The sequence below is a fragment of the Streptomyces sp. NPDC026515 genome (assembly GCF_055567595.1).
Genome location: NZ_JBVHQD010000017.1, coordinates 1 through 114,938 on the forward strand (window position 1 = coordinate 1; position 114,938 = coordinate 114,938).

Annotated in this window: 96 protein-coding genes, 1 tRNA gene and 4 pseudogenes (1 of these 101 running past the window's edge); 52 read left to right on the forward strand and 49 right to left on the reverse strand. The window is 71.1% G+C overall.

Annotated elements, in window-relative coordinates; genetic code table 11:
• Positions 1 to 267 precede the first annotated feature (267 nt).
• Positions 268 to 798: a GNAT family N-acetyltransferase gene (locus ACZ4O3_RS30790; RefSeq protein WP_467725332.1), complete on the reverse strand. Its 531-nt coding sequence runs from the start codon at positions 796 to 798 to the stop codon at positions 268 to 270.
• A 116-nt stretch (positions 799 to 914) separates the two neighbouring features.
• Here ACZ4O3_RS30790 and ACZ4O3_RS30795 point away from each other — a divergent pair, with 116 nt between their 5' ends.
• From ACZ4O3_RS30795 to ACZ4O3_RS30805, 3 genes are all read left to right on the forward strand, one after another.
• The gene (locus tag ACZ4O3_RS30795; protein ID WP_467725334.1) at positions 915 to 1,661 is read left to right on the forward strand and encodes an MHYT domain-containing protein; all 747 of its coding nucleotides are present in this window, start codon (positions 915 to 917) and stop codon (positions 1,659 to 1,661) included.
• An 89-nt stretch (positions 1,662 to 1,750) separates the two neighbouring features.
• On the forward strand, positions 1,751 to 2,956 hold the full coding sequence (locus ACZ4O3_RS30800; protein WP_467725335.1) for a cytochrome P450: 1,206 nt from the start codon (positions 1,751 to 1,753) through the stop codon (positions 2,954 to 2,956).
• A gap of 337 nt (positions 2,957 to 3,293) precedes the next feature.
• Positions 3,294 to 3,458 carry a hypothetical protein gene (locus ACZ4O3_RS30805; protein WP_467725337.1) on the forward strand — a complete coding sequence of 55 codons (165 nt, stop codon included), beginning with the start codon at positions 3,294 to 3,296 and terminating at the stop codon, positions 3,456 to 3,458.
• Positions 3,459 to 3,468: 10 nt separating this feature from the next.
• Here the strand turns inward: ACZ4O3_RS30805 and ACZ4O3_RS30810 are convergent, their stop codons facing one another.
• Positions 3,469 to 5,037, reverse strand: coding sequence for an ABC transporter permease (locus ACZ4O3_RS30810; protein ID WP_467725339.1), 1,569 nt, complete (start codon positions 5,035 to 5,037; stop codon positions 3,469 to 3,471).
• The gene (locus tag ACZ4O3_RS30815) at positions 5,034 to 5,930 is read right to left on the reverse strand and encodes an ABC transporter ATP-binding protein (protein WP_362731826.1); all 897 of its coding nucleotides are present in this window, start codon (positions 5,928 to 5,930) and stop codon (positions 5,034 to 5,036) included. The genes ACZ4O3_RS30810 and ACZ4O3_RS30815 overlap by 4 nt, the downstream gene beginning before the upstream one ends.
• A 74-nt stretch (positions 5,931 to 6,004) precedes the next feature.
• Here ACZ4O3_RS30815 and ACZ4O3_RS30820 point away from each other — a divergent pair, with 74 nt between their 5' ends.
• Entirely contained in the window at positions 6,005 to 6,505 is a 501-nt protein-coding gene (locus ACZ4O3_RS30820) for a GbsR/MarR family transcriptional regulator (protein ID WP_362731824.1), read from the forward strand.
• Between the two features lie 97 nt (positions 6,506 to 6,602).
• Here ACZ4O3_RS30820 and ACZ4O3_RS30825 read toward each other — a convergent pair whose 3' ends face one another.
• Complete coding sequence (locus tag ACZ4O3_RS30825) at positions 6,603 to 7,442, reverse strand: diacylglycerol kinase family protein (protein WP_467725341.1); 840 nt, start codon at positions 7,440 to 7,442, stop codon at positions 6,603 to 6,605.
• A 197-nt stretch (positions 7,443 to 7,639) separates the two neighbouring features.
• On the opposite strand from ACZ4O3_RS30825, the gene ACZ4O3_RS30830 reads away from it, so the two are divergent.
• Entirely contained in the window at positions 7,640 to 8,923 is a 1,284-nt protein-coding gene (locus ACZ4O3_RS30830; RefSeq protein WP_362728012.1) for an adenylosuccinate synthase, read from the forward strand.
• Between the two features lie 163 nt (positions 8,924 to 9,086).
• On the forward strand, positions 9,087 to 10,916 hold the full coding sequence (locus tag ACZ4O3_RS30835) for a bifunctional metallophosphatase/5'-nucleotidase (RefSeq protein ID WP_362728014.1): 1,830 nt from the start codon (positions 9,087 to 9,089) through the stop codon (positions 10,914 to 10,916).
• A gap of 64 nt (positions 10,917 to 10,980) precedes the next feature.
• Here the strand turns inward: ACZ4O3_RS30835 and ACZ4O3_RS30840 are convergent, their stop codons facing one another.
• Positions 10,981 to 11,853 carry a LysR family transcriptional regulator gene (locus ACZ4O3_RS30840; protein ID WP_467725342.1) on the reverse strand — a complete coding sequence of 291 codons (873 nt, stop codon included), beginning with the start codon at positions 11,851 to 11,853 and terminating at the stop codon, positions 10,981 to 10,983.
• Positions 11,854 to 11,957: 104 nt separating this feature from the next.
• On the opposite strand from ACZ4O3_RS30840, the gene ACZ4O3_RS30845 reads away from it, so the two are divergent.
• From ACZ4O3_RS30845 to ACZ4O3_RS30855, 3 genes are all read left to right on the forward strand, one after another.
• Complete coding sequence (locus tag ACZ4O3_RS30845; protein ID WP_467725343.1) at positions 11,958 to 12,707, forward strand: SDR family oxidoreductase; 750 nt, start codon at positions 11,958 to 11,960, stop codon at positions 12,705 to 12,707.
• Between the two features lie 80 nt (positions 12,708 to 12,787).
• Positions 12,788 to 13,189, forward strand: a complete 402-nt coding sequence (locus ACZ4O3_RS30850; RefSeq protein WP_362721824.1) for a hypothetical protein — start codon at positions 12,788 to 12,790, stop codon at positions 13,187 to 13,189.
• Positions 13,190 to 13,914: 725 nt separating this feature from the next.
• A complete protein-coding gene (locus tag ACZ4O3_RS30855) occupies positions 13,915 to 14,163 on the forward strand; it encodes a PIN domain-containing protein (RefSeq protein ID WP_362721826.1) in 249 nt (82 codons plus the stop codon).
• 44 nt (positions 14,164 to 14,207) lie between these two features.
• Here ACZ4O3_RS30855 and ACZ4O3_RS30860 read toward each other — a convergent pair whose 3' ends face one another.
• From ACZ4O3_RS30860 to ACZ4O3_RS30875, 4 genes are all read right to left on the reverse strand, one after another.
• The gene (locus tag ACZ4O3_RS30860) at positions 14,208 to 14,858 is read right to left on the reverse strand and encodes a hypothetical protein (RefSeq protein ID WP_362721829.1); all 651 of its coding nucleotides are present in this window, start codon (positions 14,856 to 14,858) and stop codon (positions 14,208 to 14,210) included.
• A gap of 89 nt (positions 14,859 to 14,947) precedes the next feature.
• Entirely contained in the window at positions 14,948 to 17,371 is a 2,424-nt protein-coding gene (locus tag ACZ4O3_RS30865) for a dolichyl-phosphate beta-glucosyltransferase (protein ID WP_362721832.1), read from the reverse strand.
• Entirely contained in the window at positions 17,368 to 18,066 is a 699-nt protein-coding gene (locus tag ACZ4O3_RS30870; protein ID WP_467725345.1) for a GntR family transcriptional regulator, read from the reverse strand. Before ACZ4O3_RS30870 ends, ACZ4O3_RS30865 begins: the two co-directional genes overlap by 4 nt.
• Before the next feature lie 145 nt (positions 18,067 to 18,211).
• Positions 18,212 to 19,567, reverse strand: a complete 1,356-nt coding sequence (locus tag ACZ4O3_RS30875; protein ID WP_362721838.1) for an aspartate aminotransferase family protein — start codon at positions 19,565 to 19,567, stop codon at positions 18,212 to 18,214.
• A 210-nt stretch (positions 19,568 to 19,777) separates the two neighbouring features.
• On the opposite strand from ACZ4O3_RS30875, the gene ACZ4O3_RS30880 reads away from it, so the two are divergent.
• Positions 19,778 to 21,580 carry a serine/threonine-protein kinase gene (locus ACZ4O3_RS30880; RefSeq protein WP_467725347.1) on the forward strand — a complete coding sequence of 601 codons (1,803 nt, stop codon included), beginning with the start codon at positions 19,778 to 19,780 and terminating at the stop codon, positions 21,578 to 21,580.
• Between the two features lie 161 nt (positions 21,581 to 21,741).
• On the opposite strand, the gene ACZ4O3_RS30885 is transcribed toward ACZ4O3_RS30880, so the two are convergent.
• The gene (locus ACZ4O3_RS30885) at positions 21,742 to 22,896 is read right to left on the reverse strand and encodes a Gfo/Idh/MocA family protein (protein ID WP_362715492.1); all 1,155 of its coding nucleotides are present in this window, start codon (positions 22,894 to 22,896) and stop codon (positions 21,742 to 21,744) included.
• Positions 22,897 to 23,063: 167 nt separating this feature from the next.
• Positions 23,064 to 23,816: an SLATT domain-containing protein gene (locus ACZ4O3_RS30890; protein WP_362715495.1), complete on the reverse strand. Its 753-nt coding sequence runs from the start codon at positions 23,814 to 23,816 to the stop codon at positions 23,064 to 23,066.
• Positions 23,817 to 24,094: 278 nt separating this feature from the next.
• Here ACZ4O3_RS30890 and ACZ4O3_RS30895 point away from each other — a divergent pair, with 278 nt between their 5' ends.
• The 3 genes from ACZ4O3_RS30895 (at position 24,095) to ACZ4O3_RS30905 (ending at position 25,816) form a co-directional block, all read left to right on the forward strand.
• Positions 24,095 to 24,457 carry a YbaB/EbfC family nucleoid-associated protein gene (locus tag ACZ4O3_RS30895; RefSeq protein ID WP_362715498.1) on the forward strand — a complete coding sequence of 121 codons (363 nt, stop codon included), beginning with the start codon at positions 24,095 to 24,097 and terminating at the stop codon, positions 24,455 to 24,457.
• 107 nt (positions 24,458 to 24,564) lie between these two features.
• Positions 24,565 to 25,164: a recombination mediator RecR gene (gene recR / locus ACZ4O3_RS30900; RefSeq protein WP_362715501.1), complete on the forward strand. Its 600-nt coding sequence runs from the start codon at positions 24,565 to 24,567 to the stop codon at positions 25,162 to 25,164.
• The gene (locus tag ACZ4O3_RS30905) at positions 25,157 to 25,816 is read left to right on the forward strand and encodes a DUF5063 domain-containing protein (RefSeq protein WP_362715504.1); all 660 of its coding nucleotides are present in this window, start codon (positions 25,157 to 25,159) and stop codon (positions 25,814 to 25,816) included. The genes recR and ACZ4O3_RS30905 overlap by 8 nt, the downstream gene beginning before the upstream one ends.
• A 143-nt stretch (positions 25,817 to 25,959) precedes the next feature.
• Here ACZ4O3_RS30905 and ACZ4O3_RS30910 read toward each other — a convergent pair.
• Positions 25,960 to 26,129, reverse strand: a pseudogene (locus ACZ4O3_RS30910) (sulfite exporter TauE/SafE family protein); the annotation flags it as partial.
• A 201-nt stretch (positions 26,130 to 26,330) separates the two neighbouring features.
• Here ACZ4O3_RS30910 and ACZ4O3_RS30915 point away from each other — a divergent pair.
• The 5 genes from ACZ4O3_RS30915 (at position 26,331) to ACZ4O3_RS30935 (ending at position 31,738) form a co-directional block, all read left to right on the forward strand.
• On the forward strand, positions 26,331 to 27,602 hold the full coding sequence (locus tag ACZ4O3_RS30915; RefSeq protein ID WP_362715520.1) for an aspartate kinase: 1,272 nt from the start codon (positions 26,331 to 26,333) through the stop codon (positions 27,600 to 27,602).
• Positions 27,599 to 28,678, forward strand: a complete 1,080-nt coding sequence (locus ACZ4O3_RS30920; protein ID WP_467725351.1) for an aspartate-semialdehyde dehydrogenase — start codon at positions 27,599 to 27,601, stop codon at positions 28,676 to 28,678. Before ACZ4O3_RS30915 ends, ACZ4O3_RS30920 begins: the two co-directional genes overlap by 4 nt.
• A 561-nt stretch (positions 28,679 to 29,239) precedes the next feature.
• On the forward strand, positions 29,240 to 29,815 hold the full coding sequence (locus tag ACZ4O3_RS30925; RefSeq protein ID WP_362715523.1) for a SigE family RNA polymerase sigma factor: 576 nt from the start codon (positions 29,240 to 29,242) through the stop codon (positions 29,813 to 29,815).
• Between the two features lie 212 nt (positions 29,816 to 30,027).
• Positions 30,028 to 31,110: a hypothetical protein gene (locus ACZ4O3_RS30930; protein WP_467725353.1), complete on the forward strand. Its 1,083-nt coding sequence runs from the start codon at positions 30,028 to 30,030 to the stop codon at positions 31,108 to 31,110.
• 88 nt (positions 31,111 to 31,198) lie between these two features.
• Positions 31,199 to 31,738: a GNAT family N-acetyltransferase gene (locus ACZ4O3_RS30935; protein WP_362715513.1), complete on the forward strand. Its 540-nt coding sequence runs from the start codon at positions 31,199 to 31,201 to the stop codon at positions 31,736 to 31,738.
• Between the two features lie 37 nt (positions 31,739 to 31,775).
• Here ACZ4O3_RS30935 and ACZ4O3_RS30940 read toward each other — a convergent pair whose 3' ends face one another.
• The gene (locus ACZ4O3_RS30940) at positions 31,776 to 32,570 is read right to left on the reverse strand and encodes an SURF1 family protein (RefSeq protein WP_467725355.1); all 795 of its coding nucleotides are present in this window, start codon (positions 32,568 to 32,570) and stop codon (positions 31,776 to 31,778) included.
• A 146-nt stretch (positions 32,571 to 32,716) separates the two neighbouring features.
• Between ACZ4O3_RS30940 and ACZ4O3_RS30945 the strand changes: the two genes are divergently transcribed.
• Positions 32,717 to 34,525: a S9 family peptidase gene (locus ACZ4O3_RS30945; protein WP_467725357.1), complete on the forward strand. Its 1,809-nt coding sequence runs from the start codon at positions 32,717 to 32,719 to the stop codon at positions 34,523 to 34,525.
• A gap of 120 nt (positions 34,526 to 34,645) precedes the next feature.
• Here the strand turns inward: ACZ4O3_RS30945 and ACZ4O3_RS30950 are convergent, their stop codons facing one another.
• Positions 34,646 to 36,523: an NAD-binding protein gene (locus tag ACZ4O3_RS30950; RefSeq protein WP_467725507.1), complete on the reverse strand. Its 1,878-nt coding sequence runs from the start codon at positions 36,521 to 36,523 to the stop codon at positions 34,646 to 34,648.
• A 171-nt stretch (positions 36,524 to 36,694) separates the two neighbouring features.
• Between ACZ4O3_RS30950 and ACZ4O3_RS30955 the strand changes: the two genes are divergently transcribed.
• Entirely contained in the window at positions 36,695 to 37,738 is a 1,044-nt protein-coding gene (locus ACZ4O3_RS30955; protein ID WP_467725359.1) for a permease, read from the forward strand.
• Complete coding sequence (locus ACZ4O3_RS30960) at positions 37,735 to 38,466, forward strand: TIGR03943 family putative permease subunit (protein WP_467725361.1); 732 nt, start codon at positions 37,735 to 37,737, stop codon at positions 38,464 to 38,466. The genes ACZ4O3_RS30955 and ACZ4O3_RS30960 overlap by 4 nt, the downstream gene beginning before the upstream one ends.
• Before the next feature lie 262 nt (positions 38,467 to 38,728).
• Here ACZ4O3_RS30960 and ACZ4O3_RS30965 read toward each other — a convergent pair whose 3' ends face one another.
• The 3 genes from ACZ4O3_RS30965 to ACZ4O3_RS30975 form a co-directional block, all read right to left on the reverse strand.
• Positions 38,729 to 39,970, reverse strand: a complete 1,242-nt coding sequence (locus ACZ4O3_RS30965; protein WP_362726141.1) for a cation:proton antiporter — start codon at positions 39,968 to 39,970, stop codon at positions 38,729 to 38,731.
• Between the two features lie 7 nt (positions 39,971 to 39,977).
• Positions 39,978 to 40,463: a cation:proton antiporter regulatory subunit gene (locus ACZ4O3_RS30970; protein WP_362726144.1), complete on the reverse strand. Its 486-nt coding sequence runs from the start codon at positions 40,461 to 40,463 to the stop codon at positions 39,978 to 39,980.
• Positions 40,464 to 40,637: 174 nt separating this feature from the next.
• On the reverse strand, positions 40,638 to 41,006 hold the full coding sequence (locus tag ACZ4O3_RS30975) for a peptidoglycan-binding domain-containing protein (RefSeq protein WP_362726146.1): 369 nt from the start codon (positions 41,004 to 41,006) through the stop codon (positions 40,638 to 40,640).
• Positions 41,007 to 41,479: 473 nt separating this feature from the next.
• Here ACZ4O3_RS30975 and ACZ4O3_RS30980 point away from each other — a divergent pair, with 473 nt between their 5' ends.
• Positions 41,480 to 42,466: an ATP-binding cassette domain-containing protein gene (locus tag ACZ4O3_RS30980; RefSeq protein WP_467725364.1), complete on the forward strand. Its 987-nt coding sequence runs from the start codon at positions 41,480 to 41,482 to the stop codon at positions 42,464 to 42,466.
• Positions 42,463 to 43,272, forward strand: a complete 810-nt coding sequence (locus ACZ4O3_RS30985; protein WP_362726151.1) for an ABC transporter permease — start codon at positions 42,463 to 42,465, stop codon at positions 43,270 to 43,272. The genes ACZ4O3_RS30980 and ACZ4O3_RS30985 overlap by 4 nt, the downstream gene beginning before the upstream one ends.
• Here ACZ4O3_RS30985 and ACZ4O3_RS30990 read toward each other — a convergent pair.
• Together ACZ4O3_RS30990 and ACZ4O3_RS30995 are read right to left on the reverse strand one after the other, a co-directional pair.
• Entirely contained in the window at positions 43,250 to 46,387 is a 3,138-nt protein-coding gene (locus tag ACZ4O3_RS30990; protein WP_467725366.1) for an ATP-binding protein, read from the reverse strand. The two genes, ACZ4O3_RS30985 and ACZ4O3_RS30990, sit on opposite strands and share 23 nt — an antisense overlap.
• Before the next feature lie 739 nt (positions 46,388 to 47,126).
• The gene (locus ACZ4O3_RS30995; RefSeq protein WP_467725368.1) at positions 47,127 to 47,807 is read right to left on the reverse strand and encodes a hypothetical protein; all 681 of its coding nucleotides are present in this window, start codon (positions 47,805 to 47,807) and stop codon (positions 47,127 to 47,129) included.
• A 427-nt stretch (positions 47,808 to 48,234) separates the two neighbouring features.
• Between ACZ4O3_RS30995 and ACZ4O3_RS31000 the strand changes: the two genes are divergently transcribed.
• The 4 genes from ACZ4O3_RS31000 (at position 48,235) to ACZ4O3_RS31015 (ending at position 56,543) form a co-directional block, all read left to right on the forward strand.
• Positions 48,235 to 48,702, forward strand: coding sequence for a hypothetical protein (locus ACZ4O3_RS31000; RefSeq protein WP_467725369.1), 468 nt, complete (start codon positions 48,235 to 48,237; stop codon positions 48,700 to 48,702).
• Positions 48,703 to 48,879: 177 nt separating this feature from the next.
• Positions 48,880 to 49,524, forward strand: coding sequence for a hypothetical protein (locus ACZ4O3_RS31005; RefSeq protein WP_467725371.1), 645 nt, complete (start codon positions 48,880 to 48,882; stop codon positions 49,522 to 49,524).
• A 90-nt stretch (positions 49,525 to 49,614) separates the two neighbouring features.
• Positions 49,615 to 51,642 carry a flotillin family protein gene (locus tag ACZ4O3_RS31010; protein ID WP_467725372.1) on the forward strand — a complete coding sequence of 676 codons (2,028 nt, stop codon included), beginning with the start codon at positions 49,615 to 49,617 and terminating at the stop codon, positions 51,640 to 51,642.
• A gap of 113 nt (positions 51,643 to 51,755) precedes the next feature.
• On the forward strand, positions 51,756 to 56,543 hold the full coding sequence (locus tag ACZ4O3_RS31015; RefSeq protein WP_467725374.1) for a DNA repair ATPase: 4,788 nt from the start codon (positions 51,756 to 51,758) through the stop codon (positions 56,541 to 56,543).
• On the opposite strand, the gene ACZ4O3_RS31020 is transcribed toward ACZ4O3_RS31015, so the two are convergent.
• The gene (locus ACZ4O3_RS31020; RefSeq protein ID WP_467725376.1) at positions 56,525 to 57,592 is read right to left on the reverse strand and encodes a PucR family transcriptional regulator; all 1,068 of its coding nucleotides are present in this window, start codon (positions 57,590 to 57,592) and stop codon (positions 56,525 to 56,527) included. The two genes, ACZ4O3_RS31015 and ACZ4O3_RS31020, sit on opposite strands and share 19 nt — an antisense overlap.
• Positions 57,593 to 58,311: 719 nt before the next feature.
• On the opposite strand from ACZ4O3_RS31020, the gene ACZ4O3_RS31025 reads away from it, so the two are divergent.
• Positions 58,312 to 58,518: a hypothetical protein gene (locus tag ACZ4O3_RS31025; RefSeq protein WP_467725378.1), complete on the forward strand. Its 207-nt coding sequence runs from the start codon at positions 58,312 to 58,314 to the stop codon at positions 58,516 to 58,518.
• Between the two features lie 1,285 nt (positions 58,519 to 59,803).
• On the opposite strand, the gene ACZ4O3_RS31030 is transcribed toward ACZ4O3_RS31025, so the two are convergent.
• The gene (locus ACZ4O3_RS31030; RefSeq protein WP_467725379.1) at positions 59,804 to 60,355 is read right to left on the reverse strand and encodes a hypothetical protein; all 552 of its coding nucleotides are present in this window, start codon (positions 60,353 to 60,355) and stop codon (positions 59,804 to 59,806) included.
• 493 nt (positions 60,356 to 60,848) lie between these two features.
• Here ACZ4O3_RS31030 and rfbA point away from each other — a divergent pair, with 493 nt between their 5' ends.
• The 4 genes from rfbA (at position 60,849) to ACZ4O3_RS31050 (ending at position 66,137) form a co-directional block, all read left to right on the forward strand.
• Complete coding sequence (rfbA, locus tag ACZ4O3_RS31035; RefSeq protein ID WP_467725381.1) at positions 60,849 to 61,820, forward strand: glucose-1-phosphate thymidylyltransferase RfbA; 972 nt, start codon at positions 60,849 to 60,851, stop codon at positions 61,818 to 61,820.
• A gap of 1,618 nt (positions 61,821 to 63,438) precedes the next feature.
• The gene (locus tag ACZ4O3_RS31040; protein WP_467725382.1) at positions 63,439 to 64,182 is read left to right on the forward strand and encodes a collagen-like domain-containing protein; all 744 of its coding nucleotides are present in this window, start codon (positions 63,439 to 63,441) and stop codon (positions 64,180 to 64,182) included.
• A 215-nt stretch (positions 64,183 to 64,397) separates the two neighbouring features.
• Entirely contained in the window at positions 64,398 to 65,372 is a 975-nt protein-coding gene (gene rfbB / locus ACZ4O3_RS31045; RefSeq protein ID WP_467725384.1) for a dTDP-glucose 4,6-dehydratase, read from the forward strand.
• A 78-nt stretch (positions 65,373 to 65,450) separates the two neighbouring features.
• Positions 65,451 to 66,137, forward strand: coding sequence for a sugar nucleotide-binding protein (locus tag ACZ4O3_RS31050; protein ID WP_467725385.1), 687 nt, complete (start codon positions 65,451 to 65,453; stop codon positions 66,135 to 66,137).
• A gap of 86 nt (positions 66,138 to 66,223) precedes the next feature.
• Here ACZ4O3_RS31050 and ACZ4O3_RS31055 read toward each other — a convergent pair whose 3' ends face one another.
• The 4 genes from ACZ4O3_RS31055 to ACZ4O3_RS31070 all read right to left on the reverse strand — a co-directional run bounded on the left by ACZ4O3_RS31055 (position 66,224) and on the right by ACZ4O3_RS31070 (position 69,508).
• Positions 66,224 to 67,498: a glycosyltransferase gene (locus ACZ4O3_RS31055; protein ID WP_362726465.1), complete on the reverse strand. Its 1,275-nt coding sequence runs from the start codon at positions 67,496 to 67,498 to the stop codon at positions 66,224 to 66,226.
• The gene (locus ACZ4O3_RS31060; RefSeq protein ID WP_384998259.1) at positions 67,495 to 67,998 is read right to left on the reverse strand and encodes a tetratricopeptide repeat protein; all 504 of its coding nucleotides are present in this window, start codon (positions 67,996 to 67,998) and stop codon (positions 67,495 to 67,497) included. The genes ACZ4O3_RS31055 and ACZ4O3_RS31060 overlap by 4 nt, the downstream gene beginning before the upstream one ends.
• Positions 67,999 to 68,769: 771 nt before the next feature.
• Entirely contained in the window at positions 68,770 to 68,907 is a 138-nt protein-coding gene (locus tag ACZ4O3_RS31065) for a hypothetical protein (RefSeq protein WP_467725388.1), read from the reverse strand.
• A gap of 124 nt (positions 68,908 to 69,031) precedes the next feature.
• A complete protein-coding gene (locus ACZ4O3_RS31070; RefSeq protein ID WP_467725389.1) occupies positions 69,032 to 69,508 on the reverse strand; it encodes a helicase associated domain-containing protein in 477 nt (158 codons plus the stop codon).
• 450 nt (positions 69,509 to 69,958) lie between these two features.
• Here ACZ4O3_RS31070 and ACZ4O3_RS31075 point away from each other — a divergent pair, with 450 nt between their 5' ends.
• From ACZ4O3_RS31075 to ACZ4O3_RS31115, 9 genes and pseudogenes are all read left to right on the forward strand, one after another.
• Positions 69,959 to 70,513, forward strand: a complete 555-nt coding sequence (locus ACZ4O3_RS31075) for a hypothetical protein (protein ID WP_467725391.1) — start codon at positions 69,959 to 69,961, stop codon at positions 70,511 to 70,513.
• A 100-nt stretch (positions 70,514 to 70,613) separates the two neighbouring features.
• Positions 70,614 to 71,723: pseudogene (locus ACZ4O3_RS31080) on the forward strand (molybdopterin-dependent oxidoreductase); the annotation flags it as partial.
• A gap of 56 nt (positions 71,724 to 71,779) precedes the next feature.
• The gene (locus tag ACZ4O3_RS31085; protein ID WP_362731081.1) at positions 71,780 to 72,283 is read left to right on the forward strand and encodes a hypothetical protein; all 504 of its coding nucleotides are present in this window, start codon (positions 71,780 to 71,782) and stop codon (positions 72,281 to 72,283) included.
• Complete coding sequence (locus ACZ4O3_RS31090; protein ID WP_362731083.1) at positions 72,280 to 73,020, forward strand: class I SAM-dependent methyltransferase; 741 nt, start codon at positions 72,280 to 72,282, stop codon at positions 73,018 to 73,020. Before ACZ4O3_RS31085 ends, ACZ4O3_RS31090 begins: the two co-directional genes overlap by 4 nt.
• Before the next feature lie 132 nt (positions 73,021 to 73,152).
• A complete protein-coding gene (locus ACZ4O3_RS31095; RefSeq protein ID WP_384998238.1) occupies positions 73,153 to 73,734 on the forward strand; it encodes a TerD family protein in 582 nt (193 codons plus the stop codon).
• A gap of 27 nt (positions 73,735 to 73,761) precedes the next feature.
• Positions 73,762 to 74,436, forward strand: a pseudogene (locus tag ACZ4O3_RS31100) (flavodoxin family protein).
• Positions 74,437 to 74,636: 200 nt separating this feature from the next.
• Positions 74,637 to 75,096, forward strand: a pseudogene (locus ACZ4O3_RS31105) (DUF3631 domain-containing protein); the annotation flags it as partial.
• A 668-nt stretch (positions 75,097 to 75,764) separates the two neighbouring features.
• The gene (locus tag ACZ4O3_RS31110; RefSeq protein ID WP_467725393.1) at positions 75,765 to 76,862 is read left to right on the forward strand and encodes a barstar family protein; all 1,098 of its coding nucleotides are present in this window, start codon (positions 75,765 to 75,767) and stop codon (positions 76,860 to 76,862) included.
• 369 nt (positions 76,863 to 77,231) lie between these two features.
• On the forward strand, positions 77,232 to 77,558 hold the full coding sequence (locus tag ACZ4O3_RS31115; protein ID WP_467725395.1) for an SMI1/KNR4 family protein: 327 nt from the start codon (positions 77,232 to 77,234) through the stop codon (positions 77,556 to 77,558).
• 174 nt (positions 77,559 to 77,732) lie between these two features.
• Here the strand turns inward: ACZ4O3_RS31115 and ACZ4O3_RS31120 are convergent, their stop codons facing one another.
• The 4 genes from ACZ4O3_RS31120 to ACZ4O3_RS31135 are packed head-to-tail and all read right to left on the reverse strand — an operon-like array spanning position 77,733 to position 86,195.
• Positions 77,733 to 79,013: a TIGR02679 family protein gene (locus ACZ4O3_RS31120; protein WP_467725397.1), complete on the reverse strand. Its 1,281-nt coding sequence runs from the start codon at positions 79,011 to 79,013 to the stop codon at positions 77,733 to 77,735.
• Positions 79,010 to 83,248, reverse strand: a complete 4,239-nt coding sequence (locus ACZ4O3_RS31125) for a TIGR02680 family protein (protein WP_467725398.1) — start codon at positions 83,246 to 83,248, stop codon at positions 79,010 to 79,012. The genes ACZ4O3_RS31120 and ACZ4O3_RS31125 overlap by 4 nt, the downstream gene beginning before the upstream one ends.
• Complete coding sequence (locus ACZ4O3_RS31130; RefSeq protein ID WP_467725400.1) at positions 83,245 to 84,540, reverse strand: TIGR02678 family protein; 1,296 nt, start codon at positions 84,538 to 84,540, stop codon at positions 83,245 to 83,247. The genes ACZ4O3_RS31125 and ACZ4O3_RS31130 overlap by 4 nt, the downstream gene beginning before the upstream one ends.
• Before the next feature lie 26 nt (positions 84,541 to 84,566).
• Positions 84,567 to 86,195, reverse strand: coding sequence for a TIGR02677 family protein (locus tag ACZ4O3_RS31135; RefSeq protein WP_467725402.1), 1,629 nt, complete (start codon positions 86,193 to 86,195; stop codon positions 84,567 to 84,569).
• Between the two features lie 217 nt (positions 86,196 to 86,412).
• Here ACZ4O3_RS31135 and ACZ4O3_RS31140 point away from each other — a divergent pair, with 217 nt between their 5' ends.
• Positions 86,413 to 87,057 carry a DUF433 domain-containing protein gene (locus tag ACZ4O3_RS31140; protein ID WP_453007793.1) on the forward strand — a complete coding sequence of 215 codons (645 nt, stop codon included), beginning with the start codon at positions 86,413 to 86,415 and terminating at the stop codon, positions 87,055 to 87,057.
• Between the two features lie 2 nt (positions 87,058 to 87,059).
• The gene (locus ACZ4O3_RS31145; RefSeq protein WP_467725509.1) at positions 87,060 to 87,524 is read left to right on the forward strand and encodes a DUF5615 family PIN-like protein; all 465 of its coding nucleotides are present in this window, start codon (positions 87,060 to 87,062) and stop codon (positions 87,522 to 87,524) included.
• 90 nt (positions 87,525 to 87,614) lie between these two features.
• Here the strand turns inward: ACZ4O3_RS31145 and ACZ4O3_RS31150 are convergent, their stop codons facing one another.
• The 9 genes from ACZ4O3_RS31150 to ACZ4O3_RS31190 all read right to left on the reverse strand — a co-directional run bounded on the left by ACZ4O3_RS31150 (position 87,615) and on the right by ACZ4O3_RS31190 (position 93,444).
• A complete protein-coding gene (locus ACZ4O3_RS31150) occupies positions 87,615 to 88,367 on the reverse strand; it encodes a hypothetical protein (RefSeq protein ID WP_467725404.1) in 753 nt (250 codons plus the stop codon).
• Positions 88,368 to 88,462: 95 nt separating this feature from the next.
• Positions 88,463 to 88,711: an integrase core domain-containing protein gene (locus ACZ4O3_RS31155; RefSeq protein ID WP_467725405.1), complete on the reverse strand. Its 249-nt coding sequence runs from the start codon at positions 88,709 to 88,711 to the stop codon at positions 88,463 to 88,465.
• A 39-nt stretch (positions 88,712 to 88,750) separates the two neighbouring features.
• Entirely contained in the window at positions 88,751 to 89,371 is a 621-nt protein-coding gene (locus tag ACZ4O3_RS31160; protein WP_467725407.1) for an IS3 family transposase, read from the reverse strand.
• 5 nt (positions 89,372 to 89,376) lie between these two features.
• Positions 89,377 to 89,682 (reverse strand): transposase, encoded by a 306-nt coding sequence (locus ACZ4O3_RS31165; protein ID WP_361497581.1) that lies wholly within the window; start codon positions 89,680 to 89,682, stop codon positions 89,377 to 89,379.
• Positions 89,683 to 89,721: 39 nt separating this feature from the next.
• Positions 89,722 to 90,123: a hypothetical protein gene (locus ACZ4O3_RS31170; RefSeq protein WP_467725409.1), complete on the reverse strand. Its 402-nt coding sequence runs from the start codon at positions 90,121 to 90,123 to the stop codon at positions 89,722 to 89,724.
• Positions 90,124 to 90,235: 112 nt separating this feature from the next.
• Positions 90,236 to 90,940: a hypothetical protein gene (locus tag ACZ4O3_RS31175; protein ID WP_467725410.1), complete on the reverse strand. Its 705-nt coding sequence runs from the start codon at positions 90,938 to 90,940 to the stop codon at positions 90,236 to 90,238.
• 603 nt (positions 90,941 to 91,543) lie between these two features.
• Positions 91,544 to 91,617, reverse strand: a tRNA-Pro gene (locus ACZ4O3_RS31180).
• A 74-nt stretch (positions 91,618 to 91,691) separates the two neighbouring features.
• Complete coding sequence (locus tag ACZ4O3_RS31185) at positions 91,692 to 92,450, reverse strand: Pr6Pr family membrane protein (RefSeq protein ID WP_467725412.1); 759 nt, start codon at positions 92,448 to 92,450, stop codon at positions 91,692 to 91,694.
• A gap of 55 nt (positions 92,451 to 92,505) precedes the next feature.
• Positions 92,506 to 93,444, reverse strand: a complete 939-nt coding sequence (locus ACZ4O3_RS31190; protein ID WP_362728743.1) for a metallophosphoesterase — start codon at positions 93,442 to 93,444, stop codon at positions 92,506 to 92,508.
• A gap of 113 nt (positions 93,445 to 93,557) precedes the next feature.
• On the opposite strand from ACZ4O3_RS31190, the gene ACZ4O3_RS31195 reads away from it, so the two are divergent.
• Positions 93,558 to 94,025 (forward strand): GatB/YqeY domain-containing protein, encoded by a 468-nt coding sequence (locus ACZ4O3_RS31195; RefSeq protein ID WP_362728745.1) that lies wholly within the window; start codon positions 93,558 to 93,560, stop codon positions 94,023 to 94,025.
• Between the two features lie 124 nt (positions 94,026 to 94,149).
• On the opposite strand, the gene ACZ4O3_RS31200 is transcribed toward ACZ4O3_RS31195, so the two are convergent.
• The gene (locus tag ACZ4O3_RS31200; protein WP_362722856.1) at positions 94,150 to 96,444 is read right to left on the reverse strand and encodes a transglycosylase domain-containing protein; all 2,295 of its coding nucleotides are present in this window, start codon (positions 96,442 to 96,444) and stop codon (positions 94,150 to 94,152) included.
• A gap of 547 nt (positions 96,445 to 96,991) precedes the next feature.
• On the opposite strand from ACZ4O3_RS31200, the gene wblA reads away from it, so the two are divergent.
• Positions 96,992 to 97,330 carry a transcriptional regulator WblA gene (wblA, locus tag ACZ4O3_RS31205; RefSeq protein WP_063777071.1) on the forward strand — a complete coding sequence of 113 codons (339 nt, stop codon included), beginning with the start codon at positions 96,992 to 96,994 and terminating at the stop codon, positions 97,328 to 97,330.
• Positions 97,331 to 97,443: 113 nt separating this feature from the next.
• Here wblA and ACZ4O3_RS31210 read toward each other — a convergent pair whose 3' ends face one another.
• Both ACZ4O3_RS31210 and bagA read right to left on the reverse strand, forming a co-directional pair.
• The gene (locus tag ACZ4O3_RS31210; RefSeq protein ID WP_362722861.1) at positions 97,444 to 98,952 is read right to left on the reverse strand and encodes an ArsA family ATPase; all 1,509 of its coding nucleotides are present in this window, start codon (positions 98,950 to 98,952) and stop codon (positions 97,444 to 97,446) included.
• The gene (bagA, locus tag ACZ4O3_RS31215; protein ID WP_362722864.1) at positions 98,949 to 99,926 is read right to left on the reverse strand and encodes an ATPase BagA; all 978 of its coding nucleotides are present in this window, start codon (positions 99,924 to 99,926) and stop codon (positions 98,949 to 98,951) included. Before bagA ends, ACZ4O3_RS31210 begins: the two co-directional genes overlap by 4 nt.
• Positions 99,927 to 100,033: 107 nt before the next feature.
• On the opposite strand from bagA, the gene ACZ4O3_RS31220 reads away from it, so the two are divergent.
• The 4 genes from ACZ4O3_RS31220 (at position 100,034) to ACZ4O3_RS31235 (ending at position 102,736) form a co-directional block, all read left to right on the forward strand.
• Entirely contained in the window at positions 100,034 to 100,192 is a 159-nt protein-coding gene (locus tag ACZ4O3_RS31220; protein ID WP_019992579.1) for a DUF4177 domain-containing protein, read from the forward strand.
• The gene (locus ACZ4O3_RS31225; RefSeq protein WP_384997077.1) at positions 100,189 to 100,656 is read left to right on the forward strand and encodes a RidA family protein; all 468 of its coding nucleotides are present in this window, start codon (positions 100,189 to 100,191) and stop codon (positions 100,654 to 100,656) included. Before ACZ4O3_RS31220 ends, ACZ4O3_RS31225 begins: the two co-directional genes overlap by 4 nt.
• Before the next feature lie 371 nt (positions 100,657 to 101,027).
• Complete coding sequence (locus tag ACZ4O3_RS31230; protein WP_467725414.1) at positions 101,028 to 101,903, forward strand: NUDIX hydrolase; 876 nt, start codon at positions 101,028 to 101,030, stop codon at positions 101,901 to 101,903.
• Positions 101,904 to 101,905: 2 nt separating this feature from the next.
• Positions 101,906 to 102,736 (forward strand): MBL fold metallo-hydrolase, encoded by an 831-nt coding sequence (locus ACZ4O3_RS31235; protein ID WP_467725415.1) that lies wholly within the window; start codon positions 101,906 to 101,908, stop codon positions 102,734 to 102,736.
• A gap of 8 nt (positions 102,737 to 102,744) precedes the next feature.
• Here ACZ4O3_RS31235 and ACZ4O3_RS31240 read toward each other — a convergent pair whose 3' ends face one another.
• On the reverse strand, positions 102,745 to 103,575 hold the full coding sequence (locus ACZ4O3_RS31240) for a nucleotidyltransferase (RefSeq protein ID WP_467725417.1): 831 nt from the start codon (positions 103,573 to 103,575) through the stop codon (positions 102,745 to 102,747).
• A 93-nt stretch (positions 103,576 to 103,668) separates the two neighbouring features.
• Positions 103,669 to 104,343 carry a Crp/Fnr family transcriptional regulator gene (locus ACZ4O3_RS31245; RefSeq protein WP_018547939.1) on the reverse strand — a complete coding sequence of 225 codons (675 nt, stop codon included), beginning with the start codon at positions 104,341 to 104,343 and terminating at the stop codon, positions 103,669 to 103,671.
• A 357-nt stretch (positions 104,344 to 104,700) separates the two neighbouring features.
• Here ACZ4O3_RS31245 and nth point away from each other — a divergent pair, with 357 nt between their 5' ends.
• The 3 genes from nth (at position 104,701) to ACZ4O3_RS31260 (ending at position 107,825) form a co-directional block, all read left to right on the forward strand.
• Positions 104,701 to 105,807 carry an endonuclease III gene (gene nth / locus ACZ4O3_RS31250; RefSeq protein WP_467725419.1) on the forward strand — a complete coding sequence of 369 codons (1,107 nt, stop codon included), beginning with the start codon at positions 104,701 to 104,703 and terminating at the stop codon, positions 105,805 to 105,807.
• A gap of 97 nt (positions 105,808 to 105,904) precedes the next feature.
• Positions 105,905 to 106,612: an NUDIX hydrolase gene (locus tag ACZ4O3_RS31255; RefSeq protein ID WP_362727660.1), complete on the forward strand. Its 708-nt coding sequence runs from the start codon at positions 105,905 to 105,907 to the stop codon at positions 106,610 to 106,612.
• 13 nt (positions 106,613 to 106,625) lie between these two features.
• A complete protein-coding gene (locus ACZ4O3_RS31260) occupies positions 106,626 to 107,825 on the forward strand; it encodes a MarP family serine protease (protein WP_362727668.1) in 1,200 nt (399 codons plus the stop codon).
• Positions 107,826 to 107,829: 4 nt separating this feature from the next.
• Here ACZ4O3_RS31260 and ACZ4O3_RS31265 read toward each other — a convergent pair whose 3' ends face one another.
• The 6 genes from ACZ4O3_RS31265 to ACZ4O3_RS31290 all read right to left on the reverse strand — a co-directional run.
• Positions 107,830 to 108,009: a hypothetical protein gene (locus ACZ4O3_RS31265; RefSeq protein ID WP_362727662.1), complete on the reverse strand. Its 180-nt coding sequence runs from the start codon at positions 108,007 to 108,009 to the stop codon at positions 107,830 to 107,832.
• A 127-nt stretch (positions 108,010 to 108,136) separates the two neighbouring features.
• Complete coding sequence (locus ACZ4O3_RS31270; RefSeq protein WP_362727664.1) at positions 108,137 to 109,057, reverse strand: alpha/beta fold hydrolase; 921 nt, start codon at positions 109,055 to 109,057, stop codon at positions 108,137 to 108,139.
• Positions 109,054 to 109,539, reverse strand: a complete 486-nt coding sequence (locus ACZ4O3_RS31275) for a phage holin family protein (RefSeq protein WP_351713371.1) — start codon at positions 109,537 to 109,539, stop codon at positions 109,054 to 109,056. The genes ACZ4O3_RS31270 and ACZ4O3_RS31275 overlap by 4 nt, the downstream gene beginning before the upstream one ends.
• Positions 109,540 to 109,744: 205 nt before the next feature.
• A complete protein-coding gene (gene nhaA / locus ACZ4O3_RS31280; RefSeq protein WP_467725422.1) occupies positions 109,745 to 111,133 on the reverse strand; it encodes a Na+/H+ antiporter NhaA in 1,389 nt (462 codons plus the stop codon).
• A gap of 204 nt (positions 111,134 to 111,337) precedes the next feature.
• Positions 111,338 to 113,296 carry an acetate--CoA ligase gene (acs, locus tag ACZ4O3_RS31285; protein WP_362725885.1) on the reverse strand — a complete coding sequence of 653 codons (1,959 nt, stop codon included), beginning with the start codon at positions 113,294 to 113,296 and terminating at the stop codon, positions 111,338 to 111,340.
• A gap of 173 nt (positions 113,297 to 113,469) precedes the next feature.
• Positions 113,470 to 114,938 carry the 3' portion of a SulP family inorganic anion transporter gene (locus ACZ4O3_RS31290; protein WP_467725423.1) on the reverse strand. The gene runs 931 nt beyond the window's last position, so 1,469 of the gene's 2,400 nt are visible here — the last part of the coding sequence; its start codon lies beyond the right edge, outside the window; it ends in the stop codon at positions 113,470 to 113,472.

Below are 114,938 nucleotides of genomic sequence, written 5' to 3' on the forward strand. Positions count from 1 at the left end.
ACCTGGCACATCGCCCCGACCGGTGCATGACCGCAGGGGGTATCCGGCCTGACGGCCGGACAACCCCTCACCAAGATCTTCATCGACCTTCTAGGGCGTGTTGCGAAAGTCCCGTCTGCCGTGCGACGCCGTGCACGCACGCTCGCCGCACCGGGCGAAAGCCCGAGTACATCCCGTACGAGGACTTCCGCCCGGCACGCCGGGAGCACGCACCTGACGCCGCACGGCCCGCCCTCCGGGCGAACGACGGGACTTTCGCAGCACGCCCTAGGGCCGGGCGATGCGGTGGAGCACGTTCGGGCGCAGTGGCCCTTCGGGTGCGGTGGGGTCGTCGAAGTCGCCGGCCGGGTCGCGGGTCATGCCGATCCGGCGCATCACCGCCTGCGAACGGAGGTTGGCGGTGGTGGTGACGGCGAGGATCTCGCCGAGCCCGAGCGTGTCGAAGCCGTGGGCCAGGACGGCCAGCGCGGCCTCGGTGGCATAGCCCTGCCCCCAGGCCGCGCGGGCGAGCCGCCAGCCGATCTCCACTCCCGTGAACGGCACGTCCTCGTCCACCTCGTCCAGGCCCGCGAAGCCGATGAACTCGCCCGTGGCCCGCACCTCGACCGCCCACCACCCGTAGCCCCGCCGGTCGAACTCGGCCTGGAACCTCGCCACGGAGGCGTCGCTCTGTTCACGGGTGAGCGGATCGCCCAGGTGCTCCCGCACCTCGGGATCGGCGTTCAGCGCCGCCCACGGTGCGAGGTCGGAGTCGCGCCAGGGGCGCAGGAGGAGGCGATCGGTGCGCAGTTCGGCCATGCCGCCCAGCCAAGAGGGCTTCCGCTCCCGGGGCAATCCCTTTTCTCCCGGTTCACCGGGCTGAACCGGGACGCACATGCCACTACGGCCTGGTCACCCCGATAGTCGCCTGCCTGATGGCGTTTCTCGGTTCCGTGCCGGCCCTGTGCCGCACCACCCGCTCGGCGGGCCGCCGCCGCGGTGAGAAGAGGCTGGGCCGGCTCGCCCTCGGGGCGGTCTCCCTCGGCTGCGGCATCTGGACCACGCACTTCATCGCGATGATCGGATTCAGCGTCGACGGCACGGGGGTGAGTTACGACGCGGCCCGCACGCTGCTGAGCCTCGTCGTCGCCATCGCGGTGGTGGCCTGCGGCGTCTTCCTGGTCGGCTACCGGGGTTCGGGCCCCGTCACCCTGGGCGCGGCCGGCGTCGCCACCGGTCTCGGGGTGGCGGCGAGGCACTACCTCGGCATGAGCGCGATGCACACCGGCGGGACCGTGCACTACGACGCCACGGCCGTCGCGCTGTCCGTGCTGTCCGTGGCGATCGCCGTGATCGCCGCCACCGCGGCGCCCTGGGCGGCGGTGGCGATCAGCGCGGTCCGGGCGACCGTCGGAGCCGGCCTCGTGACGGGTGCGGCCGTGTCGGCCATGCACTGCACCGGCATGGCGGCGGTGAGCGTCCACGTCCGGCAGATGCAGGCGGGCGGCCAGTCCTCGACGAGCCTGCTGTCCTTCCTCCTGGTCATGCCGGCCGGCCCGGTCATGGCCCTGGTCCTGGCCGCAGCGATCGTCATGTCCGACCCGGAGGCCGTGGGCGGCCGGCGCGACCGGAACCCGGCCGAACACCCGCAGCCCGCGGCGACCGGACCCTTCACCTCCTGACGCCAACCTGGCGGTGGTGGACCCCGCCCGACCCGTCATCCCTGAGACACCCCTGGTCAGGAGGGGGACCGGCGGTCTAACGTCCGTCCATGGCAGCCTTCGACCCCTGGGACCCGGACTTCCTCGCCGACCCGTACCCCGCCTACGCCGAGCTCCGTTCCCGGGGCCGGGTGCTGTACTACGAGCCCACCGACCAGTGGCTGGTCCCGCACCACGCCGACGTCTCGGCGCTGCTGCGGGACCGGCGGCTGGGGCGGACCTACCAGCACCGCTTCACCCACGAGGACTTCGGGCGGACCGCACCGCCGCCCGAGCACGAGCCGTTCCACACGCTCAACGACCACGGCATGCTCGACCTCGAACCCCCGGACCACACCCGCATCCGCCGCCTGGTGTCGAAGGCGTTCACCCCGCGCACGGTCGAGCGGCTCAAGCCGTACGTGGCGAAACTCGCCGGAGAGCTGGTCGACGGTCTGGTCCACGAAGGCGGCGGCGACCTGCTCGCCGACGTCGCCGAACCGCTGCCCGTCGCCGTCATCGCCGAGATGCTGGGCATCCCGGAGGCGGACCGGGCCCCGCTGCGGCCCTGGTCGGCGGACATCTGCGGAATGTACGAGCTGAACCCCTCCGAGGACACGGCCGCGAGGGCGGTCCGGGCCTCGGTGGAGTTCTCCGACTACCTGCGCGGGCTGATCGCCGAACGGCGCTCGGAGCCGGGCGAGGACCTGATCTCCGGACTGATCGCCGCACACGACGAGGGCGACCGGCTCACCGAGCAGGAGATGATCTCCACGGCCGTCCTGCTGCTGAACGCCGGCCACGAGGCGACCGTCAACGCCACGGTCAACGGCTGGTACGCCCTCTTCCGCAACCCCGCCCAGCTCGCCGCCCTGCGCGCCGACCACTCCCTGGTCCCCACCGCCGTCGAGGAGTTGATGCGCTACGACACCCCGCTCCAGCTCTTCGAACGCTGGGTGCTGGACGAGATCGAGGTCGACGGCACGACGATCCCGAAGGGCGCGGAGATCGCGATGCTCTTCGGCTCCGCCAACCACGACCCCGAGGTGTTCGGCCGTCCCGGGGAACTCGACCTCACCCGCCGCGACAACCCGCACATCTCCTTCAGCGCCGGCATCCACTACTGCATCGGCGCCCCCCTCGCCCGCATCGAGCTGGCGGCCTCCATGACGGCCCTGCTGGAGAAGGCCCCGACGCTGAGCCTGGCCGCGGAGCCGCGGCGGAAGCCGAACTTCGTGATCCGGGGCCTGGAAGGCCTGGGTGTCCGCGTCGAGTGATCAACCGTTCGGCTGATCACCGACCGATTCCGACGGCCGATCGCGACTGACGGGTCAAGCTGGTGCGTGCCTGCGCAGGGAGGCACCGTGACGGTTATGGCAGAGCGCACCCCGTCCCAGATGTCGGTCGACGTGTTCGATCGGATCGCTGAATTCGCCGAGCGCGTGGACGACACCGTCAGGCTCTACCCGTGGGGCACTTCGCGGGGCAGGGGGACTGGGCCGGTACCCCTGGGGTGCTGAAGGTCGTGGAGATCACCTCGTACGACTCGGACACCCACAACCGGGACCGGGTCGGGAAACCCCGCGCCTCGCCGAGGCGGGTATCCCGGTCTGCTTGCTCATCGACCGGGACAACCTCCCGGTCCTCGTGCACAGCGACCCGGACCCGGAGGACGGATACCGGGACATGCACGTGGTGAAGCTCGGGGGCAAGGTCACTCTCCCCGACCCCGTCGGTATCGCCCTCGACACCGAGGAAATCAAGCAGTACGTCACTTGAGAGCCTGCCGTCAGGCGGTCATGTCCCGGCGTCCCAGTCCCGCGAGGCCGCCGCCCGCCAGCAGCACGGCCAGCCCCAGCAGGATCAGCACCGGCCCCCACGCCATCTGCTCGCCCGGCAGCTTCGGCAGGTGGCCGAAGGGGGAGAGGTCCAGGACGAGGCGGGGAGCGTTCAGGGCCGGGCCCACCCAGCCGATCAGCAGGACCGCCACCGCCGCTCCCCAGGCCGCGGGCGCCAGCCGGGGCGTGACTCCGTACAGCAGCAGCGCCAGGCCGCCGATCACCCAGACCGCCGGGAGCTGGACCAGGCAGGCGCCCAGCACCGGGCCCACCTCCTTGCCGAAGCCGGCCGCGAGGCCCACTCCGGCCAGCAGCATGATCAGAGCCGAGCCGCCGAAGGCGATCACGAGGTGCCCGGCCGCCCAGCGCAGCCGTCCCACCGCGCAGGCCAGCAGGGGTTCGGCGCGGCCCGCGGTCTCCTCGCCGTGCAGCCGGAGCACGGACGACACCACGTACAGGGCCGCGACCAGGCCCAGCATGCCGGCCATCGAGGCGAGGAACGCGTCCGTGAGCGCCCCGTGCCCGCCCATCCGCTCGAAGATCTCGCGGGCGTTCTCGTTGTCCCCGACCAGGTCGGCCGCGCCCTCCGCCAGCCCGCCGAAGACCACGCCCGACAGGAAGAAGCCGAGCGACCAGCCGAGCACCGCGCCCCGCTGGAGCCGCCAGGCGAGCGCGGCCGCCGAGCCGAGGGCCCCGGTGGCCCGGCCCGGACGGGCCGGGAAGAAGCTCATCCCCAGGTCACGGCGGCCGGCCAGGACGTAGGCCACCCCGGCCTGCACCAGCACCGCGGCCGTGAACAGCGCCAGTACCCACCAGCGTTCGGCGGCGAAGGAGCGGAGATTCTCCAGCCAGCCCAGCGGCGACAGCCAGGTCAGCGGCGACGATCCGTCGGCACGGGCCGAGTCGCCCGCCGCGCGCAGCACGAAGGCAGCGCCGAGCACCGCCGCCGTGAGGCCCCGGGCCAGGCGTGCGCTCTCGGTGAGCTGGACGGCGACCGCCGCCGTCGTCGCGAAGACCATGCCGGTTCCGGCCAGGCCCAGCCCGAAGGAGAGGGCCCCGGCGATCCCCTGTCCGGCCAGGCCCGCCGTGATCAGCAGGGCCAGTACGCCGTTGGCGACGGCCGCCGCCAGCAGGGCCGCGGTCAGCGCCGCCCGGCGGCCCACCGCGCCGGACGCCAGCAGCTCGGCCCGGCCGGACTCCTCCTCCTCGCGGGTGTGGCGTACGACGACGAGCAGGCCGGTGACGGCTGCGAGGAGACCGGCGTACACACCCACCCGCCAGGCGGTCAGACCGCCGAGCGAGGTGTCGTGGAGCGGGCCGATCAGCGCCCGGAAGGAGGCGTTGGTCTGCAACTGACGGACGAGATCGGTGCGTTCGGACTCCGTGCCGTACAGGGTCTTCAGCGTGTTCGGCATGGAGAGGACCATCAGCGCGTTCACCGCGATCCAGACCGGTGTCGTCACGCGGTCGCGGCGCAGCGCGAAGCGCAGGAGCGTGCCGGTGCCGCTGAGGGTGGTCATCGGGTGACCGCCTCGTCCGCGTAGTGGCGGAGGAAGAGCTCCTCCAGGGTCGGCGGCGTGGAGGTCAGGGAACGCACGCCGGTCCGGCTCAACGAGCTGAGTACGGCTGTGAGTTGCCCGGCGTCGACCTGGAGGCGGACCCGGTGGCCCTGGACGTCGAGGCCGTGGACGCCGGGGAGGTGGGCCAGCCCGTTCGGCGGTCCGGCGAGTTCGGCGGTCACGCTGGTGCGGGTGAGGTGACGCAGGTCTGCGAGTGAACCGGACTCGACCGTACGGCCGTTGCGGATGATGCTGACGCGGTCGCAGAGTTCCTCGACCTCGCTCAGGATGTGGGAGGACAGCAGGACGGTCCGGCCGCGGTCGCGCTCCTCCGCCACGCAGCGCTGGAAGACCTCCTCCATCAGGGGGTCGAGGCCGGAGGTCGGCTCGTCCAGGATCAGCAGGTCCACGTCCGAGGCGAACGCGGCGACCAGGGCGACCTTCTGGCGGTTGCCCTTGGAGTAGGTGCGGCCCTTCTTGGTGGGGTCCAGTTCGAAGCGGTCGAGCAGATCGGCCCGGCGGCGGGCGTCGACGCCACCGCGCAGCCTGCCGTACAGGTCGATGACCTCGCCGCCCGAGAGGTTGCGCCAGAGGGCGACGTCCCCGGGGACGTAGGCGATCCTGCGGTGCACCTCCACGGCGTCCTTCCAGGGGTCGCGGCCGAGGATCTGCGTGGCGCCGGAGTCGGGGCGCAGCAGGCCGAGCAGGACCCGGATGGCGGTGGACTTCCCGGCGCCGTTCGGGCCGAGGAAGCCGTGCACCTCGCCGGCCTCGACGTCCAGGTCGAGGCCGTCCAGGGCGTGGGTGCGGCCGAAGGACTTGTGCAGCCCGGCGACCGTGATTGCCTTCGTCATGGTTCCGAACGTACGCTGACTTCAGAAATTTGTGAAGTTAAGGAAGTGCAGAAACCGCGGCTAGGGTGGTGACCATGACTAGGGATGCGACGGGACGCGACGAGGAGGCCGTCTCGAAGTTCGTCGAGAGCTTCGCGGCGCAGCTCGTCGAGGCCGGGATGCAGCGCATGCCGGCCCGGATCTTCGCGGCCCTGCTGTCGTCCGACCCGGGCACCCTGACCTCGGCGGAACTGGGGGAGCAGTTGCAGGTCAGCCCGGCGGCGGTGTCCGGCGGGGTGCGCTACCTGGCCCAGCAGCACATGGTCGCGCGCGAGCGGGAACCGGGCTCCCGGCGGGAGCGGTACCGGGTGCACAGCGACCAGTGGTACGAGGCCCTCACCAACCGGGAGACCGTGCTCAAGCGCTGGGAGGGGGCGCTGCGGGAGGGCGTGAGCAGCCTCGGCGCCGACACCCCGGCGGGGCGGCGGATGGCCGAGACACTCGCGTTCTTCGAGTTCGTGGACGGGGAGATCGCCCAGATGATGGAGCGCTGGCGGGCCCACCGGGCAGAACGGTTCGGCACCGAGCCCGTCTAGGGGCCCCGCGCGCCGGGAACTGTGCGACCGGCCTCCCGCCGGGCCGCGGGTGCACGCGCACCCGCGGGGGCGTCGCGACCGAGCCGCGGAACCGGCGCTACGAAACCCCCGGCACCGTGAGCCCCCAGGCCCCCTCGACCACCCGCCAGGTCCGCCGCCGTACCGGACCGGTCACCCCCACGTCGGCCCGGTACCGGAAGTCCGCGCCCGTCACCGTCACCGTCCGCCCGGCGGCCCGTACCGGCGTCGCCTCCGCGCCCACCGACAGCGGCCGTACCTCCACCTCGGCCAGCCCGTCGCGGCCGCCCGGGATCACCGAGATCCCCTCCACCGGCTGGTCTAGGTCCACCACCGTCAGCCCGTCGACCTCGACCCGCAGCCGCGCGGGTCCGGGACGGGTCTCGGCCGGGGCCGGGCGGGCGGACAGAGACCGTACGAGGGTCTGGTACGGACGCAGCCACCCCCGGGCCGGGACCGGCTCCGCCGCCGCTGCCGCCGTCGCCGGCGGCGGGATCCGCAGCGCGCCCAGCACCACCCCGTCGCTGTCGTCGACCAGGAGATCCAGGCGGCGCTCCACGCCGTCCAGGACGGCCCGCGCCGCCGCCACCGCACCGGTGGGCACCCCCAGCGCGTGCGCGACGCCCAGCGCACCCCCCACCGGGACCACGGACAGCACACATCCGGCCAGCTCCCGCTGCCGGTGCAGAAAGGTCACCGCACGGATCAGCGCACCGTCGTCGCCCACCACCACCGGCCGCCGGGACCCCCTCCGGGCCAGCACCCGGGCAAATTCCTCGGGACTGTCCGGCAGACACACCTTCGTGGTCGCACCCGCGCTGAGCACGTCTTTCGCGATCCGGACGGACTCACCGTCCGTCTGCCGTGCCGCCGGATCGATGATCACCAGCAGCTGATCGGACCGCGCGAATGTCGCCACCTCGGTCGTGCCTCGCTTCCTCGGGTAGCATCACTGTGCAAGAGCCCCTTGCGCTGTTGCGCCAGGGGCTTCGTCTATTCCGGGGCATCCGGTCCGACGGTTGTGCGGCCAACGACGGTCGCGGTGGTACGCGGCGACGAACCTTACGCGTACGCCCCTGACCTTGGACATGCCCCGCCCGGAAGGGGTGTACGCGCGTGCCCGCACTTGTGCTGCTCGGTGCTCAGTGGGGTGACGAAGGCAAGGGAAAGGCGACGGATCTGCTAGGCGGCTCCGTCGACTACGTGGTGCGATACCAGGGTGGCAACAACGCCGGCCACACGGTCGTCGTCGGCGACCAGAAGTATGCGCTCCACCTCCTCCCTTCCGGAATCCTCTCGCCTACGTGTGTTCCGGTCATCGGCAACGGCGTCGTCGTCGACCCCTCGGTCCTGCTCTCCGAGCTGAGCGGTCTGAACGAGCGCGGCGTCGACACGTCCAAGCTCATGATCAGCGGTAACGCGCACATCATCACGCCGTACAACGTGACCGTCGACAAGGTGACGGAACGCTTCCTCGGCAAGCGGAAGATCGGTACGACGGGGCGCGGCATCGGCCCGACCTACGCGGACAAGATCAACCGCGTCGGCATCCGGGTCCAGGACCTCTACGACGAGTCGATCCTGACCCAGAAGGTCGAGGCGGCCCTCGACGTCAAGAACCAGGTCCTCACCAAGCTCTACAACCGGCGCGCGATCGCCGTCGACCAGGTCGTCGAGGAACTGCTGACCTACGCGGACAAGCTCGCCCCGTACGTCGCCGACACGGTCCTGGTCCTCAACCAGGCCCTGGAGGAGGACAAGGTCGTCCTGTTCGAGGGCGGCCAGGGCACGCTGCTGGACATCGACCACGGCACGTACCCCTTCGTCACCTCGTCCAACCCGACGGCCGGCGGCGCCTGCACCGGCTCCGGCGTGGGCCCGACGAAGATCAGCCGGGTCATCGGCATCCTCAAGGCCTACACGACCCGCGTCGGCGCCGGCCCGTTCCCGACCGAGCTGTTCGACGAGGACGGCGAGGCGCTGCGCCGGATCGGCGGCGAGCGCGGTGTCACCACCGGCCGGGATCGCCGCTGCGGCTGGTTCGACGCGGTGATCGCCCGCTACGCGACCCGCGTGAACGGCCTGACCGACTTCTTCCTCACCAAGCTGGACGTCCTCACCGGCTGGGAGCAGATCCCGGTCTGTGTCGCGTACGAGATCGACGGCAAGCGCGTCGAGGAACTGCCCTACTCGCAGACCGACTTCCACCACGCGAAGCCGGTCTACGAGACCCTGCCCGGCTGGTCCGAGGACATCACCAAGGCCAAGACCTTCGCGGACCTGCCGAAGAACGCGCAGGCGTACGTGAAGGCCCTGGAGGAGATGTCCGGCGCCCCGATCTCCGCGATCGGCGTGGGCCCGGGCCGCAACGAGACGATCGAGATCAATTCATTCCTGTAGGCCGCCGGTTCACAGCGCCTCTTGGGCCGGTCTTGGGAATCCTTGACCGGCCCTTGGGTCATCCGTGGTTACGCCGGTAACGGTCGGAGGTCAGCATCTACGCGGGTAGCCCGCCGCCTCCCGCACGCAACTTCCGTCCGTATCGCCCTTCCAGGAGCCCTGAATGCCCGTCAATCCCATGAACCGCCGCGAGTTCGTGCAGAAGTCGGCCGTCACCGGAGCGGCCGTGGCCGTCGCGGGAACCGTCGGAACCGGCACCGCCGAGGCCGCCGAGCGCGGCCACGCCAAGCCCCCGAAGGCGCCGAAGACCTGGAGCTTCTCCATCCTGGGCACCACCGACCTGCACAGCCACGTCTTCAACTGGGACTACTACACCAACGCGGCGCCGGTGGACGCCAAGGGCAACACGTACGGCATCGCGCGCATAGCCACCCTGGTGAAGAACCTCCGCAAGGAGAAGGGCGAGGGCCGGGTCCTCCTCGTCGACGCCGGCGACATCATCCAGGGCACCTCCCTCGCCTCGTACTACGCGAGCGTCGACCCGATCACCGGCAAGAACGGCAAGCGCGGCCCCAAGCACCCCATGGCGGTCGCCATGAACGAGATGCGCTACGACGCGGCCGCCCTCGGCAACCACGAGTTCAACTACGGCATCGAGACCGTCCGCACCTTCGAGAAGCAGTGCGACTTCCCGCTGCTCGGCGCCAACGCCCTGGACGCCAGGACGCTCAGGCCCGCCTTCCGGCCCTACACCGTCAAGCACATCAAGGTCCCGCACGGCCCGGACATCAAGGTCGGCATCCTCGGCCTCACCAACCCGGGCATCGCCCTGTGGGACAAGGACAACGTCTCCGGGAAGATGGCCTTCACGGGCCTGGTCGAGCAGGCGAAGAAGTACGTGCCGCGGCTGCGCGCCCTCGGCTGTGACGTCGTCTTCCTCACCGACCACTCGGGCCTGGACGGCTCGACCTCGTGGGGCGACGAACTCCCCTACGTGGAGAACGCGTCGAACCTGGTCGCCGAGCAGGTGCCCGGCATCGACGCGATCCTCGTCGGCCACACCCACGTCGACGTCCCGACGTACACGGTGAAGAACGCGGAGACGGGCGAGGACGTGCTGCTCTCCGAGCCGTACTGCTACGGCTACCGCCTCTCCGTCTTCGACTTCGAGCTGGAGCACGTGCGCGGCTCCTGGAAGATCACCAAGAAGACCGCCACCACCCTGAACAGCAACACGGTCGCCGAGGACCCGCGGATCACCGAACTCCTCACCGCCGACCACGAGCTGGTGGTCAAGTACGTCAACACCGCGATCGGCACCAGCACCGTGGCGATGTCGACGGCGGAGGCCTGCTGGAAGGACGTCCCCGCCATCGACTTCATCCAGCAGGTCCAGATGGACGCGGTGAAGGCGGGCCTGTCGGCGGCGGACGCCGCGCTCCCGCTGATCTCGGTGGCCGCCTGCTTCAGCCGGACGGCCACCATCCCGGCCGGCGACGTGACGATCCGCGACGTGGCGGGCCTGTACGTCTACGAGAACACCCTGTACGGCAAGAAGCTCACCGGCGCCCAGGTCAAGGACTACCTGGAGTACGCGGCGAAGTACTACCACCAGGTGCCGGCGGGCACGGCGGTGGACACCGCCACCCTCACCAACGCCAACAGCTTCTGGGACTACATGTACGACATGGCGACGGGCGTCGACTACGAGATCGACATCGCGGCCGCCGAGGGCTCGCGCATCAAGAACCTGACCTACAACGGCACCGCGGTCGCCGACGACCAGGTCTTCGTCGTCGCCGTCAACAACTACCGCGCCAACGGCGGCTCCGGCTACCCGCACATCGCCGCCGCCGAGATCGCCTACAGCTCCACCAACCAGGTCCGCGACCTGATGGTCGCCTACGCCACGGCGAAGGGCACCATCGACCCGTCGACGTTCGCGGCGACCAACTGGAAGCTGACGCAGGGCGGGACGCCCGTCTTCGCGTAGCCCGGTGCGGGGGGCGAGTTCACCGGGTCCGGCGAACTCGCCCCCGCGCGTCAGCCCGGTCGCCTCACCGTGCCGTTCCGGCCGGTTCGCAGAGCCGGGTCGCGACCTGGACGAGACCGGCGACCGCTCGGGAGCGGCTGTGGGGTGGCCAGGCGATCACGGTCGTGACCGGCGGCGCGTCCGGCACCGGTACGGCGGCCAGGTCCTCGCGCAGTTGGGACCGGACCGACTCCGGCACGACACAGCAGGCGCGGCCCAGCGCGACCAGCTGGTACAGCTGGGCCTGGTCCCGGACCTCCGGACCGGGCCCCTCCGGGTACCTGCCGTCGCGGCCCCGCCATCGCGCCAGGGGCAGGTCGGCCAGTTCGGTGACATCGGTCATCCGCACCTGGTCGCCGGCGGTGAGCGCGTGCCCGGCCGGCACCACCACGACCTGACTCTCCGTCTGCAGTTCCTCGGTGTCGAACCCCGCCGTGCTGTCGAACGGCAGGTGCAGCAGGGCCACGTCGGCCCTGCCGTCGCGCAGCATGCGTTCCTGCTCGCCGACCCCGCACAGCAGCAGGTCGACGGTGACCGCACCGGGTTCGGCGGCGTAGGCGTCGAGCAGCTTCGCCAGCAGGTCGCCGGACGCGCCCGCCTTCGTGGCGAGGACCACACCGGCCTGGCCGTGCGCCGCGAGGGCCGCACGCCGGGTGCGCTGCTCGGCGGCCTCGACGGCGTCCAGCGCCGCCCGTGCCTCCCGCAGCAGCACCGAACCGGCCTCGGTCAGGGCGACCGCACGGCTGGTGCGCTCCAGCAGGGCCGCCCCCAGCCGTCGTTCCAGCTGACGGATGGCCCGCGACAACGGTGGCTGCGCGATGCCGAGCCGCCGCGCCGCCTTCCCGAAGTGCAGTTCCTCGGCGACGGCCACGAAGTACCGCAATTCGCGTGTCTCCACGCCCTCCATGCTACCGATCCGACCGGGATCGATACCTGTGCGGTATCGCCGCGCACCCGATCGGTGTTGGCCCGGCCTGCCCGGTCCGCGCCAGGATCGACGACATGACCGAAGACATGACCGAAGACCTGACCGAGCAGAAGACCGCGCTGGTGACCGGCGCGAACAAGGGCATCGGATACGAGATCGCGGCCGGCCTGGGCGCCCTCGGCTGGAGCGTCGGCGTCGGGGCCCGGGACGCGGAGCGCCGGGAGGCCGCCGTCGCGAAGCTGCGCGCGGCGGGGGTCGACGCGTTCGGCGTGCCGCTCGACGTGACCGACGACGCGAGCGTGACCGCCGCGGCCGGGCTGGTGGAGGACCGCGCGGGACGCCTCGACGCACTCGTCAACAACGCCGGCATCACCGGCAGCGCGCCGCAGGCGCCCACGACCGTCGACGTCGCGACGGTACGGGCCGTCGTGGAGACCAACGTCATCGGCGTCATCCGCGTCACCAACGCGATGCTCCCGCTGCTGCGCCGCTCGCCGTCCCCGCGGATCGTCAACGTCTCCAGCAGCGTCGGCTCCCTCACCCGGCAGTCCGCGCCCGGCGCCGACATGGGACCGATCGCCGTCGCCTACTCGCCGTCCAAGACGTTCCTCAACGGCGTCACCGTCCAGTACGCCAGGGAACTGCAGGACACGAACATCCTGATCAACGCCGCGTGCCCCGGCTACTGCGCGACCGACCTCAACGGCTTCCGGGGCGTCCGCACACCGCAGCAGGGCGCGGCCACCGCGATCCGCCTCGCGACCCTGCCGGACGGCGGCCCCACCGGCGGCTTCTTCGAGGACGACGGGGTGGTTCCCTGGTGACCCGCTCGGTGGCACGGGCTCAGCGCTGTTGAGCAGCCGTACTCAGGCGGGGGCGTGCGGGCGGGAGTGAGATGGAAGACATGAGCTTTCCGCCGCCGCCCTGTCCGCCGCCGTACCCGCCGTCGTACGGCCCCGCGGTCCCGCCGGGGCGGACCCGGCCGGGCGGGACCCTCGGAGCGGTCTTCGCCGTGGTGGCCGGGCTGCTGCTCGCGGTCGCCGTGACCGTGAACGGGCTGTTGTTCTTCGGTATGGCCTTCGCCGGTGACAGCTGCGGCACCTCGGCCGGGACCCAGCGGTTCTGCGACGACTCCGGTGTGTGGATGCTCGTCGCGATGTTCGGACCGTCGGTCGCGCTGGCCGCCGCGGCGGTCACGGTCGTCCTCGGGGCGGTGTGGGTCCGGCGGCCGTGGACCGCTCTGGTACTGGGCGTGCCGATCTACGCGGCCGGGCCCGCGCTCGCCCTGTTCAGCGTGTTCGGCTAGACGGCACCGGGGTCACGCGCCGACGGCGCGGCTGTTGCGTGCCGTGCTTCAGTCCACGGAGTGAAATGTGTGAACTAGAGCCCAGGAAAAGGGCGTTCCGGCTTGCGCGTGCCACTCTGCGTGGCCCTGAAGTCACGATCAACAGATCGCCCCCGCGGTGCGCCGACACCCGGGGGCTCGACACCGGGAGCCACCACTGCGATGCGCGTTCATCGTACGGCGCCCGTGCGCGCCTTCGCAGCCTTCGCCAACTCCCGTTTCGGGGACGGTCGTCTGTCCTGGGCGGCCGCGGGCGTGCTGGCGTACCTCCTGAGTCTTCCGAGCGGCCCGTGGATCACGGAGCGCATCCTCGCGGCGCGGCGCCGGGAAGGGTGCATGACGGTCGTCGCCTCCCTGCGCGAGCTGGAGGAACGGGGTTATCTGCGGCGGGTGGTGCGACGGGACCCGGTGACACGGCAGTACTCGACGACCTGCGAGGTGTTCGATAGGCCGTGCGAACTCGGGCCACCAATGGGTGAACTGCGGAAAGTTCACCCGGCGGCTGCGTCCAGAACCGGAGAGGGAACGTCGATGACTGTCCTGCTCGACCGGCCCGAGACGGTATACCGGAGGTATACGTGCATCATGGCTGACACCACCGTCAAGGTCGCCCCCGCTGTTCGCGACCGCCTCACGGTGCTCGCCCGAGAGCGTGGGATGACCACTGCCTGGCCGCCGCCGACGCCATGCGCAAGAGCGTCGCGGAGCACATCAACGCCCTTCCCGCCGTCGAGACCGAGGAGTTGGACTTCGCCGGCGCCTGCACGGTCGGCGCACTGTTGCGTGACGGCGTGCAATGGCGGCTCGGGCACGCGGTCCATCTGCCCCGGCCGACGGTCGACTGGCCCGACGGGCGTCACGCGGTGACCGTCGAGCCCGACCTCTACGCCGACGTGCCCCTCGTCCGCACGATCAGGCTGCCGCACCAGCGGTGACCGCACACCGGGCGGGGCGTCTGTGCGCCGGGCGCCCCCGCCCGTCAGCTGAACACGATCATCGAACCCTGGGCCAGGCTGCGCGTCGCGGCGGCGTGCAGGCCCAGCCAGACGTGCCGTTCCCGGGCGAACGGGCTCGGGTCGTAGGGCGCCGGGACGGCCGGCTCCTCCAGGTCGGTCGGTGCGGACGGAGCCTGCGGGGCGGCCGGCGGGTTCGCCGGGTCGATGCCGATCGACGGGGCCACGTACTCCAGCTCGCGCAGCAGGCTCTGCGAGGAGCCCAGCGGGCCGCCGCTCGCGAGGAGCTCGTCGCTGGAGAGCGGGTTCGGGAAGTCGAGCGGGACGTACGCGCCCGCGTGGTCGTAGTGCCAGACGAGGTGCGACTGCTGGGCCGTCGACTCGAACATCTCCAGGAGCTGCTCGTAGTCGCCGCCCAGGTCGTCCACCGGGGCGACGGGCAGGCCGCAGACCTGGAGGAGATAGGCGCGGCGCAGGAAGTGGAGCGCGTCGTAGTCGAAGCCGGCCACGGGCGCGACCTCGCCGGACAGTCCCGGCATGTACTGGTACACCGGCACCGGGGGCAGCCCGGCCTCGGCGAGCACCTTGTTGTATTGCGCGAGTTCCTCGGCGAACGGGTTGTCGGGCGTGTGGCACAACACGTCGACGAGCGGTACCAGCCAGAGGTCACAGGCCAAAGAGGGCTCCTCGTATCGGCGCGATATCTGCGCGTTCACGGCAAGTGTTCAGCTAGGTGGTCAGGGAAGAGTAATCGGTGCGGCGCCGGTCAGCGCCCCTCGTGCAGGTCCCATACCCAGACCCCACCGGTCCACCTGGCGGGTTTTCCGGTCAGAGCCTGCACCGCCTGGCGCAGCTTGTCGTCGTTGGGCTGCGGCGCGACCACCAGAACGCCCGCCTTCCAGTACGCGAAGTCCTTCGCCGCCTGCGCCCGCCAGTTCTTGCCGATCACCGGCACCTTGCCGCTGTACCGGACGTCACGCAGCAGGGTGGAGGTGTAGCGGGGGACGGCACCGTAGATGCCGATGCGGTCCTCGCCGTAGGGGCCGTTGAAGTATCCGCCGGGGAGCTTGAAGCCGAGGTCCGCCGACGTCTGCCAGTGCAGCGCCTCCGCGGACCCGGGATCGGGGAGCGGGAGCGGGACGAGGGACTCGCCCTTGCCGACGTACGACTTCCACATCCCGCTCGTGACGAACTCCGGGACCGGCGTCCGCGGCACGGACTTGAGGGGGGCGGGGACGATCGGGAGCAGCGCGAGCGCGATGGCGAGCAGGCCGAAGTACTGGGTGCCGACCCGGCGGGCGCCCAGCACCCTTTCGAGGGCGAGCGCGAGCAGCACGCCCAGCGCCGGGGCGCAGATCATCGCCACCCGGCCCTCGATCACCGACTCGAAGAGCGGCAGCTTCCGCACCAGCGCCCAGGGGCCCGGATACACCGTGTCCGTCAGCGGGATCCGGATCTTCGGGCCCAAGGACAGGACCGCCGCGGCCAGGGACGTGAACGCCAGCGCCCTGACCAGGGGCCGCGACCACAGCCGTACCACGACCGCGAAGGCGAGCAGGACCAGCGGCCAGCCGTAGAAGGCGTTCTGCTCGGTGGGGTTGAGGGACAGCTCGTTGGCGCGGCCCGCGTCCCCGAAGAGCATCGAGCGTTCGGAGAAGGCGAGGAGCGAGAGCGGGCTGTTTCCCGCGTTGTCGCCGTGCAGGACGCTGTGGTAGCTCTGCGCGCCGCTGAACTGCCAGTACAGGGGGTAGGCCACGAGCGGGAGGCAGACCGCGCCCGCGATCAGCAGGCCCTTGCCCAGGGGACGCCAGGACTCCTTCGCCACCTGCGGTCGTACGGCCGCGTAGGCGGCGGCGAACAGGACCATGCCCAGCGCCGCGAGCAGGAACGGCTCCTCGCCCAGGAAGACCTGGTAGGCCGCCATCAGGCCGAGCACGACCCCGTCCCGCCGGACGCGGGTGCCCGCGGCCAGGCGCAGGGCGCGGTCGATGATCAGCGGGATCATGAACAGGATCACGAAGTTGGGGTGCGCGTTGGCGTGGCTGACCATCGGCGGCGCGAAGGCCGCGAGGGCCGCGCCGAGGAAGGCGGCACCCCGGTGCCGTACCACCCGCTTCACGATCAGCCAGTACCAGGCGACGGCGGTCGCGGCCAGGCCCACCGCCATGCAGACGGAGAGCGAGACGGCCGGTCCGGCGAGCAGCGTGAGCGGGGCGAACGGGACGGAGACGCCCAGCATGACCGTGTTGGCCATCAGGTTGACGCCGTCGGGGAAGTTCTGGAGGTCGGAGAAGAACGGGTTGCGCAGGTGCGCCAGGTTGTCCGCGGTCACCGCGAAGAACCACTCCCACTGGTTCTGGTCCTGGAGGGAGTCGACGAGATAGCGGTGGCCCGGGTCGAAGAAGCGGCCCGAGTAGAGCGCGACCGACAGGGCCAGGAAGAGCACCGGGACCAGCAGGTCGACCGGGCGCAGCCGGCGCAGCCGGAGCCGGGCCAGGTCGGCGAGGACCTTCGGGTAGGCCAGCGGGCCGACCTTGGAGCCCGGCTGGTGGCTCCAGCGGACCGGCACCTCGGCGATGGAGCCGCCCTCGCGGTGCAGGTGCTGCAGGACCTCGACGTCGATGCCCCAGCCGTCCAGACGGGAGTCGGCGAAGGCCTCCCGGGCCCGGTCGCCGTCGAACAGCTTGAAACCGCACTGGGTGTCCTTGATGCCGGGCACCGCGGTGGCCCGTATCAGCAGGTTCCCGGCACGGCCGAGCAGCTCGCGCAGCCGGTGCTGGTGGTCGGATATCTCCGCGCCCGGTACCGCGCGCGAGCCGATCGCGGCCGCGTTTCCCTCGCTGAGCGCCTTGTCGAGCCGCTCCAGCTCCTCGATCGGGGCCGCGAGGTCGGCGTCGGTGACCAGCACCCGGCGGCCGGTGCTGGCGGCGACCCCGAGGCGCAGGGCGTTGCCCTTGCCACGGTTGCGGTCGCCGGTGACCAGGCGGACGCACGGATGCCCTAAGGCGGCGACCTCGCGCGTGCCGTCGGTGGAACCGTCGTCGGAGACGATCACTTCCCAGGTGCCGAAACGGGACTCGTTGTCGGCGAGGTACCGGGTGACGGCGTCGAGCGTCGGGCCGAGCCGTGCCTCCTCGTTGTACGCGGGAACGACCACGGACAGGTCGACGGTCTCCGAGGGCGCGGTCATCCGTTCTCCGACAGACGCTCGATGAGGGCGAGGGAGTGTGCGTTGTACGCGGTGACGATCCCCCGGGCGGCCTCGGTGTCCCGCCGGGACAGCGCGTCGACCAACTCGGTGTGCCGGGACCACAGGTACCCGCGCAGATCGGGCAGCCGGCGCAGGTGCCGCACCGCGCACACCCAGGACTGCACGCGCAGCCGGTGCAGGAAGTCGCCGAGGTAGGGGTTGCCGAACAGGGTGGACAGCTCGCGCCAGAAGCGCAGGTCGTAGCCGATCAGCACGGAGAGGTCGCCGGCGGTCGCGGCCCGCTGGGCCTCCTCGCCGCGCCGGCGGACCGCCGCCAGGGCGGCCGCGACCCGCGGCTCGCCGGGGTCCCTGAAGGCGGGGTGACGGCCTTCGTCGAGGGCGTGGAACATACCGTCGACGACCAGGCTGCGGGCCTCGATCATGTTTTGGTAGTCGGTGAGGGTGTACTCCGGGACCCGGAAACCGCGGTGCTGGTCGGCTTCGAGGATGCCCTGCGCGGACAGGTCGACCAGGGCCTCGCGGACCGGCGTGGCGGAGACCCCGTACTGGTCGGCGATCTCCTTGACCGTGAACTCCCGGCCCGGCTGGAGGCGCCCGGCGAGCACCTCGTCACGGAGCGCGTCCGCGATCTGCTGGCGCAGGGTACTGCGGGTCACAGCGCCGTTGCCCGGCATGGTCGGGTGCCTCTCCTCACGCGTTCGGGTGACGTGCTCGCTTACGTGTACATCTACGAGCACGCCACCTTACGCGTTCCCCCGGGGGCGCGGGGATCGCGACCGGCCCCCGCCGGACCCGCGTCCCGCCCCGCCCGCGGCGCCCCTACACCGTGTACTCGTCGGCCACGCTCAAGGCGGAGTCCAGGGCGGCGAAGCCCTCCTTCAGCTCGGCCTCGGTGACGTTGCACGGCGGCACGACATGCGTCCGGTTCATGTTCACGAACGGCCACAGACCCTGCTGCTTGGCGGCGGCGGTGAACGCGGCCATCGGCGCGTTGGCCTCCCCGGCCGCGTTGTACGGCACCAGCGGCTCCCGGGTCGCCCTGTCCTTCACGAGGTCCAGCGCCCAGAACATGCCGGTGCCGCGCACCTCGCCCACGCTCGGGTGCCGCTCGGCCAGCGCGGCCAGGGCGGGCCCGACGACGTCCGCGCCGAGCCGCTTCGCGTTCTCGACGACACCCTCGTCCGCCATCACGTCGATGGTGGCGACGGCGGCGGCACAGGCCAGCGGATGCCCGGAGTACGTCAGCCCGCCCGGGTAGGGCCGCCGGGCGAAGGTCGCGGCGATCCGTTCGCTGATGGCGACACCGCCGAGCGGCACGTACCCGCTGTTCACGCCCTTGGCGAAGGTCATCAGGTCGGGTACGACCCCGAACAGGTCGGCGGCGAACCACTCACCCGTGCGTCCGAACCCGGCCATGACCTCGTCCAGGACGAAGACGATCCCGTGCCGGTCGCAGATCTCGCGGACGCCCGCCAGGTATCCGGCCGGCGGGACCATGATCCCGGCGGTTCCCGGCACCGTCTCCAGAACGATCGCCGCGACCGTGCCCGGTCCCTCGAACGCGATCGTGGTCTCCAGGTGCTCCAGCGCCCGCGTGCTCTCCTGCTCCTCGGTCTCCGCGTAGAAACGCGAGCGGTACAGGAAGGGCGCCCAGAAGTGCACGACCCCGGCGGCGGCTCCGTCGGAGGGCCAGCGGCGCGGGTCGCCGGTGATGTTGACCGCCTGCTGGGTGCCGCCGTGGTACGAGCGGTAGGCGGACAGCACCTTCGGGCGGCCGGTGTGCAGCCGGGCCATGCGCACGGCGTGCTCGATCGCGTCCGCACCCCCGTTGGTGAAGAAGATCTTGTCCAGGTCGCCGGGGGTCCGCTCGGCGATCAGCCGGGCCGCCTCCGACCGGGCCGCCACCGCGAAGGCGGGCGCGAAGGTGGTCATCTGCGCGGCCTGCTCCTGGATCGCGGCGACGACCTTCGGATGCTGGTAGCCGATGTTGGTGAAGACGAGCCCGCTGGTGAAGTCCAGGTATCGCCTGCCGTCGTAGTCCCAGAAGTACGACCCTTCGGCACCGGCCACGGCCGGCGGGTCGATGAGGTCCTGCGCGGACCAGGAGTGGAAGACATGCGCACGGTCGGCTGCCTTGACGGCGGCTCCGGCCTGGGGATTGGGCTGAGGGGTCATGGCGCCGAGCCTAGGAGCGCCCGGTGCCGACGCGATATCGGCGACATGTTCCATGGGCAGGGGGATTCCGCGACAGTTTGTCCACAGCCGGTGGATATAACGGAGCGACCGGTACCTGTTACGGAACCGTAGACAAGGCGGGTCCCGGCCACCGGAGCGGCCGGAATATTCTCGGCTGGATCACAAGTGTGGAGAAGGGGCGGATCTGCCATGGAGAAGCTGGGGCCCGGGGATCCGCAGCACATCGGGAGGTACCGGCTGCTGGCACGGCTGGGCGCGGGCGGCATGGGGCAGGTGTTTCTCGCCCGGTCCGAGCGCGGCCGTACCGTCGCCGTGAAGCTGGTGCGGGCGGAACTCGCCGCGCAGGAGGACTTCCGGGCCCGCTTCCGGCAGGAGGTGCGCAACGCCCAGCGGGTCGGCGGGTTCTGGACCGCGCCCGTCCTCGACGCCGACACCGAGGCCGCCGTGCCGTGGGTGGCCACCGGCTATGTCGCCGGGCCGAGCCTCCAGCGGGTCGTCGAGCAGGACCACGGGCCGCTGCCCGAGCGGTCGGTGTGGATCCTGGCCGCCGGGCTGGCACACGCGCTCACCAACATCCACGCGGCCGGGATCGTCCACCGTGACCTCAAGCCGTCCAATGTCATGCTCACCATAGAGGGACCCCGGGTCATCGACTTCGGGATCGCGCGGGCCCTGGAGACCCTCCCCGGCGAGGGCATCACCACGACCGGGTCGCTCGTCGGCTCGCCCGGCTTCATGGCCCCCGAGCAGGTGCGCGGCGAGCGGATCAGTCCGGCCTCCGACGTCTTCAGCCTCGGCTCGGTGCTCGCCTACGCGGCCACCGGCGTGCTTCCCTTCGGCGCGAACGAGGGCGGCGCGCACGCCCAGCTGTTCCGCATCGCCCAGGAGGAACCCGACCTGTCAGGGCTCCCCGAGGGCATCGCGGACGTGGTCCGCGACTGTCTGCGCAAGGACCCGGCGACCCGCCCGTCCCTGGACGCGATCCTGGCGAGGACCGGGGCGGTCGACACGGTCGAGGAGGGCCGCTCCAGGGACCCCTGGCTGCCCGGTTCCCTGGTCGCCCAGCTGGGCCGGCACGCGGTGGAACTGCTGGAGGTGGAGGACCCGACGGAGTACGGGACCGTGGCCCGGGCTCCCCGCGGCGGGTCGCCCGACCCGTGGGTGCGGGGGCCGGCCGGCCCGGGGTCCAGGGGCGGTGCCGAATCCGCGGCTGCCGCCGCGGGGGCGCAGCCGCAGCCGGTGCCCGACCCGCCCTCCCCCGAACACGCTCCGGCCGCGCACCCGGCCTACGGCTACCAGAACCAGCCCCACCAGCACCCGCAGCCGTACAACGCCTACAACCCGTACCACGCCCCCCACGCCACCGTCGCCGCCCCCGAGCCCGCCCCGCCGCTCTACACGCCCCCGCCGCCCCCGCCGTACGCCCCCCAAGAGGAACCGGGCCGCACCCGCCGTTCCAGCGCGCTCCTCGTCACGGTCGCGCTGGTCGTCATGCTGGCCGCCGGCGGTTCCGTGTACGCGCTCATGAACAACGGCGGTGACGACGACAAGGCGGGCGGCGCCGCGCCCCCCACCCCGTCGGCGACCGCCCGGACCTCCGCCGGGGACCCGGCGCCCACCGGGTCACCCTCCTCCTCCGCCCCCTCTGCGGGCCCCGTGCCCACCGCCTTCCTCGGCACCTGGGCCACGGCCATAGACAACTCCACCGGCCACAACACCCGCGAACTGACCATCCGCCAGGGCGCGGTGGGCGACCCGGTCCTCACCCTGGTCGCCGACGGACCCGGCTACCACTGCGAGTTCGTCGCGAAGCTCGCCGAGAAGCCCGGCACGGGAGGTCCGTTGGAGATCGGGCCTTCCACGGTCACGACGGGCAAGCCCCGTTCCTCGTGCAGCGCGGGAGAGGCCACCGAGGTGACCCTGCTGCCGGACGGCAGGCTGAAGCGGGTCCGGAAGGACGGCGAGGAGAGCCTCACGTACAGCAAGCGGTGAACGCCCGCCGCCCCGCGGTGGCGGAACGCTCGGCGGACATTCGACCGGACGTCCGAATCATCCCCTCACGCCGCACCCACGGCCACACGTGGCCTGTTGCACCCCGGTGGGGATGAAGCTCTGCCGGTGAGGCCGGTGCGGCACCCCTGAGCGGCGGGGGTTCAGCCGAGGCTCACCCAGGTGCCCTGGGCGGCCGAGCGGCTCATCGCGTCGAGGGCGGTCGCGCTGTGCACGGCGTCGGGCAGGGTCGGGCCGTACGGGGTGTCCTCGGCTATGGAGCGCAGGAAGTTGCGGGCCTCGACGACCTTGAGGTCGTCGTAGCTCATGGCGTTGGCCGCGCCGGGCTGGAAGGCGCCGTACTCGCCGTGGCCCGGGCCGACGTGGACCGTGCTGACGGGCTGGTCCTGGTAGGAGGTGCCGCGGCTGACGCCGAGTTCACCCATCCGCCGGTAGTCCCAGAAGACGGCGCCGCGGGTGCCGTGCACCTCGAAGCCGTAGTTGTTCTGCTCGCCGACCGAGACCCGGCAGGCCTCCAGCACACCCCGGGCGCCGGACGCGAAGCGCAGCAGGCAGCTGACGTAGTCCTCGTTCTCGACCGGGCCGAGGGCGCCGCCGGTGGCCAGGGTGTGGCCGGCGGTGGCGCCGGTGGGGCGGGCGCGCTCCGGGATGAAGACGGCGGTGTCGGCGGCGAGCGCCGTGATGTCACCGAGCAGGAAGCGGGCCAGGTCGACGCCGTGCGAGGCGAGGTCGCCGAGGACCCCGGTGCCGCCGCGGGCCCGCTCGTACCGCCAGGTCAGGGCCGAGTCGGGGTGGGCCGCGTAGTCGCTGAGGAGGCGGATGCGGACATGGGTGACGGTGCCCAGCTCGCCGGAGGCGACGAGGTCACGGGCGTACGCGACGGCGGGCGCGTTGCGGTAGTTGAAGCCGACCGTGCCCTGGACGCCGGCCTTGGCGACGGCGTCGGCGACCGCGCCGGCGTCCTCGGCGGTCAGACCCACCGGCTTCTCGATCCAGATGTGCTTGCCGGCCTCGGCCATGGCGACGCCGATCTCCCGGTGCAGGAAGTTCGGCGCGGTGATGCTGACGGCGTGGACCCGCGGATCGGCGGCGACCTCACGCCAGTCCCGGGTGGTGGACGCGAACCCGAACAGGCCGGCGGCCTCCTCCGCCCGGCCGGGCACCTCCTCGGCGACGGTCACCAGCTCGGGACGTACGGCCAGCTGCGGGAAGTGGTGGGGGACCCGCTGGTAGGCCTGGGTGTGCACCCGCCCCATCCAGCCGAACCCGACGACGGCGACGCCGAGCGTACGCACCATGTGGCTGCCCCTCTTCGGACCGTTGTGCAACTGTCCGCTCACGATGCGGGCCCGCTTCCACCGATGTCAAGACATTAGGGCGTCGTGACAAATCCACGCGCCGGGACGCTCGAAGTCCCGCCGGGGTCCGCGCAGACCCGCTGGGACACCCCGGGACCCGCCGGGACTCAGCGCGGCTCCGGTGGCCGTTGTCGGGGCATGTTCGGACGGGTGCCGTTCGTGCCCGGCGGCAGCGGGAAACGGCTGTTCAGATGACCCGCGTCCGTGCGCTGTCCGGCCGTCACCGTCGCCTGCATGCCGAGCGGTGCCAGGCCGGTCCGGAACTCCACCATCCAGTCCGCCGTCTCCGTGCGGACCAGCTCGGTGACGTCCTCCGAGAAGCGCCGCAGCACCGCCAGGCACCGCTCGGCCGCCTCGCTCGCCGTGCCCTCCGCCGGTCCCAGCACCTCCCGCAGGCTCTCCGACGCCCAGTCGAACTGGAGCACCTGGAGCCGCCGCTGCACGGCCTGCGCGGTCGCCATGTCCCTCATCCAGCCGGAGGTCACCCCGAAGAACCGGTCGACGCCGACGCACGCCACCGCCACCAGCAGCGCGAGATACCCCCAGGGCGCGACGCCGCCGATCACCCCGGTGAGGTCGAGGAGCGGCAGCGCGGCGCCGAGCACCGCGCCCACGACCGCCCCGCACCGCAGCGCCCGCGCGCCCCGCCGCTTCCCCACCCGGTCCGACAGGTACCACTCGGCGGTTCCCAGCGCCCCGCGCTCCACCCACCGGTACAGCTCGTCGAGCCGCTCGGCCGGTTCACCCCAGTCCCCGAGCGGGAACGGCCGCCCGGTCAGATCACCCGGCCGCAGTCCGGCCGCACCCTCGCTCCACCCGTCCTGAGGCGGTCCCTCGGGCTGCATCTCCGGCTGGCCCACCCGGCACTCCCTACTGATCACAACCGGTCACGTTCCGTGACATCGGATCGACATGGTGCACGTGACAATGGATGCTGACGACGGGCACCCTTCCTACCGCCCAATGGGTGGCGAAGGCCTTGCTTTCGTCTCTTTTCCGCTCGGAAGTGGGCCTTGATCAGGTATAGGACCCCCGGGATTCTCACTCGAAAGAGTGGCGGGGCGATGGCTGCGTCGACCACGTAGGCTCATCCACAGCAGAGCAGAACCGATCCAACACGCGGACCCAGGAGCTGATCGTGATCCCCGGTGGTGGCCAGCCCAACATGCAGCAGCTGCTCCAGCAGGCCCAGAAGATGCAGGAGGACCTGGCGCGGGCCCAGGAGGAGCTGGCGAACACGGAGGTCGACGGACAGGCGGGCGGCGGCCTGGTGACGGCCACCGTGACCGGCGCCGGCGAACTGCGCACGCTGAAGATCGACCCGAAGGCGGTGGACCCGGAGGGCGCGTCCCTCGAGGACACGGCCGAGACCCTCGCCGACCTGGTCGTCGCGGCCGTCCAGGCGGCCAACGCGAACGCCCAGGCGCTCCAGCAGCAGAAGCTCGGCCCGCTGGCACAGGGTCTGGGCGGCGGCAGCGGCATCCCCGGTCTGCCGTTCTGATCTCGCCGTTCTGATGTTCGTCGCCCACGCGACACCCGCACCGCCTTCCTAGGACAGGCGGCGGCCAACTACGGTACGTACCGGAAGACTCCAGGAAGGGCAGTCCGTTGTACGAAGGCGTGGTCCAGGACCTCATCGACGAGCTGGGGCGGCTGCCCGGCGTCGGTCCGAAGAGCGCGCAGCGGATCGCCTTCCACATCCTGCAGGCGGAGCCGACCGACGTACGGCGGCTCGCCCAGGCCCTCCTGGAGGTCAAGGCGAAGGTCCGGTTCTGCGCGACCTGCGGCAACGTGGCGCAGGAGGAGCTGTGCAACATCTGCCGCGACCCGCGCCGCGACCCGTCGGTGATCTGCGTGGTGGAGGAGCCCAAGGACGTGGTCGCCGTCGAGCGCACCCGCGAGTTCCGCGGCCGCTACCACGTGCTCGGCGGCGCGATCAGCCCGATCGAGGGCGTCGGCCCCGACGACCTGCGGATAAGGGAGCTGCTCGCCCGGCTCGCCGACGGCGCGGTCACCGAACTCATCCTGGCGACGGACCCGAACCTGGAGGGCGAGGCGACCGCCACCTACCTCGCCCGCATGATCAAACCCATGGGCCTGAAGGTCACCCGCCTGGCCAGCGGCCTCCCGGTGGGCGGCGACCTGGAATACGCGGACGAGGTCACCCTCGGCCGCGCCTTCGAGGGGAGACGACTCCTAGATGTCTGACGCCACACTGCACGCGACCGCCCCGGACCCCGACGACTTCGCGGTCCAGATCGCCGACCAGGTCGAGAGTTTTCTGGTGGCCGTCACGGAGGTGGCCAAGGGCGACGAGCCGGACTCGGCGGTCCCCTTCCTCCTCCTGGAGGTCTCCCAGCTGCTGCTGGCCGGCGGCCGCCTCGGCGCGCACGAGGACATCGTCCCCGACGAGCGCTACGAGCCGGACCTGGGCCCCGAGCCGGACGTCGACGAGCTGCGCGAGAACTTCGCCCGGATGCTGGAGCCCATCGACGTCTACTCCGAGGTCTTCGACCCGTACGAGCCCCGAAGGGCGCCCGTACCGGCCCGTATCTCCGACGACCTGGCCGATGTCATCACCGACCTGAGGCACGGCATGGCCCACTACCGGGCCGGCCGCACCACGGAGGCGCTGTGGTGGTGGCAGTTCTCCTACTTCTCCAACTGGGGCCCGACCGCGTCCGCCACCCTGCGCGCCCTCCAGTCCATCCTCATCCACGTGCGTCTCAACCAGCCCCTGGCGGAGCTGGACGGTCTGGACACCGACCACGCGACCTTGGGCGACGAGACCCTGGAGTTCGAGGCGGGCCAGGTCATGCAGGAGGAGATCGGCGGACAGCTGGGCCTCAAGGCCAAGTGAGCCGGGGCTCCGGCCCATCACGACGCCCGGCCGGCCACCGCGGCCACAGCCCCTTCGTCATGGCCGTCACCCCGCCCGCCACCATCGAGCCGACCACCGCCGCCCACTGCGGGGAGACCGGCGGTCCGCCCACGCCCGCCGCCGACCGCACCGGCCGCGCAGTTGGCCAGGGCGACCCCCTGGACGGGACCGAGCAGCGGCACCGGGGCCGGTACGGCGACCAGCGCGAAGCCCATGCCGGTCAGCCACTGTGCACACTCGCGCCCAGCGGCACGATCCCGGAGAGAAGCGGGAGAAGGATCGACGTCGGCATGGCGGACCTCCTGCCTACCCCGTCGCCGTCACTGTGAGCCACCGCACTTTCTGCGTGGTGTGCCGTGGGCTGGGCATGTTCCGTCCCGGAAGCGAGCGGCGGAACACCCCGCCAGGACGTCTCACCATGCGGGAGCAGGCCGGTGGAGTTCGGCCGCTCGTTAAACTGAGCCGACATAGACAAACCGAGCGAGGAGCGCACGTGGGCCTTGTCGTGCAGAAGTACGGAGGTTCCTCCGTTGCCGATGCCGAGGGCATCAAGCGCGTCGCCAAGCGGATCGTGGAAGCGAAGAAGAACGGCAACCAGGTGGTTGTCGTCGTTTCCGCGATGGGCGACACGACGGACGAGCTGATCGATCTGGCCGAGCAGGTGTCCCCGATGCCTGCCGGGCGTGAGTTCGACATGCTGCTGACCGCCGGAGAGCGGATCTCCATGGCGCTGCTGGCCATGGCGATCAAAAACCTGGGGCACGAGGCCCAGTCGTTCACCGGCAGCCAGGCAGGCGTCATCACCGACTCGGTGCACAACAAAGCCCGGATCATCGACGTCACGCCGGGCCGGATCAGGACGGCGCTGGACGAGGGCAACATCGCCATCGTGGCCGGGTTCCAGGGCGTCAGCGCGGACAAGAAGGACATCACCACGCTGGGGCGCGGCGGGTCCGACACCACGGCCGTGGCGCTGGCCGCCGCGCTCGACGCCGAGGTCTGCGAGATCTACACCGACGTCGACGGTGTGTTCACCGCCGACCCGCGCGTGGTGACGAAGGCGCGGAAGATCGACTGGATCTCCTTCGAGGACATGCTGGAGCTCGCCGCCTCCGGTTCCAAGGTGCTGCTCCACCGCTGTGTGGAGTACGCACGCCGTTACAACATCCCGATCCACGTCCGGTCCAGCTTCAGCGGACTTCAGGGCACGTGGGTCAGCAGCCAGCCGATTGGGGACAAGAAGGTGGAGCAGGCCATCATCTCCGGTGTCGCGCACGACACCTCCGAGGCCAAGATCACGGTCGTCGGTGTGCCGGACAAGCCGGGTGAGGCCGCCGCCATCTTCCGGACCATCGCCGACGCCCAGGTCAACATCGACATGGTCGTGCAGAACGTGTCCGCCGCCGCCACCGGCCTGACGGACATCTCCTTCACGCTGCCGAAGACCGAGGGCCGCAAGGCCATCGACGCCCTGGAGCGCAACCGGCCGGGCATCGGCTTCGACTCGCTGCGCTACGACGACCAGATCGGCAAGATCTCGCTGGTCGGCGCGGGTATGAAGACCAACCCCGGGGTCACGGCCTCCTTCTTCGAGGCGCTGTCCGACGCGGGCGTGAACATCGAGCTGATCTCCACCTCCGAGATCCGTATCTCGGTCGTCACTCGCGCCGACGACGTGCCGGAGGCCGTGCGCGCCGTGCACACCGCCTTCGGGCTCGACTCCGACAGCGACGAGGCCGTGGTCTACGGAGGCACCGGCCGATGACTGCCAAGCCGACGCTCGCGGTCGTGGGGGCGACCGGGGCCGTCGGCACGGTCATGCTCCAGATCCTGTCCCAGCGGGCGGACGTCTGGGGCGAGATCCGCCTGATCGCCTCCCCGCGCTCGGCCGGCCGCAAGCTGACCGTGCGCGGGGCGGAGGTCGAGGTCGTCGCCCTGTCGGAGGAGGCCTTCGACGGGATCGACGTCGCGATGTTCGACGTGCCCGACGAGATCTCCGCGCGCTGGGCGCCGGTGGCCGCCGCCCGGGGCGTGGTCGTCGTGGACAACTCCGGGGCCTTCCGGATGGACCCCGAGGTGCCCCTGGTGGTGCCCGAGGTCAATGCGCACTGCGCCCGCAGCAGGCCGCGCGGGATCGTCGCCAACCCCAACTGCACCACCCTGTCGATGATCGTCGCCCTCGGCGCGCTGCACGCCGAGTTCGGGCTGCGCGAGCTGGTGGTGTCGTCGTACCAGGCGGTCAGCGGGGCCGGGCGGGCCGGCGTGGAGACGCTGCGCGCCCAGCTGTCGATGGTCGCCGGCACCGAGCTGGGCACCAAGCCCGGTGACGTGCGGCGGGCCGTCGGGGACAGCACCGGGCCCTTTCCCGAGCCGGTCGCGCTGAACGTCGTTCCGTGGGCCGGGTCGCTGCGTGAGGACGGCTGGTCGTCGGAGGAGATGAAGGTGCGGGACGAGTCCCGCAAGATCCTCGGGCTGCCCAGGCTGCCGGTCGCGGTGACCTGCGTCCGGGTCCCGGTCGTCACCACGCACTCCCTGACCGTGCACGCCCGCTTCCAGGGAGAGGTCACCGTCGAGGGCGCCCGGGAGATCCTGGACACCGCCCCGGGCGTCGTCCTCTTCGACAATCCGGCCGCCGGGGAGTTCCCGACCCCCGCCGACGTGGTGGGCACCGATCCGACCTGGGTCGGGCGGGTGCGGCGGGCGCTCGACGACCCGACCGCGCTGGAACTCTTCGTCTGCGGGGACAACCTTCGCAAAGGCGCCGCTTTGAACACCGCGCAGATCGCCGAGCTGGTGGAGGCGGAACTGACCGGCCGTTCAGGCGCGGCGGAATTTGCGTGAACAGCCGGTGACCACGGTAAACGTCTTGTGTGGGAGCGAGCCCACACATGAGGTTCGAGTGAGAAATGTGGCCATGAGCATGGTCCAAACCACTTGAACCGCGACCCCTTGGCGTTCGAAGATTTCCCTCCCCGTCCTCCGCAACCACGCGGGCGGCGGGGAGCGTCTTTGCCGTCGCTCCCTTATGGAGCGCTTACGCGGTCGGCCCTCGGGCCGGGGGCGCACGATCCTGGCGTGGGGACGCCGTGATCTGGGTGTGGGGACGCCCGTTCAAATGGGACACAAGGGAAGAGCGGGACGCATGACGGCATGTGAGGCACCGTCGGGTGTAGTGCCGGACGCGCGGAGAACGGCCTCGACCGCGCGGGCCGGCCGATCTGGCATGCCCGGCGCGACCCCGCCCGGCGCGCCCGGCGCAAAAGTGATGCCCGGCACGTACAACCCCGACGGGGTCAGGCGTGTCCAACTGACGTGGCAGAGGTACTCGAACTCAGTGCGCCCCTCGGCGCGACGGCCCTGCGGCCGCCCCGCGCGGGTCTGCGCCCCCGCGTGCCCGGCGGCATGCCGGTGATCGCGCCCATGCCCGCAGCGCGGCCCACCCGCATACCCAGCCAGCGCGACGGAGCCGAGGAGACGGCGGCGGCCGGCACCACTGTCGACCACCTCACCGAGACCTACCGGGCGCACTACCGTTCGCTGCTCGGCCTTGCCGCACTCCTCCTCGACGACACCGCCTCCTGCGAGGACGTCGTCCAGGAGGCGTTCATCCGTGTCCACTCGGCCCGCAAACGCGTCCGTGACCCGGAGAAGACCCTGGCCTACCTGCGCCAGACGGTCGTCAACCTCTCCCGCTCCGCGCTGCGCCGCCGCATCCTCGGCCTCAAGCTCCTCTCCAAGCCGATGCCCGACATGGCGAGCGCCGAGGAGGGCGCCTACGACCAGCTGGAGCGGCGCGACCTGATCAAGGCGATGAAGGGCCTGCAGCGCCGCCAGCGCGAGGTCCTCGTGCTGCGCTACTTCGCCGACATGACCGAGGCCCAGGTCGCCGAGACGCTCGGCATCTCGCTGGGCTCCGTGAAGGCCTACGGATCGCGCGGCATCGCGGCGCTACGGGTGGCGATGGAGTCGGCCGCATGACCGACAGCCCCGAGGGAGGCGACTCACATGATCGCCACGAGCCCTACGCCTGGCACGAGCCGACACGGCACGGTGCGCCACCTCCCGGTCCGGCGGCGCACGGTTCTCACGGTCCGGGGGAGCGGACCACGGGCCACGGGTCTGCCGGCCGGAGAGATTCGGCGCGGGACCACGAGCAAGAGCACACGCAATCGCACGCTGGGAACGGAACTGTGAACCACGGCCCCGACGACAAGGGCTCCACGGAGCTCGGACAGGGCTTCGACGGGCTCGGCCCCGACCACGACGGGCTCGGCCCGGACGAACTGGCCCTGCGACGGATGCTGCACTCCGCGGTCGACGACCTCTCACCGCGTGACGGCGTCCTCGACCACCTGCACCGCGCGGTCCCGGCCCGCCGGGCCCGCAAGCGCCAGGCCGCCGTCGGCATGGCGGCCGCGGCCCTGTTCATCGGCACCGCGATCCCCGCCCTCGTGCACGTCTCCCACTCCGGCGGCACCGACCCCAACACCTCCATGGCCGCCCAGGCCTCCCAGGCCCAGGGTGGTTCGGCCGGCGGCAAGAACCCGGACGGCGGCTCCGGCACCGCGGGCGGCAGCGGCGGCCAGAGCACCGACCAGCACCCCGGCGGCACCAAGGACGGCGGAAAGGACCAGAGCGCCGGCACCGTCGGGGGCACCAAGGTCGTCCCCTCGACCAGCGCCGACACCACGGCCCCGGTCTGCACCTCGGACCAGCTCGGCACCCCGACCGCCACCGTCGACGCCCCCGACTCGACCGGCGTCGTCTACGGCACCTTCCGGATCGTGAACGTCTCGAAGACCAGCTGTACCGTCGGCGGCCCCGGCAGCGTGGGCCTGCTCGCGCAGGGCGCGGCCGACGCCACCAAGCTCAGCGCCGTCCGGCACACCTCGGGCGACGCGGCGGCCGCGCTGCCCGACCCGTCCACCGAGCTCACCGGCCTGGTCCTGGCACCCGGCGCGGCCTACGACGAGAAGTTCGGCTTCGTCCCCCTGACGACCTGCCCGACCAGCGGCTCCAGCACCGGGGGCTCCGGCGACACCGGCACCCCCACGACCTCCCCGAGTCCCTCCACGGACCCCGGCAGCACCACCGGTACGACCACCTCCGGGTCGGAGGGCGTCACCACCCAGATGCTCACCGAGGACGGTACGGCCGACGGCGGGGTCGCGGTCTCGTACACCCCTGAGGCCGGGTCCCCGACCGGCTCCGCCACGGTGACGAACGCGTGCGCCGGGACGGTCTACTGGACCGGGGTCCTGCCGGCGGTGTGACCGGCGGCAGGCGCGGTGCGGGGTGCGGGTCCGGCCGGATCCGAACGCATCCCGTCCGGCCGTCCGGTCACGCTGTTAGCGTGCCGGGATGGACGATCTGGGATCTGTCGCATGGCCGCCCGAACCGATCAGGACCGAGCGTCTCGTGCTCCGTGAGCCCGGGAGCCGGGACCGCGCGGCCTTCGTCGAGCTGCTCGCCTCGCCGCAGGTGCACACCTACCTCGGCGGCCCCCGCCCGCGCGCCGACCTCGAACGGGAGCTGCCCGAGACGCCCGAACGGTGGCCGGGGAGCTTCGTCGTCGATCTCGACGGGGCGATGATCGGCCACATCCTGCTCAGGAGGGCCACGGGTCACCGTCGTCCGGCCGCCGCGGGAAAGGCCGATCTCGGCTACCTGTTCTCGCCGCGGGCGTGGGGATTCGGGTACGCCGCGGAGGCGTGCGAGGCGGCACTGGGCTGGCTCGCCGGCGTGCTTCCCGGCGAGCCGGTGGTGCTCACCACCCAGAGTGCCAACGTGAGTTCGATGCGTCTCGCGGCGAGGCTGGGGTTCACCGAGGTGGAGCGGTTCGAGGCCTGGGGCTGTGAACAGTGGCTCGGCATGCGGTCCCCGGTCTCCCCGGGCGGCTGAGTCCCGCGAGGGCCGGCGGGCGCTGCCGGTGTCCGGGTCAGGCGGCGGTCGGCTGCCGGTCCGGGCTCTCCTCGTCCGGTACCAGGCCGAGCGCCGCGTCCCTGGCGAACTCCGCCTCGCGGCGCAGCAGCCGGAACCACATGAACACCGTGAAGCCCGCGAACACGAACCACTCGCCGGTGTAGCCGAGGTTCTGGAACGCCTTCAGGTCGAGCCCCGAGTTGTCCGGCGCGGTCGCCGGTACGGGCGTCATCCCCGAGTCGGCCTTGTCCAGCGTGATCCACGCGTCGTACACCCGGTACGGCACCAGGTTCACCAGCGAGGCAGCGCTGATCGCCGCCGTCTGCCCGGACGGCAGCCCGCCCTGGTTGCTGACGCCGTTGTCCCCCGGCGTCTCGGAGGCCTGCAACGCGCCGGTGACGGTGACCTCGCCGGCCGGCGGAGCGGGCACCTCGGCCGCGTCGGCCCTGCCGGGCAGCCAGCCGCGGACGACGGGCAGGGCCTGCCCGGAGCCGGTGCGCAGCAGGGTCAGGACGTAGAAGCCGTCCTTGCCGTCGAGCTGCCGGTCGGGTACCAGCAGCTGCTTGGCGTACCGGCCGCTGACGGTGGCCCGCTTGCCGGAGGTCGACTGGTCGACGGGGAGCAGGGCGGCCAGTGGCCGGGCCGGTTCCGTCCGGGCGTCCTCGACCTGCTTGTCGGCGCTGCGGTGCGCCTCGACCCGTGACTCGAAGCGGCTCAGCTGCCAGGACCCCATGAAGATGCAGAACGGGATGGCGAGCAGCACGAAGACGTTGATGCCCCACCAGCGGGGTGTCAGCAGGAAGCGGTACACGCCGTCCACGGTACGGGGCGCTTTGCCTCGGTTGGGAACGGGGTCGGCCCGACGCGGGCGGCCGGTCGCAAAGTTGTCCACAGGCTGGGGCCGCCCGCCAGCGCGTTGTGGGCGGGTGCGGGCACTATGGGGCCATGACTGCGGCCATGAGTGAGAGCGACATGCCGGACTGGGAGAAGCGCTTCCGCGCCCCTCGGGTCTCCCTGCCGGACTGGGCGGAGGACGCCCCCGACCGTTCCCTGTTCGTGTCGAACGCGACGGGGACGTATGAGCTGTACGCCTGGGACCGCGCGAGCGGAGAGCAGCGCCAGGCGACGAACCGGCCGAACGGCACGACGGACGGGCTGCTCTCCCCGGACGGCGCGTGGATCTGGTGGTTCGACGACAAGGACGGCGACGAGTTCGGCGTCTGGCGGCGCCAGCCCTTCGGCGGCGGCGCCGACGAGGAGGCGACCCCGGGCCTGGAGCCGTCGTACCCCTCGGGCCTGGCGCTGGGCAGGGACGGCAGTACGGCGGTCGTGGGCCGCTCCACCGACGACGAGGGTACGACGATCTACCTGGTCAAAGTGGGGGAGGAGCCGAGGGAGATCTACCGCCACCCCGAGTCGGCGGGTGTCGGCGACCTCTCCCACGACGGCTCGCTGATCGCCATCGAGCACACCGAGCACGGCGACGCGATGCACTCGGCGCTGCGCGTGATCCGCCCGGACGCCACCCCGGTCGCCGAACTGGACGACACCCGGGGCGGCGCGGAGGAACTCGGCCTGGAGGTGCTCGGCTTCGCCCCCGTCGAAGGCGATCCGCGGCTGCTCATCGGCCATCAGCGGCGCGGCCGTTGGGAGCCGCTGGTCTGGGACGTCGTCACCGGCGAGCAGACCGACCTGACCCTGGACCTGCCGGGCGACGTGAGCGCGGAGTGGTTCCCGGACGGCAGCGCGCTGCTGATCGCCCACAGCCACGAGGCCCGCAGCGAACTGTTCCGCTACGACCTGGCGACGCACGCGCTGACCGGGATCCCGACCCCGGCCGGTTCGGTCTCCGGGGCGACGGCCCGACCCGACGGAAGCGTCGAGTACCTCTGGTCCTCCGCCGCCGAGCCGCCGGTGGTCCGTTCGACGACGGGTGAGGTGGTCCTGGACCCGCCGGGCATGAGGTGCCCCCCGTCCGTCCCGGTCTCGGACGCGTGGGTGGAGGGCCCCGGCGGCCGTATCCACGCGCTGATCCAGAAGCCGGCGGGAGCGAAGGGGCCGCTGCCGACCGTCTTCGACCTGCACGGCGGTCCGACCTGGCACGACAGCGACAGCTTCGCGGCGGGCCCGGCGGCCTGGGTGGATCACGGCTACGCGGTGGTCCGCATCAACTACCGGGGCTCCACGGGCTACGGCCGGGCCTGGACGGACGCGCTGAAGCACCGGGTGGGCCTGATCGAGCTGGAGGACGTCGCGGCGGTCCGGCAGTGGGCGGTGGAGTCCGGCCTGGCCGACCCCGACCGCCTGATCCTGACCGGCGGCTCCTGGGGCGGCTACCTGACCCTGCTCGGCCTGGGCACCCAGCCGGAGTCCTGGGCGGTGGGCATCGCGGTCGTCCCGGTCGCGGACTACGTCACGGCGTACCACGACGAGATGGAGTCACTGAAGGCGATGGACCGCACGCTGCTGGGCGGCACGCCGGAGGAGGTCCCGGACCGCTTCGCCGCGAGTTCGCCGCTGACCTACGTCGACGACGTGAAGGCCCCGGTCTACATCTCGGCCGGTGTCAACGACCCCCGCTGCCCCATCCGCCAGATCGACAACTACGTCGCCCGGCTGGCGGCGCGCTCGGCCCCCCACGAGGTCTACCGCTACGACGCGGGCCACGGCTCCCTGGTGGTCGACGAACGGATCAAGCAGCTGAGACTGGAGATGGAGTTCGCGGAAAGCCACCTCACGCCCGCGGCAGCCACACCGACGGACTGAACCGGCCCCGATCCTCACCCGGCGCCCGTTAAGGGGCGCGGGGAACCGTGCGGCGACGACGCACGCGCACGGAACGAGATCACCGTGACCCGCCCACCCACCCGCCCACCCGGCCGGCTCTCAGCCGAGCGAGCCGGCCGGGTGGGCGGGCGGCACCCGCCCGGACAACTCCGCCAGCCCCCGCCGAGTGACCGCGACCACCACCCGGTCGCCGCTCTCCAGCACATGGTCCTGGGCCACCACCCCCGGCCGCCCCTCCAGCGCCAGCACCCGCCAGGCCCCCGCCCGGAACGCGCCCTCGACGGTCCGCCCCTCCAGCTGCGGATGCCCGCCCACGTCCACCGCCGCCACCAGCAGCACCTTCCGCTCCACCGGGATCGCCCCGAGGATCTGCCGGCCCAGCATCGCCCCCGCGAAGGACGGCGCGGCCAGATAGGACACACTGCGGCTCCGGGTGACCGCACGCGGATGCGCGGCCCGCAGGGTCCGGTACACGGCCGTCGCGAAGTCGTCGTCGTACAGCCGCAGCACGGCCTTCAGGTCCGGCCGTACCGCCCGCGCGTACAGGACGGCCTCCAGGTTCGTCGTGTCCGCACTGGTCACCGCGAGCAGCGCCTGCGCACGATGGATCTTGGCGGCCTCCAGGACGCCCTCCTGGGTGACGTCCCCCAGCACCACCGGCACCCGCAGCCGCCGTGCCACCGCCAGCCCGCGGGCCTCGGGATCGGACTCGACGCACACCACGGGCACGTGCAGCTCACGCAGCCGCGTCAGCACCCGCGTCCCGATCTTGCCCAGCCCGAGCAGCACCACGTGCCCGCTCAGCCCCCGCGGCGGCTTGCGCAGCGTGGATGCCGTCCGGAAGGTGCCGAGCGCCTCCAGGACCGCGGCCAGCAGGACCGGCAGGAGCAGCAACCCCATCAGACCGGAGAGCAGTTGAAGGATCTGCCGCCCGAGCGACTGCCCGATCGCGGGATCGTCGATGGCGAACAGATCGAGGAGCGTGTAGTAGAAGGCCCGTACCGGATCGATACCCGTCACCACCGACAGCGCGACCGCGAGCGCCACCACACACCCGACCACCCCGGCCAGCGACCACCGCAGACGCCGCGAGAACAGCGAGGCGAGCAGCGGCAGGAACCCGATCCGGCGCCGGTCCTGCGCCGCCGCGGCGGACGCGGACGAGGACACCTGCTCCAGCACCATCACGCCACGCTCGCCCGCGGCCCGTACCTCCGCGTCGTCGGGCAGCAGCCGCGGCCCCTGCTCCCCGGCGCTCTCGCCCGGTTCGGGACCGTTGTTGTTCGCCGAGAACAGCGCGAGCGTGCACAGTCCCCGGTCGGCGTCCGGCCCGGCGAGGGCCCCCGGCGGCAGGTCCACCGCCCGCAGCACCAGCCCGTCGGTCTGGACGACCTTGCCGGTACCGGCGAGCGCGGTGGCGGCCAGCGCGGGTGCGGCGGTGTCGGCGTCGGAGAGCACGGTCGTGGACGTGTCGCCCGCACCGCCGTTTGTGTCACCGACCGCCAGCACGGCCGCCTGGTCCAGGAGTTCCTCGATGTGCTGGCCCAACCGCCGGTTGTACAGCCGCAGCACCAGCCGCAGCCGGGGGTTCAGCCGTCGGGCGGTGAGGGCGGCCCGGATGTTGGTCTCGTCGTCGTCGTACACCAGCGCGAGCGCGGCGGCCCGCTCCACGCCCGCCTCGGCGAGCACGGCCTCGGTCGCCTCGACGGCCTCCAGCACCCGCTCCCCGCGCGGGCCTTCACCGGCGGTCTGCCCGGTACCGCCGCCCGCGCCGCCGCCGTTCCCGTTGGCCCGTCCGACGGCGGCGCTGACCACCCGGTCCAGGAGCGCGGCCGAGGCGGCCCGGGCCCGTCCGACCACCGGGGGCCTGGCGATCCGCACGTTCGGCGGTACGACGAGGACGACCTGCTCGCCGTACACCACGCGCAACTCGGCCGCCAGCCGGTGCGCGAGCCCGTCGTCGCCGCAGACCACCATGTGAGCCGGGGCGCCACCACCCTGATACGGAACGCTCGCCACAAGGGAAAAGACTGCCTCAACGGGACGCATGGTTCCAGCAACGAAGTGAACAGCCGCCCCTGACCGCCCGTAGGGAAGGGGAGGGAGCACAATCCCGGATCTGACCGAAGTGCCGGAGGTATCCGACCCGTGGCCATCACCGAGAAAGCCGCCCCGCCCGGCGGCGCGCCCGAGGACGGGGCCCCGGGCGCCGACGGCACCCGCACCCCGTCCGGCCAGGAAGGCTGGCATCTCAGCTCCCCCCTGGCCCTGACCCTGCTGCTGCTCCTGGTCGTGGTGTTCCAGGGCCCGGTGCGCGGCGCGCTGTCGACGCCGGTGATGCAGAGCTGGATGACGGTGTTCGTGGCGGTGGTGGTCCAGGCGCTCCCCTTCCTCGTCCTCGGTGTGCTGCTCTCGGCGGCGATCGCGGTCTTCGTGCCCCCGTCCTTCTTCGCCCGCGCCCTGCCCGGCCGTCCCGCTCTGGCCGTGCCGGTCGCGGGGCTGGCCGGCGCGGTTCTGCCGGGCTGTGAGTGTGCGTCCGTGCCGGTGGCCGGTGCCCTGGTCCGCCGGGGCGTCACCCCGGCCGCGGCCATCGCCTTCCTGCTCTCCGCCCCCGCGATCAACCCGATCGTGCTGACGGCGACGGCGGTGGCGTTCCCGCGCGACCCCGAGATGGTGCTGGCGCGGTTCGCCGGCAGCCTGCTGGTGGCGTGCGGGATGGGCTGGCTGTGGCAGCGCCTGGGCCGTACCGACTGGCTGCGCCTGCCGGCCCACGCCCACCACGAGGGCGAGACCAGGGCGGAGGCGTTCTGGGACTCGGTCCGCCACGACACCGTGCACGCGGGCGGCTTCCTGGTCCTCGGCGCGATGGCCGCGGCGACGCTGAAGGCGGTGGCCCCTGCGGAGTGGCTGCGCACGGCCGCCGCCAACCCGGTGATCGCCGTCCTCGCCCTGTCGGTCCTGGCCGTGCTCCTGTCCATCTGCTCGGAGGCGGACGCGTTCGTGGCCGCGTCCCTCACCCAGTTCTCGCTCACCGCGAAGCTGGCGTTCCTGATCGTCGGCCCGATGATCGACCTCAAGCTCTTCGCGATGCAGGCGGGCACCTTCGGCCGTGGCTTCGCCCTGCGCTTCGCCCCGGCCACCTTCGCCGCCGCGATCGCGGGCGCGGTCCTGACCGGGGCGGTGCTGCTGTGAACCGGCAGGCCCAGGCGGCGATGATGTTCCTGGTCGGGGCGGCCCTGCTGCACGCGGGCGCCACCGACCTGTATCTGCGCTACGTGAAGGCGGGCCTGCGCCCGCTGCTGCTGGCGGCGGGCGCCGTCCTGATCGTCTCGGCCCTGGCGACGGCCTGGTACGAGTGGCGCCGCAGCCGCCGGCGTACCGCCTCCGCCTCCGCCGCCACCGGCCACAGCCACCCCGAACCCCGGATCTCCTGGCTGCTGGTCCTCCCCCTGCTGGCCCTGATCCTCATCGCCCCGCCCGCGCTCGGCTCCTACAGCGCGCTGCGCGCGGGCACGGCCCTGCAACAGCCGTACGGCTACGACACGTTGCCCGCCGGGGACCCGATCCCGCTCAACCTGGTCGACTACGCGGGCCGGGCGGTGTACGACCACGGACGTTCGCTCCACGGCCACCGTGTCCGTATCTCCGGCTTCGTGGCCGTGGACGGCGCCGGCACCCCCTACCTGGTGCGCATGGCCCTCAACTGCTGCGCGGCGGACGCCCAGCCGGTGAAGGTGGCGCTGACCGGCAGGATCCCCCCGGTCCTGCAGCCGGACGCCTGGCTCCAGGTGACGGGCACCTACACCGCCCGGCGGACCCGCGACCCGGTGAACGGCGGCCCGGTCCCGTTCCTCACGGTCTCCGAGGCCAAGCCCGTCCCGACACCGGCCGACCCGTACGACGAGACCTGGAACAAGTGACCTGTCCCGTGACGGGGCCCTGCTGCCGGCGGCCGCGCTGACGGCCACGCTCGCGGCGACGGTGGCAGCCGCCGACGGTACTCCCGTCGACCCGGCGCTGCCCTCTACCGCGTCTGCCACCACACGGCCGAGGCCAAGCCGACCGTCACGGTCGCCCCGGCCGAACCGGCCCAGTGCCTCCGCTTCCAGACCCGGCGTCACCGGGCCGGTGCTCGGCACACCGAGAGCACCTCGGCGGGGACACCGTCGAGGCGGCGTACCGTCACGCCCGGCGGACCGGGTCCGGTTCCTCCGCGGTGGCCTGGACGGGGATCGTGCCCTCGGCCGGAAGGGGCTCCGTCGTCCCGGATGCTCGGGTGAGGCGGCGGGCCAGGGGTTCGGTCCAGCGGGCGGTGAGCGGGCCGAGGATGACGAGGATCAGGACGTAGGCCGTGGCCAGCGGGCCGAGCGAGGGTTCGATGCCGGCGGTGACGGCGAGACCCGCGATGACGATGGAGAACTCGCCGCGGGCGACCAGCGTGCCGCCGGCCCGCCAGCGGCCCCTGGCGGAGATTCCGGCGCGCTTCGCGGCCCAGTAGCCGGTGGCGATCTTCGTCAGCGCGGTGACCACCGCCAGGGCGAGGGCGGGCAGCAGCACCGGCGGAATGCTCGCCGGGTCGGTGTGCAGGCCGAAGAAGACGAAGAAGACGGCGGCGAACAGGTCCCGCAGGGGTGCGAGCAGATGATGCGCGCCCTCCGCCACCTCGCCGGAGAGCGCGATGCCGACGAGGAACGCGCCGACCGCGGCGGACACCTGGAGCTGCTGCGCCACTCCGGCGACCAGCAGCGTCAGGCCCAGCACCACGAGGAGCAGCTTCTCCGAGTCGTCGCTGGAGACGAACCGGGAGATGTGCCTGCCGTAGCGCACCGCCACCACCAGCACCACTCCCGCCACCCCGAGGGCGATCGCCAGCGTGAGGCTGCCCGCGGCCAGGCCGGCCCCGGCGAGCAGCGCGGTCACGATCGGCAGGTAGACCGCCATGGACAGGTCCTCGAGGACCAGGATGCTCAGGATCACCGGGGTCTCCCGGTTGCCGAGCCGCCCCAGGTCGCCGAGGACCTTGGCGATGACCCCGGACGAGGAGATCCAGGTGACACCGGCCAGCACCACGGCCGCCACCGGGCCCCAGCCCAGCAGCAGGGCCATGGCGGCGCCCGGCAGCGCGTTGAGCGCGGCGTCGACCAGGCCCGCCGGGTACTGGGTCTTGAGGTTGGAGACGAGATCGCTGGCCGTGTACTCCAGGCCGAGCATGAGCAGCAGCAGGACGACACCGATCTCGGCGCCGATCGCGACGAACTCCTCGCTGGTGCCCAGCGGGTAGATCCCGCCGTTGCCGAAGGCGAGCCCGGCCAGCAGGTAGAGGGGGATGGGCGAGAACTGGAAGCGTCCGGCGAGGCGGCCGAGCAGCCCCAGGCCGAGGATGATCGCCCCGAACTCGATCAGGAAGACGGCGGAGTCGTGCACGGCGGCCTCACTCCCGTCCGAGTATGGAGGCGGCCGCTTCGACGCCCTCGTGGGTGCCGATCACGATGAGCGTGTCCCCGCCGGCGAGCCGGAAGTCGGGCGCGGGGGAGGGGACCGCCTCGGCGCGGCGCAGCACGGCCACGATGGACACCCCCGTCTCCGTGCGCATCCGGGTCTCGCCGAGGAGCCTGCCGTTCCAGTACGACGTCGCGCCCAGCTCGATCCGCTCGGCCACCAGGCCCAGATCGGTGGTGGAGAGCAGATTCGGGCTGTGGTGCGTCGGCATCAGCGCGTCGATGAGCGCGTCCGCCTCGCCCGAGGACAAACGCACCGACAGGGCGCAGGCGTCGGGATCGTCCTGGTGGTAGGCGCTCACGATCCGCGAACCGTCCCGGTGCGCGACCACGGAGAGCCTGCGCTGCTCCCGTGTGGTGAGGTCGTAACGCACGCCGATTCCCGGCAACGGCGTCCTGCTCAGGCGTGGAGCCCCCAAGGCTGTCTCCCCTGTCTCGTCTGTCTCGTCCCGCGATCCCTTTGCGATTTCTTTAACGACACCCTAACGGCCGAACCGGATGACACCGGCCGTCGGTTCGGGCGGGAAGGCCGGGGCGACCGGCGATTCGGGGGACAGGGGCAGGGGCAGGGGCAGGGCAGCGGACAGGTGCCGTCAGCTCGGGTACGGCACGTGACAGTCCAGCAGCGGGTGGTACAGGACCTGCCAGGTGCGGCCCTCGATCACACCGCTCTCCGGGAGGCCGTGGCAGACCTGGATCCACTCGATCTTCTTCAGCATGCGGTCGCCGTAGAGCCCGTCGGAGGCGAGCTGGGGAGGTTCGCCGCCCCAGGCGTTGCTGAGGCACTGTGCCTGCCGGACCGCGGCCCCGGTGTCGCCGTAGGTGAGCATGGGCCGGTAATCCGACGACACGTAGGAACAGCCGTGCCCGGTGGCGGCCGCGGCGGTGTGCGGCACCGCCAGGCCCAGTGCGGCGGCCGCGCTCAGTGCCGCGGCCGAGGTGAGCAGTCGGTTCCGTCGCATGCGCGCTCCTTCAAGGCCGACTCATGCCATGGTCGCGCGCGGGCGGCGACCTCCGCGACTCGGACACGGAGGCGCGGGAGGCGGGGTGGCCTCCGGCGGAACGATCTGGCCGGTGCGGCCGTGATCGGCGGTCATGGCGATCTCCGCCGAGCAGGGCCGTCCCCAGGCAGATGAGCACGACGACGGTGGACGACGCCTTCAGCATCGACAGCCCCGCCCCGGTCAGCAGGACCACCGGCGCCCAGCGCGCCGCGCCGCCAGCGGCCCGGCTGGAGACGACGGACCCGAGATCGGGCCGGTGGAATCCATGCGGCGGACCTTGGACACCATTCCTATGGGAAAGGTATGGGACCACGCGGTCCGCCTCCCTCGGACGGTCCGCCGGAACCTCCCGCACCGCGCTGAAACCGCCCGCCCAGCGCTGAAACCCGGCTGAAGCCGCGCTGAACCGCCGCGGCCGCAAGCTCTGCGGCATGACGACGAAAGACGACGAACTCGCCATCGCGGCGACCGGGTTGCGCAAGGCCTACGGGGACAGGACCGTCCTCGACGGCATCGACCTCCGGGTACCGGCCGGCACGATCTTCTCCCTCCTCGGGCCGAACGGCGCCGGCAAGACCACGGTGGTCAACATCCTGTCCACCCTGATCTCCGCCGACGGCGGCCAGGCCCGGATCGGCGGCCACGACATCGGCGCGCAGGCCCAGTCGGTACGGGCCGCCATCGGGGTCACCGGACAGTTCTCCGCCGTGGACGGCCTGATCACCGGTGAGGAGAACATGCTCCTCATGGCCGACCTGCACCATCTCTCCCGGAGCGAGGGGCGCCGGGTCACCGCCGAACTGCTGGCGCGCTTCGACCTCACCGAGGCCGCGCGGAAGCCCGCGTCCGCCTACTCCGGAGGCATGAAGCGCCGCCTCGACATCGCCATGACCCTGGTCGGCAGCCCGCGGATCATCTTCCTCGACGAGCCGACCACCGGCCTGGACCCGCGTTCCCGCCACACCATGTGGCAGATCATCCGCGAGCTGGTCTCCGGCGGCACCACCGTCTTCCTCACCACCCAGTACCTGGAGGAGGCCGACCAACTCGCCGACCGCATCGCGGTGCTCAACGGCGGCAGGCTCGTCGCCGAGGGCAGCGCGGAGGAACTCAAGCGGCTCGTCCCCGGCGGTCACGTGCGCCTGCGGTTCTCCGACCCGGGGGCCTACGAGCAGGCGGCCACCGCACTGCGCGAGACCACCCGCGACGACGAGGCGCTCGCCCTGCAGGTCCCCAGCGGGGGCACCCAGCGCGAACTGCGCGCCATCCTCGACTGGCTCGACGCGGCGGACATCGAGGCCGACGAACTCTCCGTGCACACGCCCGACCTGGACGACGTGTTCTTCGCCCTGACGGGCAACCCCGTGGCCGTCACCGGCCAGGAGACCGCCACCACCGACAAGGAGACCGTCCGATGAGCACCGCACCCCAGCCCCTGCGGGCCAACCCGTTCCGCGACAACCTCACCATGCTGCGGCGCAACCTCCTGCACGCCCGCCGCTACCCCTCCCTCACCCTGAACCTCCTGCTCACCCCGGTCATCCTGCTGCTCCTCTTCGTCTACGTCTTCGGCAACGTGATGAGCGCCGGCATCACCGGCGGCCACGCCGACCGGTCCGACTACGTCGCCTACCTCGTCCCCGGCATCCTCTTCCTGACCGTGGCGATGACCTCCCTGGGCACCGCGGTGTCCGTGTGCACCGACATGACCGAGGGCATCATGGCCCGGTTCCGCACCATGGCGATCTCCCGCGCCTCCGTACTCGTCGGCCATGTGATCGGCAGCGTGATCCAGACGATGGCGGCGCTGGTGGTGGTCCTGGGCATCGGACTGGCCATCGGCTTCCGGCCCGACGCGACGCCGGTCGAGTGGATCGCGGCGGTCGGGCTGATGGCCCTGGTCAGTCTCGCGCTGACCTGGCTCGCGGTCGGCATCGGCCTGATCAGCCCCAACCCCGAGGGGGCCAGCAACATCGGGACGCCGCTGGTCATGCTGCCGTTCCTGTCCAGCGCGTTCGTGCCGGTGGACGCCATGCCGGGCTGGTTCCGCTGGTTCGCCGAGTACCAGCCCTTCTCGCCCTTCATCGAGACCCTGCGCGGTCTGCTGCTGGGCAGCGAGATCGGCACGAAGAACGCCGTGCTGGCCGTGGCCTGGGGCCTGGGGCTGGTGGTGCTGGGCTACCTGTGGTCCAGGGCGCGGTTCACCCGCGAGCCCCGGCAGTGAGCTCGTGCAGCGCCGCGACCCGCAGCTGATCCCGCCCCAGGGCCGCGTACTCCGACCTCGCGCCGGCGTACGCGGCCCGGTCCGCGTGCTCGGCCGCCGCCCGGGAGCGGGCCGTGGACAGCGCGGGGAACTCCCTCACCACCGGCATCCGTTCGGACAGCGCCAGCAGTCGTACGGCCGCCGGATCGCCCAGGGCCAGCCGGGCGTGCCCCAGCGCCAGCACCAGCGTGCCGTGCACCGGCAGTTCCACCGGGGACCCGTCGGCCGGGCCGCCGGCCAGCAGCCGCAGCAGGTACCCCTCCAACTCCGCCGTGAGCGCGGCGACCGGATCCGGCCGGCCGTGCTGCGCGTGCGCGGCCACCGCCGCCGACTGCAACTGCAGGACCCACGAGTCCACGAAGGGATCGTCGGCGAACAGGGCGCCCGCCTCCCGTACCCGCTCCGCGGCCCGGCGCCACAGCCCGAGCCCGACCTCGGTCAGCCCCCGGGCCAGCGCGATCTCCGCCCTGGCCGGCAGCTCGGGGCTGAATATCTGGTCCGACTCCAGCGGCTGGTCCGCGACGGCGAGGCCCAGCCAGTACTCGGCCTCGTCGATCTCGCCCCTGTGCAGACAGGCCAGCACCAGCCCCCAGCGGACGCCGAGGGTGTCCGCCCCGTCGCCGAACGCGTCGAGCGCGGTCAGCGCGGCACACAGATGGTCGTACGCCTCCGCGCCCCGTTCGGACTGCAGGCACAGCTCGCTGACCCGGCCGTGGCTGAGCAGGTGCATGGCCGGGTTGTTCAGCGGGGCGAGCGCGTCGAGCATCCGGCGGGCGCTCTCCAGGGCCCGCTCCGTGTCGTGCCCGGCCGCCCAGACGTAACTGGCGACGGCCGAGGCGATGCCCGCCAGCATCGGCTCGTCGGCCTCGCACAACTCGTTCAGCCGCGCGAACTGCGGCGGCCTCATCTCCGGTACGGCGCACAGGACGACTGCCAGGGCCCGCAGCACGGTGTCCGGCCGGGCGGGCGGCAGCCGTCGCAGGGTCACCAACTGGCGTACGGCGCGGGGACCGTGGCCCATGAAGAGGCTCGCCGCGCACACCGCCGCCGCGCTGCGGGCCGGTTCCACGTCCGCGGGGTCCTCGGGCCGGAAGCGGGAGAGGGGGCCCGCGGTGTCGGTGGCCAGCGAGGCCAGCCGGCCGTAGTGGGAACCGGTGGACCACAGGGAGGACAGGACGGCGGTGACGGCCGCGGTGGTGGGTCCGTCGGCGCGGGCCAGCGCGTGCCGCAGGGCCAGGAGGAGGTTGTCCTGCTCGGTGCGGATACGGCTCCAGGCGGCCCCCGGCCGGTGGCTGAACAGCAGGTCGTGGTGGGCCCGCCCGAAGTCCCGGGCCCAGAGCAGGAACCGGCCGGCCACCGCCTCCTCCTCGCCGGCCTCGGCACGCCGGACGGCACCGAACTCCCGGAGCGTCTCCAGCATGTGGAACCGCACCCCCGAAGGGCTGTCGCCCACCTTGAGCAGGGACTGACCGGCGAGTTGCTCCAGCAGGGCCAGCACGTCCCCGCCTTCCCCGAGCAGGTACCCGGCCGCCTCCTCGGTGAAGCCGCCGGGGAACACCGACAGGGCGCGCAGCGCGGCCCGGCCGTCGGGCTCCAGGAGGTTCCAGCTCCACTCGACCACGGCGTGCAGCGTGCGATGGCGCTCGGGCGCATCGCGGGCACCGCCGCGCAGCAGCGTGAAACGGTCCTGCAGGCGGCGCGCGATGTCGGCCACGGACAGCACCCGCACCCGTGCCGCGGCCAGCTCCACGGCCAGCGGCAGTCCGTCCAGGTGCAGGCAGATCTCGGCGACCCGGTCGGCGGGCAGTTCCACACCCGGCCGGGCGGCGCGCGCCCGCTGCCCGAAGAGCTCGGCCGACGTCGTCGGCGAGAGCTCCGGCAGGGCGTACACGGACTCCGAGGTCAGCCCCAGCGGAGCCCGGCTGGTGACCAGCACCCGCAACTCCCTGGAGCGCGAGACCAGCGCCTGGACGAGACCGGCGGCACCGGCGATCACCTGCTCGCAGTTGTCCAGCACCAGCAGCGCGGGTCCGCTGCCCAGCGCGGCCACGATGCCGCTGACCGCGTCCGCGCCGCCGAACCGGCCGCCCTCCCCGGCGCCGACGGCCGAGGCCACCTCGTCGGCCACGTCGTCGTCGGCGAGGACACCGGCGAGGGTGACGAAGTACACCACGGGCTGCCCGGCCGCACGGCTCACCGCGTGGGAGAGCCGGGTCTTGCCGAGACCGCCGGGACCGACGACGCTGACCACCCGGGACGTCCGCAGCAGCCCGCCCACGGCGGTGACGTCCGCGTCCCGCCCCAGCAGGGGATTCGGTTCGTGCGGCACCCCGTGCCGGACCCTCGGCACGTCCGCCCGCACCAGCTCCTGGTACACGGACCCGAGCCCGGGCCCCGGATCGGTCCCCAGCTCGTCCCGCAGCCCGCGGCGGTAGGCGTCGTACCGGGTCAGCGCCGCGGCCCGCCCGGCCGTCTCGGCCTCGCACCGCAGCAGCTCCGCCAGCACCTGCTCGTCCCGCGGCAGCTCCCGGGCCAGCGCGGTGAGCGGCGCCACGGCCTCGGCGCGCCGCCCCAGCCGGGCCAGCGCGAGCGCCCGGCCCCGGACCAGCGCGCGATACGCCCCGACCCGCCCGGCGCGCAGCGCCACCAGCGGATCGTGCAGGTCCTCACCCGCACCGGCGCCCACGCTCCCGTCCCAGAGCGCCAGCCCGGCCTCGGCCTGCGCCAGGGCGCCTTCGTGGTCCCCGGCCCGGGCGCGCTCGGCACTCGCGGCCTCGCACACCAGCAGCGCGGAACTGTCGACCTGCGTCTCGTCCAGCGCCAGCCGGTATCCCGTCGGTGTGCTCACGACCAGTTCGCCGCCCAGCTGCGACCTGAGCCGCGACACCAGGATCTGCACGGCCTTGCCGGGCCGCTCCGGCAGCTCCTCCGTCCACAGCCCCTCCACCAGCCGGCCGGTGCTGCACCCCCCGCGCAGATCCGTCGCGAGCAGGGCCAGCAGCCCGCGCAGCCGGGGTGCGGTGATCTCCCGTCCGCGGCAGGAGACACGGGGCAGCAGGATCAGCTCGGTGGTCACCCGTGCAGAGTAGCCACCCCCCGGCACCGCCGTACGGAGACGACGGAGTGGTCCGGGCCGCCCGGACGCGACCGCCGGTCGACGCGCCGGTACGACGGTCAGCCCGGCGGCGCCGAGGGCGTCGAGCAGCGAGCCGCCCCGGGCCGCGGCACCCGCGCGGCGCTCAGAGCCCGGTCGGGCGAAAACCCCTACGAGAGACCGGAGTCGCGCGGCGCAACCCGCCGCGGCCATGGCCGTGCCGACGACCCGCATCAGCCGACTGGGCCCTCAGAAATCCTGCCAGGCACACCGGATGACATCCCCGGAGCGCGCCTCGGGCGATCGGGTTTTCCGATAGTGCGCTCCACTTGTCCCGAAGGGCGGAAATGAAGGGTTTCCGCAGGATTGCCGTTGCGGTCGCGTTCATGAGCGGTGCCGGCCTCGTGGGTGTCGGCGGCGCCGGCGCGCAGACCGTGACAAGCGCACCGCGGACGCCGGGCTGGACCCCCCCGGCCGGGAGTTCCGCGTGATCACCCGGCGCAGGTCGCGCCGCCCTTGCCGCGGACGGCCGGACGACGTCCAGGGCGTGTTGCGAAAGTCCCGTCTGCGGTGCGACGCCGTGCACGCATTCTCGCCGCACCGGTCGAAAGCCCGAGTACATCCCGTACGAGGACTTCCGCCCGGCACGACGGGAGCACGCACCTGACGCCGCACGGCCCGCCCTCCGGGCGAACGAGGGGACTTTCGCAACACGCCCTAGCTAGGACTTGCTGAACCAGGAGCCGATCGGGGTCCACTGGAAGGCGTCCCGCCAGGCGGTCTCGCCCGCCGCCCAGGCCGCCAGGGCCGCGATGACCTTGTCCGCGGAGACGGTCCGTGTCCGATAGTGCTCGGCGGGACTGCGATCACGGTGTTCGAGCTGGTAGGTGCCGTCAGGGCGGAGCCACACCTGGGCGTAGCAGTGCGCCTCCGTGGCGCACCGGAGCACGAGGTGACCGTCCCGGGGGAGATTCAGCACCGCCGCCTCCAGCCGGGCGCCGCGCGGGCAGCCGTGCTCGGGGCGGTGGCCCGGGTGGGCAGCTGGGTCCACGGCTGCGGGATCGTCCCGGGCGGGCTCGGCCGGCGGCAGTCCGCAGGCGTCGACCAGTTCCATGAAGAGGTCTTCCACGAGCGGGTCCGCCCTCTTGGTCAGGACGGCACGAAGCGCTTCACGATCCGCGGTGAACCCGGCCTCGGCCGCCCAGTCCGCTATCCGCTCCACCGTCCCGGGCACCTCCGCGAGCATCCGGCGGACCCTCCTGTCGCCGTCGGTCTCCCCCGGAGGCGCCTCGTCCTGCGAAGACGGCGGCACCGACACCTCGTACTCCGCGGCCGTCACCGGATCGAGGAAGGCCGACCAGGCCGGCCCCGGACGGAGTGAGACCGCGGACGTAGCAGACATCGCTGTCGACGACGCTTGCGATCATGACGGGTGAGCCGGTTGCCGTGACCAGGCGGTACAGCCACCGGTCGTCGTCGTTCTCCGGAAGCCAGTCGTCGGCCTGCAGCGTCTGCCAGCCCCCGAGGCGTGACCGGCACGGGTGGAACCGATCGGCATGCTCATCGGCACACCACCCCGGGTCGTCGAACACCGGCAGCTCCGCCAACGAAGAACCGCTCCGCGCCAGCACGAAATCGCCCGAGTAGCCCATGCTTCCCCCTTGGAGACTGCCGCGATGCTAGCGATCGGGAAGTCAACCGGCCCGGCGGCCCCCGTGGTTCGGTCGGGGCCGAGTGGCGGTGACTGGTGGGAAGCTCACGTCCGCCGGGTCCGAAGCCTGTACGGATTCTCCAAGTACCTTTTGGCGCACCCATGTTGGAATTTCTCCATGGCCACTCCCGCTGACGGAACCACCCACCTGAGTCCGGACGAGCCCGAGCGCCGCCTGCGTGCCGAGATCGAGCGGCTGAGAGACGAGGCGACGCACCAGAGGACGCTCGCCCACCGCCGCGCGGAGTTCTGGACCAAGATGGACATCGCCCTCGGTTTCCCCGCGGCCCTGCTCGCCGGCACGGCCGGCACGGCGGGACTGGCCTCGCCGGACGCGCGGGTTCCCGCCGCCATCGCCGCTCTGGCCTCCGCCGGGTTCGCGGCGGGCGCGGGCTTCATGCGCAGCGACACCCGGCGCCGCGCCAACAAGCGCGCCCGGCACGCCTGGGCCTCCGTCGAGGGCAGGGCCACGGTGGCACTGGCGCGGGAGCAGCTGACCCCCGAGATCCTCGGCACCCTGCTGGAGTGCCGCCAGACCGCACTGGCCGCCTACGACGGCGAGGAGCCCCGGCCGGGAGCACCGTGATCCGCAGCCCTTCGGACCGACGCCTCCGGTATCGACAATTGTGAGCTGAACCGGGATGTGAAGGGGCCGTCAAGACTTCCGGGATCATGCACTGTGCGGCCGTTAACGCGGTGTCACCCTTGCCCGTGCGGCACACGAAGCGTGGCCGTCGGGGGATCTGCAGAGGCGGCGAGTGCAGTGGGGGACTTCCTGGGGGCGGTCACGGCGTTTCCGACCGTGGTCTTCACCTTCGCGCTCGTCGTGGTGGCGGTCTACTGGCTGCTGGTGCTCCTGGGGGGCGCCCACTTCCACGGGGCGCGCGGAGGACACCGCGGCCACGGGCACGGCCACGGCCACGGCGGGGGACGCCACGGCCACGGGGGACTGCAGAAGGTGCTGGGCCTGGGCGGGGTGCCGATCACCGTGGCGGTGTCGCTGGTGGTCGCCTTCGCCTGGTTCAGCGCGCTCAGCGGCCGGGTCGTACTCGGCAGCGGACACGGGGGAGTCCTGCTGCCGGCCGCCCTGGCCGGCGGCTGGGCGGGAGCGAGGGTGCTGGCCTGGCCGCTGCGGCGGCTGATGCCCGCCCCCGCCCCTCCGCCGTCGCGCCGCGACTTCGTCGGCCTCGGTTGCGTGATCCGCACCGGCCGGGTCGGCCCCGACTTCGGACAGGCCGAGGTCCGTGCGGCCGACGGCTCCTGCGCCGTCGTACAGGTCCGGCAGAGCCTCGACGACGCGGCCGGGCCGGGCGGCCTGCTCCGCGCCGGGGCGTCGGCACTCATCTACGACTACGACGACGCGGGCGAGTACTTCTGGGTCATGCCCGCCGTGCCGGCCACCGGCTGACGCCACCTCATCTCCGGTCGTCCGTCCGGGCGTCGCGCACGTCCGTCGTTCACTCATCCATCCGCGGCAAGGTCGTCCAAGGGAACAGCCATGTCTGTCGTCACCATCGGAATCGGCGTACTCGTCGCCGTCCTGCTGCTCATCGGTCTGGGCACCCTGCTGCTCTTCGGCCGGCTGTTCCGCAAGGTCGTCCAGGGCGAGGCGCTGATCGTCTCCCGGCCCAAGAGCGTCGACGTCACCTTCACCGGTGCCCTGGTGCTGCCGATGATGCACCGGGCGGAGGTCATGGACATCTCGGTGAAGACCATCGAGATCTCCCGCACCGGGCGGGAGGGCATGATCTGCAAGGACAACATCCGCGCCGACATCCAGATCACGTTCTTCGTCCGGGTCAACAAGACGGTGGAGGACGTCGTCAAGGTGGCCCAGGCGATCGGCACGGAGCGCGCGAGCCATCAGGAGACGCTGCAGAACCTGTTCAGCGCGAAGTTCGCCGAGGCGCTGCGGACGGTGGGCAAGCAGCTCGACTTCGCCGACCTCTACACCAAGCGCGAGGAGTTCAGGGACCGCATCGTCGCGGCCATCGGCACCGACCTGAACGGCTACCACCTCGAGGACGCCGCGATCGACCACCTCGAACAGACCCCGCTGGGCCAGCTCGACGCGTCCAACATCCTGGACGCCCAGGGCATCCGGAAGATCACCGAACTGACGGCGCTGGAGCACATCCGCACCAACGACTTCCAGCGCAACGAGGAGATGGAGATCACCCGCCAGGACGTGGACGCCCGCGAGGCCGTCCTGGAGCTGGAACGGCGGCGCGCGGAGGCGGAGATCAGGCAGCGCAAGGGGATCGAGACCCTGCGTGCCCAGGAGGAGGCGGCCACCGCGCAGGTCCAGGAGGAGGAGCGGCTCAAGGCGCACAGCGCGCTGCTGCGGACCGAGGAACTGCTCGGCGTCCAGCGGGAGAACCAGGTGCGCGAGATCGCGGTCGCCGAGAAGAACCGCGAGCGCGTTCTCGCGGTGGAGAGCGAGCGCATCGAGAAGGACCGCCTGCTGGAGGTCGTCAACCGGGAGCGGGAGGTGGAGCTCGCCAGGGCGGAGAAGGAGAAGCAGGTCGAGGTGGAGCGCCGGAGCGTGGCCGATGTGGTGCGCGAGCGCGTCGCGGTGGACCGCACGGTCGCGGAGCAGGAAGAGGAGATCAAGCGGGTCAGGGTCGTCCAGGAGGCCGAACGCACCCGGCAGACCGTGATCATCGCCGCCGAGGCGGAGGCGCAGGAGCAGCTGGTCAAGGACATCAAGGCGGCCGAGGCGGCCGAGCAGGCCGCGCACCTGCGGGCCAAGGAGCAGCTGGTGCTGGCCGAGGCAGGGCAGAAGCGCGCGGAGCTGGAGGCCGCCGCCGACGTGCGCCGGGCGGAGGGCGAACGCGCCCTGGCCGGGGCGGCCGGCCTGGCCCAGGCCGAGGTCGCGGAGCGGCAGGCCATGGCGGAGGCGGCCGGCGTGCGGGCCCGGCTGGAGGGTGAGGCCGCGGGCCTGAAGGAGAAGGCGGACGCCATCGAGAAGGTCGGGCGCGCCGAGGCCGCGGTCGCGCAGAGCAAGGCGAACGCGGAGGCGGCGGGTATCCGGGAGCGGCTCCTCGGCGAGGCCGCCGGTCTCAAGGAGAAGGCGGCGGCGATGGCCGCGCTGGACGACGTGTCCCGGGCCCACGAGGAGTTCCGGCTCCGTCTGGCCGCGGACAAGGAGGTCCGGATGGCCGCGCTGGAGGTCCAGAGCAAGGTGGCCGAGGCCCAGGCGGCGGTGCTGGCCGCCGGGCTCGAGAGCGCGGACATCGACATCGTCGGCGGCGACAGCGTCTTCCTGGAGCGGCTGGTCGGCGCGGTGTCCTTCGGCAGGGCGATCGACGGCGCGGTGCAGGGCTCCCAGACGGTGCAGGCCCTCGGGGCGGACTGGCTGAACGGCGAGAAGAGCTTCAGCGGCGACGCCACGGAGGTGCTGCGCTCGCTGGCGGCCGGGGGCCCGTGGAACCTGGCCCTGCTGATGAAGCTGCTGGGCGGCCAGACGGACACCGACACCACTCCGGCCGACCCGGTACGACTCGCCAACGGCACGGCGAAGTAACGCCCCCCGAAGGGGCGCGGGGAACTGCGCGACCAGCCAGGACGGCGCCGCAGACGACCGACGGCGCAACGCGGCACTTTCAACGCTCGGGCGAGAGGGAACGGGAAGCAGTCATGGGCGTCGAGGACGGCACCTACCAGATCCTGCGGGCGAGGCTCGCCGACCGCGCCGCGGAACTCGGCCGACGGGCCGCCGAGCTGAACGCCCGCCGGCAGGACGCCTTCGGCTCCCGCCCGCTGCAACTGGCGGGCTCGGCCCGCCCCCGCACCGCCGGCGAGGCCACCGCCCGTGGCGTGGTCGCCGTAGGGCCCGACGTCCTCCTCCTCGGGACCTCGGCGCCCGACCTCGACGCGGGGCTGCTGTCGCTGCACGCCGTGGACGGTTCGGCCCTCGGGGCCGAGAAGGTGCCCGGCCTGCTCGACGACGAACGGTTCCACCGTGACCTGGCCGAACTGCTGCGCTACTACCGCGACGCCCGCCTGACCGATCTGCGGCGTACGGCGTCGGGGCGGCTGCTCGCCGTGTTCCGCACCGGCGGCAACGAGGGCGATCTGCGGGTCCTGAGCTGGCGGTTGGGGGCGGACCGGGTCGAGTACCTGGGCAACCACGGTGAACGCGACCTGCCGCAGCCGCCCGCCTCCGAGCTGCCGTGGACGACGACCGGACGTGAGCACCACGCGGACGGAAGGATCCTGATCGAAGGCGGCGAGAGCGGCGAGAGCGCGGTCTCGGTCGCCACCACCGGCGGCAGCCTCACGGTCCGGGCGCACCCCGGCGACCGGCTGCTGTTCCGGGAAGCGGTCGACGAGCCGCTGCAGAGTCTGGCCGACGCCACGGTCTCCTACGCGGCGACCGGCCCCCTGCTGCTCCTGCGGATCCGCCCCTACAACGAACCGGCGGACCGCTACCTGGTCGTCAACACCCGTACCGGTTCGGTGCGCCGCCAGGACTCCCTCGGCCGCGGCGCCAGGCTGCTGCCCGCCGAACAGGGCCTGATCTTCCCCGGCGGCTACGAACTGGCGGACGGCAGTCACCGGGCCTTCCGCATCGACGGCGGCGCGGGCGGTGCCGCCGGTGCGGGCACGGGTACGGGCGCCGGTGCGGCGGCCGACGGGGCCGCCGCGGACGAGCTGCGCTTCGACACGGTGCTTCCCTCGCCCAACGGGGAGGACCTGCTCTACGTCCTGCGCCGGCCGGGCCGCGCCCAGGTCCTGCTGCTGCCGTGGAACACCGTCCGCCGCGAGGCCGCGAGCGCCCTGCACGGCGCCGCCTACACCCTGCTGCCGGACGGCACCCTCATCCTCCTGAAACCGGACCACGAGCCGGTGCGCACGCACGAACTCCAGCTGTGGCAGACCCCCTTCCAGTCCGCCGACCACGCCGCCGCCCAGCAGGTCGGGGACGGCCCGCTGGCACGGATCGGCAACGCCGACCTGGTCGCGGGCATCGCCGACTGCCTCGACGTGGTCCGTGGCGCGACCGCCGCCGCACAGGAGAACCGGACGGCGGCGACCCCGGAGCTGATCCTCGACTCCTGCGCCAAGGCGACGGACCGCCACTACTGGCTGGCCGACACCGGCCTGCTCGCACCCCTGGCCGAACTGCGGGACGCCGCCGCGCAACTGGCCGCCGAGCAGGCCAGGATCCGCCGGCTCGCCCAGCGCGCCGCACAGGCCCTGGACCAGGCGCACGCCGAGGCCGCCGCGCTGGTCCGCCGCTCCCACGGCGAACCGCCCACCGACGCGGACACCTGGACCGCACTCCTCGCCGAACTGCGCCGGGCCCAGGGCCGTACCCGGATCCTGCGCGACCTGCCACAGCTCGACCTGGCCGCACTGGACCGGGTCGAGGGCGAGCTGGCCGCCGAGCTCGCGGCGGCGACCGAGCGTGCCTTCGCCTTCTTCGCCGGCCCCGACGCCTTCACCGCGCCCCTCGCCGCGGCGCGGCTCGCGGCCGGACAAGCCGCCTCGATCGCCACCGCCGCCGAAGCGGCGCGGCTCGCCGACCGCCTCACCGAACAGGCGGACGCCCTGGCCACCGTCACGGACCTGGTCACCGGCGCGGCCGATGCCGACCCGAGCGCGGGAACGGCCGTACTGCTGGCCATCGGCGAGGTGCTGGCAGCGGTCAACCGCGCCCGGGCGGTGCTGACCACCCGCCGCCGCGCCCTGCTCGACGCCGAGCACCGCTCCGCGCACGCCGCGGAGTCGGCGCTCCTCGCCCAGGCGACCACCGCCGCCCTGTCCGCCGCCGACACCCCGGCCGTCTGCGACGACCAACTCGCCCGCCTGCTGCTGCGGGTGGACGCGCTGGAGGCCCGCTTCGCCGAGGCCGAGGACCTCGCCGCCGACCTGGCCCTGCGCCGGGAGGAGATCCGGCAGGCGTTCGCCGTCCGCCGCCAGACCCTGCTGGACGAGGCCGCCGCCCGCGCCGACCGGGCCGCCGCCTCCGCCCGGCGCGCCCTGCGGACGCTGAGCCGCAGACTGGCCGGGCTCGGATCCGCGGCCGACATCCACGCCGCCCAGGCCACCGACCCGATGGCGCTGCGCGTCCGCGCCGCCGCCGGGGAACTGCGCGGCCTCGACGACCGGGTACGCGCCCAGGAACTGGAGGACGGCCTGCTCGGCGCCGTCCGCACCGCGCTGCGTGAGCTGCGCGACCGGGCCGACCTGTCCGAGGACGGCGGCGCCACCGTCCGCCTGGGCCGGCACCGCTTCGCCGTCCGGCGCGAGCCGGTGGAACTCACCCTCCAGCCGGACGGCGACGGCCTGGCCTTCGTCGTCACCGGGACCGGCTACCGCCGGCCCGCGGGCGTCCCCGAGCTGCTGGCCGGCCGTGAGTTCTGGACACAGCCCCTGGTGAGCGAGTCACCGACGCTCTACCGCGCCGAGTACCTGGCCGCCGCACTGCTGTCCACGGCCACACCACCGTCCACGGCCGGCGGCACACCGGGTGAAGCGCTGCTCGACCAGGTCCGCCGCGCGGCCGAACGGGGCTACGACGAGGGGTACGAGCGCGGCGTCCACGACCACGACGCCGCCGCCGTCCTCGGCGCGCTGCTGCGGCTGCGGGCCGGTGCCGGCCTGCTGCGGCACCCCGCCGGGGTGCGCGCCACCGCCCAGCTGTTCTGGGCCCATGGCGCATCCGACGCCCAGCGGGCCGCCTGGCGGCGCCGCGCCCGGTCCCTGGCGCTGGCACGAAGCCACTTCGGAGCGGGCGCCGCGGCGACCGCCTCCCACGAGCTGGCGGCCGAACTCACCGACGCGGTGTCCGAGTTCACCGCCGCCGCCGGACTGCCGCCGGTGACACGGGCGGGCGACTACCTCCAGGAGGAACTCGCCGACCCGCACGGGGGATTCGCCACCGGCATCGCCGCACGCACCCTGCTGGACGGCTTCCGCCACACCGACGCCGCCCCCGTCCTCGCCACGGACCTGGACGCGCTCGGCACCGACCTGCTCGCACGGCACCAACTCGCCTCCGCCTGGCTCGAGTCGTACGCGGCCGTTCACGTGGCGGGCGCCGACGGCGAGGGCGTGCCGGAGGCCGTGGCGCACCTGTGCGCACCCGATCTGCCGCGTTACGAGATCACCGCCCCCGTCGGCGAGACGGTCGACGGACTCCTCGGCACCCACCCCCGCGTCCGCGACGGACGGCTGACCGTACGCATCGACGAACTCCCCTACCGGGCACGGGCGTTCCGCGAGGAGCGGGCCCCGGCCTTCCGCGCCTTCCAACGCCGGCGCGCGGACGTGCTGGCCGCCGAGCGGGCCCGGTTGCGCCTGGACGACCACCGCCCCCGCCCGCTCGCCGGCTTCGTCCGCAACCAGCTCATCGACCAGGTCTGTCTCCCCCTCGTCGGCGACAACCTCGCCAAGCAGCTCGGCACGGCCGACACCGCCGGCCCCGCCGACCGCAGCGGGCTGCTGCTGCTCCTGTCCCCGCCCGGCTACGGCAAGACCACCCTGCTGGAGTACGTCGCCGACCGCCTGGGCCTCCTCATGGTCCGCGTCGACGGCCCGGCCCTCGGTACCGGCACCACCTCACTCGATCCCGGCCACGCCCCCGACGCGGCGGCCCGCCGCGAGGTCGAGAAGATCGTGTTCGCCCTGGAAGCGGGCAGCAACGTCCTGCTCCACCTGGACGACATCCAGCACGTCTCCGCCGAACTGCTCGAGAAGTTCATCCCGCTGTGCGACGCGCAACGCCGGGTCGAGGCCGTCAGCGAGGGCGTCGCCCGCAGCTTCGACCTGCGTGGCCGCCGTTTCGCCGTCTGCCTCGCGGGAAACCCCTACACCGCGAACGGGCGGCGCTTCCGGATCCCCGACATGCTCGCCAACCGCGCCGACGTCTGGAACCTCGGCGAGGTGCTCTCCGGCCACCGCGACCTGTTCGCCCTCTCCTTCCTGGAGAACGCCCTCGCCGCCAACCCGGTGCTGGCCTTCCTCGCCGGCACCGGACCGGCCGACCTGGGCCTGCTGGTCGCCCTGGCCGACGGCGAACCGGGCGCACAGGCCGACCAGCTCTCCCACCCGGTGCCGGACCTGGACCGGGTGCTGGCCACGCTCACCCGGCTGCGCCGCGTCCAGCGGACCGTGCTGGCCGTCAACAGCGCCTACATCGCCTCCGCCGCCCAGCAGGACACCGACCGCCTCGGACCGCCGTTCCTGCTCCAGGGCTCCTACCGCACCATGGCCCAGCTCGCCGCCCGGATCGACCCCGTCCAGAGCGACAGCGAGGTGGAGGCCCTGCTCGACGACCACTACCTCGCCGAGGCGCGGACCCTCGGCAGCGCCGCCGAGGCGAACCTGCTCGCCCTCGCCCGGCTCCGCGGCCGGGCCACACCCGAACAGGAATCCCGGTGGCGTGCGTTGTGCGCCGCCTACCCGTCCGCCGACTGATCCGGCCATCCCAGCAGCCGCGCACCGAACACCGCCGTCTCCAGGGTGTAGCGCTGCAGCGCGTCATCCGGATCGAGGCCGGTGAGCCGGACGATGTGCGCGATGCGGTACGCGAGCGCGCGCACACTCAGCCCGAGCCGCCGCGCCGCCTCCGCCGCGACGTAGCGCGACTCCGCGTAGGCGGTCAGGGTCTCCAGCAGCAGCTGAGCCCCGCCACGCGCCTTGCGCAACGGACCCAGGACCCCGTGCACCAGCTCCTCCAAGGCCTCCCGGTCCCGCAACAGCACCGGCAGGACCAGCAGATCGGCCGCGTTCAGCAGCTTCCCGTCCAGCCCCAGCTGGGCCGCCTGCTCCAGTGCGTTCCGCGCCTCCTCGTAGGAGTGCACGACACCGCCGGGCCCGCTGTGCGGACGGCCCACCACGACCCGCCGCCCCTGCGTCAGCTCCGCGAACGCCCTGACCGCCGCCTCCTCACCCGGGCCGGAGGGCACGATGCACACCAGCCGTCCGTGCTTCACGGCGAGCAGGACCTCCTCCTCGCCGAAGCGGCCGAGCAACTGCCGCTCCAGCGCCCGGACCTGGGGATCCTCCAGGTCGTAACCGTCGCCCTCGGCGACCGCGACGACATGCGCACAGGCCAGGTTCAGCCCGAACCGCTCGGCATGTTCGGCGAGCCGCCCCAGATCACTACGGCTGCTCAGCAGGTCCGCGACGAACTCCCGCCGCCCGGCCTCCTCCCGGCGCAGCCGCTCCCGGTAGGCCCGGCCGTGACCCGTGGCGAGCGCGGCCACCGCGGCCCGCAGCGCCACCATCGAGGCGGCGTCCACAGGCTGCCCCTCCCACACCCTGCCGGTGGCGGCAAGCCGCTCGTCCACCAGCTCGGCAAGTCCCCGCCCCGCCTCGGCGGCCCGGTCGCCGTAGTCGCGCAGCGCCTCCAACTCCGCCCGTCGCAGCCGCCGTCCGCTCCTGGCCACGTCCTCCAGCAGCCGCGTCCACGAACCGTCCTCGGCCGCCGCGGACACCCCCGAAACAGCTCTGCCCGTACCCAACTCCCGCTTCCTCCCCCACACTGCGACAGCAACGCGCCAGCGTACGCCGCACCACGGACACACGACACCCGCGGCAGCGTCTTTCGCACGGTCGCGGTGACCCGGCGCAGCGTCCCGGGTGCGCAGGGCGGGGGAGGGGATGCGACGCTGGAGTGAGGGCCCGCGAGTGGAGGCCCGAGTGCGTCCTCGGCCCGACGGTCCGAGCGTCGCCGGGCGGCCTCACCGCGTGGATCCGGTCCGCCGCGACCAGGACCGCGCGACCAGCCCGGAAGGCGGGTGCGTCCCACGCGCACGTCGACCCGTATCGCCGGTGCCCTCACCGGCCTGACCCTCACCCTCGGCGGTGCGGTCCTCGCCGCTCCCGCGGCCCGGGCGGACATCCCCACCTGCACGCGGATGGCCGAACTGGCCGGTGCCGGCTTCCGACTCGGTCACGGCGGCCTCTGGCCGTGGTGTGGCCGGAGACCTGCGGGGTTGCGTCACCGGGCTGACCGGGGCCGGAGTGGCGGGCGGCGCCGCGACCGGTGCCTGCCGGGCGGCGGCCCACGAACCGCGTTAGAGGCGTTGGTGGCACGGCCGCATGCCGCTCGGGAGCCCTGCGCCTCGCCTCGCGTGCCTCAGGCGCAGCGCCCATGCTGGATGAGCAGGGCGCCGTCGTCGTCAGACCCGCTCCTTAGCGAAGGCCGGACGCAGGCGCCTGAGAGGAGGAGGAGGACGTCATGCGCGTACGAAGGATCCTGGGCCTCGCATTGGCCGCGGCGACCCTCGCCGGCGCGAGCGCCGTAGGCGCTGTCGGCGCCGCGTCCGCCTCGTCTCCCCACATCTCCCGGAACGACTGCACGGCCGCCGGCGGACACATCGTCTCGCGCCCCTACGCAGGCGAGGCCTGCGAGCTGCCTGACGGGACCAACCCCGCGATCACCTGACCGGTCATCACGCGGGCGGGCAACCCGGCGAGGTGGAGTGACGACACCCGGTCCACCCCCGGGTCCATGGCCCGCGACCGTTTCGAAGCCGGGCCCGCCTGGGACAGGTCATCCCACAACCTGTCCGAGCCCAAGATGATGGATCCAGAGGTGGCGTGTCCCGCACCGGCAAGGCCGCAGGGCGGCGGCTGCTGGTGCCACGGCGATCCTGAGGTTTGTGGTGGCGCTGGATCGTCTTCGGCGCCACCACAGGTCACGGGGAGGGCTGGTATCACTTTCCGGCCAGGTCTCGAAGCCTCTGAGCGCGCTGGGTTCTGTCGAATAGTCGTTCTTCTCTACGAGAGGAACCAATGGCAGTGTGTTTCGAACTGATAAGGCGCAGCACCAGGAGGGCCAGCATTCGAGTCTGCAACCGAGTAAACATCCGAGGGGGTACGCGCTTCCGCGTGGTGAGAATCTGACGCGAATTCAGGATACTTTTCTCTTTGCGGACGTCTGCGGTTTGCCGAGCGGCGGGAAGCGCGACCTCGTCCACCGCTTTCAGTCCTAGCGCGGCAATGCCGGCGGAGAGATTCGGATATTCCTTCTCCAGCCTCCTTCTCTCGACCCGGTCCCCCTCAAGGACATACTGCAGGTACGACATGGCCACCGCGTGCGTGCGGGGTGACTCTAGGGCAATCCTCACGACACGCCATGGTACACACTTCGTGGCGCCTGCCTGTGCAGTTGAAGAACCTCATTGGCTGCGCTCTCTGGTGTCGCATACCGCTGAAGATCCGGCGGCCGGCCTGTCTGAAAGCCATATGGCAGGGAGAATGAAATAGAGTGAAGTGAAAAGTCATATCAGGTTTCCGGAAAAGATTTCTGTAGGGGGATCTTTCCGTCGGTACGAGCGGCTGGTGAGCCGCTTCGGTCAGATCTCGGGGCGTGGCGCGTAGACGCCGTTCTGCAGTCTTGATCACTTCGCGGATGACGGCCATTGAGCTGCCATGGTGCCGTCAGAGGGCGGTTGGAATTCGGGCGGCGCCCGCAGAAGGGTCGACTGCAGGCATGCTCCGCCCCCTGGCGACGTTCGGTGCACCTATGTCACTCCGGTGCCGTCAGGATTTCCTCGGCGTGGAACGAAGTGGCGTTCCTTGCCATGGCTGAACAAGTGGTACGTGGCGCGTTGCCGCAACGGCCTCGACTTCCTGTGACGGGACAGCGTCACGAACGCCGTGTCCAAGATCGTGTAGATCGTGTGTGCCGACCCCGGGGCGGAAGAACCGGGGTCGGCACGAGTGTGTTATGGCAGCGGGGTCCCCGGAAGTTCAGTGAAGCCTGCGCCGCAGCTGGCCCCCAGGTTCGACGCGCTGAACGGAGTCGCGGTGATGTTGCATACAGCCTCGTAGATCGCCCCCTTGTCGGTTTCCACGTTGAGGAAGAGCTTGTTGGGGTTGGGCGCACTGCTGTCGGTGGCGGACACGGAGGCGTCGATCACGCACTTCGGGGCGTTGGCGACGGCATCGATGTTCGCCCATACCCCAGGGGTTCGGCTGTCGTTGAGGAAAGCCTTCCCCTTGCCGTCCGTCACCAGGCGGAACTCGGTGTTCGCGAAGGTTCCGAGGGCCACGATGTCGGTGTCGAAGCCACGCTCGTCCTCGCGGCAGCGTGTACCGACCGGCCCCTTCTTGAGGCCGCTCTGGTTCGCCGACTTCCCGGACGAGACTCCGGGAGTGGAGTACTTGGCTCCAGCCGCCACGTGAGTGGCGTTCTGGGCGACCGCGGGCGAGGCGAAGAGTGCCCCGGCGGCGACCACTCCGGTCACTGCGAACAGGGCTCTCGAACCGTACTTCATTCGCGTGTCTCCATTCTCTGAGGGTGTGCGACGCCGACCCGGCGGTTCGCCTGGGGGAGCTCTGCCGAGCAGAGGTTGCACACTCGGACATAGCCGATCATTACCAGTACAGTCTTGCGATAAGTCATATATCGGAATCATCACCTGTTGAGAGCACGGGGCTGCCTGGGTGGATCAAGCGAGTGCCGCAGTCGCGCCGGGTGAGGGCCATCATTCGTCCGGGCCGAGTGGGTCCGCGGTCTGATGCTGGGCGTGTTCTGGGTGGCCGACGCCCCTCGGTTCCTGGACGGGGGGTGTCCTTCCTCGGTGGCGGTGCCGCAGCGTTCGCCGCGTCCGGGTGGGCGGAGACCTTCGGTTTTGAGGATCTTCGCCTCGGCCGGCCGCCGTGACAGCAGCCGCGAAAGGGCCCCGCTCGTGATGCCGAAGGCATCGGCCGGTACGCCACGCGTGGCAGAAAAGGTGCATCTGCGGGCAGTTCGCCTATGGTGATGCCGTGCGCGGAATTCTGCTGGCCGGAGGCACCGGCTCGAGACTGTGGCCGTTGACCCGCTCGGTGTCCAAACAACTCCTGCCGGTCTTCGACAAACCGATGGTCTACTACCCGCTCTCCACACTGCTGATGGCCGGCATTCGGGAGATCCTGATCGTCACCACCCCGCAAGATCAGGATCAGTTCCGCCGGTTGCTCGGCGACGGCGGCCAGCTGGGCCTGCGGCTGGAATACGTGGCACAGGAGCGCCCGAAGGGAATCGCCCATGCCCTCGTCCTCGGGGCTGACTTCATCGGCGGCGAGCCGGTTGCGCTGATCCTGGGCGACAACATCTTCCACGGCACCGGACTGGGCACACAGCTGTCCTGCTACGGCGACCTGAAAGGCGGAAGAGTGTTCGCCTACCAGGTCGCCAACCCCTCGGCCTACGGTGTCGTGGAGTTCGACGAGGAGGGACGGGTACTGTCCCTCGAGGAGAAGCCGGCCCGGCCGAAGTCGCGGTACGCCGTGCCCGGCCTGTATTTCTACGACAGCCGAGGTGTGGAATTCGCGCACGGCCTCAGGCCCAGCGCCAGGGGCGAGTTGGAGATCACCGACCTCAACCGTGTCTATCTGGAGTCCGGGGAACTGAGCGTGACCCGGCTCGACCGGGGCACCGCCTGGCTGGACACGGGCACCTTCTCCTCCATGGTCGAGGCGTCGGAGTTCGTCCGGGTGATCGAGCAGCGCCAGGGCTTCAAGGTCGGCTGTGTCGAGGAGGCGGCCTGGCGGGCCGGACTGATCGACGACGGCCGGCTCCGGGAGCTGGCCCAGCCGCTGCTCGCGAGCGGATACGGCGATTACCTGCTCGGTCTGCTGGAGGAGTCCCGGTACCTGGTGGCACCCCCACGAGGCAGTGGGGACACCGGACCGCGCGGCGGGACAACGGTGCGCACCGTTCCAAATGCCGCGCACCGGTCCGTGAGTTCCGTGTGACGGCGTCCCTCTCCTTACCGAAGTCGCGCGGCTGATGTCCCGAAGGCGCGGATGGTGAGTGCGCTGGGAACGGCAGGACGTTGTTTCGCGTGACCGGTGGGGATCGAAGGGACCTGGGTCGACACGCCTGCGGTGTCCACCGTCTGCGGTTATCGCCGCGATATTCGCTACGCGTTGTTCCGCTGGGACGGGCCAAGGATGCGACATGCGTCGGCGGCGCCGTCCTGGAGGTCGTGGTGGACATCCGTATTGGTTTCCCCGCTCCGGGAAATAGGAGCGGTCCGGCTGGACGGCTGCACGTACCGCTACGGGTGCCTCCCGGAACGGCCGGGGCCACGTCTTCATGGCGCTGGAGGTCAGTTCCGCCGTCGCCGCTCAGGGTTTGGAAGGGTACGTGCCGCAGCGGGAGTTCGGGGTCGGTCCACTCGTCCTGTCGCCGGCAGTGCCTGGCCCGACGACACCGCGGCGTGCCGACTTCGTCCGAGGTCGGCAGGGCGTATCGCGGAAGTCCCGCGGGCAACGGGGCGCATCGAGTCGGAATTTCTGACGCCTTGAACTAATTCGACTCGTTGCGGCCACCCGGGTGATGTTGGGCTATGTCGGGGTCTCATTCCTGTTTACTTCATCGCCCGAAGTGAACAATGGCGCTGTCGATGGCCGCCGTTTGGTGAGCGCGCTCGATGCACGCGTATACGGCGTGGCCATTTCCCAAGTTTCGCGAGGAAGGTTCTCAGTGAGCCGCAGAACAATGCGAAGTTCGCGCGTGAAATCCGCAACCCTGGTTTCGGTGGGCGCGCTTGCCGTCGTGCTCAATATCGCTCCGAGCGCCGCGGCCATCACCGATGCGATCCATCGGTCCGGCACGAGCAGCAGTGCCGGGCTGCCCGGCCCGAACGGTGCCGTGAGCGCCGACCAGGGCAAGGGGCAGCTGAAGTCGGGCCAGAGCTCCCAGGATCATGACCGTGGGCCGCAAGGGCAACGTGGCGACAGAGGCCCGCAGGGCCCGCAGGGCCCACAAGGTGTCCAGGGCTCGCAGGGTGTCCAGGGCAGCACCGGGGCCACTGGTCCGCAGGGCTCGCAGGGCTTCCAGGGCAACAACGGGGCCACTGGTTCTCAGGGCTCGCAGGGTTCGCAGGGTTCGCAGGGCGACACCGGGGCTACTGGTTCTCAGGGCTCGCAGGGCTCGCAGGGCGACACCGGGGCTACTGGTTCTCAGGGCTCGCAGGGCTCTCAGGGTTCGCAGGGCTTCCAGGGCGACACCGGGGCTACTGGTTCTCAGGGTTCCCAGGGCTTCCAGGGCTTCCAGGGCAACACCGGGGACACTGGCCCTCAGGGCTCGCAGGGTGACCCGGGTGTCCAGGGTCCGCAGGGCTTCCAGGGCAACAACGGGGCCACTGGGCCTCAGGGCTCGCAGGGTGACACGGGAGCCACCGGTGCCACGGGTGCGACCGGTCCCATGGGCCCGCAGGGTGTCACGGGGTCGACCGGTCTGACCGGGGCCACCGGCCCTCAGGGCTCGCAGGGTGCCACGGGGTCGACCGGTCTGACCGGGGCCACCGGTCCTCAGGGCTCGCAGGGTGACACGGGAGCCACCGGTGCCACGGGTGCGACTGGTCCCATGGGCCCGCAGGGTGCCACGGGGTCGACCGGTCTGACCGGGGCGACTGGCCCTCAGGGCTCGCAGGGTGCCACGGGTGTCCAGGGTTCGCAGGGCTTCCAGGGCTTCCAGGGCTTCCAGGGTGCGACCGGGGACATTGGTCCTCAGGGCCCGCAGGGTGACACGGGTGTCCAGGGTTCCCAGGGCTTCCAGGGTTCGCAGGGCTTCCAGGGCTTCCAGGGCTTCCAGGGTGAGACCGGGGCCACTGGTCCTCAGGGCTCGCAGGGTGACCCGGGTGTCCAGGGTTCGCAGGGCTTCCAGGGCACCACGGGCGCCACGGGCGCCACGGGTGCGACTGGACCCACCGGCGCGCAGGGTGCCACGGGATCGACCGGCCTGACCGGCGCCACCGGCCCTCAGGGCTCGCAGGGTGCCACCGGCACCACGGGTGCCACCGGCCCCACGGGTCCGCAGGGTGGCACCGGCGCCACCGGTTCGCAGGGCGCACAGGGCACGCAAGGCTTCCAGGGAACGCAAGGCTCCCAGGGAGCGGTCAGCACCACCGTCGTGACCGGAGCCCAGGGAGCACAGTCGACCGCCACCTGCCCCATCGGCCAGTCGGCTCTCGGCGGTGGATATCAGGACGCCACGGCCACCTCCGCCGCGAGCCAGAGTGCCCCGATCGGCGGCTCCCCCGCCATTGGGTGGCAGGCCACCAGCAACGACGGCTCGACGCTCACGGCGTACGTGATCTGCAGTCCGTGACCACCGCAAGGTGAGCGGTGGTACACGCGTACCACCGCCCACCCCGGTTCGGACGAGCTTCGGTGCCCCAAGGCTTCGGCCTCGGGGCGCCGGCGCGTTCCGCCCCGTTTCCGGCGCCGCCACGCGCTCGACGCCGAGTCCTACGACACCGACCTCAGCCGGTCCGGCTTGCCAGGAACGCGCCGCACTCCGGACGGCGAGAAAGACAGACAGCCATGCGCATTCTCGTGACCGGCGGCGCCGGATTCATCGGCTCGGAGTACGTCCGCCGACGGCTGAAGTCCGAGCCGAGGACACGGATCACCGTCCTCGACAAACTCACGTACTCAGGGGTCGAGGCCAACCTGGCTCCCGTGGCGGGGCACCCGGGTTTCACGTTCGTCCAGGGCGACATCTGTGACCCGGACGCGGTCGACCAGGTGATGGCGGCCCAGGACGCGGTGGTCCATTTCGCCGCCGAGTCGCATGTGGACCGGTCCATCCACGGTGCGGGCCCGTTCGTCCGTACGAACGTGGTGGGCACTCAGGTGCTCCTGGACGCGGCCCACCGACACCGCGTCGGCCGCTTCGTCCACGTCTCCACCGACGAGGTGTACGGCTCCATCGGCGAGGGCTCCTGGCCCGAGACGTGGCCGCTCGCGCCGAACTCCCCGTACTCCGCGTCGAAGGCCGGCTCCGACATGCTGGCGCTCGCCTACCACCGGACCCACGGCCTGGACGTCGTCGTCACCCGGTGCACCAACAACTACGGGCCCTACCAGTTCCCCGAGAAGGTCATCCCGCTCTTCATCACCAACCTGCTCGACGGGAAGCAGGTCCCTCTGTACGGCGACGGCCGCAACATCCGCGACTGGCTGCACGTATCCGACCACTGCCGGGGCATCGACCTGGTCCTGCAGGGCGGCAGGGCCGGGGACGTGTATCACATCGGCGGCGGGACCGAGCTGAGCAACCACAAGCTCACCGGTCTGTTGCTGGACGCGGTCGGCGCGGGCTGGGACCGGGTCGAGCGGGTGGCCGACCGGAAGGGCCACGACCTGCGCTACTCGCTGGACGACGGCAAGATCCGCGAAGAGCTCGGGTACGAGCCGCAAGTGGACTTCGCCGCGGGCCTGGCCGCCACGGTCTCCTGGTACCGCGAAAACCGCTCCTGGTGGGCGCCGCTCAAGGAGAGCGCGGGGCTGCGGTGAGCACCGGATGGCTGGTGACCGGCGCCCGCGGACGGGCAGGACAGGCCGGCCGAACTCGCCGCCCGTCCGGACGCCGTGGTGACTGATGCGGGTCGTGCCGAGCTGAACATCACCGACCCGACCGCCGTCCGCGCGGTCGTCAGGGGCCGCCGTGTGGTCGTCAGCTGTGCCGCCTGGACGGACGTCGACGGCGCCGAGCGGTCCGGGGCGGCGGCCACGGCCGTGCACGGCACCACTGTCCGCCACCTGGCACTGGCCTGTGCGGACAGCGGTGCGCTCCTGCTGCACGTCTCCACCGACTACGTGTTCCCGGACGACAGCCGTGAGCCCTGCTCCGAGGACGCGCCGGCAGGTCCTGTCAACGCCTACGGGCGCGGCAAGCTGGCGGACGTGGTGGCCGGCCAGCACGGCCGGCCCACCTGGTCCCGCGCGCTCGCCCGGCAGCCGGCCGCGCTCGGCCGTGCGGGCGCCGGCGGGCATCCACCACGGCACGGCGGACGGCCGCACCACGTGGTACGGCCCGGCGCGGGAGACCTTCCGCCTCGCGGGCCTCGACCCGGAACGGCTCCGCCCGTCGGCTCGGAGGCGTTCCCGCGCCGGGCGGCCCGCCCGGCGTTCGGGATCTTGGGTTACGGCGACTGGGCCCGTTGCGCACTCGCCGTCCTCACGCGATGGGACGACCAGCCGGCCGCGGCCCTCGCCGAGCACCCCTTCGCCGCTCCGGCCGAAGCGGCGCGCAGTAACGGCCCACGGCCGTCGGCCTGATCGCCGAGCGACTCCCGGACGGAGAGAAAGGAAAGGTGCCCTGCGGACCTGACGGTCCGCAGGGCACCTTTTCGCGTGCACCGGCGTCAGACCAGCAGCGGTCCTCCGCACCGCTCGGCGCCGTCCTTCATCGCGATGAGGTTGGCGACGACATAGGAGATGTTGTTCCGGGAGTGCCACTCGGTGGGGAAGTAGGTGACCAGACGTGACGACTGGAACCTGGCCTCGATCTCGGGCACGAAGGCGCGGTACTGGTTGTCCGTGTAGTACCAGAACGAGTTCTCGTTGTAGTAAGCGAGGTGGGTCGGGTCCTGGTACGCGCCGCGGCCGTCGGAGCTGGGCGTCATGGTGAGGAGCATGCCGCCGGGTGCCAGCAGCCGGTACAGCTCGTTGATCAGCGGCACTTTCGCCGGCACGTGCTCGAGGAAGTCCACCGCCCGCAGCAGACCGACCGAGTTGTCGGGAAGGTCGAGCTTTCCGGGCAGGGTCGCGACGATGTCAACGCCCTCACCGGGGTACTGGTCCACGCCGAGGTAGCCGGGCGGCTTGCGGTGCGCCGCGCCGAGGTCCAGTGCGAGCAGTTCACGCCGGTGCGTCCAGGCCAGCGCGTTGGCCTCGATGTACTTGTCGTACAGGGCGACCGTCTCACGCTGGATGTGTGCGTTGATCTCCGGGTCGCGCTGGGTGTTCGCGGGGTGCATCCGCTGCAGGTACAGACAGCGGGCGATGCGGTGGAAGTCGCCGAGGTGGAACAGCCGGCACATCAGGTCCTGGTCGTCCAGCACCGTACGCGTGGCGTCGTACCCGCCGGCCTTCTCGTAGCTCTCCTTACGGAATGCCCGTACGTGGTTCGGCGCGTACCAGATGTAGGAGACGTTGTGCGGCGTCGGGTCCATGGCGAGCGACTGGAGCAGCTTGCGGCCGTCGACGCGGACATCCTCGTACTTCCAGCCGTGCGCCTCGTTGAAGCGGCTCTCGTCCCGCTTGCCGTCCTCGGTGATCTGCGCGGTGTTGCTGTACACGAGGACGGCCTCGGGATGCGCGTCGAACGCCTTGGCCAGTTCAGCAAGGCATGCCTTCGCCAGGAGGTCGTCGTGGTCGAGTTCGACGAGGATCTCACCGCGCGCCAGTTCGCAGGCCCTGCGCTTCGCCGCCCCGACGCCGCGGATGCTGTCCGCGATCTCGATCCGGACCCGTTCGTCGTGCCGTTCGGGTCGCCACCGGGCGCCGTTGTTGAGCACGACGATCCACTCCCAGTCCGCACAGGTCTGCGCCTGAAGGGACTTGAGGCACTCGTCGAGGAAGCGGGGCTGGTGGCTGGGGGTGAAGACGGAGAACCTGGGCGTCGCGGTCGATGTCATCCGTTGGTACCTGCCTGACTCGATGTCGGAGTGGGGGTTACGTCGTCCTGGAACTGTTCCGGGACCTGGGAGTACAGCGAGGGGTCGGCCGCGACGGCGCTGCGGAACTCGTCCTCGGCCTCGTCGTCGTGCTTCTTCTGCGTCAGGATCCAGCCCAGCTGGAGGTGGGCCGTGGCGGCCCGGGGACTGGCGGCGATGGCGCGCTTCAGGAGTCTGACGGCGTGGTCGGTGTCGCTCGCCTTCAGCAGGACCGCCTCGTTGTAGAGGGCCGAGGCGTACTTCGGGTCGATCTTCAGCGCCTTGTCGTAGGCGTCACGAGCCACGGCCGTCCTGCCGTCCCGTTGCGCGAGGACGCCCAGGTTGTACCAGGCCAGCTTGTTGTTGGGTTCGAGCTCCAGCACCCGCTGATAGGTTCTGGCCGCACCTTGGAGGTCCTGGTACTTCTCCTGCAGCAGGGCGGCCTGGAAAAGCGTATTGGCATCCTGAGTCCGTTTGGTCACCAAATTGGACTCGGATTCAGGTGCCGTTGCGGAGTGGGACTGAACCGCCCAGGTGATCACCCCGGCCGCAATCGCCGCCGCGCCGCCGATCCCCGCCCACAATCGCCTGCGTTTCATTTTTTCACATCTCGCATAAATAGTGAAGGATCAAGGATGTGGCTGATCCCGGGCAGGTGATCGACACCGAAAAGACCACGGCGGTGCCGACGGTGCCGGAGTCCGAACCACCGTCATTTCCGCTGACGTTACGAGTTCTTTGTGAGGGTGCGGCCGTTCGGCAGGTATTTGCGGCGTGCAGTCCACCCGAATGCAGGCATCAAAGCCCGGCGAGGCGAAGGGGATGGGTGAGGAATCGGGGCGAGCGCCGAGGGCGAGCGTCAACGCCTGTCCAGGGGTGATCAGTTGCGGCGCGCGCCATCCGTCGGCGTGATGGTGCCTTCGAGTTGCAGTAAATGCAACAATCGTCGCGCATCACGCTCACCGCTGTTTGATATCCATGTCGGCGCCGGGGGGCGCCGTGCACGCTGCGGACGAGGAGTCACGCGCCCCGTGAACCAGGCCGTCGCCAGGGAGCCCGGGACGCGGTCCTGGACGCGCACTTCAAGGAAGAGGCCGGTAGGGGGCTTTGGCCGGGCCGACGTGGGCGAGCTCTTCCGGGGGTTCCTGGGCACAGACCGCTGCCCGGTGGCGAGAGTTTCCCCGCCTCGCCGCCCGCCGCCGCGGTGGGGATTGCGCGGCGGCTCATGGATCACCCCTGGATGCTGAATCCGGTTACCACTTCATCCCGAGTTCGTCGAGGTGGGCGCGTCGCTGGGCACTCAGCCTCGTGGCGCGGCGGCGGACGTTGCTGATGAACGCGCCCGGTTTCACGGGGTCGCCCTCGACGTCCTCGATGTGCTTGCGGGGCACGGTCAGATACCCCTGGCGGGACCGAACTGCCGGGCGGCAGCGATGTTCCGCGCCCACGCGGTGCTCTGGGAGCGGCCCGCGGACCGGTTTTCCCCGGCCGCCGGCTCCACTCCAAGTGCGTTGCTCAGCAGCCATTGCTGGGCGGGGAGGAGTCTGTCCCAACCGTGCCGCTGCGCGGCTGCCCAGGCTCCCAGCTCCTCGCCCTGGACGATGACCTGGTCTGCGGGCGCCGACAGTGTCCCGCCGGCCTACACGTCGGCATGGGCGAGGCACAAAAGCAGCGTTGCCGGCCGATGTCGCAGGAGGGGCACCACCCTGGATCGATCGCGTCCAAGGCCACCAGCCGGTCCTGTGGCAGTTCCCCGGCGTAGAAGACGGTCTCACCCGCTGTGCGTCGTTCGGTGTTCTCCCGTGCCTTGCGGGCGGCGGGGCGCTGGTTCTCGACCCATGTCCCGATCGGGCAGCCCTTCCACACTGCGGAGGTCGGCGGGAGCGGCATCCAGCCGGACGCGGCCGCGTATGCGCGGGCCACGATCAGGCCCTCTTCCCACGCGGTGTCGTACACCGGCCACACCACTCCCAGCGCCCGGAGTTCGGCCACACGCTCCGGCTGCAGCGTTCCCGCGGCACAGGAGCGGCGCTGATCTGCGGCCCGTACTCCCAAGGGGGGTGCCGATCCCCTGCCAGTATGCGGGTGTGACAAAGGTGTAGGGCACCCGCAGTTCGGGGCTGCCGGTCTCGAGCCGCCACCGCGTGGCGGCTTCGATGCCGCGCCGCCGGCAGGTGCCCCCGGAGTCGATGACCGCCAACCTGACGAACTGGGCGATGACGGCCGGATCGCCTTCCTCCAGGAGCCGCAGCACTCCAGCCGCTCGCTCGCTCACCCGCGCGGAGTCCTCCTCATCCTGCCTCTGGCCGGGGGTGACTTCGGGCAACCGCGCACCGCCGTCGTCCGGTTCAACCCGCAGGCGAGCGTCGCGGACGTTGGGGTCGGCGAGGGCCTCGAGCGTGTCCGTGTCGTGGGCCCGCAGAGCTCCGAGGGCCTTTGCAAGTGTTACCGCTCCCGGTCGAGGACGTGATCGGCCACCTCGTCGACAACGGCGTCAAGCGGCCGGCGATGCCCGCCGACTGCCCGCCGTGGGACCGTGTCCACGCGTTCTTCCGCCGCCGGCGCGACCATTGGCCCGTCAAGGAGCGCCATGACCGGCCGCGCCCAGGAATCCGCGCGAGGGAGGGGCGCGACACGGAGCACACGGCCGGCGTGGTCGACTCGCGGTCCGTCAAGGCGGACGCGGCCGTCGGCTCCGACAGCCGTCGCTTCGACGGCGGAAAGCTGATCAACGGGCGCAGGCGGCACGTCGTGGTCCACCCGCCCGGTCTGCTCCTCGGGGTGACGCGCCGCCACGGACACCGGCGACCGCACTGCCACTCAGGTAGGGGAGAAGCGGACCGAGATCCGCTCCGGGATCTCCCTCAGGCCGACGACGTCCCCGAGCCGCTGCCCGGCCACGAGTCGCGGGTGCCTGGAGATCAGCGAGGCGGTGGTTCCGCCGTTCGGCTGGAGACGGACACCCGTTGGCACCCCGGGCCCGGACAGCCCGCCTGAGCTGTGCCAGCTTGTAGGTGTCCTGTCTGTTCCGGCACGGGTCACGGCATTCAGAGCCGTCCCTTTGCGCATGCGGCTCGAAGACTGGAGGCGACGGCCGATGACAGGTGGCGGACGGCCGTCGGGTCCGGCCCCGGCCGATGGGCCGCGGCGAAGGAGACCGGACGAGAGGTCGGCGCCGAAGCGGCTGAAGCGCGTACGTGTCGCCACGGTCGCAGGCGTGGCCGCGGGTCGTGCCCGGGCTCGTGCGACGGCACCGCGTGTAGGCCGGCTGCCGCCGCCTCCGGGGCCGTTCCGCCCCGGATTCCGGCGCAGCCCGATCCGCGGACCCTGGCTGACCTCGGTGTTCGGCCTGGTCCTACTGATGGGTGTTCCGGTGCTGTTCATCACCGGACTGCTCTCCTGCGCCGCCTGCAATTCCGACCTGAGCTCCCTCGACGACGAGACCCCCGACAAGGGCGTCCTGGGCTTCTGCCTCTTCGCCTCGCCCACACATCCCTACTGGCTCTACCGGCTGCTCCAGGGCGTGCACGTGACCTTGGGCGTGGTCCTCGTCCCGGTGCCGCTTGCCAAGCTGTGGTCGGTGATCCCGAAGCTGTTCGCATGGCTGCCGGCCCGCTCCGTCGCCCACGGCCTGCAGCGGCTGTGCCTGCTGATGCTGGTCGGTGGCGTCATCTTCGAGTTCGTCACCGGCATCCTCAACATCGAGCTGTACTACCTCTTCCCGGGCCCGTTCTACCGTCTGCACTTCTACGGCGCCTGGGTGTTCATCGCCGCCTTCGCCGTCCACGTGTGCCTGAGACTCGGCCGGTTGACGCGGACCCTGCGCTCGCGCAGCCTGCGGACCGAACTGCGCACCGACCTCGCCCGCACCGTGCCCGAACCGCCCGCCCCCGACGGCCTGGTGGCGGCCGCCCCCGCGCTGCCGACGATGACCCGCCGCGGCGCACGCGGCATGGTGAGTGCGGGATCACTGCTGCTCCTGGTCGCGACCGCAGGGCAGTGCATCGGCGGGCGGCTGCGCGCCGCCGTGCTGCTCGCGCCGCACACCCGCGACCCAGGCAGCGGCCCGAACGCCTTCCGGATCAACAAGGCGGCGGCGAAGGCCGGCATCACCCCCGCCCTCGCCGGACCTACCCGGCGGCTGGAGGTGCACGGACGCGGAGCGCCGCGGATCCTCACCCGCGAGCAGCTCCTGGCGATGTCCCAGCAGCCAGGCGTGAACAACACCAAGTGGGTCCATCGGCTCACCTTCAGGACGTGGCCATGACACGATTCGTCCGCTGGTACGGCTCAGGACCTCTGCACCCGCTCGTCCTGCTCGCCTCGCTCGCCCTGACCGGCTACGCCATGGTGCGGTTGTTCGCCGTCCAGCCCTGGGCGGTGGCGATCTGGTTCGTCGGCGCGGCCGTCCTCCACGACCGCATCCCGCTGCCCCTGTACTCGCTGGCCGACCTGTCGGCCCTCTCCGTACTGCGGCACCGAGCCGACGCCGCCGACAGACCGGTGGTGCGGTGGATCGACCACCTGCGGGTTCCCGCGTTCCTGTCCGGTCCGCTCCTGGTCTGGTTCCCGCTCCTCCTCCGTCTGGCGGCGCCCCACCCCGGTGGAACCGGTCTGTCCGACGGCGTCTCCCCCGCCCGGCGGCCGGCGATCACCGGCGTGCTCTTCGCGGCCTCCGCGGTCGCCCTGGCCGTCCGACTGCGCCGTACGCACCGGCCTGGCGACGACGAGGGCCACCTCCCGGCCGGACACGGAACAGTCGCGTGACAACGGACGAGGAGGAGCTGTACGACGCCGAGGAGGACCCCTACGCCCTCGCCCTGCGGCCCGGCCGGGAACCGGTCTACCTGCGGCTGGACGACGGGCGCCGCATCCGGGTACCGGTCCACCGCTGGCACGAACAGCCCACGGGGGCCGACAGGACCGTGCTGGAACGCTGCGCGGGCCCGGTTCTCGACATCGGCTGCGGGCCGGGCCGCATGTGCAGAGCGCTCCTGCGCCAGGGAGTCTTCGCCCTCGGTGTCGACATCACACCTCGTGCGGTCGCCCTGACCACCGCCCTGGGCGGCCTGGCACTGCACCGGTCGGTCTTCGAGCGGCTGCCGGCCGAGAGAAGCTGGCGGACGGTGCTGCTCATCGACGGCAACATCGGCATCGGAGGCGACCCACGTGGCCTGCTGCGTCGCTGCGGCGACCTGATCGTCCCCACCGGGTGCCTCGTCGTCGAGGTCGACCCCCATGACGTGGAGGAGCAGTGCACCGCCCGGTTCGAGAACGTGCACGGCCAGGGCGGTCCAACTTTTCCCTGGGCGCGGCTCGGACGACCGGCGCTCCAAAGGATCACCGCCGACGTCGCCCTCACCGTCACGGACCAGTGGACGAGCGGACACCGCTGCTTTGCCGCCCTCTCACCCACCAGGGACCATCCTGCGGCCACTCTGACGTGGCCCCCCGGTGGCGCGGGACAGCAGGACGGCGGTCGTCCGACGTCATGTCACGGGTGAGCCATGTCCAACCCCTTCACACCGCTCCTCGAGAAGGGCGTCAAGGAAGCATCAAGTCGCTGGTCACAGGCCATACTTCACGGGTGGGGGCCGACTGGGTTCCCAGTGGTCCGGTGCGGGAGGCGACATCCGGTGAGCAGCGTCGGCGGGGGACTCGGCAAGGTCGAGGTGCGGTTGAAATGGGACCCGAGTCCCTTCGGGGAACCGCCCCGGCATCTCGACATCGTCGCCGCGACCTATTCCGCAGACGATTCCCACGGGCGGCCGGAGTACATCGTCCACTACGACAGCCGGTCACCCGACGGCACCATCAACATGACCCGGCACAGTCAGACCGGCCAGGGCTTCGGCTACGTCGAGGTGATGGTGCTGGAGTTCGACCGCCTCGCGGCCGCCTACGGACGGGTCGTGGTGGGGGTGGTCATCCACCAGGACGGCGGACGCCGGACCTTCGCCGACATCCACAACGCCGGGGTGCTGGTCGTCCAGCACTACACCGAACTGCTGGCGGACGACTTCACGCAGGTCGCCGACTCCACCGCCACCACCGTGGCCGAGTTCGTCCGAGACGGCTCCGGCGTGTGGGAGATGCACGCGATGGTCCGGGGATCCGACAGCGACCCGGTGCCCTTCACCCTGGAGATGGGCAGCGTGCCCCGGCCTCGCAGCGGCCACACCCCGGAGGACCGCCCGGCCGGAGGGCGTCCGGTCTGACCGCGCCGATCAGGTTCCGCCGGCCGGCTGGGTTGCCAGTACGCGGGCGATACCCAGCTGATCCAGGATCGACCGGGCGGGTTCGTCCGCGTTCGTGACGAGCAACCGGGTGCCGCTGGCGCGAGCGGCACGCAACGCCTGATCGACCGCAGCACCGCCGTCATGGACGCGCAGGGGGTGCGAGTCGACGTCGTCCGGGCGGTGGACCACGACATCGCCACCGGGGTCTGGCCCGACATGAGGGAACACGGCTGGGAGAGGGACGCCTGGCCGGACCTGTACCGGCAGGTCCTGGCGGCCGACATCCTCGTGCTCGCCGGCCCGATCTGGCTGGGCGACAACAGCTCCGTGATGAAGCGGGTGATCGAACGCCTCTACGCCTGCTCCAGCCTGCTCAACGACGCCGGCCGGTACGCCTATTACGGCAGGGCCGGCGGCTGCCTGATCACCGGCAACGAGGACGGCGTCAAGCACTGCGCCATGAACGTCCTCCACAGCCTGCAACACCTGGGGTACACCATCCCTCCCCAGGCGGACGCCGGATGGATCGGCGGGGCCGGCCCCGGACCGGGCGCCCCGGACAACGACTTCACCTGCTCCACCTGACCCGGGCACTGAAGGACCTCGGCGGGCCCACGGCAACCAACGCACCGCCTGGACGCCGGCCGTCACCGCGACCACGAGAATCCCGAACACCGGTAGACAGAATGCTCACTGGCGGATCGTCACGGTGTTCTGGTCGATGTCGGACACGCGGACGGTTGCCTTCATGGCCCGGCGACCGGAAGGTCGAGGTTGCCGCTGCCCCCAGTAGCCGCGTTCGTCGACGAGGCCCGCGTCCAGCGGGCCGATCGCTCGGTCGGTGTCCTGAAGGTCAGGCGGAGTTGGGGATGGTGGCGGATGAGGGCATCAGCGATCGTCCGGCGGACGTGTGGGAGCCCTTGCTCGCCGTGGCTGACGCTGCGGGCGGCACATGAGCGGAACGGGCTCGCACCGCGTGCACACAGCTGGTCGACGCCGCGAAGAGCAGCGACGAGGGCAGCATCGGTACCAGCCTGCTCACGGACCTGCGTGACTACGCGTTCAACGACAGCCTCGAAGAGCCGCCGTGGGCGGACATGAGCGGCAAGCCGCTCGATGCCCGCGGGCTGCCGAGGATGCTGCGGAGTACATGACCGCGGACATCCCCCGATCACGGCCCGCAACATCAAGGCAGGCGGAAACGTCATGAAGGGCTACTACGCGACAGATCTTCACGACACGTGGCAGCGCTACTGCCCGCCCCCCGCCGGAACCGGGAGCGGATCGGCACTCCGCATCCGCTGCCGTGACGCCCTATCCGCCACCTGGCCCGCGCCCTGACGGCCGAGGTCGGTAGCGGCCTACGGGGTCGGCATCCCGAAGAGCACGACAGCAGCGAAGATCCCCACTGGAACGGCGAGAGCCAGCACGAATCCAGCAAGGCATCCCCACGTGGTCAGTCTGACGCTGGTTCTCTCGTAGTCATCGCTCTTCGGCACGCCCCCATCTAACCGGCACATGCATCAGACCGCTGCCGCTACCCCTCTCCGCTACCTCGATCATGCCCCTGACAAGGTAGTCGGCGGAGGTAGTGGACCTGACAGGAACGGGGCCACCGCCCCCGGAACCCCGCGCATGACCACCGCTGCCGCACCTGCCGGACAACTCCTCCACCAGGAAGAGGCCGGACGCTCGATTGTTTGGCCCCCTGGGTACGACAAGGGCCAGGTAGTAAATTTACTACCTGGCCTCTGACCAGCGTCGGGGTGGCGGGATTTGAACCCACGACCTCTTCGTCCCGAAGCAACTTGGGTGGGGACGCTGCCGTGGGCCGGTGTGGCTATCACCTGCACTGACGGTTCGCAGACATCCGGGCTTGTTCGCCGCTGCTCGCATGCGTTGTCACGCAGTTAGACACTCACCCAGGCTGCCTACGCTGAGGTCAGACGCTGTTTGAGGCACCTTGACCGACTGGGCAAATAGATTCGTCGTGAAAGCCTGGTCCGGGCATGATTACCACCGTGCGTGAGGACTGGGACCATCGCAGGCACGGGCGGTACAGACTGACGGAGACGGAGCGCGGCGACGTCTGGGGCGTGTGCGCCGCAGTAGACGGACTCTTTGGGGAGCCCCGGCGCGGGACGTATGAACTGTTCGGCTGGGTGCCGGAAGGTGCCCAGGTCGGGGGCTGGGTCGGCAGCCGGGTGTGGATGGTGCCGGACGACGATGCACTTGATCCCTGGCTGCTGGAGGACGCGAAGACCCCAGGACAGCTCTCGGGGACCGGCAGTCTCGTGCTCACTGGCCTGGACGACTACGAAGGTCCGCCTGAGGGACACCTGGGTCGTGTCCGACTGCACGACGGGCATCGGTGGCTGGGCTCCTGTCGGGAATTCACCCGCGTTCTGCCGGCCGAGCAAGCCGCGCCCCTGCTCGTCCTGCGGGGACTTGCCCAGGGTGATCGGCTACGAGCCGCATTGATGAAGGGCACCCGGCGGGCGATGGACCTGGAGGAGGCCGCCCTGGAGATACAGGACGCCCAGGGCGAGACGCTCACCGATCGGCTGCTGTGGACCCAAGTCCGCTCTTGGCGCCCATCCTCCTACGGGACAGATCTGATCGACCTGGAGCTTGACGGGCAGTTCTTCACCCCCGTTCCCGAATTCGCCCGGCCCATCTGGGAGCGGTGGCTCGTCGGGCCGCCGGACACCCTGGGTGCCTGGGCGGGCCTCGACACCCGGCGCCGCGGGGCCTGGCTCGATCTCGTCCGTGAGCGGGCATGCCGACGCTCTCACCGCGACCGGCCGGCTGGTCATGCCTACGAACTCGACGGCCGACACATCGCCGACGAACCGGGCCTCTATCTGGCGCTTGGGGAGGCGGTGAACGGGCCGGGTGGCTACTTCGGCGGCTGTCTGGCCGCCCTCGACGACTGCCTGCGCGGCACCTTCGGTTACACCGCCCCCGCAACCCTGCTCTGGTGGAACGCAGGGACCGCACGCACGTACCTGTCCCGGACCCTGACCCCGGACGGTCAGTCCTACGACCTATTCGCCGAGGTCCTCAACGTCCTAGCCGAGGGCGGCATGCACGTCACCCTGGCGTGATCCCCGTCTGAGCATCTACCCAGTCCTGATGGCGTCCCCGGCAGGATTCGAAGTGCGACGCCCGCTTTAGGAGCGAGGTTGGGGGACTCTGGGCCTGACCTGGGAATCCCTGCCTTGGGCGGCGTAGGGCCGTGCGCGCCTTGGGGAACCTTGATTGCCCGTGAGTCCCCGCCCGTTCTGGCACGGAAGTGGCACGCCCTGTGGCCTCCTCGATGCGAACTATGGGCACGATGGCCGCTGAGCTTTGCCGGGGGTGCGAGGGTTGCTGTACGGCGCCTGCGCTCGGGATGGCTCGTCCTGCCGAATAGGCTGCGCTTGTGTGGAGAGAAGCCGCTACCGGGGCTCTGCGGCGTGACATTTCGACCGCCTGTGGACAGGACCGCTCTCGCTGCGGCGGAGCAGCGGCTCGGCCGAGGCTTGCCGGCCCAGTTGACAGCTCTGCTACTGGAGACCGACGGGGTAGTCGGCGCCTACGCGAAGGACGTCGTCTGGTCTCTGGATCGGATCGTGGAACAGAACCTGCTGTTCTGGGCTCCTGATACGTTCCCGGGACTGTACATGCCCTTTGATCCGCTGCTGTTCTTCGGCCGCAACGGTGGTGGCGACCAGTTCGCCTTCGTGCTGACACCCGAGCGTCCGGACATCTTCGTCTGGTGGCTGATCTGCTGTTTCGGCTGTCGGGGTGGCGGGATTTGAACCCACGACCTCTTCGTCCCGAATGAGGCTCGCTCAAGATGCACACCGGGTAGTTTGGTGTTTTGCCTGGTCAGGGTGTTGGAGAGAAACGGTTTCGGGTGGTGTAGAAGGGGCTCGGGGAGCGGGTCGGCTCCCAGATGGCTCCCAGACGCCGGCACGGAGGCGTCGATGTCCCTACGCCCGGCGTGACAGGTCGTCCACCAAGAGGTCGAGGGTCGCCTCCTCATGGAGCGCGACGCCGAGGGCGGTCATGGCAGGGGCGAGATCCGGGTCCCAGTCCGCGCTGACCGGATGGCCGTCGAGCGCCAACTGAGGGATGCCCTCAGCCTGGCTGCGAGCGGCCAGGTGCTCGTAGTCCGCGGTGCCCATGCGCCACGGCCGGGCTTCGTAGCGGCGGGTGACCCGGTTGGCCAGAGCGATCCCCGGCCAGTCGAAGTCGCCGTGGTACGCGAAGTGGCAGCCTGTGGCGGCGAGGGCGTCGAGAAGCGTGAAGACCACGGTGGCGGCGCTGCCGGAAGTGCACACGAGGGGCTGGACGCAGGCCGCGTCCGCCGCAGCTTCCACCACGCGCGGATTCTCACAGATGTGGATGAGCGTTGCGGCGGGGAGTTGCAGCCGAAGATCATGCAGGTCGCGTGGGGTGACGTGAACTTCGGCGTGATGGTCAGCCCGCTCCCGCAGAGCACGCTCCCGCCAGCCCTCGCCGTCGGGCCGCAGCCCGTAGGTGAGCACCGTGCTGGAGACCTCGTCCGGCGTGACGGACACCAGCCGCCACAGTGCGCGTCGACCGGCCGCGTCGTCGGGGAACTCGGTGCCATGGGCGAGGGCGACACCGCGTTGAACGAGGCGTGCGAGCCAAGTGCCGTCGTCCAGGCCGTGCGCGGAGCCGGTCGTCATGGCAGCGAGTTCTCCTCGGCCACGTGTGCCGTTGCGTTCGGGTCCTTCGGGTCCGAGGAGAGCGGTGAGGACCTGGACCGCCTGCTGGAGTGTCCATACCGCAGCTTCGGGCGTCACTCCTCTCGGAACACCGGCACGGCGCAGCAGGTCGTACCACTGCCGCGGCCATTCCTGGCCGGCGAGCGGGGAGGCGTCCAGTGACGAAGCAAGGGACGACCACACCTGTTCCCGCCGTGCGGCCACGTCCGCGCGGGCGGCACGGCGGTCGGTGAGTGGCGGGCCGAGTTCCTCCAGGGTCTGTCTTAGGCCGAGTCCGGCGGCCGAAGCACGTAGCCGTGCGTCGAGCACGTCGAGCCGTACGGTCACGGCGGCACCTGTGAGGGGTTTGCCCAGCAGGAGAGAAAGGTCGTTGCGTTCCTGCGCGTTCATCGCGGTCAGCCGGAGCGAACCCGTGGCCTGTACGCCGTTGCTCTCCAGGCGTTTACGTGCCCCCTGCCAAAGGCGGGTGAGCCCAGGTCCCGTCAGCCAGTCGCGCGTCGCGGCGGGCAGCCCGCTCATACGGACACCAGACGCCGGTGCCGACCGTTCCAGGTGTAGTGCAGTGTGGCCACCCCGCGCGCATGGGGATCACGGAGGCACTCGTAGATGTGCAGGGACGGAACCTCGGGCCAGTTGCCCATGAGCCGCTCGCTGGTGAGGACGAAGTCGAGATCGAGGTCGACGAGGATACGGCCCAGCCGGCCGTGGGTGGGTTCGTCGACCTTGGCGAAGGCGTCGTCCAGGAGAATCAGGCGTGGCGCGTGCGGTGCCGACTCGGCGAGGCTGGTGAAGTGGGCGGCTGCCGCTGCGAAGAGCACGAGGTAGGAGAGGACTCGTTGTTCACCCTGGCTGAGACCGGTCCGCCCGGTGAGCTTCCTACGGCGGCCCGGGGCCGCGTCCTCGACCACGAAGGTGTGGAAGCGGAACCAGTCGCGGTAGTCCAGCGCGGTCCGCAGATGGGCGGCGTAACCCGCTGAGGGGTCGGCGCGGCGGGCGTCCTCGATCCGGCGTTGCAGCACCTCGCGCAGCTGCTCCGTCTCGTCGCGAGTCCTGAGGCTCGACGGACTGCGCAGCAGCTCGACGGCCGCACGCACATCCGCGTCCACGTCCTCGTCCAGCTTCCACAGCAGCTCGACACCGAGACCATGGGATGTGCGTACGGTCTTCAGGGTGTCGTTGAGAGCCGCGACCAGGTTCGCCGCGGTGATGACCTGTGCCGAGAGGTGGTCGCCGAGCTCACCGGTCAGGAACCGCTGGAAGACCTCACGTTCGCGCTCGGTGAGCCGCCCCCGGGCCTCCGCGGCCTGAACCGCGATCCGCTCGCCCACGGATGCGACGTCATGAGACCCGTGGTCGTCGACCAAGCGGCACACCTTGATTCCGTCGCGCTCCTCCAGCTGCGCGTCGAATCCGCCAGCCAGTTGGTCGCGCAGATCGGTGTGGCGGTTGAGCAGGGTGCTGTCCGACACCTCGCCCTTCGGGCGGCCGAGGGCCTGTTCCACGGCGTCGGCGAGGGCCCGAAGCGCTCGCAGACGGCTGCGCACGTCCGTGCCGGGATCGTCCGACATGTACTCGGGCAGCGAGGACCGGTCAAGGCCGGCACCGAGCACCACCTCCGGTCGGCCGAGAGCCCCGCGCAGAGCGCTGCCGGTGTCGATGACTGCCGTCTCCTGGTCCGCCAGGGTCCCGCGCAGGCGTTTCTCGTCCTCTTCCGCGCGCACGCGCAGGTCGTGGAAATCGTCGCGAGCTCGTTGTGCCGCGGGGAGCGCTTGGACGGCGTGCGTGATGCGCTGCTTGGCGTCCTGCTCGCGGGAGAGGATCTCCTCCTCGGACGACCCGATGGCCTCCTCGCGGGTACGTAGGTCCTGCTCAGCGGTGCGCAGTCCAGCGAGGTGGAGCCGGTAGCTCTCGTCTGCGGCCAGGCGATCCTCTCGGGCGCGTCCGTACCGGTCGGCATCGGCGTGGTTCGCGCCGAGCCGCTCCCCCGTGCCGCCGACGGCCCTGCGCAGATGCCCGACACCGCTGAGCAGGCCGGCCAGTGCGGTGCGCACACGGTCCAGGGCGGCGGGGTCGCCGGGCAGGTCGTGGGCGGTGGCGGTGGCCTCTGCCTCGGTCCGCGCCGATACCGCGAGAGCGCGTGCCTCCTCGGCCAGCCCCGCCGCCCGGGTCGCCTTGGCGGTCAGGTCGCGCAGCGTCCGCTCGGCTGATTCGGTCCTGCTCCAGGCGTCCGCGAGACTCCGCGCCCTGGGGAAGTCCCGTTCCGCGAGCGTGAGAGCTCGACGCATGGCATCGGCTACGGCGAGCTCTTCGCGGACATCGGCCAGCCGCTGTTCCGTATGCGCGATCCGCTCCTCCAACTCGGCGAGAATGCGTCGCCGAGTCTCGGCGCGTACGGCGGCCCCCACGTACTCGGTGTCGCGCTTGTCATGACGACCGCTGAGTACGCCCAGACGCCAACTGCCGTCGTAGAAGACCGCGTTGTGCGCGGAGGTCTCCTGTGCCGATGTGAGTGCGATGGTGGCCAGGAGACCCCCCACCTGCTCGGAGGTGACGCCGCAACCCGGTTCAGGGGCTGGGCGCAGGGCCGAGGCGAGAGTCGGCCCGTCGGACAGCGTGGGACCCGGCTGGAGAAGGGTGTCCCGCGTGCGCGGATCGAGAAGGACGCCGTCCGCACTCACCCACGCGTCCAGGATTCCACTCGCCTCCAGCGCCCCTTCCAGACCGGCTCGGTCGGCCGGAGCCAGGTCTTCCACGAAGCCCACGAGCCGATAGAAAGGGGCTCCACTGCCCGGCGTCCTCGCGGCGGCGCGATGGTGCGGGGCCGGCGGCTCGGGGTCGGTACGTTGCTCCCAGTCCCGCTTCTGCTCCGCCAGGTGGTCGAGTTCCTCGCCGAGCCGGTTGACGCCGAGTGCCAGGGCGTCCCGGCGTCCGGTGAGCTCCTCGCCGTACGGCTCCAACGCGGCCTGAGCGATCTGCCGCGCCTGGCTGTCGATGTCGGGCGGCAGCGTGCGGTCTGCGAAGGGCGCGTCGGTAGAGGTCTCGTGGCCGACGGTGGCGTGAACGGCGTTCAGCGACGGGCAGTCGGGACCCAGCGCATTCCGCGTGTGCGCCGCCCATTCGGCGACTTGGCGGGCGTAGGCGCCGCTCTCCTCGGCGACCTTCTGACGGCTGCCGTCGAGATGGCCGGCTGCCTCTTCCGCCTCGCCCTCCAGCCGTTCGCGCTCGGCATCGGCCTGAGTCGCCGCGGCCCGGGCCTCGTCCGCCCGTGCGATGAGGCGGGTCACCTCCTGAACCATCCGGGCCCGGTTTCTCACGACCGACTCGGCGTCCTCCAGCTGGTTCTGCCAGGACCGCAGCCCTTCCTGCGCCGTGACGGTGTCCACACGGGCCACCGATCGGTGCCGTACGGTACGCATCTCCCCGGCCGGAGTCGTCAGTTCGGTCTCGGCGGCCTGGGCCAGAACCGTGCGCGGCAGGGCTACCGCCTCGCCGAGATGGCCGGTGGGAAGCCCCGCCTTCTCCGCCTGCGTCAGCAGCTCCCGGTGTTCGGTTCCCAGCTCGGCCAGCCGACTTCCGAGGTGTTCGACACCTTCGGCCAGCCGCTCCGCCGAGCCCTCCTCCGCGTCGTGTGCGTTCCGCAGGGTGGTGAACGCGGCCGCGGCGGCGGTGTGCAGCGCCTCCACCGTGCCGCGGCGTTCTGACAGTTCGCGCAGACTGCGGTAGGCGTGACTGGCGTGCAGGGCGGCCAGGTCGGTCCGGGCGGCCTGCTCCTCCTCACGCAGGGTCTTCAGCCGGCCCTCCGACTCCTCCTCCTGCGTCCTCAGGTCGCTCGTCCGCTGTGCGGTGTCTCCGGCTGCCCGGCGCCGCTGTGCGAGGACGCCCAGCTCGTGGCTCACTCTCTGGGCGGAGGTGCGCAGGACCCCGGCCAGGTAGCTGCGGTAACTGGTGAGGAACGTGCGCAAGGCCGCGTCGGTGCGTTCCAGGCGGCCGAGTTCGTCCCGTACGGCGTCAAGGTCATGGAGGTTGCGCGCCACCTTCTCGACGACGTCCTCGTCGAGCCCCGGCAGGGTCTCGCTCAGCAGGGAGACCAGGCCCCCGTGTTCGATCCGGTCGCCGACCGTCGGGCGCCGCAGCCGGTGGAGGAGCTGGGTGAGGTTGCGATAGCGCGTCGCGTCGGTGATGCCGAACAGTTCCCGGGCCACACGCGCACGGTGCTGGACCGCACGGTCGGTCGTGTTGTCGGAGCCGACGATCTCCTTGAGTCGGTCGACCGGCAGCGGCTTACCGGCCTCGACCAGATGCAGGTCCTCACCGATCCGCAGCGGGGTGACGAAGAACGTCGGCAGCGCCTTCTGTGTCGACTTCGAGGCGCGGATGGCGGCACCGAGCGTCAGGTGGCGCTGACCGCCGTCGTCGGCCATGCCCCGGAACTCCACCCACAGGTAGCCGAGACGGTTGGTCTGCTCGAACCCGTCCAGCATCAGCCAGGCGAGCGTGGTGCGGCCGGTGCCGGTCGCGTCCAGTGCCCGGGAGTCGCCGTCCAGAAGATACGGGAGCAGCATCTCCAGGGCCTTGGACTTGCCCGCGCCGTTCTTGCCGCGCAGCAGCAGCCGTCCGTCGCCGAAGGAGAAGTCCTGCTCGTCGTACTGCCAGACGTTCTGGATGCCCGCCCGGTGCAGCCGAAAGCGCGCGCTGGTGGATGTCGCGGGGCCGGAACGCGGCACCGGAACGAGGCCACGCGCGTCGGTGGTCATAGCGGCAACTCCTCTTGAACGTCCGTGCCTTTGCCGGCTGCGGTGGCCGGGCGCACCGTGACGTGGGTGGCGTAGCGGGCCGCTGCGGCCAGCAGCACCCAGCCGTCGCCGCCGGGCCGTGCACCACGGACATCGGTCACCGTGCGTCCTTCCGACGCCTCTTCGACGTACCCCTCCGGCAGTCCTTCGCCCTCGGCGCGCAGCCGGTCCGCGCGGGCCATCAGCCGCATGCGGACCAGCAGGTCCAGTACGGCCTCTCGCAGGGAGGGAAGGTCCTCCAGGTAGCCGCGTTGCCAGCTGCTGCGCTGCCCGTACTCGGTGATGAGCTCGGCGAGCACCTCGTCCACCAGGCCGTCCGGGACGGCCACCCCGATGACGAGCGTCCCGCCGGTCGCCGGATGCCCCGGTTCCTGCGGCCGAAGCCGTTCCACGAGCCGTTCCGCCAGCAGCAGCGCGGCCTGTGCGACGGTCCCGGTGCCCGGTAGGTGCAAATCCGTGAGCTCTTCCTCGGGGTCCACCAGCGCCACGCCCTCGGCACGGATCTCCATCTCCAGGCCCAGGAGCTCGGAGAAAGCCTGGGCCTCCCGGCGCTGCCGGGTGCGCAGCCAGTCACGCTCGGCGTCCGTCAGCTCGTCGAGGTGGACGACGGGTGTCTCGACGAGCATCCGGCGCACGTAGGTGCGTGGTCCGCCGAAGCCCGGGTCCGCTGCCCGCCGGACCAGGTCGGCGCCGTCCCGTGCCTGGGAGAGCGGGCCGGCGACGACCACGCGTGCCAGCTCCCGATCTATCGTGATCAGGGCTTCTCCGCCCGCCTCCTGCGCAAGCGCGGCCACATGGCCCTCGGTCTCGATGAGCACGCCCCAGTCGACGAGCTGGCGCAGAGCCGCGACCAGGGTCCGCTTCCCGGCCGCCCGGCCCGGTTCCTCCAGCTCAATCCCGGCGTCGGCTGCGGCAGCCCTGATATCGGCGACCAGGTGTGACAGCAGCATCTGCTCGGGCGCGGTCACCAGAACAGACAGGGCCAGCGCGAGGCAGGCGTACGTGTGTGGGGTGAACGGAGTGCCGGTGGAGCGCTCAAGCCGATGCCCCGAACCCGCCCCCAGCCCCGCCTTGAACAGCCGGGCGTAGGAGCTGTCGACCAGCAGGCGGTAGCCGAGCACCTGCTGGAACCGTTTGCCCAGCCAGTCGGCATGCCTGCGGATCAGTGGGAAGAGGTCGGCGTGGGGGCCGTCCGACGCGACCAGCGGGTGGGCGAGCAGCAGCCGGGCGGCGGTGCGGCGCTCGGCTGCCAAGGCTACGTCGTGAGTCGAGGGGAGGGTCATGACACGCTCGCCTCCGCTTCGCCCTCGACCGCGGCGGAGGTACGACCGATGTCCAGCTCCAGGTCGTCCAGCAGCAGGTCGCCGTCGGCCGAGTACAGCACCGTTCGCGTGCCCGCCGTCCGGCGCACGGTGAGGCGGATACGCAGTTCGGCGTCTTCACTGCTGGCCGAGTCGAGGTCGAACCCCGCCGTCCTCTCCCTGTCCGTGCTGATGGGCCTGCTGAGCTGTGCGTTTCCGAGCGCTGTGGCCAGTAGCTCCAGGAGCAGGCCGAGCGCCGCTGACGTGAGGCGTACCTCGGCGAACCGGCCGGACGCGCTGCGCAGTTCGTCTGCCGCCGCAGCTCTGGTCGCTGCCCGCTGACGGGCTGCCTCCATCAGCAGCTGCTTCTGTGCAGAGTGGTCCTCCACCGCTGAGGCCCGGCCCCGCTGGGCTCGGCTGCCTCTTTCGCGCAGGGCCACCGGCACCTCGACCACCGGACCGGTCCACCAGCTTGTGTAGGCGGGCACCACCTCGTCGGCGGCCGGAGGTATGCCCAGATGGCGGGCGCCGTACAGCCCGAATGCGGCGACGGCGATGTCGTGTGCGTCCCGCGGCGCCGCTTCGTCGAACCAGCGGGCCAGCCGCAGCAGATCCTTGCGCCGGGACATCTCCCCTGTGGCCGACCGCAGCATCCGCTTGGCGTTGGCGAGCAGTGACTGCAGCGCGCGCAGGGTGGCGTCGCGTAGCTGGTCGACTTGGCTGTCCTGGCCGTCGGTGTTGCTGAACCAGCCGCGCAGCCCCTCCCAGTCCGCGAATTCGCGGCCTCGGCTGCGCTGGATCCGGACCTCCGGGCGACTTTCGCCCTGCGCCTGCGCCGAGAGCCCGGTGAGCCCCTGGGCGTGGGAGTCCAGCCGGTCCAGCAGAGCCGGGATGTGCGGCCACAGGGTGTCCAACGCCGCCGAGATCCGGGGCGCGCGGAACGCCACATCCTCCGTGATCGCCTCGACGTAGTCCAGGAGCAGCTCCTTGAAGCCCTGGTACTCGGCGCTGTCCAGGTCGTAGCGGGACAGCACCTGGCCGAGGTAGGCGTAGAAGTCGCGTATGGAGTCCGCGAACTCGGTGAACTGCACGAACAGCGTGCTGATCCGCTCCAGTCCGTCCTGCGGCTCGACGCCGCCCGGCGCGGTCACGAGGTCGGCCAGCTCCCGTAGCCCGCGCTCGACCAGTGCCAGCAGTTCGTTGCTCACCTCGCGGGCGGCGTCGGCTTCGGCCAGGACCCCGTCGGCGTCCCGCTGGATGCGTTCACCCAGTTTCGAGAGCTGGTAGCGCGAGCGGGAGCGCTGGTACTCGCTGATGCTGGACGCGTTCACCGTGTGGCTGCTGCGGAGCAGGTTTCCCCACTGGACCAGCTGCTCCAGTCGGACCGTGAGGGTGTCGGCGTCGAGTACTGCGGCGGAAGCACCGGCCTGGCGCAGTTTCGCCATGATGTCCGGGACGGCGAGATCCGCCAGCAGCGTTCCGCAGAAGACCCGCATGATCGCGACATGCTCCAGCCGCTCGGGCGCGCTGAGGTACGTGTACGCGTTCAGCCGCCGGCGTGCCTCCTCGTCGGCGTCCTGAGCTGCGCCTGATGCGGTTGCCCCCATGCTCGCGAGGTTACGCGGCGCATCCGGCTGCCGCCGGTGTGTGGCCGGAATTGCCACAGACGTGTGCCCATCTTGCAGCGGCTCGTGGCAGCGGCTTGTGCGGCGAGGGAGTGCGTCAGTTTCGCCCTGAATGGGTCCTTCGACTTCTGTGCCGAGTGGCTTCTAGGAGAATGGGGTACGTTCAGGCGCGTATCGGTGAGGCGGAAGGAGGCACGCAGTGTCGTACGAACCCAAACTTGCTGCGGCTCTTTCAGGTGCCACGCTGCGCCAGCTGTCTCACTGGCGCCGAGCTTCCGGGCCCAAGGGCGCTGTGCTCGTGCCTGAGATCTCCAGCGAACGGCCGATCCTCTACTCGTTCCGTGACGTTGTGGCACTCCGCATCTGTGTACAGCTGCGTGAAGAGGCTTCGTTGCAGAAGATTCGCCGTGCGTTGAACACACTCCGGGAAGACCTGGGCGAGTGGGAGCACCTCTCCTCGTACAAACTCGTCGCGGGCCCGGACACCATTTACCTGGCTGAACCTGACCACGCCGTGGACCTGATCAAAGGCGGCAACGTGGTCATCCACCAGATGGTGGATGTACTCGCTCCCTTCTACAAGGACGGTCGTAGCATTCCCGCCCTTCTCACCCCGCGTGAGCACGTCGCGGTCGACGAGTCGGTCCGTGGTGGTGAACCGGTCATCCAAGGCACCAGGATCCCCGCGTCGGACGTCGCCGCTCTCGTGAGGGATGGCATCCCACCGGACCAGATCGGTGAGTTCTACCCAGGCGTGACGGCTGATGCTGCACGTGACGCGGCCGACTTCAGCGAGTACGTCGACAGCTACGGCAGTAGCGAGCCCCGGCAGGTCGTCGCTTGAAATTGCTGCTCGACGAGAATGTGCCCCGGCCAATGGCTGAGATCGTGCGGATCCTGTTGAAGGCGCATGACGTCGTCCACGTTCACGAGCTCAAGGGCTGGACGGGCACAAAGGACATCGAGCTGTACGCCAGAGCGAAGACCGAGGGCTTCGATGTCGTCATCACCAACGACACCAAGCAGCTCAGCCGGCCGCTCGAAGTGGCGGCCATTGCACGGTCGGGCCTGCATCGCATCGAGTATCGCCAGAACAACAAGCATGGCGGCCTGGTGGGCCTTGGCACGGCGATCGCCACCGTGTGCGCCGCTCTTCCTCATGCCCTGTCCGAACTCGAAGCAGCTGGCGGCCAGCGCCTCGTCTCTCTGACGTCAATCGACCCGACCCGCCAGAAACGCCTCCAGATCACGGACCCGGCCGTCGTCCCGCCGAAGCACTGGCCCGGTGACGATTCAGCTCCCGAGTCCTGACCTCTAGATTCACGAAGGTTCCCGGCCGGTAACCCAGCACACGTGATGCCAGGAAATGGGCCGGCGTCGCGCCGACTGTGCTTGTTCTCGTCAGGACTCGCTGCTCAACTCTTCCTGGATCTCGGTGATGCGACGCTGGGTCGCCGCGGCGTTCTTCTGCTGACGGGCCAGCTTCGCTTTGGCAGCCGCCAGCTTCTGGGTGAGCCGCTCCTGATCAGCTTCCGCCCGCTCACGGATGGTCCCGTCATCGCGGTACGCGGGCCCTACCCGCTCACTGCTCACAACTCCGCGACGCTCCCCGCATTCTGGGCAGTCGACGACGCAGGCGGAAACGTAGCTGTGCTCGCGATGCTGGATGTGGGGCACCACGTGGTCGCAACGGAGGGTGAGGTTCCAGGTATCGAGGTCTTTCTTGCGTTCCTCCTGGGAGGGCCAGGAAGCGAACAACCTGGCGAGCTTCTCCATCTGCTTCGGCCCCACCGGCGGTGGCGGGCAACAGAAACAGCAATGCGTCACCCGAGAGCCGCTGATGCTCCACCGGCCACTCCGGCAGTCGGCGTGCCGCTCGCGGAATCTCCGGTCGGCTTCCTCGTACTCACGCCTCTCCGACTCGGACAACTTCATGAGGGGATACCAGTCCCCCAGCCCATCGTGTATAGGCTCTCCGCAGCCCCGGCAGGACTCACCGGCCGCGTACTCCGCCCAGCTGAGGCGCGTATTCTCTCGCTTCCACCGCTCATCCTGCTCGCGACGCCGCTGGTCATCCGCTTCGGCATCGAGCGCCGAGCGTAGAGCACGTTTGGCAGCTCGCTGTCGGCGCTGCTCCTCCGTCAGCTTGGCCATGGGCTCCACCTTCCGCTGCGCCGCGTTCTTGTGCACAACCGCGGAATCCATGCTGGCCTGGCTGAAGTTCCCCCCGCGAACTGGACAGCGGGTGTTTACGCTGCCGGGACGAGGTTCTGCCTGAGCAAGGATCTCGTTTCGAGCGGGGTGACGTACCCGTAGTCGGGGTGCCGACGGAGCCGGCTGCGGTTGTACTCGACCTCGATGTAGCGGAAGACGTCGGCCCGGGCGGCCTCGCGGGTCTCCCACATGGTCGTCCCGATCTCCGCTTTCAGGATGGCGAACCAGCTCTCCGCGGCGGCATTATCGTAACAAGAGCCCACGCGCCCCATCGACTGCCTCATGCGCAACTTGCGTATTTCGCTGCGGAATTCGCCACTTGTTTACTCGCTGCCGCGATCCGTATGCATGACGCAACCCTGCTCCAAGCCGCCACGCCCGGCCGCCATCCGCAAGGCGGCGACCGGCAGCTCGGCGCGGTGGTGGTCGGCCATCGCCCAGCCGATCACCTCCCGCGTCGCGAGATCGATACAGGTCGCCAGATACAACTTCCCTTCCAGTGTGCTGAGTGCAGTCATGTCGCCGACGAGCCGTATCCCGGGCCGGGGTGCGGTGAAGTCCCGTCCGATCAGGTCGAGCGCGAACACCGCCCGCTTCGCCTGCCGGGTCAGGCCCCGCCGCCGACGGCGGGTGATCCCGACGATCCGGTGCTTGCGCATCAGCCGCTCGATCTTCTTGGAGTTCACCACCCGCCCGGGCCGCCGCAGGGCAGCGTGGATCCGCGGAGCCCCGTAGGCACCGCGAGATCCGGCGTGAAGCACCCGGATCTCGCCCACCAGCACCTCCTCAGCCCGCTCCCGCACCGTCCGGGCCGGCCGCGACGCCCTGTGCGCGTAGTAGGTGGAACGGGGCACTCCCAGCACACGGCACAGAAACGCAACGCTGTGACCTGCAGGATTACCCTCCGATGCCTTCTCCGCATCGATGAAACGACACCGTGCCACGGTGTCTACCTCATCTTGTCCTGAGCGAAGAAGGCGGTCGCTTTTCCCAGAACCTCGATCGTGGCCTCCTGCTCGCGAACCTTCCGCCGCAGCCGGACCAACTCCTCACGCTCCGCAGTGGTCAAAGCCCCGGCGGGTCCCTCACCGCGGTCGACCTTCGCCTGCTTCACCCACCCGCGCAGCCCTTCCGGGCTCACGCCCAGATCCCTCGCGACCTCAGTGACCGTCTTCTCCGAGGACAACGCCAAGGCGACCGCGTCCCGCTTGAACTCGGCCGTGTACCGCTTACTCATGTTGCTCTTGCCACTCACTACCTGTGACTGCTTCCTCCGGGACCATCCGTCCCAGTATCAAGCTGTCCGGCCGACAGGGGGAACCTCAATGAGACCGCGCCACGGATCTGGCTCCGCCTTGGGCGGTGTCAGCTGAGCAGGGGGCTTCGTCTCCTTCTCCGGCCGCTGTGGGTGCCAGCCGTCGAGGAACGGCCGCAGTTGATCTCCCGTCGGCTCCGCACGGAAGTTGAGAGAAGCCAAGCCCTTGCCGCTGAGGGTGGGGTCGAGCCGGTCGGCCTCCGCCTTCCCCCAAGCCGACCACTCTCGCAGCCTCTCGGCTTCGAGGGCGTCTTCCGACGCCGCGGCGGCTTCATCCAGAGCGGCGCAGAACATCCGGATCTCCCCTGCGGCCTGCCACTGCTCAAGGGCCGTGCCGAAGCGCTCGGCCCGCACCGCGTGAATCGCCTTGATCGAAGCCACGCTGACGGCGGCCTCCCACTCGCGCCGCTCCCGCTCCTCTCGCTCCGCTTCCAGGCGCCGGCGCTCGGCCTCCTGACGCTCCCGCTCCTCTCGCAGCCGTTGTTGCTCCGCCTCACGTTCCAGCCGAGCCCGTTCCTGTTCCTCCGCACGGGGCCTTCAGCGCCCGTAGGACTGAACCGATCTGGTCCTCCAGCGGCTTCTTGGCGGTGTCGGCCCACTCCTTCTTCCAGCCGTAGCTGTAGCCCGATTGCTGGCTGACCAGCAGCTCCAGCTCGCCGGACGGCTCGAACTTCTGGGCCGGGGTGACACGTTGCCAGTCGTACGTACGGCGGCCTGGCTGCTTGGGGACGTACCGGACAGGCTTCTGCCGTTCACGGAAGCTGACCTCGTACGTCCTGCCGTGGACGGTGAGCAGCGGCCTCGGCTGTCTGCGCTTCTTGGACACCGCGATCTCGCCGTGGCGTGCGAGGGCTTCCTCGGCGAGGAGCCGGAGCAGCGAGAGCACCCGGGGGAGGACCTCCTCCGAGATCTCGAAGGCGCTGTGGTCCGCGCTGACTGCGGCGATCACGTCCTCGACGTCGGTGATCACGCGGCTGCGTGCCAGCCGGATACGGTTCCACTCGGTCTCGTCTTCGCCGGTCACCCGGAGCAGGCCGAGGAAGAAGTCCCCCTTCGCCCGCCCGCTGTACTTCAGGCTAAATCCCTCGGGGGCACACGGCCGGGCCGCGTCGAACGCCCTGCGGTAGCGGGCTCGCTCCTCGTCGCTGGGGTTCGGGATCCGGAGGAACCGCCCGGCCTGCTGTACCTCCGCGATCAAGGCGGTTCCGATTTCCGCCGGCGACGGTTGGGGGGGCCTTGGGGGCGCGCTTCGACGCCGGCTTCGTCGTGGACGGGGCTGTGTCTTGCTTCTGTGGCGGAGGGGTCGGTCGTGCCGGTTGGTCGGAACCTGTTGACCGCTGCTTGCGCTGAGCTGGTTCCGGCCGGTCCGGGTGATGGCCGTGTTCCAGGTAGAAGCGTCCCGCGTCGGTGATCTCGGCCTGCCATTTCCCATCCTGCTTGGGCATGGTGATCAGGCGCCGCTCCTTCAGCGCGCGGGCGGTGAGAGCGAACTCGGGGCTGTCCGACGTCACGGGGTCGGCTCCGCCCCCGATGCGGGTGAGGAGTGCGAGCTGCCGGTCATTTAACGGAGACCATCGGTGCATGTCGATCGTCGTACCGTTTGTTGTCTCCTCGGCATAAGCCGTGGGGAGGACTCCTGCGGAGCGCACGGCGCACTCGGAGGCGGAACACCTCTCGCGGGGAGCCGCCGGGGAGCCGCTCCCCGAAGTCGGCTCCCAAATGGCTCCCAAAACGGGGCCGCAAAGCAAATCAGGCCCGTTGCTGATCCCTCAGCAACGCGCCTGACCTGCTCTTTTGGCTGTCGGGGTGGCGGGATTTGAACCCACGACCTCTTCGTCCCGAACGAAGCGCGCTGCCAAGCTGCGCTACACCCCGATGTCGCTGCCGTCCTGCTTGCTGCGGCGACGTCGTTTACTTTAGCCCACCGGTGGCCGGAGACGAAATCCGGTTTAGGGGCGGCGGCCGACCGGGTTCGGGCGGGCGTGGTCCAGGGCCACCAGGAGGACCGCGAGGGCGTAGCAGGCCAGGCCGAGGAGGAGGGCGTTGGCGAGGGCGCCACGGTAGCCGTGCTGCTCGGCGTCCAGGAAGGGGTAGAGGTAGCGGCCCGGTGTGCCGGGCAGCGACAGCTCCGCTCGGGTGAGGAAGAACGCCAGGTAGACGAGGGGGTAGAGCATCCAGCCCGCGGTCTGGCGCAGGTGGAGACGGCTCGGCGGCGTGAGGATGAGCCAGTCCACGAGGGCCGCCAGGGGTGCCGCCGTGTAGAGGAGCTGGAGGGCCAGCCACTGGCCGTGCCAGGCCACCGGCGGGTGGGCCGAGCCCGTCATGGAGAAGGGGGGCGTGGTGTGGCCCAGGAGCAGGTGGTAGACGAGACCCGAGATCACGATGTAGAGCAGCGCCGCGCCCGTCAGGGACGAGGGCAGCGGGCGGGACGCCTGCCAGGCGCGCCGCGCCGAGGCCAGGCTGACCAGGGTGAGAATCACCGCCGCCTGGGTGCCGAAGTAGCTCATGACCTGGGCCGGGCTGCCCAGCAGCAGCTCCAGGGCCACGCCCGCCGCTGCCACCGCGGCCGTCAGGAGGCGGAACACCGCGGTCAGGGGGCGACGGGTGGGGGCCACCACCGCCGTCGCCGGAACGTAGCCGGGCAGCAGTACGGGCGTGCCCGGGACCGCGGGGAGGTCCGGGATGTCCCGGGGTATGGGAGCCGTCATGCCCCCAAAGTATGAATAAGGGGCATGTGCGGCATGTTGTTCTACGCCGTGTGGGTTACGGCAACGGCTGCTCCCGGCCCACCAGCGTCAGCAGCGTCGCCTCCGGCGGGCAGGCGAAGCGGACCGGGGTGTAGCGGTTGGTGCCACAGCCCGCCGAGACGTGGAGGTACGAGGTGCGGCCCTCCGCCGTGTGCCGGGAGAGGCCCTTCACGCGGTCCGCGTCCAGGTCGCAGTTGGTGACCAGGGCGCCGTAGAAGGGGACGCAGATCTGGCCGCCGTGCGTGTGGCCGGCCAGGACCAGGGGATAGCCGTCGGCCGTGAAGGCGTCCAGGACGCGCAGGTACGGGGCGTGGACCACGCCCATCGAGAAGTCCGCCGTACCGGACGGCCCGCCCGCCACCTGCACGTACCGGTCGCGCTTGATGTGCGGGTCGTCCAGCCCCGTCAGCTCCACCGAGACGCCCTCGACCTTCAGGACGCCGCGGGTGTTCGTCAGGTTCAGCCAGCCCGCCCCGTCGAACGCGTCCCGCAGGTCCTCCCACGGCAGGTGGATCGCGCCGACCACCGGCGGATTGCCGTTGAGGCCGTGCTTGCCGTTCACCTTCTCCAGCAAATAGCGGGCGGGGTTGCGGGGCTTGGGACCGTAGTAGTCGTTGGAGCCGAAGACGTACGCGCCGGGGAAGTCCATCAGGGGGCCGAGCGCGTCCAGGACCTCGGGGATGCCCTCCGGGTCGGACAGGTTGTCGCCGGTGTTGATCACGAAGTCCGGGCGCAGGCCCGCCAGCGACTGCAGCCAGCGCTGCTTCTTTCGCTGCCCGCTGACCATGTGGATGTCGGAGACCTGGAGGATGCGCAGCGGACGCATCCCCGGCGGGAGGACCGGGACCGTCACCCGGCGCAGGCGGAAGGAACGGACCTCGAAACCGGCCGCGTACAACACACCGGCGGCGCCGAACGCCGCGATTCCCAGGGGTACTCCGTATCGAGCGCGCATACGACCATCGTGTCAGACCCGCGGCGGGGCTCATGACCGGCCGCCGGCCACCGGCGGCCGGGGCGGGTAAAACTGCGGGCCATCCGCACGGGGCACCTGCGACAATCGGACCCATGACCACCACGCTCAAGTCGAAGCTGCACGACGACCTCAACTCCGCGATCAAGGCACGCGACGAGCTCCGCTCCTCGACGCTCCGGCTGACGCTCGCCGCGATCACCAAGGAGGAGGTCGCAGGCAAGGAGAAGCGCGAGCTCTCCGACGACGAGGTGCTCAAGGTGATCGCCAAGGAGGCGAAGAAGCGCCGGGAGGCGGCCGAGGCCTTCGCCCAGGGCGGCCGCACCGAGAGCGCAGAGCGGGAGAAGGCGGAGGGCGAGCTCCTCGACGAGTACCTGCCCAAGCAGCTCACCGACGAGGAGCTGGCGGGGATCGTCGCCGCGGCCGTCGAGGAGGCGAAGGCGGCGGGTGCCGAGGGGCCGCGGGCCATGGGCGCCGTGATGAAGATCGTGAACCCGAAGGTGGCCGGGCTGGCCGAGGGCGGCCGCGTCGCCGCCGCGGTGAAGCAGCGGCTCCAGGGCTGACACCGCGAGCCACCGGGGAGCACCGGAGGCCTCGGGCGGTACGACGGCGGGGCCGCACCTCTGTCACGAGGTGCGGCCCCGCCGTCGTACTCGTGGGGGAGCCGGTGGGAGACCGGCGGGCGCGTCAGTTCCGGCGTCCGCCGGTCCCGTTGTTCCCGCCGTTTCCGTTGCCCTGGATGAAGCCGTCGGGGAAGGAGAACGTCGGGTTCGGGGTGGAGTTGCCGCCGTTGTTCCCGCCGTTCGCCGCGCCGCCGTTCGCCGGGCCGCCGATGAGACCGCCGATCAGGCCGCCGGTGTCGTCGCCGCGGCCGTGACCGTCGCCGTTCCCCTTGCCCTTGTCGTGGTCCTCCTCGTCCGGGATGTCGACGAGGTTGAAGGACTCCGTCTGCTTGCCCTCCAGAGCGCCGGTCATGGCGTCCTTCCAGATCGGGCCGGGCGTGTCGGCGCCGTAGACCTCGCCGTGGTAGACGCCGCCGATGGTGATGTTGGTCATCTCGACGTTCTGCTTGGCGCTGCCGACCCAGACCGCGCCCGCGAGGTTGGGGGTGTAGCCGACGAACCAGGCGTTCTTGCGGGAGTCCGTCGTACCCGTCTTGCCGGCGCTCTCGCGGTCGTCCAGGCCGGCCTCCTGGCCGGTACCGGAGTCGACCACTCCGCGCAGCAGGGTGTTGATGGTGTCGGCGGTCTTCTCGCTCATCGCACGCGAGCAGGTCGACTTCGGCACGGCCAGGGACTTCTGCTCGTTGCCGACCTTCTGGGTGATCGACTCGATGGCTACCGGCGTGCAGTACATGCCGCGGTCGGCGAAGGTGGCGTACGCGCTCGCCATGGTCAGCGGGGAGAGGCCGATCGCGCCGAGGGCGATGGACGGGGTCTGCGGGAGCTTCGAGCCGTCGCCCTGGTGGACGTGGAGCGCGTCGGTCATCTTGACCACCGGGCACAGGCCGATGTCGGAGATCAGCTGGACGAAGTAGGTGTTGATGGACTTCGCCATCGCCTTCTTCATCTGGTACGGCCCGACCTCGGACTCGTTCTCGTTCTCGACCTGCTCGTTCTCCGTGTTGACCCACTGCTTGCCGTCGCACTGCTGGACGGGGCTCGGGTAGTTCATCTTGTACGGCGCCGAGTACTCCTGCGTCGCCGGCTTGCCGCCCTCGATGGCGGCCGCGGCAACGAACGGCTTGAACGTCGAACCCGTCGGGAAGCCGTAGTTGGATCCGCCGTAGTCCCGGTCGACCGAGAAGTTGTACTCGGTCTCGTTCTTGTTGTAGCCGTACGGCTTCGACTGGCCCATCCCGAGGATCTTGCCCGTGCCGGGCTCCACGAGGGTGGCGGCCGCGGCGACCGAGTCGGCCTTGTAGACGTGGTCCTTGATCGAGGACTGCACCGAGTCCTGGGCCTGCGGGTCCAGGGTGGTCCGGATGGTCAGGCCGCCCTGGTTCCAGAGCTTGGCGCGCGCCTCGCGGGTCTTGCCGAAGGTCGGGTCGGTGAGGAAGACGTTCTCGACGTACTTGCAGAAGAACCCGGCGCCCCTGGTGGCGGTGATGCACCCGTTCTTGGGCTGGGTGACGTGCAGGCCGAGCGGGGCCTCCTTGGCCTTGTCGGCCTCCGCCTGGGAGATGTCACCGAGCTGGGCCATGCGCTCCAGCACGACGTTGCGCCGCTTGGTGGCCTCGGCCTCGTCGTTGACCGGGTCGTAGCGGCTCGGCGACTGCACGATGCCGGCCAGCAGGGCCGACTGCTGGAGGTTCAGGTTCTTGGCGTGCTGGGAGAAGTAGCGCTGGGAGGCGGCCTCGATGCCGTAGGCCTGCTCGCCGAAGAAGGTGATGTTCAGGTAGTTCTCGAGGATCTTCTTCTTGCCGAGCTTCTCTTCCAGCTGGATCGCGTACTTCAGCTCCTTGACCTTGCGTCCGAGGGTCTGCTGGGTGGCCTCGGCGACCTTGGTGGGGTCGTCGCCGGCCTCCTCGATGAAGTAGTTCTTCACCAGTTGCTGGGTGAGGGTGGAGGCACCCTGGGCGACGCCGCCGCTCACCGCGTTCTTGTTCAGCGCGCGCAGGACGCCCTTCAGGTCGATGGCGCCGTGCTGGTAGTAGCGCGAGTCCTCGATCGCGACGATCGCCTTCTGCATGTACGGCGAGATGTCCTTGAGCTCCACCACCGTGCGGTCACGGGAGTAGACCTGGGCGATCTGGTTGCCCTTGCTGTCGAGGATCCTCGTCCGCTGGCTGAGCTGCGGGCTCTTCAGGTTGGCCGGGATGTCGTCGAAGCCCTGGACCGAACCCTTGGCCGCGAGACCCAGGGCGCCGGCCGCGGGCAGTGCGATGCCCGCCATCACGGCTCCCGCGAGCACACTGACACCGAGGAACTTGGCGGCCTGCTGCGTGGTCGACAGACCGCCGCCCGAGCGCTTCTTTGGCATGGGGGCAGCCTAATCCGTAGGGCTGAGCATTCCGCGTGAGCGGGTGGCTCTCGGGATGTTCCAGTGCCGGATCGTGACATACGGGACCGGGCCTCACGGAGCCGGCGTGGCTCGGCGCACGGCACGACGACATGAACGGTCTACCTTGCCATTCGCCGGACACACGTGCAGGCCTTGGCCTAAGCTGCTCTCAACTGTCACAGCAGCGCGGCCACGTATCAATACGTCCGGCGACCCCGAATCGTTCCGGAACCCGTCCATTTTTTCGGGTGACGTGTTGATGGTGTGCCCGAATCCGCCTCGTGTGTCATCCGGCGTCCGTTGTGGCGCGCCTGAGCTGTCCCGGATTGCCGGGATGGTCACGCATGTCGTCAGCTCACTCCCACGGGTGATCTGCCGCTTACCCATAGTCCGTTCGGGCCATTCAAGATTGGGCCCGAAGGGGGTGTTGCGCTGTGCCCACCTTCCGTAACGTCCTCAACTGGCGGCGGTGAATATGCCGCTGCCGCCGTGGGGGAGCCTCGATTCGGGAGAGGACGGCGCCGGTATGGGCTGGGTAACCGACTGGAGTGCGCAGGCCGCCTGCCGCACTACCGATCCGGATGAACTGTTCGTTCAGGGAGCAGCGCAGAACAGGGCCAAGGCGGTGTGCACCGGGTGTCCGGTACGCACGGAGTGCCTGGCCGACGCGCTCGACAATCGCGTCGAATTCGGCGTGTGGGGAGGAATGACCGAGCGGGAGCGCCGCGCACTGCTGCGCAGGCGGCCCACGGTGACCTCCTGGCGCAGGCTCCTGGAGACAGCGCGCTCGGAATACGAGCGGGGGACCGGCATCGTCCCCCTCGACAACGACGAGGTGTACGAGAACTACGCGGCAGTGAGCTGACTCACCCGCCGCACGAGCCACTGAACAACCTTGCCGGTCCTGCCGGAGGCATAGGCCGTCCGCAGACTCCGCAGGCATGCGACCGGTTTGGCCGCCGGTGTACGGCGGGCCGGCTACGGCAGCTCCGTCCGGCCGGCCGCGAGCCGGTCGCCGATGTCCCGCAGTCCCGCGAGGTCATGCACATCGCCGGGCAGCGCGGCCACTTCGACCACGGCCACCTCGGGGTGACGTGCGGTGAAGCGGTCACGTGTGCGCTGCTCGCGGGAGAGCAGCTGCATGCGCTCGGCGTGCAGCCTCAGCAGGCCTGCGGTGAGCTGGTCCACGGTGCGGGCCGGGTCGCCGGAGGAGCCGGGCTCGGGCTGGGACGAGGGGGATTCGTCCGCCTGGGATGCCGCAGAGACCGGGGCTGCCGGGAGGGGCTGGGGCGTCGTCGTCCCGTCGGGTCCGGACGAGGGGGAGCCGTCGGACTCGGACGCGGATGATTCAGAACTGCCGTACGTGTCGGGAGAGTTACGAAGTCCAGCTTTCCCGTCACCCTGATCCACAATGCGGGGCTCCTCAAGATTTTCCGCGACCTCGAGGTTTTCCGCGGCGGCGAGCGCCCGCTCGGCGGACAGCCGGTCGGCGCCGCTGCCGTGGACACGGTTGAGGACCAGACCGACCAGCGGCATGTCCTCCGCGGCCAGCCGCTCCACGAAGTACGCGGCCTCGCGCAGTGCGTCCCGCTCCGGAGCCGCCACCACCAGGAAGGCCGTACCGGGCGCCTGAAGCAGCTTGTACGTCGCGTCGGCGCGCGTGCGGAACCCGCCGAACGTCGTGTCCATCGCGGCCACGAACGTCTGCACGTCCTTCAGCAGCTGGCCGCCGAGCAGTTTGCCGAGGGTGCCGGTCATCATCGACATGCCGACGTTCAGGAAGGCCATGCCCGCGCGGCCGCCCAGCTTCGCCGGCGCGGTGAGCAGACGGATCAGTTTGCCGTCCAGGAAGGAGCCCAGCCGCTTCGGCGCGTCCAGGAAGTCCAGCGCGGAACGCGACGGCGGGGTGTCGACGACGATCAGGTCCCACTCGTCCCGGGCCCGCAGCTGGCCCAGCTTCTCCATAGCCATGTACTCCTGCGTGCCCGCGAAGCCCGCTGAGAGCGACTGGTAGAAGGGGTTGGCCAGGATGGCCGCCGCCCGCTCGGCGTCCGCGTGCGCCTCGACGACCTCGTCGAACGTGCGCTTCATGTCGAGCATCATGGCGTGCAGTTCGCCGCCGGGCCGCCGCCCGTCGTCCACCGCCGGATCGCCGCCCGCGCCCTGTCCGCCGGCCGCGGCCGCATCCCCGGGTGACGCCTCTCCCCGCTCCTCGGTGCCCTTCACCTTCCGTGGCACGTTGTCGAGCGAGTCGATGCCCATGGACTGCGCCAGCCGCTTCGCCGGGTCGATGGTGAGCACGACCACCTTGCGGCCGCGCTCGGCGGCCCGCAGCCCCAACGCCGCCGCGGTCGTCGTCTTGCCGACCCCGCCCGAGCCGCAGCACACCACGATCCGGGTGTCCGGGTCGTCGAGCAGCGCGTCGACGTCGAGCGCGGGCGCGTGGGCCAGTCGGCGCGTGCCGTCCTGCGCCGGGTCCGAAGTCATGACATCCCCTGTTTCCGCAGCTCGGTGGCGAGTTCGTACAGGCCTGCCAGGTCCATCCCCTCGACGAGCAGCGGCAGTTCGTGCCGCGGCAGGTCCAGCTCGGCGAGGACCGTGCGCTGTTCGTGCTCCAGCGCGTACCGCTCGGCGTACTCGGTGGCCTGTGCGAGCAGCGGGCCGACCAGCTGCCCGGCCTTCCCGTCGCGGCGCGCCCCGCCCAGACCGGCGGCGGACAGCGCCTGCGCCACGGCGGTGCGCGGCACGGTCCGTACGAGTTCCAGGTCGGCCGCGTCCAACACCTGCGGCCGCACCATGTTCACGATGACCCGCCCGACCGGCAGCCGCGCGGCCCGCAGTTCGGCGATGCCGTCGGCGGTCTCCTGGACCGGCATCTCCTCCAGGAGGGTGACCAGGTGGACGGCCGTCTCCCTGGACTTCAGCACCCGCATCACGGCCTGCGCCTGATTGTGTATCGGGCCGATCTTGGCCAGCCCGGCCACCTCGTCGTTCACGTTCAGGAAGCGGGTGATGCGGCCGGTGGGCGGGGCGTCCATGACGACGTAGTCGTAGATGAACCGGCCCGACTTGTCCTTCCTGCGCACCGCCTCGCACGCCTTGCCGGTCAGCAGGACGTCCCTGAGGCCCGGTGCGACGGTGGTGGCGAAGTCGATCGCGCCGAGCTTCTTCAGGGCCCGGCCGGCCCCGCCGAGCTTGTAGAACATCTGGAGGTAGTCCAGAAGCGCAAGTTCGGGATCGATGGCCAGCGCGAAGACCTCACCACCTCCCGGCGCGACCGCGATCTTCCGCTCCTCGTAGGGCAACGCCTCCGTCTCGAAGAGCTGGGCGATGCCCTGCCGACCCTCGACCTCCACGAGAAGCGTCCGCTTCCCCTCGGTCGCGAGGGCCAGCGCGAGTGCGGCGGCGACCGTCGTCTTTCCGGTCCCGCCCTTGCCGCTGACGACCTGGAGCCTGCTCACATCTTCGAGACTAACCATTCGGCCGGAGACTCACGCGGGAGGCTGTGGATAACCGTGCGTACGGTCGGCCACGTGTCCCGTCCGTCACAGCGGATACAGTCGGCCCCATGACCAAGTGGGAATACGCAACCGTGCCGCTGCTCGTCCATGCCACGAAGCAGATTCTGGACACCTGGGGCGAGGACGGCTGGGAGCTCGTCCAGGTCGTGCCCGGGCCCAACAACCCCGAGCAGCTGGTGGCCTACCTGAAGCGGGAGAAGCCGTGACGAGCTCCGTCGAGGCCAAGCTGGCCGAACTCGGTCTTTCGCTGCCGGCGGTCGTCCCGCCGCTCGCCGCCTACCAGCCGGCCGTCCAGTCGGGTGTGTACGTCTACACCTCCGGCCAGCTGCCGATGGTGGACGGCAAGCTTCCGGTCACCGGCAAGGTCGGCGCCGAGGTCACCGCGGAGGAGGCCAGGGAACTGGCCCGCACCTGCGCGCTGAACGCCCTGGCCGCCGTGAAGTCCGTCGCCGGTGACCTGGACCGCGTCGCGCGCGTCGTGAAGGTCGTCGGCTTCGTCGCCTCCGCGACCGACTTCACCGGCCAGCCCGGCGTGATCAACGGCGCCAGCGAGCTGCTCGGCGAGGTCCTCGGCGACAAGGGCGTGCACGCGCGCAGCGCGGTGGGCGTCGCGGTACTGCCACTGGACGCGCCGGTCGAGGTCGAGGTCCAGGTCGAACTGCTGCCGTGACCGCCTGCGGTCGCTGCCCTGCCGTAACCGCCTCCGTCGCTGCCCTGCCGTGATCGCATCTGCCCGCCGCGGTGACCGCAGCGGGCCTGGGCCGCGGAAGCCGCGTCGGGCCGGGGGCGGCGATGTCCGCCCCGGCCGCGTCCGCCGTGGCCGTACCGGATCGTCGCTCTGGCCCCGCCGGATCACCGCTGCGGCTGTCCCGGATCGCCGCTGCGGCTGTCCCGGATCGCCGCTGTCGGCCGTCGCCGCTGCTGCTGCGCCAGGCGCCCGGGATGGCCGGGGCGGCCGTAGCGGGCCGCCTCCTCCGCGGCACATCCGGGTGCCCCGGAGCCCCTCTCGAACATTCGCTCCCCACGGGATAGCCTCCGGTAATGGCCGATGGACAGTGGTATCCCCCGGAGTGGCCGGACCGCATCCGCGCACACACGGAGGGCACCCTCGTGCCGGTGTCCCCGAAGCGCGCGGCGACCGTCCTGCTCCTGAAGGACACCCCCGGCGGTCCCGTGGTCCACATGCTGCGCAGACGCGCCTCCATGGCCTTCGCCGGCGGCGCGTACGCGTATCCCGGCGGCGGCGTCGACCCGCGCGACGACGACCACCAGGTCCGCTGGGCGGGCCCCACGCGCGCGTGGTGGGCCCAGCGGCTCGGCGTCGACGAGGCGGGCGCCCAGGCGATCGTCTGCGCGGCCGTGCGGGAGACGTACGAGGAGGCCGGCGTCCTGCTCGCGGGCCCGGCCGCGGACGCCGTGGTCGGGGACACCACCGGGGACGACTGGGAGGCCGACCGTGCGGCTCTGGTCGAGCGTGACCTGTCCTTCGCCCAGTTCCTCGACCGGCGGGGCCTGGTACTGCGCTCGGACCTGCTGGGCGCGTGGACGCGCTGGATCACCCCGGAGTTCGAGACCCGCCGCTACGACACCTGGTTCTTCGTCGCCGCCCTCCCACACGGCCAGCGCACCCGCAACGCCTCCACGGAGGCCGACCGCACGGTGTGGATCCGCCCGTCGGAGGCGGCCGCCGGGTACGACAAGGGCGAGCTGCTGATGATGCCGCCCACCATTGCGACCCTGCGCCAGCTGATGCCGTACGGCACGGCCGCCGAGGCGCTCGCCGCGGCGCCCGCGCGGGACCTGACGCCGGTGCTGGCCCGCGCCCGCCTGGAGGACGGCGAGATCGTCCTGACCTGGCCGGGCCACGGCGAGTTCACCAAGCGCATACCGACCGACCTCACGACCGGGGGAGCCTGAGCATGACGAACGCAGCAGCCCTGCCCGGTCAGCCGCGCGGCGGGGTCCTGTCGGGTCCCGCCACCGCGCGGGCCGTCAACGTGCTGGCGCCCAACGCCTCCGTGATGACCCTGGACGGCACCAACACCTGGATCGTCGCCGAACCCGACTCCGACCTGGCCGTCGTGATCGACCCCGGCCCACTGGACGACGGTCACCTCCAGAACGTCGTCGACACGGCGGAGAAGATGGGTAGGCGCATCGCGCTCACCCTCCTGACCCACGGCCACCCCGACCACGCCGAGGGCGCCGTCCGCTTCGCCGAGCTGACCGGCACGCGCGTGCGTGCCCTCGACCCGGCGCTGCGCCTGGGCGACGAGGGACTGGCGGCCGGCGACGTGATCACCACCGGCGGCCTGGAGCTGCGGGTCGTGTCCACCCCCGGTCACACCGCGGACTCCCTCAGCTTCCACCTCCCGGCCGACCGTGCGGTCCTGACCGGCGACACCGTCCTCGGGCGCGGCACGACCGTGGTGGCCCACCCGGACGGCCGTCTGGGCGACTACCTGGACTCGCTGCGGCGGCTGCGCTCCCTGACCGTCGACGACGGCGTCGACACGGTCCTGCCGGGCCACGGACCCGTCCTGGAGGACGCCCAGGGGGCCGTCGAGTTCTATCTGGCCCACCGTGCCCACCGCCTCGCCCAGGTCGAGACGGCCGTGGAGAACGGCCACCGCAGCCCGGCCGAGGTCGTCGCCCACGTCTACGCGGACGTGGACCGCTCCCTGTGGCCGGCCGCGGAGCTGTCGGTACGGGCCCAGCTGGACTACCTCGGCGAGCACGGGCTGATCTGACGCCGGATCTAATCCCAGCCCTCGGGCCTGGGGGCCTTCACGCCGTGCACGCGCGCGTACTCGTCCGCGAGCCAGGGGCCCAGGTCGTCGACGTACGACCGCAGGACCGTACGGTCGCCGACCGGCTCGTACCCCGACCCGGCCGCGCGGCACAGCTGCCCGGCCCGTTCCGGGTAGTACTCGGCGAACGCCGCGGCCATGTCCCGCAGATCGCTGGTCCAGCCGTTCCAGCGGGGCATGACGAGGGTGAAGCCGGTCCGTACGAGATGCCGGGACATGAAGCGCACCAGGGGCCGCAGGGCCTCCTCGCGGTCGCCCGCGGCCGCGATCCGCTGCCGCCAGCGCGACAGGTGCCGGGCCAGGTCGCCGTTGGTCTCGCGGGCGAGCAGGGAGTCGGGGCGGTAGCGGGGCAGGAACTCGGCGAGGTCCTCGCCGAGCAGCGGGGTGCACTGGCAGGCCACGAACCAGCCGGTGTCGTACCGCTCCCGTTCGTCGAGCACCCGCGCGCGGGAGTAGAGCAGGGTCCCGGCCCCGTCGATCTCCGGGAACTCCTTGTCGAGCGCCTCGCCGAGGGCACGGGCCGCGTCCCGGTCGGCGCCGGCCGGCTCGGCCCGCAGGACGGCCACCAGATCCAGGTCGCTGCGTCCCACGCGCGCGGTGCCGCGGGGGATCGAGCCGTAGAGGTAGGCGCTGTCCAGCCGAGCTCCGAAGACGTCCAGGAGCCGGTCGCGGGCGGCGGCGACCACCGGGCGGAAAACGTGCGGCACGCGCGCGTGCGAGCCCTCGCGCTCGATGAAGCCCAGGGCGTCGAGGCCCCTGGACGGAACAGTTTCAGCCATGGCGCAACCAAATCTGAGCCCGTCCGGCGATCGAGGACGAGGCCGAAGGCCGGCACGCGGAGGTCCGGGGGCGGTGGCCCCCGGAAACGGCGACTACCGCGAACGCTTCGCCAGCCGCTCGACGTCCAGCAGGATCACGGCCCGCGCCTCCAGGCGCAGCCAGCCACGCTGGGCGAAGTCGGCCAGCGCCTTGTTCACGGTCTCGCGGGACGCGCCGACCAGCTGGGCCAGCTCCTCCTGCGTGAGGTCGTGGACGACGTGGATGCCTTCCTCGGACTGCACACCGAAGCGCCGCGACAGGTCCAGCAGGGCGCGTGCCACCCGGCCCGGGACGTCGGAGAAGACCAGGTCGGACATGGCGTCGTTGGTCTTGCGCAGCCGGCGGGCGACGGCGCGCAGCAGGGCGGTGGCCACCTCCGGACGGGCGTTCAGCCACGGCTGGAGGTCGCCGTGGCCCAGGCCCAGCAGCTTGACCTCGGTCAGCGCGGTCGCCGTCGCCGTACGCGGGCCCGGGTCGAACAGCGACAGCTCGCCGATCAGTTCGCCGGGACCGACGACGGCGAGCATGTTCTCGCGGCCGTCGGGGGAAGTGCGGTGGAGCTTTACCTTGCCCTCGGTGACGACATAAAGCCGGTCGCCCGGGTCGCCTTCGTGGAACAGGGAGTCGCCACGCGCGAGGGTCACCTCACTCATGGAGGCACGCAGCTCCGCGGACTGCTCGTCATCGAGCGCCGCGAAGAGCGGGTTGCGCCGCAGAACGTCGTCCACGAGTTCTCTCCTTGTCGACCTGCTCAGGGGATCTTGCTTCCCCTTGGTACCAGGGGACCGTGCTCCCCATTTTGCCGGACGATTCAAACAGTGTGATCTGTCACAAGGATGCCGCACAGGTGTCCCGAGGTAAGCGGCAGGGGTCCAATCGGGGGCTGATCTTCCGGGTCCGGGGCGGATGTCGGTGCCGGGCTCTAGGCTGGCCGAGTGTCCAAATCGCCGGTGAGAGCACAGGCCAAGGGGGCTGGGCGGGTGGTTGTACGTCGTGATTCCGCCGTGGGCGAACAGGGGTCCGATCCCGCCTCTGATGAGCCAAAAAAGGCGACGAAAGCAGCAAAAGCCATAAAGAAGGCAGCGGTGAAGAAGGACGTGGCGAAGACGGCCGTGGCCAAGACGGCGGTGGCCAAGACGGCGGTGGCCAAGACGGCGAAGACGGCGGTGGCCGAAACGGCCGCGGCGAAGAAGTCGGCTCCGACGAAGAAGGCCGCCGCGAAGAAGGCCGTGGCAAAGAAGGCCGTGGCAAAGAAGTCGGCACCGGTCAGGACCGCGACGGCGCGGACCGCCGCCGAGCGGTCCGCGTCCAAAGCCGCCGGGCCCAAGAAGGCCGCGGCGAAGAAAGCCGCGCCTGAGAGGGCCGCTTCCGGGAAGGCCGTCGCCGAGCAGCCGCAGGCGGCCTGGAAGCCCGAGTCGCACACCGCCCTGGTGCGCCGGGCCCGCCGGATCGACCGCGAGCTCGCGGAGGTCTATCCCTACGCCCACCCCGAGCTGGACTTCGAGAACCCCTTCCAGCTGCTGGTCGCCACGGTGCTCTCCGCCCAGACCACCGACCTGCGCGTCAACCAGACCACCCCGACGCTGTTCGCGAAGTACCCCACCCCCGAGGAGCTGGCCGAGGCCAACCCGGAGGAGGTCGAGGAGATCCTGCGGCCGTGCGGTTTCTTCCGGGCCAAGACCAAGTCGGTGATAGGGCTCTCCAAGGCCCTGGTGGAGTCGTTCGGCGGCCAGGTCCCCGGGCGGCTCGAAGACCTCGTCAAGCTGCCGGGCGTCGGCCGCAAGACCGCCTTCGTCGTGCTGGGCAACGCCTTCGGGCGCCCCGGCATCACCGTGGACACGCACTTCCAGCGGCTGGTCCGCCGCTGGCGGTGGACCGCGGAGAGCGAACCCGACAAGATCGAGGCGGCCGTCGGCGCGCTGTTCCCCAAGAGCGACTGGACCGACCTCTCGCACCACGTGATCTGGCACGGCCGCCGGATGTGTCACGCCCGCAAGCCCGCCTGCGGGGTCTGTCCCATCGCCCCGCTCTGCCCGGCCTACGGCGAGGGCGAGACCGACCCGGAGAAGGCGAAGAAGCTGCTCAAGTACGAGAAGGGCGGCTTCCCCGGGCAGCGCCTCAAGCCGCCGCAGGCGTATCTGGACGCGGGCGGCAGGCCGGCGCCGCCGCTGAGCGCCGCATCAGGGATGTGACCCAGGGAACTTCTGAGGGGCGGGAGACGGAACGATCAAGGAGGCTTCGGGCGTTGGAACAGGCAGGCCGGGGCAGCGGGGCGGGACGGGGAATGCCATGACACAGGGCGGCAAGGCGCACACGGGGGATCCGCACGCGGACGTGGCGCTCAGCAAGGAAGGCCTGCCGAAGTGGCTGGACCCGGTGATGCGGGCCGCCGAGACGGTCCAGCCGTTGCAGCTGAGCCGCTTCCTGCCGCCGGAGAACGGCGCGGGACGGCAGTCGGCCGTGCTGATCCTGTTCGGCGAGGGTGAGGAGGGGCCGGAGCTGCTGCTCATGGAGCGGTCCGGCTCGCTGCGCTCGCACGCCGGGCAGCCCTCGTTCCCCGGTGGTGCCCTCGACCCCGAGGACGGCGACCCGAAGGCCGACGGGCCGTTGCGGGCCGCTCTCCGCGAGGCCGAGGAGGAGACCGGGCTCGATCCGGCCGGAGTGCAGCTGTTCGGGGTGCTGCCCCGGCTGTACATCCCGGTGAGTCACTTCGTGGTCACCCCGGTGCTCGGCTGGTGGCGCGAGCCGAGCCCGGTGGGGGTGGTGGATCCGAACGAGACCGCGAAGGTCTTCACCGTCCCCGTGGCGGATCTCACGAATCCGGCCAACCGGGCCACCGCCGTGCACCCCAGCGGCCACCGAGGCCCGGCATTCCTGGTCGAATCAACCTTGGTGTGGGGGTTCACGGCCGGGGTGATCGACCGGCTGCTGCACTACGCGGGATGGGAGCGCTCCTGGGACCGCGAGAAGCTGGTCCCGCTCGACTGGCGGTCATGACAGGGTGTCCACCGTGAATGTGCTGGACATCCTGTTGCTGGTCGCCGCCGTGTGGTTCGCGATCGTCGGCTACCGCCAGGGGTTCGTCGTCGGCATCCTGTCGGTGATCGGTTTCCTGGGCGGCGGGCTCGTCGCCGTCTACACGCTGCCCGTCGTCTGGGACGCGGTGACCGACAACGCCGAGGTGGGTACGACCGCCGCGGTGGTCGCCGTGGTCGTCGTCATCGTCTGCGCATCGGTCGGCCAGGCCCTGACCACGCACCTGGGCAACAAGCTGCGCCGGCACATCACATGGTCCCCGGCGCGCGCCCTGGACGCCACCGGCGGCGCGCTGGTGAACGTGCTGGCGATGCTGCTGGTCGCCTGGCTGATCGGCTCCGCGCTCGCGGGCACCACGCTGCCGACGCTCGGCAAGGAGGTCCGCAGCTCCAAGGTGCTCCTCGGGGTGTCCAGAGCGCTGCCCAACCAGGCCGACACCTGGTTCGCGGACTTCTCCGCGGTCCTCGCGCAGAACGGCTTCCCGCAGGTCTTCAGCCCCTTCGCCAACGAGCCGATCACCGATGTCTCGCCGCCCGACCCCGCCCTCGTGAACAGCGCGGTGGCCACCACCGCCAAGCGGTCCATCGTCAAGGTGACGGGCACGGCGCAGAGCTGCGGCAAGATCCTGGAGGGCACCGGCTTCGTCTTCGCCGACCGCCGTGTCATGACCAACGCGCACGTGGTCGGCGGTGTCGACGAGCCGACCGTCCAGATCGGCGGCGAGGGGCGCAAGTACGACGCCAAGGTCGTCCTCTACGACTGGCGGCGCGACATCGCGGTACTCGACGTGCCGGACCTGCCGGCGAAGGCCCTGAGGTTCTCCGCGGCGGACGCCGGGACCAGCGACAGCGCGATCGTCGCCGGGTTCCCGGAGAACGGGTCGTACGACGTCCGTGCCGCGCGGGTGCGCGGCCGTATCACCGCCAACGGCCCGGACATCTACCACCGCGGCACCGTCCGCCGTGACGTCTACTCGCTGTACGCGACCGTCCGCCAGGGCAACTCCGGCGGCCCGCTGCTCACGCCGCAGGGCCGGGTGTACGGGGTCGTCTTCGCGAAGTCACTGGACGACGCGGACACCGGTTACGCCCTCACGGCTGACGAGATCCAGGCGGACATCGCCCGGGGCCGTACCGCGAATCAGCAGGTCGGGACCGACAGCTGCGCGCTGTGAGGGGTCATGCGCGGGTATGGCGCAGACGGACCGAGACCCAGCGGGCCCGGCGGCGCAGGATGTGCGGGATCCCCACCCTGAGGTCCGTGCCCGGCAACTGCGGGACGGCTCCTCGATGGGAGTTCAGACCGCCCGTCGTACGGCGGTTGCGGGGTGCGTCACTGTAGTCGTGCGTCCAGCCCATACCCCGACGTCTGCCCCCGCCCCAAGGTCGATAACCTCCGGCGCGGCCCTCAATCGGCCTATGCGCGGGGCATGTGGCCGTTCGTAGAACAGGTGTGCAGATCCGGATACCGGGCGCAGCGGCGCGGTCACCGATCCGGCTCGGGGTCCTTCAGCCAGTTGATCAGTTCGGTGGAGAACGCGACCGGGTCCTCCTCGTGCGGGAAGTGCCCGAGCCCGTCGAACAGCCGCCAGCGGTAGGGGGCTTCGACGTACTCGCCGGAGCCGGCCGCGCTGCGGGTGCGGGCCACCGGGTCCAGGGAGCCGTGCAGATGCAGTGTCGGGACGCGCACCGGGCGCTTCATCCGGCGGTTGAACTGGATGCCGTCCGGGCGGGCCAGCGAGCGCACCAGCCAGCGGTACGGCTCGATCGAGCAGTGCGCGGTGGAGGGGATGCACATGGCCCGCTGGTACGTCTCCACCACGTCGTCGTCCGGCAGCCGTGGGCCTGACCAGTCCCGGATCAGCCGGCCGACCAGCGCGCCCCTGTCGGCGGTGAGCTGCCGCTCGGGGATCCACGGCCGCTGGAAGCCCCAGATGTAGGAGGCGGCCGCGGACTGCCGGCGGTCCCGGACCATCGCCGCGCGCCAGCGTCGCGGGTGCGGCATGGACACGACCGCGAGCCGTCGTACCAGCTTGGGGCGCATCGCGGCCGCGGTCCATGCCAGATAGCCGCCCAGGTCGTGGCCGACCAGTGCGGCGTCCGGCTCGCCGAGGGAGCGGATCACGCCCGTGATGTCGAGGGCGAGGTTGGCCGGGTCGTAGCCGCGCGGGGTCCGGTCGCTGCCGCCGACGCCCCTGAGGTCCATCGCGACGGCCCTGAAGCCCGCGTCGGCGAGCGCGACCAGCTGGTGCCGCCAGGTCCACCAGAACTCCGGGAAGCCGTGCACCAGCATGACCAGCGGGCCGTCGCCGAGTTCGGTGATGTGGAAGCGCGCGCCGTTCGCGGCGACGTCCCGGTGGGTCCAGGGGCCTTCGAGCCGTACGGCCGAGGGGGCGGGATCGCTCATGACGACGAGCGTCCCACAGCCTCGATGGCCGGCACGTCATCCCTGGGGAGTGCCGGACGCGGATGCGGCTTGGCGTTCTGCAGTACGCCGGCCGTCTCCTTCACGGACGCGGCCACCTTCTGCGGGCCCTTGCCCTTCTTGGCCTTCTTCGCGAACACCACGCCGATCAGCGCGAGGGCGACGGCCACCAGGACGTTCGCCGCGAAGGAGAGCAGGAAACAGATCGCGAGGTTCCAGTGGCTCCAGGTCCGGATGCCGTACGCCAGCGCGAAGTTGAGCATCGGCAGGGAGAACAGGAGCAGCACGCCGGCCGCCGAGAAGGCGCCGCCGCTCGTCGCGCCCCGCTTGACGTCCTGCTTCAGCTGGGCCTTGGCCAGCGCGATCTCGTCGTGCACCAGCGCCGACATCTCGGCCGTGGCCGAGGCGAACAACTGGCCGATGCTGCGTTCGGCACCGACCGGGCTGCCGTCGGGTGCGCTCATCGCGGTCTCCCTCTGCGTACGTGTCATCGTCTTTTGTACCGTCTCGTCAGATCATGCCGGACGGTTGCCCTGCGCGCCTGCCCCGCCCGGCACTTAGGCAAGCGCGTCGTGCCCGTGGCCGCCTCGCCGGCCCCCGCCCGGTCGTGCCCGCGACGGCCCTCGCGGGCCCCGCCAGGCGCTTCGCGGGGCCTGCCCGGCGGGTCCCCTACCCGGCCGCCCGTCCGGCTTTCTCGGCGGCTATCCGGCGGTGCTCGGCCGCCTTGCGGTCGTAGATCTCCGCCATCCGCAGGTGGTACGCCGGATCGTCCTGCTCGTAGACGTCCGGGATGCCGTCGAGGTCCTCGTCCCGCTCCTCGGCCTCGACCAGCCGGCGGTAGCGGGCGTTGCGGATCTTCAGCAGCACCGTGGCACACAGGGCCGCGATCAGCGAGCCGGTGAGCACGGCGGCCTTGACCTCGTCGGTGAGCACGGCGTCGCCGGCGAAGGCGAGTTCGCCGATGAGCAGCGACACCGTGAATCCGATGCCGGCGAGCGAGGCGACCGCGAAGACGTCACCCCAGGCCAGGTCCTCGCTCAGCGAGGCCCGGGTGAAGCGGGCGGTCAGCCAGGTCCCGGCGAATATCCCGACCGTCTTGCCGACGACCAGCCCGAGGACCACCCCGAGCGTCTCGGGCTTGCCGAACACGTCCCCGAGCGCCCCGCCGGACACCGTCACGCCCGCGCTGAAGAGCGCGAACAGCGGCACGGCGAGCCCCGCCGACAACGGACGCACCAGATGTTCGATGTGCTCGCCGGGGGAGTGCTGCTCACTCTGGCGAGTGGTGCAGCGCAGCATCAGGCCCATGGCGACACCGGCGATGGTCGCGTGCACCCCGCTGTTGTACATCAGCGCCCAGATGACGAGGGCGAGCGGCACGTACACGTACCAGCCGCGTACGCCCTTCCTCAGCAGCAGCCAGAAGACGGCCAGCCCGAGGACCGCGCCGCCGAGCGCGGCGAAGTCGATCCGGGCGGTGAAGAAGACCGCGATGATCAGGATGGCGAAGAGGTCGTCGACGACCGCGAGGGTGAGCAGGAAGGCGCGCAGGGCGCCCGGCAGCGAGGTCCCGATGACGGCCAGCACGGCGAGAGCGAAGGCGATGTCGGTGGCCGTGGGCACCGCCCAGCCCTGGGTGGAGCCGCCGCCGGCGAGGTTGGTGAGGGTGTAGACGAGCGCCGGTACGGCCATCCCGCACAGCGCGGCGACCACCGGCAGCACGGCCGCCTTCGGGTCCCGCAGGTCGCCGGCCACCAGTTCGCGCTTGAGCTCGATGCCGGCGACGAAGAAGAAGACCGCCAGCAGTCCGTCGGCGGCCCAGTGGGTGACGGAGAGGTTCAGGCCGAGGGCGCCGGGGCCGAAGTGGAAGTCGCCGACGCTCGCATAGCCGTGGTGCAGCGCCGGGATGTTCGCCCAGACCAGCGCGGCTATCGTGGCGATCAGCAGCAGCACGCCGCCGACGGTCTCGGTCCGCAGCGCGTCCGCCACGAAGGTGCGCTCGGGCAGCGAGAGCCGGTCGAGGACCTTGCGGGCGGCGTTGGTGCGGGGCGCGGACACGGAGACCTCCGGTCGGTGGGCAGGACGGGACTACTGCCGACCAGACTTCCCGGCACACCTTGAGAATCACGCTGTGAGGTTGACGCTACTTTGCTTAGTTTACCTAAGGTGTGCCGGGGGCTGCCAGGTGGTTCTCACGCTAGGTGCAAAAGGGGCGCCCGGCGCGTTTCGCGCCGGGCGCCCCTTCGGGACCGTCGGACGGGGTCAGTCCTCGCTGGGCGCAGCCGGGAGCTTCGTCTGGATGAGGTCCATGACCGTCGAGTCCGTCAGCGTGGTGACGTCACCGAGCTGGCGGTTCTCGGCGACGTCGCGCAGCAGACGGCGCATGATCTTGCCGGAGCGGGTCTTCGGCAGCTCCGCCACCGGCAGGACCCGCTTGGGCTTGGCGATCGGGCCGAGCGTGGCGCCGACGTGGTTGCGCAGCGCGTTGACGAGGCCCTCGTCCTCGGCGTTCGCCGTGCCGCGCAGGATCACGAACGCGACGATCGCCTGCCCGGTCGTCTCGTCCGCCGCGCCGACCACGGCCGCCTCGGCGACCGACGGGTGCGACACCAGCGCCGACTCCACCTCGGTCGTCGAGATGTTGTGCCCGGAGACGAGCATGACGTCGTCCACCCGGCCGAGCAGCCAGATGTCGCCGTCGTCGTCCTTCTTCGCCCCGTCACCGGCGAAGTACTTGCCCTCGAAGCGCGACCAGTAGGTGTCCAGGAACCGCTGGTCGTCGCCCCAGATGGTGCGCAGCATCGACGGCCACGGCTCGGTCAGCACCAGGTAGCCGCCACCGCCGTCGGGCACCTCGTGGGCCTCGTCGTCCACCACGGTGGCCGAGATGCCGGGCAGCGGAGTCTGCGCCGAACCGGGCTTGGTCGCGGTGACACCAGGCAGCGGCGAGATCATCATCGCGCCGGTCTCGGTCTGCCACCAGGTGTCCACGATGGGGGTCCGGTCGGCGCCGATGTGCTTGCGGTACCAGATCCAGGCCTCGGGGTTGATCGGCTCGCCCACCGAACCCAGCACCCGCAGGGAGGACAGGTCGAACTTCGCGGGGATGTCGTCGCCCCACTTCATGAACGTCCGGATCGCGGTGGGCGCGGTGTACAGGATCGTCACCCCGTACTTCTGCACGATCTCCCAGAACCGGCCCTGGTGCGGGGTGTCCGGGGTGCCCTCGTACATCACCTGGGTCGCGCCGTTGGCCAGCGGCCCGTACACGATGTACGAGTGGCCGGTCACCCAGCCGACGTCGGCCGTGCACCAGTACACGTCCGTCTCCGGCTTGAGGTCGAAGACCGCCCAGTGCGTGTACGACGCCTGGGTGAGGTAGCCGCCCGAGGTGTGCAGGATGCCCTTCGGCTTACCCGTCGTACCGGACGTGTAGAGGATGAACAGCGGGTGCTCGGCGTCGAAGGCCTCGGGCGTGTGCTCGGCCGACTGCCGTTCCACGATCTCGTGCCACCACACGTCCCGTGTGTCGTCCCAGGCCACTTCCTGCCCGGTGCGCCGTACGACCAGCACGTGCTCGACGTTGCCCGCCTTGGCGGCCGCCTCGTCCACGGCCGGTTTGAGGGCCGACGGCTTGCCCCGCCGGTAGCCGCCGTCGGAGGTGATGACCACCTTGGCGTCCGCGTCCTGGATGCGGGTGGCGAGCGCGTCCGCCGAGAAGCCGCCGAAGACCACGGAGTGCGCGGCGCCGATCCGGGCGCAGGCGAGCATCGCGATCGCCGTCTCCGGGATCATCGGCATGTAGACCGCGACCCGGTCGCCCTTCTGGACTCCGAGCTCCAGCAGGGCGTTCGCCGCCTTGGAGACCTCGTCCTTCAGCTCGGCATAGGTGATCGCGCGGCTGTCGCCGGGCTCGCCCTCGAAGTGGATGGCGACCCGGTCGCCGTTGCCGGCTTCCACGTGCCGGTCCACGCAGTTGTACGCGACATTGAGCTCGCCGTCCTTGAACCACTTCGCGAACGGCGGGTTCGACCAGTCCAGCGTCTCGTTCGGCTCCTTGGCCCAGGTCAGCCGGCGGGCCTGTGCGGCCCAAAAGCCGAGCCTGTCAGCCTTGGCCTGTTCGTACGCCTCGGCCGTGACATTGGCTTTCTCGGCCAGGTCAGCAGGCGGCGCGAAGCGTCGCTCCTCCTTCAAGAGGTTGGCCAGGCTTTCGTTGCTCACGACATCTCCCTTTCCAAGGGTGTCCGTTGTGTCCCAGGCCACAGCTCATCAGACCCGGGGGCCCGGTGACAAGGGCCGTCGAAAAATTGGTTTAGACCTGTCGCGGGTGGCGGAGCGCGCGGAGCCCGCCGGCGCCGGCCTGGACGGCGCCGGCAGGTCTCCGCCGCCCTTCCTCAGGCCGGGTCACGCAGTTCCTCCGCGCCCGGTACCCCCTCGAACACCTCTCCCTCGTCCTCACCGTCCGCCCGGCGCAGCAGATACGCCTGCGCCTCGCCCACATGGAAGTACATCCCGTGCAGCTCCAGCTCGCCGGCCGCCAGCGCGCCCGCCACCGAGTCGTGCGCCCGCAGATGCTCCAGCTGCTGGACCACATTGGTCAGGCAGAGCCGTTCCGCCGTGTCCGCCGCCGCGCGCCGGGCCAGCCGCACCCCCGAGCGGCCGTCGTCGGCCAGCCGCGCCAGGCTCGGCAGTGCGTGCCGCAGCCAGCGCCCGAGCGGACTCGTGCCGCCCCCGGACCCGGAGTCCAGCAGCGCCTGCATCGCCCCGCACCCGGAGTGGCCGCACACCGTGATGGACCGCACCTTCAGTACGTCCACCGCGTACTCGATCGCGGCCGACACCGAGTCGTCGCCGTTCTCCTCGCCCGGAAGGGGGACCAGGTTCCCGACATTGCGGACCACGAACAGGTCCCCCGGGCCGCTGGAGGTGATCATCGACGTGACGAGCCGGGAGTCGGCGCAGGTCAGGAAGAGCTGCGACGGCTGCTGCCCCTCACGAGCCAGCCGGGCCAGCTCCTCCCGCACCAGGGGAGCGGTGTCGCGCTGGAACACGCCGACCCCGTGGGCGAGTTCATGGCCGGCGGCAACCACTCCGCCGCCGCCCGGGCGGGCGAGGCCCGATCCGACGAGGCCCGGTCCACGGCCGTGACCCGCACGGGGCTCGGGCTGAGGCCCGTGCTCCGGTCCGTGCCCGTACTGCGGTGCACGCACGCCCACCCGGCAGCCGGTCAGCTCGGCGGAGCCGCCCTGCGCGATGTGGGCCCGGCGCCAGTCCCGCAGTGACTCGTAGGCCGCGTGGTCCATGAACGAACCGTCCAACTCCACCACCGCGTCGGCGCCTTGGGGTACCAGGTGCAGGGCTCTGCTGAGCCGGGGCACCGCCAGGAACGTCAGCTGTCCTCTTACATGTACGCGATGGACTCCTTCCTGCTCTTCGTGGGTGATGCGGGTGCGGGCGAGGCGGTTCAGGGCGACGGCCACGGCGACGGCGACCCCGAGGAGCACGCCTTCCAGGACGCCGAGGAGCACCACGCCGAGGGTGGTGACGACGTACACCGCGACCTCACGGTGGCGGGTCACCGTGCGGATGTGGTGCAGGGACACCATCTGGATGCCGACGGCCATCACCAGGGCGGCGAGCGAGGCGAGCGGGATGAGGTCCAGGACCGGGACCATCAGCAGCGCGGCGGCTACTACGAAAACGCCGTGCAGCATCGTGGAGTTCCGGCTGACGGCACCGGATTGCACATTCGCCGAACTGCGCACCGCGACCCCCGCGACCGGCAGTCCGCCGAGCGCCCCGGAGACCATGTTGGCCGCGCCCTGACCGAGCAGTTCGCGGTCCAGGTCGGAGCGTCCGACCC

Bases quoted from the DNA above. Each gene is read 5' to 3' on its own strand.
- ACZ4O3_RS30790 (WP_467725332.1), bottom strand. From the start codon at position 798: ATGGCCGAACTGCGCACCGATCGCCTCCTCCTGCGCCCCTGGCGCGAC.
- ACZ4O3_RS30795 (WP_467725334.1), top strand. From the start codon at position 915: ATGGCGTTTCTCGGTTCCGTGCCGGCCCTGTGCCGCACCACCCGCTCG.
- ACZ4O3_RS30800 (WP_467725335.1), top strand. From the start codon at position 1,751: ATGGCAGCCTTCGACCCCTGGGACCCGGACTTCCTCGCCGACCCGTAC.
- ACZ4O3_RS30810 (WP_467725339.1), bottom strand. From the start codon at position 5,037: ATGACCACCCTCAGCGGCACCGGCACGCTCCTGCGCTTCGCGCTGCGC.
- ACZ4O3_RS30815 (WP_362731826.1), bottom strand. From the start codon at position 5,930: ATGACGAAGGCAATCACGGTCGCCGGGCTGCACAAGTCCTTCGGCCGC.
- ACZ4O3_RS30820 (WP_362731824.1), top strand. From the start codon at position 6,005: ATGACTAGGGATGCGACGGGACGCGACGAGGAGGCCGTCTCGAAGTTC.
- ACZ4O3_RS30835 (WP_362728014.1), top strand. From the start codon at position 9,087: ATGCCCGTCAATCCCATGAACCGCCGCGAGTTCGTGCAGAAGTCGGCC.
- ACZ4O3_RS30845 (WP_467725343.1), top strand. From the start codon at position 11,958: ATGACCGAAGACATGACCGAAGACCTGACCGAGCAGAAGACCGCGCTG.
- ACZ4O3_RS30850 (WP_362721824.1), top strand. From the start codon at position 12,788: ATGAGCTTTCCGCCGCCGCCCTGTCCGCCGCCGTACCCGCCGTCGTAC.
- ACZ4O3_RS30855 (WP_362721826.1), top strand. From the start codon at position 13,915: ATGCGCAAGAGCGTCGCGGAGCACATCAACGCCCTTCCCGCCGTCGAG.
- ACZ4O3_RS30865 (WP_362721832.1), bottom strand. From the start codon at position 17,371: ATGACCGCGCCCTCGGAGACCGTCGACCTGTCCGTGGTCGTTCCCGCG.
- ACZ4O3_RS30870 (WP_467725345.1), bottom strand. From the start codon at position 18,066: ATGCCGGGCAACGGCGCTGTGACCCGCAGTACCCTGCGCCAGCAGATC.
- ACZ4O3_RS30875 (WP_362721838.1), bottom strand. From the start codon at position 19,567: ATGACCCCTCAGCCCAATCCCCAGGCCGGAGCCGCCGTCAAGGCAGCC.
- ACZ4O3_RS30880 (WP_467725347.1), top strand. From the start codon at position 19,778: ATGGAGAAGCTGGGGCCCGGGGATCCGCAGCACATCGGGAGGTACCGG.
- ACZ4O3_RS30885 (WP_362715492.1), bottom strand. From the start codon at position 22,896: ATGGTGCGTACGCTCGGCGTCGCCGTCGTCGGGTTCGGCTGGATGGGG.
- ACZ4O3_RS30905 (WP_362715504.1), top strand. From the start codon at position 25,157: ATGTCTGACGCCACACTGCACGCGACCGCCCCGGACCCCGACGACTTC.
- ACZ4O3_RS30920 (WP_467725351.1), top strand. From the start codon at position 27,599: ATGACTGCCAAGCCGACGCTCGCGGTCGTGGGGGCGACCGGGGCCGTC.
- ACZ4O3_RS30925 (WP_362715523.1), top strand. From the start codon at position 29,240: ATGCCGGTGATCGCGCCCATGCCCGCAGCGCGGCCCACCCGCATACCC.
- ACZ4O3_RS30935 (WP_362715513.1), top strand. From the start codon at position 31,199: ATGGACGATCTGGGATCTGTCGCATGGCCGCCCGAACCGATCAGGACC.
- ACZ4O3_RS30945 (WP_467725357.1), top strand. From the start codon at position 32,717: ATGAGTGAGAGCGACATGCCGGACTGGGAGAAGCGCTTCCGCGCCCCT.
- ACZ4O3_RS30950 (WP_467725507.1), bottom strand. From the start codon at position 36,523: ATGGTGGTCTGCGGCGACGACGGGCTCGCGCACCGGCTGGCGGCCGAG.
- ACZ4O3_RS30975 (WP_362726146.1), bottom strand. From the start codon at position 41,006: ATGCGACGGAACCGACTGCTCACCTCGGCCGCGGCACTGAGCGCGGCC.
- ACZ4O3_RS30980 (WP_467725364.1), top strand. From the start codon at position 41,480: ATGACGACGAAAGACGACGAACTCGCCATCGCGGCGACCGGGTTGCGC.
- ACZ4O3_RS30985 (WP_362726151.1), top strand. From the start codon at position 42,463: ATGAGCACCGCACCCCAGCCCCTGCGGGCCAACCCGTTCCGCGACAAC.
- ACZ4O3_RS30995 (WP_467725368.1), bottom strand. From the start codon at position 47,807: ATGTCTGCTACGTCCGCGGTCTCACTCCGTCCGGGGCCGGCCTGGTCG.
- ACZ4O3_RS31000 (WP_467725369.1), top strand. From the start codon at position 48,235: ATGGCCACTCCCGCTGACGGAACCACCCACCTGAGTCCGGACGAGCCC.
- ACZ4O3_RS31010 (WP_467725372.1), top strand. From the start codon at position 49,615: ATGTCTGTCGTCACCATCGGAATCGGCGTACTCGTCGCCGTCCTGCTG.
- ACZ4O3_RS31015 (WP_467725374.1), top strand. From the start codon at position 51,756: ATGGGCGTCGAGGACGGCACCTACCAGATCCTGCGGGCGAGGCTCGCC.
- ACZ4O3_RS31025 (WP_467725378.1), top strand. From the start codon at position 58,312: ATGCGCGTACGAAGGATCCTGGGCCTCGCATTGGCCGCGGCGACCCTC.
- ACZ4O3_RS31030 (WP_467725379.1), bottom strand. From the start codon at position 60,355: ATGAAGTACGGTTCGAGAGCCCTGTTCGCAGTGACCGGAGTGGTCGCC.
- ACZ4O3_RS31040 (WP_467725382.1), top strand. From the start codon at position 63,439: ATGGGCCCGCAGGGTGCCACGGGGTCGACCGGTCTGACCGGGGCGACT.
- rfbB (WP_467725384.1), top strand. From the start codon at position 64,398: ATGCGCATTCTCGTGACCGGCGGCGCCGGATTCATCGGCTCGGAGTAC.
- ACZ4O3_RS31055 (WP_362726465.1), bottom strand. From the start codon at position 67,498: ATGACATCGACCGCGACGCCCAGGTTCTCCGTCTTCACCCCCAGCCAC.
- ACZ4O3_RS31085 (WP_362731081.1), top strand. From the start codon at position 71,780: ATGACACGATTCGTCCGCTGGTACGGCTCAGGACCTCTGCACCCGCTC.
- ACZ4O3_RS31110 (WP_467725393.1), top strand. From the start codon at position 75,765: ATGATTACCACCGTGCGTGAGGACTGGGACCATCGCAGGCACGGGCGG.
- ACZ4O3_RS31120 (WP_467725397.1), bottom strand. From the start codon at position 79,013: ATGAGCGGGCTGCCCGCCGCGACGCGCGACTGGCTGACGGGACCTGGG.
- ACZ4O3_RS31125 (WP_467725398.1), bottom strand. From the start codon at position 83,248: ATGACCACCGACGCGCGTGGCCTCGTTCCGGTGCCGCGTTCCGGCCCC.
- ACZ4O3_RS31135 (WP_467725402.1), bottom strand. From the start codon at position 86,195: ATGGGGGCAACCGCATCAGGCGCAGCTCAGGACGCCGACGAGGAGGCA.
- ACZ4O3_RS31150 (WP_467725404.1), bottom strand. From the start codon at position 88,367: ATGGCCAAGCTGACGGAGGAGCAGCGCCGACAGCGAGCTGCCAAACGT.
- ACZ4O3_RS31155 (WP_467725405.1), bottom strand. From the start codon at position 88,711: ATGAGGCAGTCGATGGGGCGCGTGGGCTCTTGTTACGATAATGCCGCC.
- ACZ4O3_RS31185 (WP_467725412.1), bottom strand. From the start codon at position 92,450: ATGACGGCTCCCATACCCCGGGACATCCCGGACCTCCCCGCGGTCCCG.
- ACZ4O3_RS31190 (WP_362728743.1), bottom strand. From the start codon at position 93,444: ATGCGCGCTCGATACGGAGTACCCCTGGGAATCGCGGCGTTCGGCGCC.
- ACZ4O3_RS31195 (WP_362728745.1), top strand. From the start codon at position 93,558: ATGACCACCACGCTCAAGTCGAAGCTGCACGACGACCTCAACTCCGCG.
- ACZ4O3_RS31200 (WP_362722856.1), bottom strand. From the start codon at position 96,444: ATGCCAAAGAAGCGCTCGGGCGGCGGTCTGTCGACCACGCAGCAGGCC.
- wblA (WP_063777071.1), top strand. From the start codon at position 96,992: ATGGGCTGGGTAACCGACTGGAGTGCGCAGGCCGCCTGCCGCACTACC.
- ACZ4O3_RS31210 (WP_362722861.1), bottom strand. From the start codon at position 98,952: ATGACTTCGGACCCGGCGCAGGACGGCACGCGCCGACTGGCCCACGCG.
- ACZ4O3_RS31220 (WP_019992579.1), top strand. From the start codon at position 100,034: ATGACCAAGTGGGAATACGCAACCGTGCCGCTGCTCGTCCATGCCACG.
- ACZ4O3_RS31230 (WP_467725414.1), top strand. From the start codon at position 101,028: ATGGCCGATGGACAGTGGTATCCCCCGGAGTGGCCGGACCGCATCCGC.
- ACZ4O3_RS31235 (WP_467725415.1), top strand. From the start codon at position 101,906: ATGACGAACGCAGCAGCCCTGCCCGGTCAGCCGCGCGGCGGGGTCCTG.
- ACZ4O3_RS31240 (WP_467725417.1), bottom strand. From the start codon at position 103,575: ATGGCTGAAACTGTTCCGTCCAGGGGCCTCGACGCCCTGGGCTTCATC.
- ACZ4O3_RS31255 (WP_362727660.1), top strand. From the start codon at position 105,905: ATGACACAGGGCGGCAAGGCGCACACGGGGGATCCGCACGCGGACGTG.
- ACZ4O3_RS31265 (WP_362727662.1), bottom strand. From the start codon at position 108,009: ATGGGCTGGACGCACGACTACAGTGACGCACCCCGCAACCGCCGTACG.
- ACZ4O3_RS31270 (WP_362727664.1), bottom strand. From the start codon at position 109,057: ATGAGCGATCCCGCCCCCTCGGCCGTACGGCTCGAAGGCCCCTGGACC.
- ACZ4O3_RS31275 (WP_351713371.1), bottom strand. From the start codon at position 109,539: ATGAGCGCACCCGACGGCAGCCCGGTCGGTGCCGAACGCAGCATCGGC.